This is a genomic window from Streptomyces sp. NPDC058052 (assembly GCF_042885515.1).
Lineage (GTDB): Bacteria > Actinomycetota > Actinomycetes > Streptomycetales > Streptomycetaceae > Streptomyces.
In genome coordinates, this window is record NZ_JBHVRX010000008.1 from 116,581 (window position 1) to 227,211 (window position 110,631).

Consider the following 110,631-nt stretch of genomic DNA (forward strand, 5'->3'; position numbering starts at 1 on the left):
GGGGGGTGGGGCGGGGGGGGGGGGGGCCCGGGGCCCGCCCCCGGGGGGTTGGGGGGTCCCGGGGGGGGGGGGGGCGCCGCCGCGGGGCCGGCGGCCCCCCCCGCCGGATACCGGTGAGGAGACGGGAAGGCGGCCGCTCCTGTCGGTGACCGCGCAGCGCTGCCGTGGGGCGACGGCCGACGTCCACGGGACCGTCAGAGGCTCGCGACACGGAAGAGGAAGAGGAGCGCGATCAAGAGGGCGCCGACGACCACCAGGCCGACCCAGACCATCGGGTGCTCCCAGATCCCGCCGTCAGCCCGCTCCTGATGGGCTGACGAGATCGAGCCTTCGGCAGGTGGGGTCTCTTCGGGAGGTACGAGCGGCTCGGTCATGGCTTCTCCTTCGGGAACAGGACGGCGCGGAAACCGCCACTGCTTCAGCGTCCCCCTATTCGGCCGACGCCGACATGTGCGTCGATCGCGCGTCGAAACCATGCCGCGAAGTCGCCGTACGGCATCGAGAGGAGGCGTCACATCCCCATGAGCATGGAGTCGCCTCCGTCCGTGAACGCGGCACGCGATGCGCCCCCTTCGCCCCATGGGGAGGGGCGGAGGGCGCGCATCGCGTGCGGTCCACGGGAGACCTGTCCGGTTCCGGGCTCAGGGGCGGTGGCGGAGCCTGCCCGGCCACCAGACCGTCGGGCCGATGTCCCGGACCAGGGCCGGTACGAGGAGCGACCGGACCACGAGCGTGTCGAGCAGGACTCCGAAGGCGACGATGAAGGCGATCTGCACCAGGAACGCGAGCGGGATGACGCCCAGCGCGGCGAACGTGGCGGCGAGGACGACACCGGCCGAGGTGATGACCCCGCCGGTGGCGATCAGTCCCCGGCGCACGCCCTCTCGTGTGCCGTGCAGCTCCGTCTCCTCCCGCACGCGCGACATGAGGAAGATGTTGTAGTCGACGCCGAGGGCCACGAGGAAGACGAAGCCGTAGAGGGGGACGGCGGAATCGGTACCGGTGAACCCGAAGACGTGCTCGAAGACCAGCGCGGAGACTCCGAGGGTGGCCACGAAGTTGAGCGCGACCGTGACCACCAGGAGCAGCGGCAGCAGCAGGGAGCGCAGCAGACCGACCAGGATCACCAGGATGATGGCGAGCACGACCGGGATGATCAGCTTCCTGTCCCGCTCCGCGGTGAGCTGCGTGTCGTACTGCTGGGCGGTGTATCCCCCGACGAGGGCGTCGGCACCGGGAACGGCGTGCAGGGTGCTCCGCAGAGCGGCGACGGTGTCCTTGGCGGCATCGGAGTCGGCCGCGTCCGCGAGCGTGACGTCGATGCGGACCCGCCCGTCGGCGACCACCGGCCGCGTGGTCCCGGGGGTGGTGTACACGGCCGCGGAGTCCGCTCCGTCGACGCCCTCCGCGGCGTCGCGCACCTTCTCGGCGGAAGCAGCGTCGGCGATGACGACGACCGGATTGCCGGCACCGCCCGGGAAGTGCTCGCCGAGCCGCGCCTGGGCGGCGACGGAGGGGGCGTCCTTGACGAAGATCTCGTCGAGCGGGACACCCTTCGAGTCGAGCGAGAAGGAGAACGCCGCACAGGCCAGCAGGGCCACGAGAGAACCGGCCCAGACCTTGCGCGGCGCGCGGTCGACGAGCGCCGCGACCTTGCGCCAGACGGGGTGGGCCTCGTCGCCGGTCGCCGCCTTGGGCCGGGCGGGCCAGTACGCGGCCCGTCCGAGCAGCACCAGGACGGCGGGCAGGAACGTCACCGCGCTGAGCACGGCACACACGATGCCGATGGCTCCGACGGGGCCGAGGGCCCGGTTGTTCGTCAGGTCGCTGAACAGCAGGGCGAGCAGGCCCAGCGCGACCGTGGCGGCGCTGGCCACGATGGGCCCGAAGGACTGCCGGAGCGCGGCTCGCATGGCCGGGATCCGGTCCCCGTTCCGCGCGCCGAGCTCCTCGCGGTAGCGGGCGGCCAGCAGCAGGGCGTAGTCCGTGGCCGCGCCGATGACGAGGATGGACAGGATGCCCTGCACCTGGCCGTCGACCCGCACGATGTCGTGGTCGGCCAGGACGTAGACGATGGCGCAGGCCAGGCCGAGGGCGAAGACCGCACCGATGATGATCATCAGCGGAAGCAGCACGCTCCGGTAGACCAGGAGCAGGATGACCAGGACGGTCACGAGGGCGACGACGAGGAGCAGGCCGTCGATACCGGCGAACGCGTCGCCGAGGTCCGCCTGGGTGGCGGCGGGGCCTGCCAGCCAGGTGACGGTGCCCGGCACGGTGGAGGCGGCGGCGTCGACCTCCTGGAGCACCACGGGCAGCTGATCGTCCAGATCGGGACGGAGCTGAACGATTCCCCTCAGGGCCTCGCCGTCCGAGGACGGAATGGCCGGGGAGGGGGCGCCGATCACGCCTTCCGCACCCTGGAGCGACGCGAGCGCCTTCGTGGCCTCCCCCTGTGCCGACGGATCGAGGGTGCCGCCGCCCTCAGCGGTCCACACGATCAGGGCGGGCAGGCTCTCCTCCTGGCGGAACGCCTCCTGCGCCTGCAGTACCTGGGTCGACTCCGCGCTGCGGGGCAGGAAGGCGGCCTGGTCGTTGGTCGCCACTTCGCCGAGCTTGCCGGCGAACGGACCGAGTCCTCCTCCGACAGCGAGCCAGACGACGAGCATCAGCAGCGGCAGCAGTCTGCTCGCCCACCGCAGGGATGCGGACATGAGGTCTCCCGAACATCTCTCGACTATCAACAATCTCAATGATCGAGATGAATTGAAGCATGCGACGGAAGGACCTGGACAGCCGGGATCCCCGCGTCGTCAACGCTGGCTTCCAGGCGCCGGGACCGAACGGATGCAGCCGGAGCACATCCGCCGTATCCGGAGGAGGAAGGACACGGCGGAGCGCCGGCACGAAGTCCCGGAATGCGGCGGTTCCTCTCGCCCAGCATCCGCCGCGGGACGACCCCGAACCTCCGCGGGTCGCTCCTACCCGTGCCCCGTCCCGGCCCCACCGGTCTCTTGCTCACCCACGGGAGAAGTCTGTGCGGCGGCCGGCCGGAAAGGCCGGGTCGCAACCGGTACCCAGGTACAGGTTGCAACCGGTACCTGGGTACAGGTCTACCGTTGAAGGTGTCGCCCCCGCCGGTCCCGGCGGGGGGTGTGGACGGAAGTGGTCACGATGACGGCCTGGGTACCGGTGTCCTGCACGCTGCCCGCCCCCGCGCAGCCGTTGCGGGTCGCGGAGTTCGACGCGCTGTTCGCCGAGCGGCTGACCCGTTCGGCCCGGCCCGACCCGCTGACGCTGGAGCTCGTGCTGGACGGCGGTCAGGGCGTGGAGCGTTCGGTGCGCGATCTGGTGACGCAGGAGAGCGGCTGCTGCTCGTTCTTCACCTTCACCCTTACCTCCACCTCCGACGAGGTCCGTCTGGTGGTCGGGGTCGACCCTGCGCACGAGGCGGTTCTGGACGCCCTGCACGCAGTGGCCACAGCCGCCGCCCGGGGCTCGGCGTGAGTGGCGACGGCCCGATGCGCAGCGGGCAGGTCGCCGAGGCGGCCGGGGTGAACGCGCAGACCCTGCGCTACTACGAACGGCGTGGCCTGCTGCCGAAGCCGGAACGCAGCAACGGCGGTCACCGCCTCTACGGGCAGGACACGGTGACGGAGCTGTGGGTGATCAAGGCCGCCCAGCGACTCGGTTTCACCCTGGAGGAAGTGGCCGAGCTCCTGGAGGCCGGCCGCCACCGCCACGGGCGTCCGGTGCCGGGTCTCCAGGACCGCGCACAGGCGAAGATCGCCGAGATCGAGGCGAAGATCGCGGACCTCACCACCATCCGCACCGCCCTGACCGCGGCGGTCGAGGCGGGCTGTGACGACCTGACCGTCTGCGCGTCGAGCCCCTGCTGTCCGATCCCGTTCCCCGCGCTCGCCGACGAGGACCGCCACACCGGACCCCGCCGCTGACCGACGGCGCCCTCGCGTCCCCGAGACCCTGACGTCAGACTGCGGACTTCACGTGTCGGACCAGCCACATCATCAGGGCGTCCAGGTCCGCCGCGGCCGAGAGGACCCGGTCGACCGCCTCGGAGGTGTGCAGCCACTGGTCACAGCCGAGGGACCGGGCGGCGATCAGCGACCGGTGGCGCAGCAGGTCCGTACGGGGGTGGTCCGTGGGACAGCCGCGCGGGGGGCGTTTCATGACGTCCCCGGAGATGTCGTAACCCTTCCGCCGCAGGTCCTCGACGATGACGGACAGTTCGCGGCCGCTCCCCTCGGACGCCACGGCCTTGCGGAACATGTCCACCTGACCGGGATCGGGGTACCACCAGGCGCCCTGGACCCGCAGGCCGTCCAGGGAGAACCGGAGACCGATCTCGACCTTGCGGCCGAGCCGGATCACCGCGCTCTGGTGCTGCCACCACCAGGAGTTGGTGCGGTAGTGCCAGACGGAGAAGTCCTCGTACCGGGGGTCGGTGTCCGCGACCGCGTTGAGCAGGTCGATCATCGGCTGCCGGACCAGGCGTTCCCGGTCCGCGCGACAGCGCTCGCGGGTCGCCTGGGTCGGCTCGCCCTGGAGCTGCCACAACACGTCCATGGCCTGCTCCGGCCAGCCGGTGAACTGTGCGCGCATGCACGCAGGTTAGCTCACCCGGGAACCATGCCGTCGGGAGCGAGACGGCCCTGAGTGCTGAGCGGCGGCCGTCACTCCGGCCGCCCGGACGCGGGACTCGCTCAGGCGTCAGGTCCACCACACGGAGGGGGGTGGACCACGGAGAGGCGGTCAGGCGGCGCCGTCGAGGGCGATGTCGAAGGCGACGTCCAACGCGTGCCGGCTGCCGGTGAGATCGAGCAGGCGGGCGACCTGCCGGGTGAGGGGGCCGACCAGCATGTGCCGCTGCGGCCGGAGCCGGGTGTCGGTGAGTTCGTGGACGAGCGCGGAGTCGCCGAAACGTATTCCCGCCAGGTCCAGCAGAACGCGCTCGATCTGCGGGGTGCGTACGGCGTCGAGCGCCTCGCGCAGGCAGGGGACGGTACCGGCGTCGAACTCGCCGCTCAGCACCAGGACGGCCGTGGACGGGCGGCCGGCAGGGGCGTAGCGGACGAGAGCGTCGCCATGGGCCGGGCGCCAGGCGGGTGCGCCGTCGACGAGGCACAGGCGAGTGCGGGGGCCGTCGCGCTGGGGTCGGTCGGGTGTCACGGTGATGCGCCTCGATCCGTGGGGCGGGCCCTCCGGCAGTGTGCTCCCGCTGGCCTCCGCGGGATCCCAGGCGTCGGAGCCTGGTGTCGAGGCGACATCGCCGCCGGCGGGAAGGTGGGTCGTCGGCGGTGACCCGGATCGGTCCGGTGCTCCCCACCCTCCCCCGCGAGCCGGAGCACACACATTTCGGAGGTCACCGCCGTCACCTCGGCGGCGCGTCCCGCGGAGGCGGCGTGGTCGGCACGGCGCGGCGGGAGCGGAATTCTCATCCGGTCCCTCCGCCAGGCAGCCCCACCGCCGGCAGCGACCGCACCCCCGAGGGCCGGAGCCGCCCACCCCGCGTCCGAGCCTCACCCGGAGGGCCACGGCCCCTTTGATCTACCCGATCCAGGCACCTGTGAACGGACCGTTGTGGTGACGGCCGCCCGGTGGATCCGTACGGGCCTCAGGACATGGTGCCCGGGCATACCGTTCCCTCCGCCGGGGTGCGACCCGTGCGGAGGTACGTGTCGACCGCCTCGGTCACGCAGCGGTTCTGCGGGTATGTGCCGTGGCCCTCCTCCTCGGCCGTCAGGAGTACACCGACACCGTCGCCCAGGGCCCGGGCCATGTGGCGGGCGCCGGGATACGGGGTGGTCGGGTCGCCGGTGCCGCCGACCACCAGGACGGGGGCCGCGCCGTCGGCGTTCACCTGGGGTGTGGCGCGCTCGCCGTCGAACGGCCAGCCGTAACAGAGGTAGACGCCCGTGGACCAGGCCGCGCCGAAGACGGGTGAGGCGGCCTTGACGCGAGCCTTGTCCCTGTCGAGGCGTTCGAAGCCGGGGCGCAGGCTGGAGTCGGCGCAGGTGATCGCGGTCCGGGCGGCGCGGCTGTTGTCGCGCGGGGCCGCTGCGCGGTCGGCGGATCCGGCGTCGTCCGCGCCTTCGCTCAGTGGACCGCCGTCGTTGCGGTCGATCAGCGCGGTGAGGGCCTTGGCGAGCGGCGGCCAGCCGTCGGTGCCGAGGTCGAGATGGTCGCTGACGGCGTACGCGAGGTCGTCGGCGTCCAGGCTCCGTCCGCCGCCGGCCGGGGCGGGGTTCTTCTCCAGGCGGTCGGCCAGGCGTGCCATGCGTCGCGCCGCCTCCTCGGGCCCGTCGCCGGTCGGGCAGTGGCGGATGCGGGCCGCGCAGTGCGCGGCGAAGCGGTCGAACGCCGCCTGAACCGCCCTGGCCTGCGACGCCTGTTCCTCGTTGAGGTCCTCGGTCGGATCGACGGACGCTTCGAGGACGAGACGTCCGACGTGCGACGGGTACAGGTGGGCGTAGACCGCGCCGAGCTCCGTTCCGTACGAGACGCCGAAGTAGTGCAGCCGCTCGTCGCCGAGGAGGTAGCGCATCAGGTCGAGGTCGCGCGCGGTGTGCGAGGTGCCGATGTACGGGAGGTGCGCCCCGGAGTGCTCGGCGCAGGCGTCGGCGCCGTCGTAGCCGGTGTCGTCCGGGGTCTTCCCGCAGCGCACGGGGATGGTCGCGCCGACGCCGCGCGGGTCGAAGGAGACCAGGTCGTAGCGGTCCAGGAGCGGCTCGTACTGGTTGAGGTATCGGGGCAGTCCGCTCACGCCGGATACGCCGGGGCCGCCGAAGTTGAGGACGAGCGAGCCGATGCGCCGGCCGTTCGGGCCGGTGGCCTTACGGCGGATCAGGGCGACGTCGATCGTCCTGCCACCGGGTTTCCGGTAGTCGAGGGGGGTCTTCATCGTGGCGCAGTCGTAGCCCGTGCGCGCGGTGGGCGGCGAGGCGCAGCGGGACCAGTGGAGGCGCTGGCCGGTGGTGAGCGCGGGGGGCAGACCGGCGGGCGGGTTGTGCGCGGTGAACTCCGTACGCGGCTCGGCGCTCCGGCCGGGCAGGTCGTCACTCCAGCCGGAGCCATCGCGCTGGAGCCAGGCGCCGACAGCCCCGATCACGGCGAGGACGATTACGGCGATGATCCGCGCACCGACCGAGAGACCCGGTCTGCCGCTTCGTATCGGATGTGCGTCCCTCATCTAAACCCCGCGCTCCCGCCCCTGGACCCCCGCCCCGCGCCCGTACGCCCGTGTGGGTGATCGTCCGATCATCGAATGAACGCACAGTACAAGCCGTCTCCGCTTCCCTGGTGCCCGTGGGCGGGATCCGCTCCGTACGGCCAGGCGCCCGCCGCTCCTCCGCCCTCCCCGGACCGCGCCGGGAGCCGTTCCCGGCGCCCGCGCCGGCGGACTGGCGCCCCACCAGGGCGGACAGTCCCGGACCGCGGCGGGCGTCTCTGTGCGCCGCCGCAGGAGTGCGCGGCGCGGAAGAGGGCAGCCGATGGGGTAACCCGAGGGGCATCGAACGAGGAGGATCCGATGGACAGCACCACCGAGCCGGAGCTTCCCGACCCCGTCCCGGCGACGCAGGACGCCGTCACCCCCGACCTGCCCCCGCCAGATCGGGAGGCACCCGACATCCGCGGCACCGGAGCTGAGCGCCCCAGGACCGAGGAGCACGACGGGGCCGACGCGTCGGACGCGTCCGGCACCGCCGATACACCCGGCGAGGACCGCACCACCGGCGAGCCGCACGAGGACGCTGATGCTCGGGGCGACGACCGTCCGGGCGCCGGCCCGGGAACTCCGGCGCCCCAGGAACAGCCCGGCTAGCCGGGCTCGTACGGCGAAGGAAGCCGAAACAGGCGCGGCAGAGACAGGCTTTCGCGATCACGAGCGGCTGCCCTGGGCGACCTGAGTCAGTCGAAGAGGACGACGACTCCGTTCACCCAGAATCCCAGCACGATCAGCGCCCCCACCACGCAGCCGATGCCCGACAGCACGTCGCGCACCGTCCACGGAGCGGGCGTCGTCTCCTCGTCCTCCTCCAGACCGTCCGCGTACGATTCGGGGTCGTCCCAGTCGACGGGGTGCCCCACCTGACCCGCACAGGCCGTCCGCACCGCGACCAAGCGCGCCGCCGCGAAGGGGGTGGCAGCCTCGGCCTCGGTGCCGCGCCAGGCCAGAGCCTTCATCCGCCGGGCAGCGGACCTGTACCTCGCCTCGAAGGCGGCGGTCTCGTCGGTGTCGCGGTCCTCTTCGAGGTACATCCAGCGCCCGGCCTCGGCGGCATCGCCGTACAGCCGGTACACCTCGGCCAGTCGCCGGCGGAGCGTCAGGTCGCGCGGGAAGGACGAGACGAGACCGCGCAGACGCTGGCGCGCGACGGGAATCCGGCCGGCGGCAAGGTCCGCGTCTATTCGGGCAAGGGTCTCTCTCAGGGGCATGAACACATGATCGGGTACCGCACTTCCCCGCGTCGACCTGGTTGTTCGCCTGCCCCTTGCTCACTCTTGCCGGCGTTCCCTCCGCGGAGGGGACGGAATCCGGAGGTCTCCGCGCGGAGCACAGGATCCAGCGGGTGATCGTCCCGGGGCGGCCGTCGTTGCGGTCCGTGGTAGCGCAACGAAAGACTGGTAACACTGTTTCCTTGCAGCTACATTGTTACTCATGAGCTCGCCCTACCAGGAGGCGCAGCGCGCCGGCCAGGACGCCGTTCGCGCCGCCTTCCTCGACTGCGCCATCCACCTGCTCGCCACCGAAGGCCCGGCCGCTCTGACCGTGCGGAGGATCGCCACCGACGTCGGCTCGTCGACCAAGGTGCTGTACACGAAGTTCGGCGGAAAGGAGGGCCTGGTCGACGCGCTGTACCGAGAGGGCTTCATGCGGCTCCGCCGCGCGCAGGGACAAGTCCTTCGCGGGGACGACCCTTTGGCGTATCTCATCGAGCTGGGGCGGGTCTACCGCGAGGGTGCCCTTGCCGCACCCGGCTACTACCGGCTGATGTTCGAGCGGCCGGTGGCCGAGTTCCAGCCCAGTGCGGAGGCCCTCGCCGTCGCGGAAACCGCGTTCGACGCCTCCGTCAGTGCTGTGCACGCGTGCATGGCGGCCGGGGTCCTCCAGCCCGGTGACGCCCACGAGGTCTCCAAGCTCTTCTGGGCGGCCGCGCACGGCGCGGTGAGCCTGGAACTCGCCGGGCACTTCGCCCCCGCCGACGCCGGCCCACGCTACGAGGCGTTGCTGGCCGCGCTGGGGCGAGCGTTCAGCACACGACCACCGTCCACCGACGAACCACCGCCCACCCAGGAGAGGCCGAGACCATGACCCGCAATCGCTATCTGTTAGGCAACTTCGCCCCGGTGACCGAGGAGGTCACCGCCTACGACCTGCCCGTCACCGGGCGGATCCCGGCGCACCTCGACGGCCGCTACCTGCGAAACGGCCCCAACCCGCTGGGCATCGAGGACCCTGCCGCACACATATGGACCCTCGGTGCGGGCATGGTGCACGGCGTCCGGATCCGCGACGGGCGTGCCGAGTGGTATCGCAACCGCTGGGTGCGCTCCGGCGCCGTCGCCGACCGGCTCGGCGAACCACGCCGCGGCACACCCGTCGACGAGCGCTCGGACATCTCCCCGAACGTCCAGGTCGCGGCCGTCGACGGCCGCACGTACGCCCTCATCGAGGGCGGCATCCTTCCCTACGAACTCACCTACGAACTGGACACGGTCGGCCCCTGTGCTCTGGGAGCCACGCCGGAGGGGTACAGCGCCAACGCGCACTCGCTGTTCGACCCGCGCAGGGGTGAGCTGCACTCACTCGCCTTCCTGTACGGCTCGGAGCACGTGCAGCACATCGTGATGGATGCCACGGGCACCGTACGGCGGACCACCACCGTGCACGTGCCCGGGAACCCGTACATGCACGACTTCGCTCTGACCGAGCATTTCGTTCTGCTCTACGACTCGCCTGTGGTGTTCAGCCCGGCGCATCTGGTGACGGGCGTGCCGTACGCCTGGGACGCGCGTCGAGCCGCCCGGGTCGGGGTGATGCCCCGTGAAGGCGGCGAGGTGCGATGGTTCGAGCTCGCGCCGCACCTGGTCGGCCATACGCTCAACGCCCACGAGCGGGGGAACGAGCTCGTGGTCGACGTCGTCCGGCACCCGGCCGGCATCGACCTCCGGGACATCGGCTCCAGCCGGCCCACACTCGACCGATGGACGATCGACCTCGCGACCGGGACGGTCAAGGAGGAACGCCTCGACGACCGCATCCAGGAGTTCCCCCGCCTCAACCCCCTCTTCAGTGGTCTCCCTCACCGCTACGGCTACACAGCGGCTGTCGAGCTCTACGCCCCGCCCGCCGGCCCTGACGACGACCGCCCTGACGAAGGCTTCAGCAACGCCCTGCTCAAGCACGACCTGAGGCGAGGGATCGTCGAGGCACACGAGTTCGGCCGGGACGGGGCCGTGGGCGAAGGCGTGTTCGTCGCAGCGGAGTCGCCGACGGCGGAGGACGACGGGTACGTGATGGCGTACGTGTTCGATCCGCCGCGAGGCGCGACCGACCTGGTGATTCTCGCCGCACAGGACTTCGGGGGCGAGCCGGTCGCCAGGATCCACCTTCCCGTGCGGGTGCCGCTCGGACTCCATGGCAACTGGGTGCCCGGAGCGGAATGACGCCTCCGGGTCCGGCGCGCCGGGCCCCGTCCCGAGGAGGGGACCGGCGTGGCGGCAGCGCGGGGCCTCCGGCCTTGAGGCGGAGGGATGTGGTGCCGGCCGCTCCCTGGCACGGCACAGGCCGGGAGTCGCGTCGGATCGGCGGGTCAGGTGGTGGGGCGGGTGCCGGGGGTGTGGCCGAAGGTGCGGCGGAACACGTCGATGAAGGTACTGGCGGACGACCAGCCGCAGCGGTGGGCGACGGCGGTGACGGGGGTGTCGTCCGCGAGGAGGATCAGGGCGTGGTGGAGCCTGATCTGGGTGCGCCATCGGGGGTAGGTGAGCCCGAGGTCGTCATGGAGGCGGCGGGAGAGGGTGCGGGCGCTGGCTCCGATCTGGCGTCCGAGGTCGCCCAGGGAGCGGTTGTCGGCCGGATCCGCGCGCAGGATGTCGTGCAGTGCGCGGAGCAGGGGGTCGGTGGGGGCCGGCAGGTGCAGGGGGCGTTCGGTGGAGAGGGCGAGCTGGTCGAGCATGACGGCACGCAGGCGGTGGTGGGGCGGGCTGTCGTCGTCGGGGTCGCGGGTGTAGGTGACGATGAGTTCGCGCAGGAGGGGGCTGACGGCGAGGACGGCTGGTTCGTCCAGACCGAGGGGGTTGTCGGTGGTGGGCAGGCCGACGAGGTGGAGGTCGAGTTCGCCGTGGGCCTGGTGCTGGTGGATGGTGCCGGCGGGGATCCAGAGCGCGCGGGTGGCGGGGGCGATCCAGGAGCCGGCGTCGGTGGTCACCGCGATGGTGCCGCGGCTGGCGTAGGCGATCTGGTGGTCGTCATGGCGGTGCGCGTCGATCTCCCCGCCGGACGCCAGGCGCTGGGTCCGGGTCGGCGCGACAGGAGTGTGGCGGATTTTCTGCATCGCCTGGCAATCTAACGAAAGCGCGACGGCGGGCGCCTCTCCCAGCATGAGTGGAATGCGAAGGAATACATCGATCGTGCTGCTGGCCGTGGGGCACGCCTGCGTCGACGTCTACCAGGGCGCCGTCGCGGCGCTGATCCCGTTCTTCGTGGCCGAACGCGACTACACCTACGCGGTCGCCTCCGGCCTCGTGCTGGCGGCGTCCCTGCTGTCGTCGGTGGCCCAGCCGGTGTTCGGGGTGCTCACCGACCGGTGGGCGATGCCGTGGCTGCTGCCGGTCAGCACCCTGCTGGGAGGGGTGGGCATCGCGCTCAGCGGCCTGAGCGGTTCCTACGGGCTCACCCTGTTCTTCGTCGCCGTCTCCGGCATCGGCGTGGCCGCCTACCACCCGGAGTCCGCCCGCGTGGCCCGGCAGGCGAGCCAAGGCAGTCACAGCGCGATGGGCTGGTTCTCCCTCGGCGGCAACATCGGCTTCGCGCTCGCCCCGCTCATGGTGTCGGCCGCGATCGGACACGGCTCCCTGCGGTGGACACCTGTCCTCGTCCTGCCCGCTCTCGTGGGCGCCGCCCTCTGCGTGCCCGTCCTGCGGATGCTCGCCCGGCCCCGTGCCGGCACCTCCACGACGCCGGTGCCCCGCGGCGCGGACGACGTGGCCTCGTTCGTGAAGCTGTCCCTGGCGGTCGTCTTCCGCTCCATCGTGTTCACCGGACTGAGCACCTTCATCTCCCTCTACGCCCAGCAGCGCATGCAGGGCAGCGCCACCGCGGGCACCGCCGCCCTGTTCCTCCTGTTCCTGGGCGGCGCCGTCGGCTCGGTCCTGGGCGGATCCCTGGCCGGCCGCTACGACCGCGTCCGCGTCTCGCGCTGGGCCTACCTGCTCTCCGTCGGCGCCGTCACCGGAGTGATCTACGCACCGGGCATGGCCATGTTCCTCTTCGTGGCCCTCACCTCTGCCTGCTTGTACGTCCCCTTCTCGCTCCAGGTCACCCTCGGCCAGGACTATCTCCCCTCCCGGGTCGGCACCGCCAGCGGTGTCACCCTCGGCCTCACCGTCAGCGTCGGCGGCCTCATCAGTCCCCTGCTGGGACACCTGGCGGACACCACCGACCTCCAGACGGCCCTCACCCCCCTGATCGCCATGCCCGCCCTGAGCTGGCTCTTCCTCCGCACCCTTGCCGAACCCACCGCCCCCGGCGCACACCTCGCCACCCCCGCACCCGCGTCGCCCACCGCGCCGAGCGACGCGAAGACGGTCACCGGCCGATGAGCGGTCCGCGGCCCGAGGGACGGGCGGAGGTGCGCCGCGGACATGCCGCCAAAGGGGTCCTGGCCCGAGCCGGGTTCCGCTGGATCGTGAGCTGTGGCCGTCGTTCCCCGGCCCGCCCTGGGGTCTCCGGCCGGGGATTCTCGGCTGCGGTGATCAACGCGGTGGGGCTAGCGTGGGGGTTTTGCGGAGTGGGGAGGGGTTCGCGGTGCTGGTCATGCCTGGGCGGCGCACGTCGACGATGGAACTGCTGGCCGTCGAGGCGGCGGGCCGTGGGATGTCGGTCAGGGCGGCGGAGGAGCCCGGCCTGACAGGTCCCGCGTACTGGTACGGCGGACCGGTCGCGGGTGCGCGGCTGGCCGGCCGGCTCGGGTTCGCGCTGCTGGAGCCAGCGGACGGCTGGCTCGCCGAGCTGCCGGAAGAGTTCACCGGCCGCCAGGTGAGGGCGGGGACCGTCGCGGACGCGTGGGCGATCGACCGGCCGACGTTCGTCAAGCCGCCCCGTGACAAGTCCTTCCCGGCCGATGTCTACACCGACGGCTCCCGGCTGTCGTCCGCGCTGGACCCGGCGGAGCCGGTGCTGTTGTCCGACGTGGTGACCTTCGCGGCCGAGTACCGGCTGTTCCTGCTGGACGGCCTGATCGCCGCCGCGAGCCGGTACGCGGTGTTCGGTCGGCTCGACCCCCGCCCCCTCGGTACGGACCGCGCGGACCGGGCCACCGCCGCACAGCTCACGGAGTTCGCCGACCGGCTGGCCACCGCAGCCGGGCACACGCTGCCCAGTGCCGTCGTCGTGGACGTCGGGCAACTGCTGGACCCCTACCGTCCGGACCACCGGTGGGCCGTGGTGGAGGCCAACATGGCGTGGTTCTCGCATGCCTACGCAGCCGACCCGGCACGGGTGCTGGACGTGGTCCTGCGGGCGGCAGGACCACGCGAGCACGCACGGCCGCGAGACCTGGCATTCGAACGCCACTGATCCACACCTGCAGAGCCGGACTGCCCGCCGGCCGGCCCGGGGGCGGTTGGCTGTGCAGGGCTGAGTCAGACTTTCGGTGGGGTGAAAACGGGAGCGCGCTGTCCCAGGAAGGCGCTAAGCCCTTCTTTGATGGTCGCCTCCCACACGACTGCGGAGCGGTAGACGATCGCGAGTCCGTCATCACGGGTGGCCGTGCCTCGCCCCTGCTTGAGCAGGCTGAAAGACCGTTCCACGACGTTCCTGCGCTTGGAGGTCTCGGTGTCCAGCCGGGGGGCCGTCCACCGCTGCGGCCCTTCATCTTGCGATTGGTCTGCAGATCGGCACGCGCGGGAATCACCAAGCGGATGCCACGGGTCGCGAGGTCGCGGTGGTCGGCGGACAGGCGCCCTGCTTTCCCCGCGCTGCGGGGAAAGCAGGGCGCCAGGCGTGCCCACGGCTCGTCGTTCAGCGGGCGCATGCGTCCGCTCGTGGTCACCGGGTCCTGTAGGCGGTGGCCAGCACGGAGACAGTGACCCGATCGGGCAGGGTGCCGCCGTCGTTCAGGTCTGCACCACTCATGTGGCGTGCGCTCGGCGTCATCGCCACCAGGTCCAGCGCATCCAGCCTGGACAGGGTCGCGGAGTACTCCACCTGTTCGGTGACGACGGCCTCGAAGAAGGGGGCGAGTGCGCGGTACAGGCGCTGTTCCTTGGCCGGGTCGATCGTGATCATCGCAGGCACCTGGCCACGCAGCTCGGCCAAGTGCCGGCCGGTGGGTCGGACCACGATCAGCCGGCCGGTCGGGCGCAGTACGCGGTGGAACTCGGCCGGGTTGCGTGGGGCGAACACGTCCAGCAACACATCGGCCGTCCCGTCGGCCAGCGGGAAGGGACGGAAGACGTCCCAGGCCACCGCGGCGGCCCGGTCGTGGGCACGGGCTGCCAGGCGCAGTGCGCGCACCGATGTGTCCAGCCCCAGACCACGGGCGCCAGACAGATGGTCGAGTACGCCGGCCAGGTAGTAGCCCGTGCCACACCCCACATCCACCACCGTGGCCTGCTCAGACACGGCGTCGGCCGCCAGGCGGGCCCCGACATCGCGGATGGGCGCGTAGGAGCCGGTGGACAGGAACCGGGCCCGGGCGTTGACCATGGCTGCGTCGTCCCCGCTGGTGGCGCGGGTGCCCGTCAGCAAGCCGGCATAGCCGTGACGGGCGATGTCGAAGGTATGGCCCCTCGGGCAACGGAGTGCGGCGTGGCCGGGGTACAGGCGGCGCGTACGGCACACCGGGCAACGCAGCACGTCGAGGGACAGATCGAGGGCAGGGGGAAACGGCACGGACACGAGGCACTCCTGGCAAGGGGTGAAGGGAAGGGATCGTGCCTGCGCGCTCAGAGCCTCACTGCCTCAGGAAGGAACGGGCAGAGGAGATTTGGTTCCTGCGGCAGGCACACCAAGGAGGGCGACGCCGTCCGGCATCGCCCTCAGCGCCTTCCGGTCACAGGAAGCAGCGGTGCGGGGTGCTCATGAATGCCACGTCGTCAGTCTACGAGGCCGGCGAAGGCCCTTCATGCTTCCGTGCCCAAGAGTGGGGAGACACGACCTGGCGCGCGTCACCGCCGGCCCTGAACCTCACTGTCCACACCGCGGATCTGCCGGCAGGCTCCGTCATCGCGACCATGCGCACGCCCGCTCCAGGCAATCAGTGGCTGCTCATCCGCGGTGGTCCTCCCAGGTCGTCACCCTGAAGGTGTAGTCGACGGCCCACTCGACCTGATCTTGTCCCAGGCGGGTCCACTTCACTTCCTCGGCAAGGGCCCGGGCAACCCTGCCCTCAGAGGTCTCCAGGCACAGCACGGTGCCGCGCTTGATCGGGTCCTCGTCCCTGAGCAGGTCGAAGCCCTCGACGGTCTGGATCCCGCCACCTCTCGCAGCCTCCAGGCACTGTTCTGCCGTCGTGATCGGCGCATTGGCCGCGCCTGCGTGGGCTACGTGCACCTCAAGTCCGAAGGAAGCGCACCGGGTGAGCGCAAGGTCCGCCTCCTCGGAGACGGCAACCCGGCTGCGGTCCGACCCCGCTCGCCCCTCGTCGAAGTCGACGAAGGCGTTCCAGCACTCGTTGGTCCGCGGTGTGCGGAGCTTGAGCAGCCGGTCGGGGTAGACCAGTTGGTACGCCGACTCGGGTTCCTGAGACGGAGCGCCCGTCTGAACCGAGGTGGGGGCGGCGGACACCGTCGAGGGACGCGTGGCCCCCTGGGACGGGGTCACAGGAACTGCTGCCGCGGGGCGCTTCTCGTCGTCCTTGTTCTCCAACACCTCTGGTGGGTAGATCCGCTGGGAGCGGCATGTTGTCGCAGGGAGCCGCATGCTCTGCTCGGGTCGGATCCGCACGTGGAGGCCACGTTGACGGTAAGCGGGTGCCAGGTGCCCGTCGTGGGCCGGTGATCGCGTCGAACGGCCCCGGGGCCCCGTTGCGTGGCGTCAGCATCGGCCGTTCGCCGCCCGACGCCCATGGAGTGCGTCGCTGCGCCGTCGTTCGATCTCCGCACGCAGACGCTGCACGCCGTCCCTCAGGTCCTCCATACGCAGTCCAGCGTGGTGGTCCTGCGTGCCTGCGGCCGCAACCGTCACCGTGGCAACCCATCTGCCGGCCGCGGACTGGCATCATGCTCGAATGGCCCAAGACATCGTGTTCTTCCTCGCCCCTGACGACGCGACGGCAGCCTCGACGCGCCTGCACGGACCCGGGAAGAAGTTCGAGTCTGTCGCCTGCGGTTCTATCGAGCCGGACACCGCCATCGCCGAGTGGGACATGTACTTCGAGGCGCCATCGGCCGAGACCCCGCCGGCTGAGCAGCTGTACGCGTGGCGGCCGTGGCCGGAATGGGTCACCACCCCTTTGAACGACGGCGTCGAGGTGTTCGCGCTGCCGAAGCGGCTGACCCGAGCGCTCGCGAAAGCGAGTTCCGCCGAGATAGAAGGTCTCGCAGACCGCTGGATTTCCCGGCTCCGGTCTGACGAGAGCACCGATATGACCGACGGAGAACTCCACGCAGTCCTGCGGGGCGTTGCCCGCCTCGCCGCCTCTGCGGTGCATACGCGTGGCGGCCTCTACAGCTGGAGCTACTGACCGTCCACCCACGGGGAGCGGTTCGCTCTTGACTCCGCTGCACTCCAGGAGTTCGGTTCCGGTGGCGGCCTCCTCACGGCTGCCGCCATGGCGATCCTCTCAGGTTGCCAGGTTCCGGCAGCGTGACGCGAGACCGCCTGCCGATCACCACCCACGAGGAAAGCGTGGGGAAGAGCCATCCTGTGAACCCGGGTGCGAGGAGGTCGGGGCGCCGGGCCGTGGCCCGGCCCCTGGGACACAGGCGAACGTGTCGGCAACTCGTGTGGACCGACCCGACCGGACGGCTCACCGCCCCCATGGATGTGACGGACGGAGGAGACAGATGAGTGCCATCCTCATGCTGTTCGGATCGCTCGGGGGATTGGTGGTCCTCCTGGTGATCCTGCTGCTCCGCCGCACCAGGAACCCGACGGAATCCGCCGAGGGGCTGCGGATCGAACAGGAGGCCCGGCGTCAGGCGCAGATGGATCGTGTCTCGTACAACGCCCGCGCCGTCCACAACTCCATGCCCACCGCCGGCGACAGCTATCAGAAGCGCCATCACCGAGGCTGAGCCGCGGCGCGGCAGAAGGTCCGGGCGCGATGCTGCCCGCCCGCCGACACGAGCCGTGGCCCCGGCGTTGTCGTCGGGGCCACGGCGGGTTCGGGTCCTGTGGGGTCAGCGGCCGGATCGATGCAGGGCGCCGATCGCCGGAACCCTCGCGTGGGAGCGGTGGGTCGAGGCGTCCGCGATGAAGACCTGGCGCGGTGCGCCGGGGCGGACGCTGCGCCTGGGGTTGTCGGCACCTCCCGCCCCGGCGCCCAGGCCGTCGTTGTGGTCCGCCCAGGTCGTCTCGTAGTAGGTCACTGTTTCGGGTCGTCGCTGACGGTAGGAGAAGATCGCCCGGACGGTCTGCGGTGGGGGCTGCGCGCGGAACAGCTTCTTGGGCGGTTGGAAGGTGAGCGATTCCCGGCAGCCGATGTTCAGGTCCTGGTCGTGCACGGTGTGCCGATCCTGAACCTCTCGCCAGCCGAGTTCCCCCACCCCAGCCATCAGGTCGTCGTTGTACAGCGCCTTCATGCCAGGAACGTGTCCGGTGAACTCGGCCGCGAGGTACGAGAGGACGCCGGACGCGTCTGCTTCGGGAATGGCGGAGCCGAACAAGGTGGCGTAGAGACGGTTCTCGTCGCCGCCTTGGGCGAGCGGATCCCTGATGTCGATCAGCTTCGCTCCCGCGTAGGGGAAGGGGTGGTGAGGGGTCCTGACGAAGAGCAGGTGAGGGTCGAGACCGAGGTCGCGCAGGATGGTGAACGCCGGCTCCAGCCAGATGGTCTCGGCAAGCAGCCGCGGCCGGGCTTGTGCAAGGTGCTCGTCCCCTGCGTCGAACTTGCTGTAGGCGGCGTACGCCTCGTCGAAGGAACGGGCCAGACGAACGGAGAGCGCCACGTCTTCACTCCTCCCGGCCCGCCTGGAAGCAGGCCGAGGGTGACCTACCCGCCCGCCCCACCCGGAACCTCAGGGATTTCCCTGGTTGATTGTCGCCGCTGAGTCAGGGCCGACCCCGGGCGGGTCCGCACGTGCACTTCTCATGAAAGCCCCCTCGCCGTGGTGATCGGCGCCTCCCCCCGACAAGTACGCCGACGGCGGTCCGGCGACGGGTACGGACAGGCCGGATCGGTCCATCGGTCCATCGGTCCATCGGTCGACGAGGGTCGCGAAGTTCGTCGAAGCGCCCGTGCGGAACCGAGACCCCTGGGGTCAGTCCTGGTCTTGGGGGTACTGAGCCGCGTACCCACTGGAGTCGACGGCGGGGTTGCGCAGCGCCCCCCAGAATCGGTCGTCAGGTATCGGTGGCAGTGGCGCATGGCCCAGGTCCGCATGCAGATCCGCACGCCAGTCGAGAGTGAAGTGGCTCCGGGTCTCCGCGCTCTCGCACACGGATCTGTAGGGGGAACCCCAGAGCCCGAGGGCTATCTTCTCCGCGGCCCACCTGCGCGTGCGGTCTCGTCCGGCGTCGGCCTGTGCGAGCACCGCGCGGAGTCGCAGGGCGAGCGGGTCGGTCTGGTCCGGCCGCGGTAGGGCCACACCACGCTCCCACGCGTCCAGGGCTGCCTTGACCTCCGGGTAGTCGTTCAGCCCCGATTCGACCGCCAGTCTGCGCACCTGCTTCCGCGCGGCCTCGACCACCTGCTCATACGGCAGGACCGCGATCAGCGCTCCGAGTTCCTCATGCCCGTTCAGGTGGCTCACGTGGAGGAGGTCGGTGGGACGGTAGGACAGGTCCAGCTCTGGCAGCTGCTCATCCGGCCCGGGAAGGGGCGCGTCGGCACGCCACTTCGGCCTGGCGGGGGGAGACGCCTCCCAGAGCAGCCGGCCGTTGAACGTGACGACACCAGCGTCCTGACCGCGCTCAAGCGTGTCGGCCAATTCGGCCAGGTAGTCACCCAGCGAGTCGGCCTTCCCGAAACTGGTGCCGGTCTCGTCGAAGAACCGCCCGATCGCACCGAAGGAACCCCGCCCCGTGCGGCAATCCATCAGAAGACCGTCCGACGTCACGTCGTAGGAACCGAACTTCACGTAGTCGTGGAGCCAGTAGTCCTCGGTCTCCCCGTCGAGGCCCTGGTCGATGCCGCGCATGAACCCGGTGTCCCTGAGGATTCCGTTCACTCCGAGCAGCCGGTCGCCCGTACGGAACCGGAAAGACTCAGGTCCCTCCAGCGCCCCGTCGTGCCGGAGGAGTGAAGCGACCAGGTCCGGAGGAAGGGTGACCCCCAGTTCCCGTTGCGCTGCCGCGATCTCCTCGTCTCCTGCGGGCGGCCGAAGCGTGGCGAAAGTGCGGGGCGCGTGCTCCCGCAGCCACGCGTCGATGCGATTCCATGAGTCCTGGACCAGGTCTGACGTCATGGGGCCGACCTTAGAGCCGGCGACTGACAACAGCTTGATCGTCGCTCGACAGCAACAACGCCGGCACCCCGTCACGCGGTGTTCGGACTGTTCTTGAGCATCAGATCGCGGCGTGGGTGTCCTTCACATGCCCGCACCTGACCCACTGGTCTCCGCCCACACCGCCGTGGTCGGGGAACTCCGTCCGGCAGGGATCGTCGCCACCCGAGCCCCTGTAGCGCCGGCAACGGCACCAATGCGGGGTCGGCGGGGACGGCAGCTTTCCGGAGCACTTGAATCCGAGCGAGTTCCGCTCCACGGAGGTCAGCTCCAACCCCGACTCGTGGATCATCGCCATGGCCTTGTCCTGTGCCCCGACGAGCAGCGCGGCGGCCTCGGCCAGCATCCGCGACTGCGCGTCGGTCCTGTCGTTCCGCTTCGACTCGGACATCTGCGTCCTCCTGGTCGGTCAGATCTGGGCGTGCTCGGATGCCGTGTGCTCACAGATCCTGGTGGGCGATCCCGTACCGAGGTCCGGACCGGTGAAGTCGATCCAGGTGTTGAGGCAGGGTGCTTCGTCACCCGAGCCGCCGTAGTCCCCGCAGCCGCAGATGTGCGGGGTCGGCGGGGGGTCCAGCTCGGCCAGGCAGGGGCGGCCGACCCAGTCGCGTTCCTCGGCGGACAGGTCCGCGCCCGAGGCGCGTGCGAGGTCCGCGGCCTTGCGGCGGGCTTCGATGAGCAGGGCGCCCACCTCGGCCAGGGTCCGGTTCTGGGCTTCCGTTCTGTCATTCCCGTTCACGGCTGCCGTCCTACCAGGGAACGCGGGCCGGTCCCCCGCGGCACGCCCGTAGGGCTTCTCCAGACCATCCGCCCGGGGGCAAGAACGACCACGCCGGTCGTGGGAAGCGGGGTGGCCAGGCCCGTGGCCACGCGTACGCCGGGCCACGGAACGCTCATCGACCAGAAGTGCCGCCTGTCACGGCAGCCGGTCGAACGCCTGGTCGGCGTCGGCCACGGCTTCGGGGTGGACGTCGTGGGCTGTGCGGCCGGCGGCGATCTTCTGCCAGTTGGCCCGGGCGAGGACCCGTTGGACCGCGAGTACCTGGGCGGCCAGCAGGCGTGCCTGGATGCCTTCGCCGAGGGCGTCCGCCAGTGCCTCCTCGTCCTCCAGCTGGTACCGCGCGAGCCGTGCCGCCAGGCTCGGTGTGGTGAACACCAGCCGGTGGAACGCCACCACCTCGGGGTGATCGCTGAGGCCGGTGACCGGGTCGTACCGGTCGAGTCCGGCCCGGAAGTGCCGGTGCAGCGCCGGCACCGGCTCAATGCCGGGCTCACGGTCACGTACGACGCGTGCGGCCTCGCCCTGGTGGTCCGCGAACCGGTCCAGCACCAGGTCTTCCTTGGCGGGGAAGTACCGGAAGAGGGTCGGCTTGGAGACCTCGGCCGCCGCGGCGATGTCGTTGACCGAGACGCGGTCGAAGCCGCGTTCCAGGAACAGCGAGACGGCCGCGTCCGCGATGGCCTCGCGCGTCCGCACCTTCTTGCGGGCCCGCAGTCCCGTCGGCTCACTCATCTGACCACCGTAACATTCATTACCGAGTTGCTTTTTTAACCGAGTAACGTTTTCATGGGCGGCATGAACCAGACAGACACGCGCCCCGTGCTCGTCACCGGGGCGACGGGCCGGGTCGGCCGCTTCGTCATCGACCGACTCCTCGACGCGGGCGTGCCGGTCCGCGCCCTCACCCGTCGCCCCGAAGCGGCGGACCTGCCGGCGAAGGTCGAGGTCCACGCCGGTGACCTCACCGCGCCGGAGACACTCGTACCGGCATTGAACGGCGCGGGGGCGGTGTTCCTCGTCTGGACCGCACCGCCTCGGACCGCCGCGGCGGTCGTCGAGCGGCTGGCGGCCCACGTACGGCGCGTCGTCTTCCTCTCCTCCCCGCACCGGACAGCGCACCCTCTCTTCCAGCAGCCCAACCCCATGGCGGTGCTGCACGCCGACATCGAGCGGCTCATCGCGGCCGGCGGACTCGAGTCGACGATCATCCGGCCGGGGATGTTCGCGTCGAACTCGCTGGCCTGGTGGGCGCCCGCGATCCGGGCCGGCGACGTCGTCCGGTGGCCCTGCGGCGCTGCCGAGTCGGCCCCGGTCGACGACCGCGACATCGCAGCCGTCGTGGCACGGACGCTCCATCAGGACGGTCACGCAGGAGGCGACTACGTCCTCACGGGCCCCGAATCGCTGACCCAGGCCGCCCAGGTGGACATCATCGGTGACGTCCTGGGACGCCGGATCGCGTTCGAGGAGATGACACCGGAGGAGTTCCGGAGCCTGTGGGAGGGTACGGTGCCCAGCTCGGCCATCGAGATGCTGCTCTCCGCCTGGAGCGCGGCGGCCGGACAGCCGGCGCACCTCACCACCACGGTCGCCGACATCCTCGGGACAGCACCGCGAACCTTCCGGCAGTGGGCGGCCGACCACACCACCGCGTTCTCGTACGGTCCGTAGCCTCACCGCCCGCGATCTGCACCCCGAGCCGTACCCCACTCGCGTTCCACGCCGGACGGGAAGACGGTCCTCAACGCGCACGAGTGGGCGGGCCGCCTCGACCCGGCCACCCTCGGCACCTCGGTCGCCGTCGCGCTCCTCCGCCAGGGCGCGCGCGAGGTGATCGATTCCATCCCGCACTGACCGGTCGGAGGTCCGAGCGAGCCCTCGCCCGACCTCCTGACCGCCGAGGGCACCTCGCTCGGCCTCCTTGACCGCCGAGGGCACCTCGCTCGGCCTCCTGGGCCCCGGCGGGCCGAGGAGCCCGAGCGCGGACTCCTATCCGTTCCGTGCGGGCCGGACCATCGCCGTCGACGGGTCACCCTGCGCGCGACCTGCCGTCCGGACGCCGGGCTCGGCATCCGCGGCCGGGCAGGAGCACCCTGGAGAGATGAGCACCGCGCCGATAGTCGTCCACCCGCCCTCCCCCAGTGGAGGCCGACGTGTCACGGTCCGTGACGGCGGGATCCTCGGCCTCGCGCACAGCGACCGGGACGTCGTCGAGTTCCTGCGGCGGGCCGGCCTGGAGGATGCCGAGGTTCTCCTCGACGATCCGGCATGGGTGAAATGGCGCGGCGGGCGGGCCCACGAGTACGAGGCGGCCTGAGACGCGCCGGCGACCCGCCTGGGTTCCCCACCGGCGGAGCGCCGAGAGGTCCGAGAAGCGAGCCCGCTTTCCCGGCAGCCCTTCCTGACCCCTTCCTGCCGCCCTTCCCGCCCCTGTGCCGACGGACGGAACCCCGAGGATGGATCCGGTCGCCCCACGGGCCGTCCGGCGGCTCACACGGGCCGGCGGCGAGCCTGCCGGACCTCCCGGTCGACGGCCCAGGCATCGGCCACCGGTCCGAGGTGGGTGAGCTTGTCGGGGTTGATGACGGAGCGGATCATGTGGACCTGCCCGTCCAGCACGTCCAGGGCGAAGGTGCGCAGGACGTTTCCGTCGCGGTCGCGGAAGAGCGCGCCCGGCTGGCCGTTGATCCGGCAGGGCGTGCAGGTGATGCCCGTGCGTGCCATCGGGAGGTGAGCGGCTGCCAGCAGCCGCGCGACGTTCTCGGCACCGGCGACGGCCCTGGGCAGCTGCGGTGCCCTGCCGCCCCCGTCACCGACGAGCTGGACGTCGGCGGACAGCAGGCTCTGCAGCCCCTCCAGGTCGCCCTGCGCCATCGCGTCGAAGAACCGCCGTGCCAGCTCGTCCCGCTCCTCCCGGTCGGCCTCGAACCGGGGGCGCCCGTCCTCCATGTGGCGCCGTGCGCGGACGAGCAGTTGCCGGCACGCCGCCTGCGTACGGCCCACCGCCGCGGCGACGTCCTCGAAGTCGAAGGCGAAGACCTCCCGCAGCACGAACACCGACCGTTCCAGAGGGCTGAGCCGTTCCAGGAGCAGCAGAGCCGCGATCGACAGTGAGTCGGCGAGCTCCGCCGCGCGAGCCGGGTCCTCGTACGGATCGTCGAGCAGGGGCTCGGGCAGCCACGGCCCCACGTACGCCTCGCGCCGGACACGCGCGGATCGCAGTACGTCGATCGAGATCCGGGTCACCGTGGTCGACAGGAACGCCTTGGCCGACACCGGCCGCACGGCCGTGGCGTCGTAGCGCAGCCAGGTCTCCTGCACCGCGTCCTCCGCCTCGCTGACGCTGCCCAGCATCCGGTACGCGATCGAGAACAGCAGAGGTCTCAGTTCCACGAACTCCTCTGTCTTGTCCACTCCTTGCTCCCCTCCGTGCGAGTCTCCCTTGTCGATCATGGCACTTCCGGTTCCGGAGGGCGGCGGTTCCCCGCGGACCGAAGATCACGATCACGGCGGCCTCCGTGATGTGACCCACGTCTCCCCCGTTCTCCGCGCCTCGATGTCACTCACCGCGCCGCTGCCTCGTCTCGGTTCCAGAAGACCTCGACCAGGGAGTTGACGATGAACATCGCGCTGTGGATCACCGCCGGAGCGCTGGCCGCCGTCTGCCTCGTGGGCAGCTCCAAGATGATCGTGGCCCGCGAGAAACTGGCCGCGGTCGGCGCCTCCGGGCAGTGGGTCATGGAGTTCAGTCCGCATGCCCTCAAGGCCATCGGCGCCGTCGAACTGCTCGCCGCGGCCGGCCTGATTCTGCCCGCGGTCCTCGGCATCGCCCCGGTCCTGGTCCCGCTCGCCGCGACCGGACTCGTCCTCCTGTTCGCCTGCGCGGCCGTGATGCGCCTGCGCAGGGGCGAGCGCGTCACGATCACCGGGGACCTGGTCTACCTGGTCCTGGCCGCGTTCGTCGCGTGGGGCCGCTTCGGCCCCGCTCCCTTCACCGGCTGACCCGGCACCCCCTTCCCGCCCTCTCACCTCCGCACAGACAAGGCACCTCGCATGGACATCCTCCGCAACGTCCTCCTCGTGTTCCACCTCTTCGGATTCGCCGCGATCCTCGGCGGCATCTTCTACCAGCTGCGCGGCAAGGACCCGGTGACCGGCGGCTACATGGTGACCAGCGCGGTCGTGCAGCTGGTGACCGGCGCCGGCCTGGTCTGGACGCGCCTCGCCCTCGACCTGCCGGTGTCGCACCCGAAGATGGGCGTGAAGCTGGCCCTCGACGTCCTGGTGGCGGTCATCGCGCTGATAGGGATGCGCACCCGGGCGGCCTGGGCCTTCTTCGCCGTGGCCACGGTCACGGCGGCCGCTGTGGTGGTGGCCGTCGTGTGGAAGTGACCGGAGCCACGAGGTGCCGGGGCGCCGCACGGCGGACGGCCGGCGCCCCGTCCATCGAGCGGGCACGCGCGGTCACGGCCCCGCTCCCCGGCATCGGGCTTCGCCGGGCCGGGCAGCGGGGCCACGGCGATCCTCCTGCTTTCCGGCGGGAGTAATTGCTCGGTAACGGCGGCTTCCTAGGGTTCCGGCATTCCTTACCTTCTCCCCCGAGGAGTGCCCCATGCCCATCCTCCGAACGCCCCGGCGCAGACGTGCCGTGTGGGCCGCCGCCTCGTTCTCCGCGGCCGCGGCGCTGCTGACCGCTCCCCTGCCCGCGGCCGCCGACTCCGCCCGGTCCGGCGCGGTGACCGCACCCGTCGACGCCGCGCTCGCGGCGGCCGTGCGGGACGGCGGCGACGCCACCTTCTTCGTCGTCCTCAAGAAGCGTGCCGATCTGGGCGCCGCCAGGAAGCAGCGTTCGCACGCGAAGGCCGCCGGGAACGCGTACCAGGCGCTGCGCGCCACGGCCGAAGACGCCCAGCGGTCGCTCGACTCCTTCCTCGACCGGAAGAAGGTCGGGCACCAGGGCTACTGGATCGCCAACGCCGTCCAGGTGACGGGCGGCCAGGACCTCGTCGCCGAGCTCGCGCGGCGCGACGACGTCCAGCGGCTGGTCATGGCGCGGACGTACCGCCTCGACGACGTCGAGGCGTCCGGCGGCGAAGTCACCGCCTCACGCACCGCCTCCGCCGCCACCGGCGACGACACCACCCCCGAGTGGGGCGTCAAGGACATCAAAGCCGACCAGGTCTGGTCGCGGTACGAGAACCGCGGCGAGGGCATCGTCATCGCCAATGTCGACTCGGGCGTCCAGTACGACCACCCCGACCTGGTCGCCAACTACCGCGGCACCAACGGCGACGGCACCTTCACCCACGACTACAACTTCTACGACCCGTCCGGGACGTGCGCCACCAGCACCACCCCGTGCGACAACAACGGCCACGGCACACACACCATGGGCACGATGGCCGGGAAGAACGGCATCGGCGTCGCGCCGAACGCGAAGTGGATCGCCGCCAAGGGCTGCGAGTCCTCGCAGTGCTCGGACGCGAACCTGCTCGCGGCCGGCCAGTGGATCCTCGCCCCGACCGACCGCAACGGGCAGAACCCGCGCCCGGACCTCGCCCCGAACATCGTCAACAACTCCTGGGGCGGCGGCAGGACGACCTTCTACCAGGACATCGTCGAGGCATGGAACGCGGCCGGCATCTTCGAGGCGTTCGCGGCCGGCAACGACGGTGACGGCACCACGTGTTCCACGACGGCCGCGCCCGGCGCGCAGGCGCCCGCCTACGGGGTCGGCGCGTACGACGCCCAGGGCAGGATCGCCTCGTTCTCCGGCTTCGGCCCGTCGCCGGTCGACGGCTCGGCGAAGCCGAACATCTCGGCCCCGGGCGTCGGCATCACCTCCGCCTGGCCCGGTTCGCAGTACAAGTCCAGCAACGGCACGTCGATGGCGACGCCGCACGTCGCCGGCGCCGTCGCGCTGCTGTGGTCCTCCGCCCCGTCGCTGATCGGCGACATCGACGCCACCCGCCGGCTCCTGAACGAGGGCGCGACCGACGTCGACGACACCCACTGCGGCGGCACCCCCGGCATGAACAACGTGTGGGGCGAGGGCAGGCTCGACATCCTCGCGTCCGTCGACAGGGCCCCGCACACCGCCGTCACCGTCAGCGGCACGGTGACCGACCAGGTCACCGGCGCCCCGCTTCAGGGCATCACGATCGAGGCCGGCAACGACACCCTCGGCACCCGCACCGTCCACACCGGTGCCGACGGCGGCTACCGCCTGGCGTTCGCCCCGGGCACGTACGACTTCACGCTCAGCGGCTACGGCTACGCGACGCGGACCGTCGCCGGCGTCGAGCTGACCGCCGGTCAGCCGCTGGCCCAGGACCTCGCGCTCGCCCCGCTGCCGGCCCACGCCGTCACCGGCACCGTCCTGGACACCACCGGCGCACCCCTCGCCGGCGCCACCGTCCAGGTCGCCGGGACCCCGGTCGGCACGGTCGTCTCGCGCGCCGACGGCACCTTCACGCTGCCGGCGGTCGCCGAGGGCACCTATCCGCTGACCGTGACGCCCACCGCGCCCGTCCTGTGCAACGGCGAGTCCACCACGAGCCTGACCGTCGACGGCGCCGAGACCCGCACGGTCCGGCTCCCGGCCCGCACCGACGCCGCCGGCAACAGCTGCGCCCCCGCCGCGTATTCCTGGATCCCCGGCTCCGGCAAGGTCGCCCTGAGCGGCGACGAGGACGCGAAGACGATCGCGCTGCCGTTCCCGGTGAAGCTGTACGGCGTCCCGTACACCAGCGCCGCCGTCACCACCAACGGCCTGGTGAACTTCCTGGAGCCGCGCGTCGGCGACTACGCCAACGAGGCGCTGCCGACGGCCGGGAAGCCGAACGGCGTCGTCGCCCCGCTCTGGGACGACCTGACCCTCGACAAGAAGTCGAGCGTGCAGACCGCCACCACCGGCGCCGTCGGCACCCGCAAGTTCGCCGTCGTCTGGAACGACGTCCTCTTCGCGGACGGCAGCGGCGCCCGCGCCGCCTTCGAGGCGGTCTTCGACGAGGCCACCGGCTCGATCACCTTCCAGTACCGGTCGGTACCGGGCGGCGGCGCCTCCGCCACCGTCGGCATCGAGAATCAGGCCGGAACCGACGCCCTCCAGTACGCCCACGGCCAGGCCGTCCTGAAGGCCGGTACCGCGATCCGCATCACGCAGGGAGCCCAGCGATGAGAACCCCCTCCTCCCGGCGGGCCCTGACGCTCGCCTCCGCCCTGGTCGCGGCGGGACTCGCCCTGACCTCAGCGCCGCACGCGATGGCCGCCGACGACGCGGCCACGACGGCGATCACGCTGACGAGCGACGAGGCCCGGACCCTCGCCGACCGCATGAACGTCGACGTGTACGGCGACGGCCTGTCCGTCCCCGAGGCCGACACCTCCACCGGCGCGGACACCGGCGCCGCCACGGACACGAACACCGGAGCCGCCTCCGGCGCGGACGCCACCACGTCCCCCGGGGCCGCCTCGGGCACCGCCGCCGCCCCCGTCACCTTCACCGGGAAGTCCACCCTGGAAGGCGTGCGCGGACTCGCCGCCACCGTCCCGGCCGGCTCCGACGGCGGCTACTTCACCGTGCACAGCCTCGGCAACGTCCAGCTGCACAAGGCCGACGGCTCCACCGTCTGGGAGCGCACCAACACCTCCTGGTACACGGACTGGCAGGTCAAGCCACTGCGGGTGTGGCAGGCCGAGCCCTACCCGGTGCGCGTCCTGATGGGCTACAACGCCGTCGCCCCGTTCGCGCCGTACTCCGACCAGGGCCACGACACCGCCGACCTGACCGGGGACGGCACGCCGGACCTCGTCTTCTCGGCGAGCGTCGGCGCGAGTCCCTACCGGCCGATCACCTCGCCCGGCTCGTCGCTGCCGACCGGCACGTTCGTGACGGTCGTCGACGGGAGGACCGGCAAGACTCTCTGGTCGAAGCTGTACGCGTACGCCGCCATGGTCAAGATCGTCGACGGCACACTGCTGATCGCCGACTCACCGCGCCTCAACCAGAACGCGCCGGCCACGCAGACGGCCACCCTCACCGGCATCCGCTTCACCCACGCCGACGGCGTGCTGACCCCGGCCACGACCTGGACGTACGACACGGGCACGACCGCCGCCGCCACCTGGGGCGCCCTGGAGTCCGCCGGCGGCGGCAAGGTCGCCGCGGTCTGGGACCTGCGCAAGACGGCCACGACCGCCTCGCGCGCACGCACCCTCGTCCTGGACACCGCCGACGGCTCGGTCGTCTGGCAGACGGACAGCGCCCTCTACGGCCGCAGGCTGCTCCTCGACGCCTCCCGTGACCGGGTCGTCGCCCTGGAGCAGGCCGACACCTCCGACGCCGTCAGGTACGAGCTCGCCGCCTACTCCCTGGTGGACGGGAGCCGCACCGCCCTCGACAGCCGCGTCAACGTCCTGCCCACCGCGCTGACCGTCGGCGACGCGGCCAAGGGCGGCGGCGCCGAGTACGCGGTGAGCGAGTCCGCGCTCTCGCCGTCGCTCTTCGTGAACTCCAGCACGATCCGCGTCCTGGACGGCGCGGACGGCTCCACCGTCCGCTGGTCGCACACGACCAAGCGCGCCGCCGGCAACGCCAAGGACGGCCCCAGCACCTGGAGCCTCACCGCCACCGGCGGCACGCTCCTCGCCGCCGCGCAGGACGACCGGGACATGGAGTCCCCGCTCAACGTCGGCGGCCTGAGGTACGGCTCGCTGACGGCGTTCAGCAGCGGTGGCAAGGTCACGTGGCGGCGTGACGGCCTCGACGCCTCCCCCATGTACCAGCAGGCGTACGCCTCCGGCGGCGGCCGCGTCCGCGTCGTCGACCAGCAGCAGAACATCCGCGAGTACGCCCTGGGCAGCGGCGCCCTGAAGCGCCTGACGCCGATGCAGGGCGATCTGCACACCGGGCAGGCCGCCGACCTGGACGGCGACGGCGGGCAGGACGTCGTCGTCGGCGGCACCTCGCACGGCGTGTGGGCCTACTCCGGCACCTCGCTGGTCGGCGGCGCCCCGAAGAAGCTGTGGCAGGCCACCGTCCCCGGCGGGGTCCACACCATCGCCACCGGTGACGTCGACGGAGACGGCGGGACCGACGTGGTCGTGGCCGCCGACAACGCCACCGCCGTCCTCGACGGGTCCACCGGCAAGGTCCTGACCACCATCGACGGCGACGGGGCCTACGTCCGCACGGTCACCGTCGCCGACGTGAACGGCGACGGCAAGGACGAGGTCATCGTCCCCACCGACGCGCTGCGCGTGTACGACGCGCGCGGCCGGCAGCTGTGGTCGTACGCCGCCCCGGCGGCAGCGGGCGAGGTCGTCTTCTCCGACACCGTGGTCGCCGACGGGCGGGTGCACACCCAGTACAGCTCCGTGGACGCGCTCGACAGCGCCGCCCCGGCCGCCGACGGGGTGGCCCTCGACGGCAAGGGCGGTGTCCTGTGGACCGCCGTCCCCAAGGCCCCGGCCCGGGCCGCGGACGGCAAGGTGCGCGGCGCGGTCCTCGTCAACGGCGTCTTCGCCTCGCCGAAGATCCCGTACGCCGGAGGACACGCGGTCGTCCACACCTGGATCATCAAGGCCGACCCGACCACGGCCGGTGACCTCTCCACCGCCACGCCACGCGTCGTGACCGAGATCCGGGACGGGCGCACCGGCGAGGTGCTGCACCAGTTCGTCGGCGGCAGCCCCTGGTCGCACGGCAACTACTTCATCGACGGCCAGGACGACCCGCTGTACCAGCTCAGCTTCGGCGTCCTCAACGGCTTCGCCGCCGGCGGTGCCGAGACGCGCAGCTCGGTGACCCTGCCCCTGCGGACCGTGCAGTTCATCGACGGTCCCGGCGGTCGGCGGCTGCTGGCCGGCGGGACAGAGGCGGGGCTCGCCGCGTTCGACCCGGCGATCCTGACGACCGGCTGGTCGTTCCAGTCCGCCATCGGCGGCGCGACCCTCATGGGCGGCCGGAACTACCTCGCCGCCGACCTCGACGGCGACGGCACCGACGAGATGGTCTCGCTGAACTTCGACGACTTCGGCGTCAACCGTGCGGCGGGGCAGCTCGGCGGCGGAGTGCTCTCCCTGAACAACGCCATCCACCAGATGACGACGTTCACGCTGTCCTGACCCGCGGCACGGACCGGCCCGTACCCCCTGGGCGGCGCCCAGGGGGTACACGATCATGGTGACCTCGACAGACTGCCCGGTTAGAGTGTCGCTCCTCATGAACGTGGCACGACCGGACGGCGACCTCCGGCAGAACGACGACGGCACGCCCCCGCCGCTGCGCCTGCACCTCTTCGGCGGCTTCCGAGCGGAACGGGACGGCGGCCCCGCCCTGCCGGGGCGCTGGCCCCGCCCCAGCGCCCAGACCCTGGTGAAACTGCTCGCCGTCGTGCCCGGCCACCGCCTCCACCGCGGGCAGGTGCAGGAGATCTGCTGGCCGAACGCGTCGCCGCAGGCCGCCGTCGGCAGCCTGCGGGTCGCCCTCCACGCCGCCCGGCGCGCTCTGGAACCGGAGCTCGCACCCCGGGCCGCCTCCTCCTACCTCGTCTCCGACGGGACCCTGCTCGGGCTGGACCCGCGTCGGGTGCGGATCGACGCGGACGACGCCGAAGCCCTCGCCACCGCGGCCCTCGCCGCTCGGACGCCCTCCGCCGCGGCGCTGGAGGGGGCGCTCGCCTCCTTCGGCGGCGAGCTGCTCCCCGAGGACCGCTACGCCCCCTGGGCGGAGCAGCGCCGCACCGAACTCGCCGCGCTGCGGCTGCGCGTCCTGCTCTCCCTCGCCGACTGCCGGCTGGCCGACGGGGCGTACGAGGAGGCGGCCGGCGCGGCCCGCCGGGCCCTCGCCGTCGCTCCCGCCGAGGAACACGCCCACCGGCTCCTCATGACGACCCTCCTCGAACAGGGGCTGCGTGCCCAGGCGGTGCGCCAGTACGAGGAGTGCCGGGACGCCCTCGCCGAGGAGCTCGGCATCGCCCCCGGTCCGGAGACGGAGCGCCTGCGCCGCCTCGCCGTCCACATCCCGTCCGGCACCGTCGCCCGCACGGACTCCGCCTCCGGAGCGGTCCTGCCCTCCGTCGTACGGGCGGCCACGAACGGCACACTGCGCGGGCGCGAGGAGCTGCTGCGCACCGTCGTCGCCACGACCGACCGCCCGGTGGTGCTGCTCGCCGGCGAGGCCGGAATCGGCAAGACCCGGCTCGCGGCCCAGGCGGCCCGGGAGCTCGCCGCGTCGGGAGCGGCCCTGCTGTGGGGCTCCGCCCACGCCGCCGAGGGGCACACGCCGTACGGCCCGTTCGTCGAGGCACTGGACGGCTGGCTCACCCGTCGCCCAGAGGCCGACCGGACGCGGATCGCGGGCCTCTGCCCCGAACTCGTCCCCCTCCTGCCCTCGCTCCACCGCGGTGCCGACAGCCCCGCGCCACGGACCCCGGGTGCGGCGGGCGAGGGCTCCTCCGACGAACGGGCCCGCCTCTTCCACGCGGTGGAGCGGCTGCTCGGGGAGATCGGCGGGACCGGCGGTGCCGTCGTCGTCCTGGACGACCTGCACGCCGCCGACGTCGGTACGCACCATCTGCTGGCCCGGCTGGCGCGGCGGTTCTCGGAGGCCGGTGCAGGGGCCTCGTGCCGTTTCCTCGTCACCTTCCGCGACGACGAGCCCCTGCCCGAGGCGGACCTGCTGCGCGTGGCCGAGCTGGTCCGCGCCGGACTGGCCGCCCGGATCGCCGTACCCCGACTGGGCCGGGAGGACGCGCTCGCCCTGGCCCGCGACGCGCGGCCGTCCCCGGGGCGGGAGGCCGACGAGCGGGAACTCGACCGGCTGTGGCGGCTCTCGCTCGGCAATCCCCTGTTCACCGTCGAACTCGCCCGCGCGGGCGCGGCGGAACGGGACCGGGTCAACAGCCGGGACGGGGGCGGCTTCCGGGGCGGCGCCCCTGAGGGCGTGCGCCAACTGGTGGCCCAGCGGCTGCTGCGGCTGGAGCCCGGGGCCCGGCGCATGGCCGAGATCGTGGCCGCCGCCGGAGGGGCCGCCCCGCTCGCCGAGGTCCTCGACATCGCCCGCGACGGCCTCCACCCGCCGATGCCGAGGGCGGAGGCGACCGCGGCCCTCGAAGCGGCCGTGTCCGCCGCCCTCCTGTCCGAGCACCAGGTCAGCGCGGGCGGCCGGAGCGTGACCGGGATCGCTTTCCGCCACCCCCTGCTCCGGCTGACCTGCTACGACCTCCTTCCGCGGCTGCGCTCCCTCGGCCTGCACGCGGCCTGGGGCGAGGTCCTCCTGCGTCACCGGCCCGACGACGTGGACGCGCTGGCCTGGCACCTGCTGCGCGCCGAGGACCCCCGGGCGGTGGACCACCTGCGCCGGGCGGCGGAGCGCGCGGCGGCGCTGTACGCCAACGAGGAGGCGGACGAGTACTACCGCCGCCTGACGCCCCTCGTCGAGGCCGACCCGGCCCAGGCGGCCGGGGTGGGCATGGACCACGCGGGCCTGCTGCACCGGATGTCCCGCTACGGGGACGCCGTCGACGTCCTGCGCGGGGCGCTCGCCGCGGCGGACCGGGCCGGGGAAGCGGACACCGCCGTGGCCGTCACCGCCCGGCTCGCCGAGGCATTGAACCGGGCGGGCCGGCAGAAGGAGGCCCGCCGGGCGCTCGACGCCCGCCGGCCGGGCCCGACGACTCCCGCGGAGGCGGTGGCGGCGCACCACCTGTCGGCCTCCGCGATCGCCTTCGTCGAGGGGCGGCACGCGGAGGCCGTGGAGTCCGCCGCCGCCTCCGCGGGCGCCGCCGCGGAACTGCCCGGCCACGCGGGTGCGCGGGCCCTCGCCCGTGCGCTGGCCCGGCAGGCCACCTCGCTCGGGCTGACCGGACGGCTGCGCGAGGCACAGGCCGCGGCCGAGGAGGCCCTTCCCCACGCGGCCGCGGCAGGGGACGCCTCGGTGGAAGCCCTGGTGCTGTCCATCCTGCGCGAGAACGCCCGCCGGACGGGACGGCTGACCGACGCCGTCGCGTACGGAGAGCGCGCCGCCGCCCTCGCCGACCGGGCCGGCAGCCCGGAGGCGAGCTCCTTCGAGCGCGCCAACCTGGCGGAACTGCATCTGCTCCTCGGCCGGGAGGCCGAGGCGGAGCTGCATGCGGTGACGGCCGAGCGGACCGCCCGTGACCAGGCGCCGCGCACCCTCCCGTACGCCCTCACCGCCCTGGCCCGGACCCGGATGACCTGGAATCCGGCGATGTCGGATGCGCTGCTGTCCCGTGCGCGGCACTGCGCCGAGCGCTCCGGGGACCGGCAGGCTCTGGAGGAGGTGCGCCTGGCGTCCGCCGAACTCGCCCTGCGCACGGCCCGGCCGGAGCGGACGCTCGACCTCCTCGGCCAGGGCCCGACGACGCCCCGCTCGGCCTGTCTGGAAGGCTGGGCGCTGGTCCGCACCGGCCGTCACGCGGAAGCCGTCGCCCTGCTGGAGCGGGAGGCCGGGCACGCCGAGCGGACGGGGCAGCACCTGCTGGTGGTGGAGTCGACCGCGGCGCTCGCCCTCGCCCTCGGTCTCTCGGGCGGGGCGGAACGCGCCACCACGCTCCTCACCGACGCGCGGCGGAGGGCCGAGGCCCTCCCGTATCCGGCGGGCCTCGCCCGGGTCGGGACAGTGGGGGCGGAGTTGAGCGGCCGTCTGTGAGCGGTCGGGACGAGCCCGGTCCCGTCCGGCGGGTCCCACCAGGCCGAGCCGGCGCGGACCTTCCACGAGATGGACTGCAGGGTTCGACGGGGGTCGGCTCCACCGGCCGCGGCCGGATCGGCCGACGTCGACGGCTCGACCCGGTCACGCGCTCAGAGGCACCGCCGGATTCCCTCAGCGGCTGTCCGCGGGCGGAAGGTCGGAGAGCTCCGGATCGGTGCGGCGGGCGTGTGCGAGGACCGTGCGAACGGCCGCCCGCAGGTCGGGCAGTCCGGCGGCCACACGGTCGTCGGCGAAGACCCGGCCTGGGCGGAAGCGCGCGTACGCGCACCAGGTGCCGTCGTCGTCCCGGATCGCCCGGCCGATGGGGAAGCCGCCGGGAAACCCGTCGTCCACGCAGACGTACACCACGCCGCCCCGCTTCAGCGGACGGTCCGGCACCAAGAGGATCCCGCCCTGTCCCGACGGCGGCGTCGGCGCGGTCGATTCGGCAGCCATGTCTCTGTCCCTCCAGCTCAGCGTCTCGGCGGGCGACGGCCGAACCCCCCGTGACCGGCCACCGCCCGCCCCCATGCGCCCAGGCCGGATTTCCCGGATGGCCGGTACTCGGCGGGGCACTTGCGCAAGCTTCGCGGCAGCCGCTGCAATACCGATGAAATTCCGATGATGCGAAGCGGAGGCATCACGTGGGGGCGCAACAGTCGCGACAGCTGCGGCTCATGCTGCTCGGGCCGGTACAGCTCTGGCACGAGGACGACCGGCTGTCGCTCGGGCCGGTCCGCCGCCAGGCGGTTCTGGTCGCGCTCGCGCTGCGACCCGGTGTCCTGGTCAGTCAGCAGCGACTGCTCGATGCGGTCTGGGGCGACGATCCCCCGGGGACCGGCCGGAGCGTCCTGCCCAGCTATGTGTACGCGCTGCGCCGGGAGCTGGACGTTCCGGGCGGCGGACCGGAGAGGTCCCTGATCCGCGGCGAGCGGGGCGGGTATCGCCTGGTCGCCGACGGGTTCAGGCTCGATCTGACGGATCTCGCCGAGCACACCGACGCGGCCCGCCGGGCGAGGACGGCCGGTGACCCGGCCGGTGCGGCGGACCGGCTGGCGCAGGCACTGGCCCTGTTCGACGGGGAGCCGCTGGCGGGGCTGCCCGGCCCGTTCGCCGGGCAGGAACGCGAACGCCTCCTGAACCGGCGCCGCGAGGCACACGTACAGCGGCTGGAGTGCCTGGTCGATCTCGGCAGGCACGGCGAGGCCCTCGACGATCTCACCGAGCTGTGCGCGTCCGGCCCCTACGACGAGCCGCTCGCGGCCCTGCGGATGCGGGCCCTGTACGGCAGCGGTCGCCAGGGCGAGGCCCTCACCGTCTTCGCGGACCTGAGCCGGCTCCTGCGCACCGAGCTCGGCACGAGCCCCGGCGACGCGATCGGCCGGGTGCACGAGGCGATACTGCGCGGGGATCCGGCGGTGCGGCCCGGGGGCCCGGCGACGCACGACCTGGCGGTGCGGCCCGGGGGCCCGGCGACAGTGCCAGGCACTCCCGCGCCCGCCCGCCGGGTGGTCAACGAACTCCCCGGCGACGCGGGCCGCCTGATCGGGCGGGAGACCGAACTGGCCCGGCTGACGGGAGCCGCGACCCCCGGGGCCGTCACCGTCCGGACCGTCGACGGACCGGCGGGAGTCGGCAAGTCGGCGCTCGTCGTCCGCGCGGCCCGCGAGCTGAGCGGTGAGTATCCGGACGGTTGTCTGTTCGTGGATCTGCGCTCCCACAGCACGCAGCAACGGCAGACGCCCGTGCGGACGCTCCAGCGGCTGCTGCGCTCGCTGAGCACGGAGCGCGGCGAGCTCCCGGACGAACTCGACGACCTGGTCTCCGTATGGCGGACGGCCACCAGCGGGCTGCGGCTCCTGCTGGTCGTGGACGATGCCCTGGACGCCGACCAGGTACGACCCCTGCTGCCCGCGGGCGCGGGAAGCCGGGTGCTGGTGGCGGGCCGCCGCCGGCTGGCGGGGCTGGACGCGGATCTGCGGGTCACCCTGGAACCGCTGCGCGCGGACGAATCCGAGTCGCTGCTCGCCGACATCATCGGGGCAGGGCGGTCGAACCAGGAGCCCGACGCGATCCGGCGACTGGCCCGACTCTGCGACGGCCTCCCGCTCGCCCTGCGCCTGGCCGGGTCGCGCCTGCAGAACCGGGCGACCTGGACCGTGGCACACCTGGTGGGCCGGATGGCGGGAGATGACAGGCTCGGGGAGCTGAACGCCGGGGACCGCAGTGTGGAGAAGGCGTTCCAGATGTCCTACGAGCATCTGCCCCCCGAACAACGGCGCGCTTTCAGGACCTTGGGCGTGACACCCACGGTGGAGTTCGACGTGCTGACACCGGCGGCCATGCTGGGACTTCCCGGTGCCGAGACGGAGGTGCTGCTGGAGGAGCTCGTCGACACCAGCCTGGTCCAGCAGCCCCGGCCCGGCCGCTACCGGCTGCACGATCTGGTCAGGTCGCACGCACGACGACTCGCGCACGCGACCCCGGGCGAGACCGCCGGTGCCCGCGAGGCCGCGCTCCGTCTCCATCTGGACGCCGCCCGGATGGCCAGCGACTGGGGCGTCGCGGGCTTCCCGACCGGACCCCGGCCGCAGAACGGACCGTTCGCGACCTGGCAGGAGGCACAGACCTGGCTCGACACGGCAGGCAGCGAACTCGCCGATGTCGTCGGTCACGCCGCGAGCGTCGGCGACGCCGATCACGCCTGCTGGCTGGCCGAGGCCCTGACCGACTACTTCGTCCGGCAGGGCCGCTACCACGAGGCCGAGACGACCCTGGAGACCGCCCTGGCCCACGTGGACGGGACGACGGATCGCCGGATGCCGCCCGCCCTGTGGAACTGCCTCGGCTACACGGCGATCCACCAACGCCGGTACAAGCGGGCCCGCGCCTGCCTGGAACAGACACTGACCCTGCTCGCGAACCGTCCCGACGCCCATGAGGAGAGCCGGACCCGCACCGCTCTGGGTGCCATGGCCCTGAGCCTGGGCGACGCCGGATCCGCGATCCGCCATACGAGCGAGGGCCTCGCCCTCGCCAGGGGCAACGGCAGCGACTGGGTCGTGGCAACCGCGCTGATCGTCCAGGGACTGGCGTATTACTTCGACCACCAGAACGAGAAGGCGCTGGCCTGTTTCGCCGACGCCCTCCCGCACGCGGAGGCCATCGGGCGACCCCGGATGCGGGGCCGGGTGCTGAGCTGCGCCGCCGACGCGCACCTCCGGCTCGGCCGGTTCGAGCAGGCCAAGCGCCATCTGCGAGCGGCGGTCGTGCTGGTCGACCAGGCCGGCGACTACTTCCTCTGCGCCCGCAGCCTGACCCGCCTGGGAACGGCGGAGCAGGCGGAGGGCGACCCGGAGGCCGCGATCGCCCTGCACCATCAGGCACTGCTCCAGCACCACTCCCTGTCCCGCCTCACCGAACCCAGCTACGACTGGCTGGAGATGGACATCCGTTCCCGGCTGGGCCGCGCCTACCTGGCGACAGGACGCTGGCCTCAGGCCGACCGCGAATTCCAGACCGTGCAGGACACGCACACCCGCTCCAAGGCCAACCGCTGACGGCCAGAAGGCCGGTGCGCTCCGTGTCATGGGTCAGAAGGGCTGGGAGATCCCGTGGGCAGAGCACCCGCCGGCGGCTCGCCCAGTCCCGTCTCGGCGGCGGGCAGGGCGCAGACGTAGGCGGTAGAGCGGTCGGTGTCGGGGAGAGGCGCGCCCCGGCCCCAGACCGTCCCGTCCCCTCCAAGCCACCGATCTGATTCGTTCACCCGTTCGCTGAAGGCGGCCTGTGGGACAGTCGGTTCGTGACTCGTCTGGCGGATCCCCTCCGCTTCCTCAGCATGCTCGCGGCATGGGTCGCCACGCCCTGGGCGCTCGCCCCGTACTCCCTGTTCCTCGCCGTGGGATCGGTGGTCCTGCTCGTCTCCGCACTGGCCGTCTTCGTCACGCCCGGCGACAACGGGGTCGAGAGGGAGAAGATCCTCGTCCCGGTCCCGGGTGCGGTGACCATCGGCGTGGTTCTGCTCCACCTCGTCGCGGCGGTCGTCTCCTCCTGGGCGGCCTGGCCGGCATGGGCGGCCATCGTCGTGACCGCACTGGCCACGGCCTCGCTGATCGCCGAACAGCCCCGCTGGCGCGGCCTGCTCACCGTCCAGGGCTAGGCAGTCTCTTACGGATCACCGCACGCGACCCGAGCTGTTGGTGGCGTGCTGGCCTCATGCGACCTGAGCACCGTGTGACCAGGAACCACATCGGGGTGTCGTCCGCGCCCCGTGGGCCAGGTCGAATCCCTGGTGCCGGACCGCACCCAGGCGTACGCGCGGACCGGCCGGCGCAGCGGGCCGAGGCACCGGTTGCGGCGCCCCGGCTCCGCCCGGCGTCAGCCCTGACCGGCGGGACGCAGTTCCCGTTCGAGGGCTGACAGGGCGAACGCGTGGGGGGAGGTGTGCTGCCAGCGGGACCGTCCGAACATCACGTCCTCGGAGAGTCCGCTCAGCATGGCCACGGCTCGGACGGTGAACTCGGAGAGGTCCACATCGGCGAAGTGCCCCAGATCCCGGCCCTCTCTCAGGATGGCTTCGAGTCGCTCGTCCCAGCCGTCCAGCAGCTCCGTGAGGATCCGGCGGCCCGCTTCGTCGTGGCGCTGGGCCAGGACCTGCGTCCACAGTGCGTAGCGTTCGTCGCCCTGGTGGGTGGGCAGGTAGAAGCGGACGAACAGGTCCAGCTTCTCGGCGGGAGACGCGGCCTGGTCGGCGGCCTGCTGAAACCGGGTCCAGAGGTCCGTCTGGCTCCATGCGAGGACTTCGAGCAGGAGCCGGTCCTTCTTTCCGAAGTGGTAGAGGATGTGCCCGGTGCTCATGCCGGCCCGCGCGGCGATGTCCGACATCCGCAGGGCCGCCGTGCCCTTCTCGGCGATGACGCTGACGGCGGCACGCATGGCCCGTTCCCGCGCGTCGTCCCCGCTGGGCTGACGTTTCCTGTCGATCGGGACCCGGGCCCTGGGCCGCGAGGCGGCAGCGGCCTCGACGCCCCTCGGCGAGGTGCGGCGGTCGGGCCCGGTCTCTGACGTCGCCATGAGCTCACTTTCGGTTCCGGGAGATCCAGGTCCCAAGTCTAGGTTCCAAAATTCCAGACCTCTGATCTAGACTAAAAATCTAGTCAGAACGATGGGGCATGACGGCCGACCCTGCGGTCGCCCCGATGACCAGCGGCCCGCCTGCCCTACTCACCCCCCAGGAGACACCCGCATGACGCGCGGATTCGATGTCGTGGAGACCTGTATCGCCGACCTGCGCGCCGCGCTGGAGAAGGGCGAGACGACCGCCGTCGGGCTGCTCGACGCCTACCTCGCACGGATCGAGGCGTACGACCGGCCCGGAACGGCCACCGCCCTGAACGCGATGGTCGTGATGAACCCGCGCGCCCGGGCGGAGGCGGAGGCGTCCGACGCCCGCCGCGCCCGCGCCGAGACGCTGGGCCCGCTGGACGGCATCCCCTACACCGCCAAGGACAGCTACCTCGCCGAAGGACTCACGGCCGCGTCCGGCTCCCCGGCGTTCGAGCACCTCGTCGCCCAGCGCGACGCCTTCGCCATCGAGCGGCTGCGCGCCGGCGGCGCCGTCCTCATCGGCCTCACCAACATGCCGCCGATGGCGAACGGCGGCATGCAGCGCGGCGTGTACGGCCGCGCGGAGAGCCCGTACAGCGCCGACTGGCTCACCAGCGCCTACGGCTCCGGCTCCTCCAACGGCTCCGGCACGGCGACGGCGGCCTCCTTCGGAGCGTTCGGCCTCGGCGAGGAGACCTGGTCATCGGGCCGCGCACCCGCCTCGAACAACGCGCTGTGCGCCTACACCCCCAGCCGCGGCGTGATCTCGGTGCGCGGCAACTGGCCGCTGGTCCCGACCATGGACGTCGTGGTCCCTCACACCCGGACCATGGCCGATCTGCTCGAACTGCTCGACGTCATCGTCGCCGACGACCCCGACACGCGTGGGGACCTGTGGCGCGCCCAGCCGTGGCTGGAGCTGCCCTCGCCGTCGCAGGTGCGCCCCGCGTCCTACCCGGCCCTCGCGCCCGCCGACTCCGAGGCCGCGTCCGGCGCGCTGGCGGGCAAGCGCGTCGGCGTGCCCCGGATGTACATCAACGCCGATCCCGACGCCGGGACGAACCCCGAGGGAGGCATCGGCGGCCAGACCGGCCAGCGCGTCGACACGCGTCCCTCGGTGATCGCCCTGTGGGAGGCCGCCCGCCGCGACCTGGAGGCCGCCGGCGCCGAGGTGGTCGAGGTCGACTTCCCCGTGGTGTCGAACTACGAGTCCGACCGTCCCGGAGCCCCGTCGCTGCTCACGCGCGGACTGGTCCGTCGCGAGTACCTGACCTTCGAGATCGAGGACCTGTCCGCCTGGGCCTGGGACGACTTCCTGCGCGCCAACGGCGACCCGGCACTCTCCACCCTGGCCGACGTCGACGGCGACCGGATCTGGCCCAAGCAGGGGGGCGAGCTGCCCGACCGGTACGAGGGCTTCGACGACACGATCGGCGAGTACCCCCGCTTCGTGCGCGAGCGCCCCTACGCGTCCCTCACCGACATGCCGCTCCTGGAGGAGGGGCTGCGCGGGCTGGAGGAGACGCGCCGCGTCGACCTGGAGCTGTGGATGGACGGGCTCGGCCTGGACGCGGTCGTCTTCCCCGCTGTGGCCGACGTGGGCCCCGCGGACATGGACGTCAGCGTGGCCTCCGCCGACCTGGGCTGGCGCAATGGTGTCTGGGTCGCCAACGGCAACCTGGTCCCCCGCCACCTCGGCATCCCGACCGTGACCGTGCCCATGGGCACCATGACGGACACGGGCATGCCCGTCGGGCTGACCTTCGCGGGCCGCGCCTACGACGACAACGCCCTGCTCTCCCTCGCGGCGGCGTTCGAGAAGACCGGCAGCCGGCGCACGCCCCCGCCGCGCACCCCGCGCCTGCCGGCGCAGTGACCTGACCGCCCCAGGGGAGGGCTGAGGGCCAGGCCCCGGGGCCTGGCCCTCAGCGGTAGGGGTTCGGGGTCCGCCGGTCACCGGTGATGGCAGTCCCAGTGTCCCTTCACCCAGTGGTGATCCCAGTGGGCGGGGACGTAGACCCACTTGTACTGGCGGTCGTGGCTCCAGTGGCCCTTGTGCCAGTCACCGTGCTTGTCGTGATGGCCGGGGTGCCACTTCTTGTGGTGGGTCCACTTCTTCTCCCAGTGGCCCTTCACCCACTTCTTCTCCCAGTGCCCCTTCTTCCACTCGCACCGGTCGTGGTGATCGTGACGGTCACCCACCACGACGGTCGAGACGGATGTGGGCGCGGGTGCCGCGGTGGCCGTGCCGGACATGCCGAGCGCGGCGCCGCCGGCCAGCATTCCCGTCGCGGCGGCACTCGCCACCAGACGACGGGCGCGCATGGACGCGGTCATCGGACGCACCTCCCTCGATCGATCGACTGCCGGAGCACGTCGAGTCCTGCCGTGCGGTTCGGACGGCTGCTTCGTCGTGCAGGGTCACCAGGGATTCGGAGCCGCCCCGCCTGCAGATGAGGAAGCGCCGGAAAACATCGTGATCGGAGTCGGACCGTCGCAGGGCGGAGGGGTCCATGCGAGGTCGGACCGCAGGTCCGGGCCGGTTCCAAGGCCGGCGAGTGGCGGAACGGTGACGGGGGCCGGGGCGGGCGAAGCCGCGCCACCGGGACGCCACCCCGCCCGCAACGCCGGGGGCCGTGACGCCTCCGAGCCCGGGACAGCGGCTTCCGGTGCGGGGCGCCTCCCCGGCCGATCCGTCATCCGTGCCCGGAACGGCTACGAATCCCTCACACAAGAACCCCTCGTCTCCAGGGAGCGGTCATGACCATCACCGCACCACCCTCGACGTCCGGCGCGACGTGCCTCGTCGTGGCTCTGCCCGGCGGTCTGCGCAGCCCGGCCACCGCCCGCCGCATCGCGGCCGGATGGCTGGAGGCGGCCGCGTGCGCCCGGACGGCCGACGCCGTCCTGATCGTGTCCGAGCTCGTCACCAACGCCGTCCGTCACACCCGCGGCCCGTGCCTGCTGGCCCTGGCCGAGCGCGGCGGGTCCCTGGACATCGCGGTCACCGACCGCGGCGAGGCAATGCCCGAGATCCAGCGGCCCGCGGGTGGCGACCACCGGGGCGGGTTCGGCCTGGAGATCATGCACCACCTGGCGGATTCCGTCAGGGTGGTCCCCCGGGTCGGCGGCAAGACCGTCCACGTCTCGCTGCAGGCGCAGGCGCAGGCACCGGCACGCGAGCGCCGGAGGCCACCGTGACGGCCCCCCGCCCCGGTCACGGACTCACCCGGCTGGCCCGGTCACGCGGCACGACCCCGCCGAAGACGGCAGAGTCGAGCACGTCGCACCGCCTGAGCAGGGCGACTCCGTCGCACGCCCGGGCGGCCGACCAGCAGAGGCACGATGACGGGGGACGACCATTGCCTCACCCATCCGATCCGAACGCCCGCCTCGACACGCTCCTGCTCCGGGCGGCCGAGGGCGACCGGGAGGCGTTCGCCCGCGTCTACGACGCACTGGCCCAGCCGGTGATGGGGCTTGCCTGCCGGATCCTGCGGGACGCCGGCCAGGCGGAAGAGGTCACGCAGGACGTCATGATCGAGGTCTGGCGGACGGCGGACCGCTTCCGGCCCGACCTCGGAACGGCGAAGGCGTGGGTGCTCACCCTCACCCACCGGCGTGCCGTGGACCGGGTACGCACCGTCCAGGCGAGCAAGGACCGCGAAGTCCGTGCCGGGATGCTGTCGCCCGACCGGGACGTCGACCAGGTCGTCGAGGCCGTCGAGAACAGCGACGAACGGCGCCGTGTCCATCGCTGTCTGGCGTCCCTGGAACGCTTCCAGCGTGTTCCCCTGGTCCTCGCCTACTACCAGGGCATGACCTACCTGGAGGTGGCACGTGCCCTGTCCACCCCCGAGGGCACGGTGAAGTCCCGCATGCGCAAGGGCCTGGAAAAACTGCGCGCCTGCCTGGAGGCCGGGTCATGACAACGCCAGGAGATCCGCACCTGGGGGCCGCCGCATACGTTCTGCACGCCTTGCCCGCCGCGGAGGAAGCCGCCTTCGAGAATCATCTCGCCGGCTGTGAGACCTGCCGCCAGGACGTCGCCGAGTTCCGGAGGACCGCCGCCCGGCTCGCCTCCGCCGAGACCGCGCCGGTGCCCGAGCAGCTGCGTGCGCGCGTCATGGAGCAGATCTCCCGCACTCCGCAGGACCGGCTCCGTCCCGCCGCCCGGCCGCGTGGCGGCTCCCGCGGCCGGACCGGCCTGCGTCTCGCGCTCGCCGCGAGCATCGCGGCGGCGGCCGTGCTCGGTGCGCTCGCCGCCCGGGAGCATGCGGACGCCGAGGAGGCGCGCGCCCAGGCAGCCCAGGCCCAGGAGCAGGCCCGCACGGCGGGCGGAACCTTCGCGGACGTCCTCACCGCCCCCGACGCCACCGTGCACGCCGGCGAGCTCGCCGACGGAGCCCAGGCGGCCGTCGTCGTCTCGCGCGAGCAGGCCCAGGCCGTCTTCACCGCCCGCGGTCTCCCGGCGCTGCCCAGCGACAAGGCGTACGAACTCTGGTACGCCGACGAGGCCGGCGGCCTGCGCCCCGCGGGCCTTCTGGACAGCACCGGCGACCGGGCGACCCGTGTGCTCGCCGGTCCCCTGGGCGACGCGGTCGCCGTCGGTATCACCGTCGAACCCGCGGGCGGCTCCGCCCAGCCGACCACCGAACCCCTCGGCCTCATCTCCATCGGCGCCTGAACAGCGAGCGACGAAAGCACGCCTCTGCCACCCCCACGGAGTTCCAGGCGATCGGACCGCGGGGTGACGCCCGCCTGAGTGCGTACGGGGTGCGGACGGCACCGGACGCCGGCACCGTCCGCCGGCTCCGTCCGCGGCCGCGCCACCGACGGCGCCTCACCACGGTCGTCAGCCGTCCGCCGCGAAGACGACTCCGCCGGCGTCACCACGGTCGGTCTCACCGTCGAACCGGGCGTGGGGGGGCGTTCGGGTGAACCGCCGGGATCACGCGTCACGGCCGCGGCATACGGATTGTCACATCGGTATGACAACAGCGCACCAGACCTTCCCCCGCCAGGTTCTTCGCCCCGCGCACGGGCCCTTCCCCCGCCGTCCGGAGGAACTGCCCGAGCCGGGCGAGCGGCGCCGGCTGCGCGAGCAGTGGGGCCTGTCGACCCGTCAGGTGGCTCGGGCCTTCGGAGTGACACCGGCCACGGTCCGTTCCTGGGAGTCCGGGCGGTCGACTCCCCGGGGCGCACGCAGGGAGGCGTACCGCCGGTTCCTCGCAGGGCTGGCGCAGCACACCGGCCCCGATGCCGGACCCCCGGCCGCGACCGCGCGCCCGGGGCGGCGGCGCCCTGCGGCGAACCCCTCTCGCACCACCCGGACTTCGTCGGACGGCGTCACGCCGGGCGGACGGCCGGACGCCCACGGCTCCCGGCCGACGGGGCACGAGGGCGCCGGATCGCTGCGGGTGAAGCACGTCGGTCGCGATGCGGCCGATCCCGTGTCGCCCCGGCGGATCCGGCGCCTGCGGCTGCTGGGGGTGGCGGCCTGTACGTGGTCACTCGCCTGGTGGGTCGTCCTCACCTGTCCGCCCCCGCTGTAGCGGCGGCGCTCCGTCCCGTCCCCGCCGGTGGCGCTCACACGATCCCGGTGACGTTCACCCGCACCGCCTCCGGGGGAAGCGCGGCGGCGGCCGCGGCCGCCGCCGCGACGGCCCGGGCCGTACGGGCGGCCTGGTGCTGTGCCCGTACGACGACGTCGACGCGCAGCCCGCTCACCGTGCCACCGGAATCGAAGGTGACGAGCACCGCGCCGCGCGTATCGGCGCCACGGCCGGCGGACGGCACGGTCACGGAGGCCCTCAGCAGACTGCGCAGGCCCGGGCGGAGGCACGCCACGCCCGGGACGCCCAGGACGGCTTCGGCGACCGCGTCGGAGAGGGCGGGCGCGTGTCGGGTTCTCATGGTCTGCGCTCCTGCGGCCGAGGTGGGGGGTCGTGGAGGTCGGTGACGGTGACGTCGAAGGCGGAGACGGCCAGGCCGAGGCGTTCCCTGGCGGCGCGGGCCAGGCTGTCACGCACGGCGTCGGAGGTGGACCTCAGGTCGCGACCGTACTCGGCGGTGATGTCGATCTGGACGGCGACGGGGCCGCGTGCGGGGCTCGTACGGCTGCCGGGCGGGGTGATGCGGCAGCTGCCGGCGCGGACACCGGGGACCTCCTCGGCGGCCGCGCGCAGGGTACGGGCGGCGACGGACTCGTAGATCCAGCTGTTCTCGGCGGCGTCGCCGAGCGGCAGGTCGCGCCCCGGGCGCAGTTCCAGCCGGACCACGTCCATGACGCGCTGTACGAGGGCTGAGTCGTCGAGGCCGGCGGGCCGCGTGGCGGCGGCGGGAAGGGCGGCGGCCCGCAGGTGCTCCAGGTCTGCCACGGCCTGTCGGCAATAGGTGCAGGTGAGGGCGTGGGGGTCGTCGGTGGGTGCGAGGGCCGCCTGTTCCCAGACGGTGGCCAGATCCCGGCCGCACGCCAGGAGTTCGAGGTCCTCGTCGTCGGGGATGTCGCGGGGGTGGGGGGTGCTCATCGCCATGCGGCCATCGCCTCCGTCAGCACGCGCCGGGCCCGGAAGACGCGGGCGCGGACCGCCTCGGGTCTGATCCCCACCGCTTGGCCGATCGCCTCGTAGGGCTGTCCCTCGATCTCACGCAGGACCCAGCAGACCCGCTGTTCCGCGGAGAGCGCGTCCATGGCGTGGGCGAGGTCGCGCACGGCGGCGTGCGATTCGGCGGCGCGGGCGGGTGAGGAGCGGTGGTCCGGAGCCGCCGGTTCGGCGACGGAGTCGAGGCCGGCGGCGGGTCTGCGGGCACGCAGAAGGGTCAGGCACCGGTTGGTGACGATGCGGTGCAGCCAGGTCGCGAACCCTGCCTCGCCCCGGTATTCGGGAAGGCTGCGCCACGCGCTGACGAACGCGTCCTGGACGGCGTCCTCCGCTTCGGCGCGGCTGCCCATCAGGCGCTCGGCGAGCTGGAGCATGGCGCCGGAGTGGGTTCTCACGAGCATCTCGAACGCCTCCTCGTCTCCCTCCGCCGCCCTGACGGCAAGCAGCCGGCCTCCGGGATCGGCCGTGTCCTCGTGCCCGACCGGGCTACACCGAGCACTCACACGCGGGCTCCTTCCAGCCTCCACCGCTTTGACAGCCTCCGCGGGGATTTCGTTACGCCCCATCGATTCGCACTGTCGTCCACCGAATCCACGGAAGAAGTCCGTAACGAATGGTCACCAGGCGCTGTCAAAGGAGTGCCGCTACACCGAGACCAGGCCAGGGAGCAGAGATGACCATGACGCAGGAGAAGGCCCCGACCCGTCACGACCACGTCAACGGGAACGGGACCGGGACCGGGACCGGGACCGGGACCGGCCGAGGAACGGGGCGCACCGAGGTGACCGAACCTGCCGGGACGCGGGGCAGGACGGCGATCGCGGACACCGTGGTCGTCAAGATCGCCGGCCGGGCGGCGCGGGAGGTGCCCGGTGTCCACGACATGGGCGGCGGGCTGTCGCGGACGCTGGGTGCCGTGCGCGACCGGGTCCCGGGCGGGCGTCCGCACGTGGGACGCGGGGTGAAGGTGGAGGTCGGTGAGCGGCAGGCGGCCATCGACGTCGAACTGGTCGTGGAGTACGGCGTCCCCGTGCCCGAGGTCGCCCGCGAGGTCCGCGAGAACGTGATCAGCGCCGTGGAACGGATCACCGGGCTGGAGGTCGTGGAGGTGAACATCGCCGTCACCGACGTCCATCTGCCCGGCGACGACCGTGACGAGTCCGCAGAGACGCGCGTGGCATGACGTCCATGGACCGCTTGTGCAAGCCGTCGTCCATGCGAGGGAGGGAGGCAGCCGTGGGCAAGGACGCTCTGGGGCTGTGGGGTGGGGTGGCGCTGGGATGTGCCGGCTGGTTCGGAGGTTTCGGCGCGTTCCTCCTGGTCGCCGTCCTCGGCGGGGCCGGCTACGCGGCCGGTGGGTTCCTGGAGCGGGGTGGCGACCTGCGCGCCCTGCTGGTCACCGACCGCGGGCGACGGTGACCGGCCCCCAGCGCGGCGTCACGACCGTGACCGACCGCGCCGCGGGGCGGATCGCCCGGCAGGCCGCCGCCGAGGCCACCGCTCCGCTCGGCGGACGGGTGCTGGGCGGCTCCGCCTCCCGCGTCGGGCGTTCCGTCGAGGTGACGGTGGAGGTGGACCTGCCGTTGTCGGCGCCTGTCGACGTGGGCCGGATGGTCCGGGTCCGGAGCCATGTCGTGGACCGGACCCGCCACTTGACCGGCGAGAGCGTCGCGCCCGCGCACATCCGGATCCGCGCACTCGGGATCGACCGGCCCCACCCGCCGACACCGCCCCGGCCCATGGAGCCGGCGCCGGCCGGGGTGGGCAGGCCCTGGTCCCGGCGGCGTCTCGCCACCGCGTGCCTGGCTCTCGCTTCGACCGTCCTGTGCGGCCTGCTGGTGTGGACCGCGCTGTCGTCGTACGTTCCCGGCACCGCCGCGCCGGTGTGGCCACGCGTCGAGAGTCTGGTGCGGGGCGCCGGCAGCTCGGCCGTCGTGCGCCATGGGGCGGTGCCGGTGGCCGCATGGGCGGGAGGGTGGCTGGTCCTCCTGGCCGTCACCCCGGGCGATCGCCGCGCGCTGGCACTCGGCGGCGCGTCTCCGGCCCGGGCCCGGACGACCCGCAAGAACGCCGCCCGCCTCGTACGGGGATCCCTCGTCGACGTCCCCGGGCTGCGCGTGCGCAGCGTCCGATTCACCCCTCGCCGCGTCACGGTACGGGGCGTGTCCGCCTTCGGGTCACCGGAGGACGTCCGGAGCACGGCGCTCGGCGCCGTCGCGGCCGCCGTCGCTTCTCTGCCTCTGCGGCGGACGCCCGCTGTACGCCTCGTCCTGAGGGAAGCCCGCAGTCGACGGGGCGGGAACGCCGATGGCTAGCCGCGCGGCCGTGGCCAACCGCTTGGTGCTCGCTCTCGCGGGAACCGCCCTCCTCGCCGCCGCGGCGAGCGCGGCTCGATGGGGCGAAGGCCCGGTCATGCGCGCGGGTCTTCGCCATGTGGAGCAGGCGGGAGTGGGGGGCTCGCTGCTGGCGGGCCTCGTGGGAACGGCTGCCGGGCTGGTCCTGCTGGCCGCGCAGCTTCCCCGGCGGGCGCCTCGGCGGCTGCGGCTCGCCGCCCCGGGATGCCTGCTGGACAGCCGTGCCGTCCGGCGGGCCGTCCAGGTTGCCTGCTCCACCGTCCCGGGGGTCGACCGGACCCGCTGCCGGCTGACACGCCGCGGGCGGAGGCTGGAACTCTCCCTCACCCTCCGCATCGCCTGCGGGACGGACCCCGGCGAAGTCCTCGCCCACGTCTCCACGGTGGTGGTCCCCCCGTTCGAAGCCCTGCTCGCCCCCCGCCGACTCGTCGCCCGGATCCATCTCACGGTCCGAAGACCCCGCTCTCGCAGAGCCGCGTAGGGCAACGCCGGGGAGCTGTGCGGCAGCGTGACGCGCGCGGTGGCTGAGGGGTGGGCCCACGGACCCGCCGACGACCGCTCCCACGTCACCGTCACGTGACGCGTCGCCCGACCACAGCACTCAGGCGCTCCACGACGTAGGCCCGTCGAGCGCCTCCGGCTTACCGGAGCACGACCGTGACGCCGCGCTGTTCGAGGAGCTGCACGATCTCCTCGAAGGAGGAGAGTCCCTCCTCCGGGTCCCCCACCACGTCCCTCAGCGCGCGGCGGGCGACCCTGGAGTCGTGCCAGGTCAAGGTGAAGGGCGGAACCACTCCGAACCCGCCGCACAGACAGTCCTTGAAGGCGTTCCACTCTCGGCCGAAGTAGCGGCCGGGTCCGAGCAGGGCCTCGGCGATCGCGCAGTGCAGCCCCGGGACGTCGGTCACGAACCGGCCGTCGAGGTGGTACTCGCCGCCGGAGCGGTCCGGTCGGGGCGCGGGCACCCGCCAGGCACGGGTGGTGAGGTCGAGCCAGGCGGCCCTGCCCTGCGAGTCGTACGGCGCCCACAGGTTGGGCTCGGCCGGCGGGCCCTGATGTCACCGCACCCAGATCGGGCGGACCGCCGGCGAGGGACGGTCGTCTCCACCATCGGTGAGCGTGATGTCGACGAGCGCGCCACCGAGCACGGACGGCCGCGCTCCGGTGATGGCCAGACCCACGCAGCAGGAGGCCATCACGGCACCATGCCGATCCAGCACCAGGAGACGGGCCCAGTCCCGCTCCGACCGACGGGGTCGCCGCAACGCCGCGAGCAGGGGCTCCGTGGGCTCACAGCCGATCAGCTCCATCGGAACGGGTGCCGGGTCCGCTCGGTCCCTGAACAGGCCATCCACGGCAGAGCACCGGCCCGCACCTGACGCAGCGGCCGTCGTTCCCGCGAAGAGCTCGAAGCGCGGCGCCGCGGGCAGTTCGAAGAAGCTCTCCTCACTCCTGACACCGGCGCCGAGCACCACGTCGTACCGCTCCGGATCGGCCGGGTGGGGCCGATGGGCCACCACGACCGCGTCGACGAGAGTCCACCACTGCACAGGCGCCTCGCCGTCCCAGACCTCGACGCAGACGTCGCCCAGACTGCGCGGTGAGGATTCGGGATCGGCCAGGACATCGCCGAGGAGACCGCCGGGGCGGTATCCGCGGAGCGTCAGGACCTCCCGTGGCGGTGGAACCGGATCGACGAACAACCCTTCGATGCCCGCGCACCTCCCCCAGAGCTGCTCCCCACCGTCCTCGCCCTCCTGAACCAGGAGGTACTTCACCGGAAAGCCCCGGTCCCACCCCGTGTCATCTGCGATACGCAACAAACCCCCGAACATATGAACAACCTTCACCGACCATACGAGCCGAGCACGAGCGATGCGCCCCAGGGCCCGGTTCCCGAGCGAAGAAGCGATGCGCGTCAGCCGGGCGACGCCGTGGATGCGGCGGGAACCGTGGGGTGGGCCGCGAGGCGACGTGCTTCGGCCGTGACCTCGGCGTCGACCTGGTCCAGGGTTCTGTCGCCGTGATCGAGGATGTCGTACTCGTCGTCGAGTTCGGCGAGGCGCTCGGTCAGGGGAAGCTGATGCCCGTGGCGCTGGTGAATCCGGAAGGTGAATTGCCGGGGCGTGAGCTCTCCGGCGAGCATGCGGCGGGCGAGGGCTCGGGCGGCGGCTTCCTGGCCGGCCTCGCTGTCGACCGGACAGAAGGCGAGGCCGAGTTCGGCGAGAGCCGTGGGAAGCAGGTGGTGGACGTCGTAGTCCGCCTCGGCGCGCGTGCAGGCGGCGAGGATCCGAAGGCCGGGGGTGTCGAGTCCGGCGACGAGCGCATCACAGGCGGCCTTCACGACATCGCTCGCGCGGATATCCCCCGCGCTCCAGAGGGCGGCATGGTCCTGTAGGGCGATTGCTGCTGCGGTCGACGTCACCCGTCCATGATTCTCTTCATGGCACGTCCGGGCGACCGGATTTCGTCGCGGGTGCTGTGCTCCGGACTGCTCGTCCGTGCCTGCCCCGCAGCGCCCACGGCGCGGTACCCGCACCTCAAGATCGCAATGATCTAGATTGCCCGCTTATGGGAGAAAGCGGCAGAATCACCCGTAGGTCGATGCTGAAGGCGATCCCCGTCGCGGGTCTGGCGGCGGCAGCCAGCGGGTCTCTGGGCTGGCGGCGCGAGGCCGCGGCGTCGACCTCCTTCCCGCAGCCCGCTGTCACGACCTCGCGGCCGGCCCCCGATTCGGCCTCGCCGGTGCTGGAGCAGACGCTCGACGTCCGGTTCACAGAGGTCTCGGTGCCGGGATACGGCCGGCTCACCACGCGCACGTACAACGGGACGATCCCGGGCCCGACCCTGCGCGTCCGCGGCGGGCAGACTCTGCGTCTCACACACATCAACGGTCTACCGCCCAACCCGCCCCACACCGGCGGCCACAACACACCGCACCACCCCAACAGCTTCAATCTGCACACCCACGGGATGCACGTCTCCCCGTCAGGGCTCGCCGACAACGTGCTGCGCGAGTTCGCGCCCCGCACCCCGGACGAGGTCGCCGCCGGCGCCCCGGAGCCGCGGTACGCGACGACCGTCCACGTGCCGGCCGACCACCCCGCCGGAACCTACTGGTACCACCCGCATCTGCACGGTGCCATCGCCGAGCAGATCGTCGGCGGCATGACCGGTGTGATCATCGTCGAGGGCGACGTGGACGAGGTCCCCGAGATCAGGGATGCCGCCGACCTTGTGGTGTGCATCAACGAACTCAAGGTCAAGAACGGCAAGATCCCGGCTTTCACCTCGGGCGCCTGGGTGACCGGCGTCCCTTCGACCTTCACCGTCAACGGCACGGTCAACCCGACCCTCCGGCTCCGCCCCGGTGAGGTCCAGCGTTGGCGGCTGGTCGCCGCGACCGCGTTCACCGCCCTGCGGCTCCGGGTCGCCGGAGACCGCGAAGACCTCCGGATGCACCAGATCGCGCAGGACGGCGTCACCTTCGCCAGGCCCGTCGCCCAGGACCTGCTGGACCTGTCCATGGGCAACCGCGCCGATGTCCTGATCCGGGGCGGCGCCCCCGGCCGGTACGAACTACGGGCGGAAGGGGTCCCCGGGCCGCTGATGACGATCGAGGTCGCGGGAGAGCCCCGCCGGCCGACGATGGAACTGCCTACCGTCCTTCCGCAGGGCAAACCGTTCCTCGACGAGAGGGACATCGCCAACCCCCACGCGGACCGGGAGGTGATCTTCCACGCCGACGCGCGCGTCTTCACCGGGGCGTTCCCGAACGCCTTCCGCGTCCTGGGCACCGGCGCCACCCCAGCGGCCGACCCCGACGGCGATCTCACCCACGACCCCGCCTACGGCCTGTTCGACCCCGGCCACACCAACCACACCTTGCGCCTCGGCACCATCGAGCGCTGGAGCATCCGTACGGACGAAACCGTGCCGGCGCACAGCCATCCCTTCCACCTGCACACGAACCAGGTCCTCCTCACCCACCGCAACGGCCGGCGGCTCGACCCGCCGATCTGGCACGACACCATCGGCCTGGCCGGCGGCAGACCCGGAGACTCGGCCACCTTCCTGGTCAAGTACGAGGACTTCACCGGCCGCACCATCGCCCACTGCCACCAGCTCCACCACGAAGACCTCGGCATGATGCAGGCCGTCCACTACGTCGGCCCTCCGACGAACTCGGCGACAAACGCTCCCCCGCCCAGGATCCTCACGCTCCGGTAGGCGTCTACGACTTCACCCATGCGTGAGAGGCCCCCACACTCTCCACGAGGTGGGTCGGATCCCTGCCCGTCGGGGTGCGGAGGGGAGCAGAGAACCCTCATCTCGCACACGCGTACGTCAACCCGACACCCTTCGATTCAACCCCTCGGGTGGCGCATGGGCGCCAGGCAGCGGTGTCATCAGGTCAGCACGGGAGGTACGCGCGCGGGCGGTGTTCCAGGGGTGACCGGCGGGGCGGTGCGTCCGGCCCCGCGGGGGCGGCGGTGCCATGGGCGACCGTGTCGACAGGGGTAAACCCACCGGACGGCGCTGGCCAGGATCTCTCCACCCCGGCTGTACCGGGCGCCGTGGAGGCGGTGAGCTACGGAGCGTTCCGGATCCCTCCTCCCACCCTGTCGGTGACCGGGCTCTCGGGGAGAGCGGGGATGCCTCGCACCATCGACCGAATGGAGACGTCACCATGGGTACACCCCCTTCCGTCCCGCTCCGGGTCGCCCTCGTCAACGGAAGCTTCGAGGAACCCTCCGTCAGCGACATGGCCTTCCTGCCGGACGCCTCCCAGACCCAGGCTCCGCGGCACGTCCCGGGCTGGCTCACCACCGCCACCGACCACATGGTCGAGTTGTGGCACTCCGGCTTCAACGGCGTGCCGTCCGCGGAGGGCGACCAGTTCGCCGAGCTCAACGCCAACCAGGTCTCCACCCTCTACCAGGACCTTCCGACCACTCCCGGCTCCCGGCTGTACTGGCGGCTCTACCACCGCGGCCGGCAGGGGCAGGACACCATGGCCCTGGACATCGGCGCCCCGGGCAGCGTGGTCGAGCAGCGCACCTTCACCGACGGCAACACGGCATGGGGGTACTACACCGGCACCTACACCGTCCCGGCCGGGCAGACCACCACCCGTTTCGCCTTCCGTTCCGTCTCGGCCGCGGGCGGCAACCGCGGAATCGGCAACTTCCTCGACGGCGTGTTCTTCGGCACCGCCCCGTACGTGGTGCTGACCAAGACCGCCGTGCCGGCCGGTCCGCTGGACGTCGGCGATGTCGTCACGTACCGGATCACCGCCAGGAACGAGGGAGGCGGCGCCGCCGAGCGGCTCACTCTCACCGATGTCCTGCCCGCGGGAACCACCTACGTGCCCGGATCGCTGCGGATCATCGACGGTCCGAACGCGGGAGCGAAGACCGATCAAGCGGGTGACGACCACGCCGCCTACGACCCCGCGGCCGGCGCGGTCGTCTTCCGGCTCGGCACCGGCGCCTCCGCGTCCCAGGGCGGCAGCCTGGCCAACACCGCGGCCCTGCCGGGAGGCACCACCGTCGAGTACCGGGTCACGCTCGGCCTGGAGACGGCGGGCACCCGCGTCACGAACACCGCTGCCGCCACGTACGAAAACCGTCTCGGTGCCACCCCGGAGCCGCTGTCGGCCACGTCCGACGAGGCCGTGACCGAGGTCAGGCCCGCCGCGGACCTGAACGTGACGAAGTCCGCAGACGCGACCACCGTGACCGTCGGGCAGACCGTGACGTACCGCCTGACCGTCCACAACGCCGGCCCCAGCCCGGCGACCGGCGTCACGGTCACCGACCGGCTCCCGAACGGGCTCGTCTTCCTGTCCGCCGACGCCGACCTCGGGTCCTACTCCCCCGGGACCGGTCAATGGGCGGTCGGCACGCTGGCCGTGGGAGCCCGCGCGACCCTCACTCTGCGGGCCAAGGCCACCAGGCCCCTCCGCGTCACCAACACCGCCACCGTCACCGCCGCCGAGAAGGACCCCGACCCGTCCGACAACACCGACTCCGTCACCGTGTGCGTCGAACCCGCCCCGGCCTGCTGCACCCCCTGCGTGCCCCGGAGCTGAGCCGCCCCGCGTCGCCGGGACGCGCGTCCCGGCGACGCGGGCGTCCTCGTCCTCTCCGTGCGGCCGACGGCCACGCGGAGAGGATCCGGTCCAAGAACGGGGATGAGGCGATCCTGAAGCCGAGGGCCGTCCCCGCGTGCGTGAGGCAGAGATCCGGCTATCGGCGTGAGATCGTCGGCTGGAGGCGTGGGGCCGGGGCGGGAACTACTGCGCACGAAGCCGATGAGTTCCCGCGACGCGGCGGGTCTTCCTCTGGAGACGCTGGAGACGCTGGAGACGACCGACGGAGGAAGCCGTGGAAGATGTCTGGTCGATGGTCCACGCCGAGCGTGCGGCTCTGGTCGATGACCTTGAGCACCTCGATGATGAGCAGTGGGAGGTACCGTCGCTCTGTGCCGCGTGGACGGTGCACGACGTGGTCGCCCACCTGACCGACACGGCTCGGACGACGCGGCTGGGTTTCCTGGTCGGCCTCGCCCGGGCGCGGTTCGACTTCGATCGCCAGAACGCCCGCGGTGTCGAGCGCGAACGCGGCACCACGCCGCAGGAGACGCTGGAGCGGTTTCGCCAGGTGGCGTCGCGCAGGTCGACCCCGCCGGCGCCTCTCGACAGCCGACTCGTCGAGGAGATCGTGCACGGCGAGGACATTCGTCGCCCGCTGGGACTCTCCCGCACCTACCCGGGGGAGGCTGTCGTCAGATCACTTCGCCTGCAGACTCGGACTCCCGCGTCCTTCGGCGGGGCCAAAGAGCTCGTGGCCCGCACCCGGCTGACGGCTACGGACGCCGACGTGTCGATCGGCGAGGGTCCAGAGGTCCGCGGGCCCGCGCTCTCGCTCCTCCTGGCGGTCTGCCGGCGGCGAGTGGCGCTGGACGACCTTGACGGACCGGGCCTCACCGCGCTGGCTGCAGCGATGTGACGACCTGTCTTCGAGCCGTCTTCACCCGCGAGCGATGCCCCTGCCCCTGCCCACGTCCATGTCCATGTCCACGTCCATGTCCACGTCCATGTCCATGTCCACGTCCATGTCCATGTCCACGTCCAGCGGAGGCCGATACGGGGCTGCCGACCAGCGGATGCGGCCCGGCGGCCGACTGCACCTCAAGGACGCATCACCGCTGAGGTTAGGGTCGATGCCATGGATGATGCAGCCGCGTTCGAGAGCGCCCTGTTCCGGGACGGCGAGCCGTACGACGTCGCCTTCGACAGCCTCTGGGTGACGTACGGTGAGTTCTGGCTGGTCTCTACGGCCGGCTGTTCCGTGGATGTCTCTACGGCCATTCCCACGGCGGACTCGATCGTCACCAACGGTGGCGCCGTCGGGATTCCGGCGAAGAGCTCGGCAGGCCACATGGCCATGGCGCTCTCCCTCTGGTCGGCCACGCCGCCCGACGGACGAGGGATCCCGCTCGGCTCGTCCTCGATCACGGTGGAAGGACGCGAACTCAGCCTCGTCAACGTCGAAGGACGGGAGCCCGCCCCCGCACTCGTCGTGGAGGAGGACGGAACGTATCAAGTACGCGTGTGGAGGTCGGAGTTGGGGAGGGGAACGCCACGGAGTTCTTCGACATCCGTGTATGGCAGGACCCCGCCTCCGACTGAGACGGGGCACCCTTCCGCCCCCTCCACCACTTCGGAAGCGTAGTGATCTTCACTCAGGTCTGTCCCTCAGAGAGAGCTCGGCCCCCGTACGCCCTGGCTACCGGGCGGTGCCCTGTCCGATCGCACGGAGGACATCGGCGAGCCAGACCAGGTGATGGCCCACGGCTCGGTCCGGGTCGGCGAGTAGATCTTCAAGGTGCTGCCACGACTCGGAGAGCTGCCCGATCGTGACCGTTCCCGGTTCGTTGGGGACGTCGTAGAGTTCTTCGCCCGGAACGGACCAGAAGTAGTCGTGTTCGAGTTCCACCGTGCTGCCGGCTGACGCTTCGACGTGGCGCAGTGCCAGCTCGAAGACGTGCCGCAGCTGATCGAGCGGGATCTGCAGAGGTTCGCTGTCCATGCGCTCATCTTGCCGATCAAGGGCCCGCCGGGCCGAACCGAGGAGCCCGGTACTGCCCTGAACCCCAACTCGATGGTGTTGGGGTGGCGAGGGCAGGTGTGTGTGCGAAACCGCGCGCCGGGCCATAGTGACTGCAGGGTTCACGAGGGCCCTGCCTGGCTCAGGATGCCGAGTCTCCAAGCAATCACCGTGGTTGAGGGGTGCGGTCGACCCGCCGGACGCTGGTGCTCCATGCCGCTCAGACCGATGAACTGGGGAATCCATGGATACGACTCCACCCGCACCACGCCCGGCCTCCGGGCCAGGGGGGCCGAGCCGGGACGAGGCTGCTCCGACACCTCCGGAACCGGGCACGGTTGCCCCAGCATCGCCCCCTCCGCCGCAGGACCAACCGAGAGCGACCCCGCCAGCCCCGTCAGCCCCGACCGCGACGCCCTCTCCTCCCCTCACGCCCGTTTCTCCGCCTCCCCCGGAAACAACAGAGGCGCCGCCGCAGACCGCGTGGGACGTTCTGGCCGACGAGCGGCTGCCGGGATTCCGTCGGCTGGCGGCCAAACACCGGGCGCTCTACATGGCCGTCGCGATCGTTGCCGTCCTGGGCGGCCTTCTGTCCGCCTACTACGCGAACTACCTCCTGGACAGGACCACGGCGGACGACCGGGCGCGCACAGAAAGGAAGGCCGCCACTACCGCCGACCGCGAACAGCCCGCTTTCGTCGCCACGTTCACTCCCCGCGACATCGAGCAGGACCCGCCGGAGAACTTCATCGTGCTGCTGGACCGGAAACTGACCGCCGACGAGCAGGCAGGGCTCACCGCCACTGATGCCGGAGGCGACGGGCTCGACGTGTGGCGCTTCCTGAAGCCGCTGGGAGGACGACTCCTGGAGTACGCGGAACCCCAGGCATTCCCGAACGACGGCTTGGAGGACGGCCGCTACACACCGGACTGGCGCTGGTCCCAGTCGTTCAACCTGAACCTCAACAGCGACCGTATCGCCGGACTCACGATCAACAGCATGACCGCCGTCAAGGACTCGTGCCGCCCGTCGAACGCACAGACCGTCGTCGACCTGCCACCGGCCGGCGCCGAGGGCCGACAGGGCCTGATGTGGGATCTGACCGGGGGCGCGAAGGGCCGAACGTTCGGGCCGTATGTCCTGGACGAGGGCGAAGACCAGGGCAAACTGTTCTTCCGTCACCACGTCATCGAGCTGGGCAACGGGCAGTCCAACATGGCCATGCACATCCAGCCACGCGTATCCGACCAGACGTGCACGTGGCACATCGACGCGTCGTACACGGACACCTCCGGCACGCACACCCGGCGCATCCCGGACGGCACCGAAAGCTTCACCACTGAGTCCGTGCCACAGAAGCCCGCCCAGTACTTCCAGCACGTCATCGGCGAAGGATGGGGTTGCACGGGCCAGGTGATCCGGAAAAACTGTCCGGCGGCCGAATGGGTCGAGAAGCTGCCCCCTGAGTGGCTGGGACAGACGAGTGAGTGACGACGCCGGCACAGCAGCGTGGGTGAGCCCCTGTGGTGGCGCCCCTTTCGGCGGCAGCGGTGCTGGACCCACCGAGGCGGTCGGGCACGAGGCCGGCCGGCCATCGGGGTTACGTCGGGCTCCTCGCGGGCGGTTGCGTCGATGCGGGCGAACCCGTCCGGCATCCGAAAGGTACGAGTCCTCGGTTCTCAGAACCCGTCGCCCCACCCGAAGGTGACGTTGTACGCACGCTGGAGTGCGTGCCGGCCGTGGTCCCCGTCGGCGTAGGCCCACACAACGGCGGCGGAGAACCAGAGCAGAAAGACTCCGCTGACGACGCCCAGCGCGACGGGCTTGCCGTACCAGCCGAGGAGGACCACGGCGATCGTCACGATCGCCACGCCGAGATGGGCCCCCCGCAAGTCGAGCGACGCGGCCTTGCGCGCCTCTCTGCGTTCGGCCCGTTCCGCGGCGAGGCGTTCCTCTCGAACAGACTGAGGTTCGTTCTCGTCGAAGTTCATCTCATCCCCCTTGCCCTTGACGCTACACGGCCCCGGACCACGTCAGCAGAGGGGCACCGCAAGGTGAGGAGTCTCGCGGCATGCACGGAGACAGAAGGCCAGCTCGGCTCTGGAGCACGCCGTGGTGGACAAGGCGGTACTACGGGGCATCGCTCCGGGCGACGTCGAGGGCATCGCCCGAGGAATCGAGCTCGTCGGACGCAGCGCCTACGTCCGAACGCCCCCCTCGACCAGTCGAGTTCCACCCCCTGGGGCGCCGGCCCCTGTCCGAACCCGGCTTGGTCCGCGAGGCTTCTCAGGACGTCGGGCGGAATCCATGATGGCGGAATGGCCATCAGCGAGGATCTGCTCTGGGACGCGACGGACAAGGAGACCCGGACCGTTCCGCGGCTGCGGCGTACGGCGGTGACGGCCGGCTGTGCCGGCTTGTTCGTCCTGGTGCTGTGGGCGTCCTCCGGCGTCACGTGGGCGGCGTGTGCGGCTGGGGTCTACGTGCTCGTGGAACTCGCGTACCAGGTCTGGGACCGGCGGCGCCTGGTCGAAGCACGGATCGTCGTCGGCGAGGCCGATGGCCGTACGAAGCTCCGCCTCCGGCAGGCCGGCGGACGGACCACCGAGCACGACCCCCATCACGTGGCCGGTGTGCTCATCATCCGCGACAACGTCCTCGACTCGGCGAACCTGCGCCTGCGCCTCCACGGGAAGAGGGTTCTCTTCGCACGCCCAGGCCGCCCCCCGGCGGTCACGACGTGGCGCACGGCTTGCCCGAGAGCCCACGTCAAGGAGAGAAATGCCTGGTGGGGCATGCCGGGATACCCTGACTAGACCTGTCCGGGCGATCACGCCGTCCGCGATTCAGATGACGGGGACGAACTGACCGATGGCGCGCGAACCGTTCCCGGGCGAGTTCGCTGCGGTGCTCGATCCACGGTGTCGCCGCGGTGATGAACGAGCCCTCGCTCCGGTCCTGGCCCACCACTGGACCATCCACCTCGACCTCGTCGACCGGCGCATGCCTGACGACTGTCCCGTCAGGTGACGGGGCTACGTCACGCGGGGACGCCGAGCGGTGGGTGATCGAGCACGCGGGGCTTGTACTCGACCAGCTGGATGCGGCCGTCGAAGGTGCGGTGCTCGGTCATCTCGAGGGCAACGTCCGGATAGCCGTCGTAGATGCGCTCTTCGCCCGTGGCCCCCGTGATCACCGGGAACATCACGACCCGGAAGCGGTCGACGAGTCCGGCTCGCAGCAGGGACCGGGAGAGGCTGAGGCTGCCGATCGTGCTGAGGAGCCCCGAGCCGCTCGACTTCATGGCGCGGACCGCCTCGACGGCATCGTCGCGGACGAGCGTGGAGTTGGCCCACGTCAGCGGTTCCTGGAGCGAGGAGGAGAACACGACCTTGGAGGCTTGCGTCAGCTCGTCGACGGACGCCTCCTCCTCGGGCCTGAACTCCTCTTGGCCGTCCGGGACCTCGCCTGCGGCGAAGCCCGACATCAGGCGGTAGGTGTTCGCCCCCATCAGGTAGGTGACCTCCGGCTGCTCGCCGAGCCAAGCGAGGTACTCCGGCCCCTCGAGACCCCAGAACCCGGGCCACCCCTCTCCCGACGCGTGGCCGTCGAGGGAGGTGATGAAGTCGACGAGAAGCTCCGACATGGCGGTGTCCTTTCCTGGGGTGTCACGAGCTTGGACCAGCCGGGAGCCACACACTCGTCCGCCGCGCTGTGAAGCATCGAGAAAACCCACGACGGTGGGGTCCGCTCAGGTCGGCGGGCGGCTGCTCGCGCGGCTCAGGCCGAGCGCTCCACCCCGTCACCCGAACGTCCGCTTGTCGCAGCCCCGCCCGACAGCGCCATGGACCTAGGAGAAGGACGGCTCCGCCCCGGCTGGGGCTTCCCCCGCGAGCAGCCCTCGTCCGGCCTCAGGGTGCTCCGCCCTCCAGCCCTCATCACGTGTGCCTGCCGGGTGGACCCGGGCAGCCGGTCGGTGGCCGGCCGTACGCGGCCTAGGTGGCGGCTCCGCCGTACGGCCACGGGTCCTGCGTCGCCCTGCCTCGGCCCCTGCCTCCCCTGCGGGCCTTCTTCGGGTGCAGGCGGTAGAAGGCCGCGAGCTCCTCCAGGGCTCGGGCCGCGCGGGCGGTCACGTCGGCCTTGCCGGCCTCGTGGTGGGCAACGGGAAACCAGACCGTGCCGGGCTTGTCGTCCCAGGCGAAGACATCCGGCGCGGACGCGCGGAGGTGACAGATGGTGCCCACCGCGTTGGTGTCGAAGGCGAGTTCGAGCCGGGGGAAGTCCGCCTGGCCGCCGCTGGGGTCGCTGAGGAACACCGGCTGGTACTCCTCCGAGATCGACTCCGAGTCCTTGATCTGGTCTTTGACCAGGTGGGAGTACCGCTCCAGATAGCCGAGCTCGCCGAAGGCGTCGAGCGCGGCCTCGACGGCCGGCAACGGGTCGACGTGGAGGAAGTCGGTGTCGGTGAGGACCGTGCCGGCGCCGTCGTTCAGAACGATTCTGGTGCGCAGTGAGAAGTCGACGCCGAGGGCCCGGCCGTCGAAGTCGGTGAACGGCGTGTACCAGGGCAGCCGCCCGGTGTACGGAATCTGCCGCTCTGTGCCGGCCGGAACGTCGAAGCGGACGATCGACGCGTGGAAGAACGTCAGATGGTCGGTGATCAGAGTGCCACTGGGCTGGTGGATCCTGGCCACCGGCTGAAGGACGACGTCGCCGATCCGGAGGTCCGCACCCCCCGCGCGGATCACCAGCCGACCGCTGACCTCCGCGCCCGGGCGGAGCGTGAGAGTGCTGATGCGCGTGTCGAGCTCGGGTGGGTCGACCGACGCCGAGTCGTCCGTGCCTTCACCCTCCCCGAACAATGTGCGGAATGCCACCGCCCTGCCCCCCTCCCCTTCGTCCTGGGGCACGAGCCTAATAGGCTTTCCGGGATCACTCGGAGGGGGACGGATGGGACTGCTCAAGCTCTTCGGGTTCGGGCGTGGGGCGGGTAGGGACGATGCCCGTGTCGACGCCGTCCACGGCGAGGGTCCCGGCGACGTCGAGCCGCCCGAGATCGACGCCGTCATCAGCACCGTCGAAGCCCGGCCAGGCGAGTGGGTGCGGGGCGAGGTCGTCTTCCGGGGCGGCGGTACGGGGCTCGACATCGACCGCTTCGACGTCCGGGTCATGGCCAAGTGCCTGACCTGGCAGGGCGTCCCCCGCGAGGTCGAGGTCGCCCGGCTCCCGGCCGCCGGTTACGAGACCTCGGTCGAGGTGGAGCCCGGCGGGGAGCACCGGATCCGGTTCGGCGGACGGCTGCCCTGGGAGTGTCCGGTCACCGAGCTCGGCGGCCGGTCCACGAGCGTCGACCTCTCCGTGGTCACCACGGTCCGGTCCCGCGACAGCGACGTGGTGAAGGACATCGACTTCCTGCACGTGGCCGCACCGCCGCTGCACGAGGCGGTGATGGACGCCTTCTTCGCCGAGGGGTACAGCCGGGTCGAGGCCCGGCTGACGGACGACAGGATCCCGAACGTCGCCCAGCGCCGGAACTACCTCCAGACGTACTTCCTGGAGGACCCGAGCCGGAGGGCCGAGACCTTCGCGGAGATCGAGGTCTCCGTCCTCAACAGCCAGGTCGGCGCCCTCGTCCTCGTACGCCGCCACGACCGTGACAGGTTCGGCAGCTGGGACCAGAGGCCGCCCGCACTGTCCTTCCCCGTCGCCCATCACGAGGTGGGCGAGGCCGACCTCGCTCCTCGACTGCGCGAGGCGATGGACGACCTCGTCCGGCTGGACCGGTTGCACCGGATCTGACCCCAGCGGCAGTGCCGTTCCCGTCCGCGGAGCAGGAGAGCCCGCAGGCCGGACCCTGCCTCGAAGCCACCGGTGCCGCGACAGACGGGGGCCGCGAGAACGGTCGGTGGTCACGATGCCCAGGGTCGACGCTGTCGCCAGAAGTCTTCTTCGGCGGCCTGATCGTCACTCATCGGGGTGCCGTGCGCCAGCTCGTGCCGGCTGATCACGGTGTTCTCGTGGCTGGGGCCGAGGACGCGAGTCCGGTCGGCGAGGAAGGCGGCCTACAGGATTCGTACGCCTTCCGGATCATCACCCTCGCCTGCCAACTTGGCGTGGCTGCGTCGGGCTGCCAGCGTGCGCTCGTGGTCGGGCCCGAGGACGCGGGTCAGGTCGGTGACAAGGCTGGTATAGAGGTCTCGTGCGGTGACCGGGTCGCCCGTCATCCGGGTGCAGTACGCGTGCTCGCTCCGGCTGTCCAGGGTGTCCTCGTGGTCGGGGCCGAGGACTCGGGCGCGGTCGGTGACGAGGGCCGCGTGCAGATCCCGCGCGCCTACCGCATCACCAGCCTCACCCGTCCAGTAGGCATGATGGTGCCTCGTAGACAGAGTGTGCAGGTGATCGGGGCCGAGGAAGCGGGCCCGATCGGTGACGAGGGCCGCGTGCAGATCCCGCGCGCCCGCCGCATCACCAGCCTCACCCGTCCAGTAGGCATGGTTGTGCCTCGTGGACAGCGTGAGCTGGTGGTCGGGGCCGAGGACGCGGGCGCGGTCGGTGACCAGGGCGGCATGCAGGTCGCGTGCCGCCGCCGCATCACCAGCCTCACCCGTCCAATGGGCGTGGCTGCGTCGGGCAGTCAGCGTGTCCTCGTGGTCGGAGCCGAGGTATGCGGCCGAGAGTCCTGCAAGGGCGTGGTAGAGCCGAGCCGCTTCGGCGGCGTCGCCGCGTTCCGAGGCCGCGTCGGCTTCCTTCTTGAGCTGAGAGGCGGGTTTGTTCGACGTGTCCGGGCTGGTGGGAGAGTGCTCCGGAAGTAGCAACCCCGGCTCCACGGCGAGGGCGGTCCCGCCGGTGACCTCGGCGCTGATGCGGTCGATGGTGTCCCCGTCTTCGTCGTTGACGGCCGTGGCCCTGGCGAGCGCGGCGTCGATGTCGTCGGCCTCGGCATCTCCGCTCTCAGCCGGCCCTTGCGACGGCTCCCCGGCCAGGAGGGGGAGGTGGTCGTGGGGTGAGGGGCCGGGGCCGCGCAGGCGGTCGAGTTCGTCGGTGAGCGTCTCAATCTCCTGCCGGAGCCGGTCGGCGAGACCCTCGGCCTGTCGCCTCTTCTCCTCAGCTCGGGCCAATTCCGCTGCCGCCTTCGCCTTCTGCTCCTCGGCGCGCCCGATGCGCTTGCGCGCTTCCTCCAGCGTTCCGCCGGCCGCTTCGTCGACGAGCCGGTCACGCTCAAGCGTCAGCTTGCGTACGCGGTCGTCGAGGGTGTTGACCACACCCAGCAGCACCCAGATCAGCTTGCCCGAGTTCTGAGCTGCCTGCCGCAGCTCGCTCTCCTGTTCCAGGGCACGGGTCAGTCGCTCGTACACCTGGATCTGCTCCGCCTGCACCTGCGGCTGTGTCAGGCCCATGATGGATGCCTGATCAGGCACCGCGGCCGCGCGGGCGGCGCGCGGCGGGTGTTCGGCGTCCCGCAGCAACTGGAGGGCCTCGGCCTGCCGACGCTCGCGCAGCGGGGGTACGACGGTGGCGGCGATCAGCCGAACGACGAAAGCACGCGGGGGAATGCACCCGCTGAGCAGCGTGCTGGTCTGACTCTTGGAGTAGTCGACCTCTTTCGAGAGCACGGCCAGCGTCTTGCCGGACTCGTCGACCCGGTGACGGAGGAACTCGGCCAGGCTGCCGGCGTACCTGTTGACCGGGCGGATCTCTCCCCACGGACGCCCGCGTTTCCTCGCCTCCGCCACCTGTACAACCCCCCGTCGGATGCCACTCATTGTCCGGTCCGTCCCGGACAAGAGCCCGTGCATCCGGAACCTACCTGCATTGTTCGGTCGGGAGGGTCCGTACAAAGCAACTTCCGGCCATCGTCTGCCCCGCAGACCGATCCCCGGACCACTCATCCGCACGAAGGGCAGACCATGAACGACAGCCTCTCCCTCGCCGCCGACATCCTCACCATCCTCGGCGCCCTCGTCGGCATCGCCCTCGACGCGCGCCGTGCCCGCCGCGAGACCCACCGGTACGACCAGGGTGATGAGCATCCGATGGAGTGACCTGCCTGCACTCGCGAGTGCTCCCCAACGCCGCGTCCGGACGTCGCTCCACGACGTCGCCGAGACCGCGTCGAATCGCGCCATGACACCGGCATCGCCGCACTCATCGGCACCTTCGAAAGCAACGGCGGGTGTGGGCGGGACACTCCCCCCATCCGCCACTGTCGCCCAGGCCGACGCCGCCATACGCGCAGCGGCAGTCACAGCGCATGAGGCCGGTACGCTGCGTGCAACGTACGGCCAGCCGACCGGAAGGCAAGATGACGCGCGCCCCCAGACCGTCGATCGAAGCGATACTCGCTGCGCTTCCCGAACTCGCTCCCCACGCGCGCGACGCCGTCCTGCTCCATCCCAAGCGGGCAGAACCAGACTGGGGGAGCAGTTCGATCGGCGGACCTCTGCTGTGGCCGGGTGATGAACCGTGGCCCATGTGCTCCTTGCCCGACGAAGGCAGTCCAGACGGCACGCCTGCCACGGCCATGATCCCGTTGGCCCAAGTCTTCCGACGTGACGCGCCGGGACCGTGGTGGCCCGCTGACACTGACCTTCTGCACATCCTTTGGTGTCCGAATGAACACTGGGATCCTCCGGCCCAGCAGGCCGACGTGAGCCCTGTGGTCGAGGTTCGATGGCGTCGCGCCGCTGAGGTGACCAGCCGGTTGACGACCCCGCCGCCTCCCTCGCGGTATGACGAGGACGGCTACGTCCCCCAGACGTGTGCCATCACCGCTGAGCACGTGACCGACTTCCCGTTCCGTGAGGAACTCCCCGCGGAACTCCGTCCGCGGTGGGAGGACCTGGTCCGCGAGACCGGCGACGGCCGTGACGTCATCACTCGCCTGGCCGGCTGGAAGCTCGGCGGCTGGCCGACCTGGCACCTGACACAACCGACCGTCTTTCCTTGCGGTGACTGCGGCACAGACATGAGGCTCCTGTTCACCGTGGCAAGCGACGACGAGACGGGGGTTGTCGTCGGCCGGTGGGGAGAGCTGCGCATCTTCACATGCCCCACCGACCCGCGTCATGCCTTCCAGGCAGACCTTCACTGACTCCGAGAGACAGAGTCGGAGTACGGAGCACGGCAGTACGTCTCCGGAGCCGGCTGCCCGTCCGCCCCTTCCGCCTGCCACCGGCCAGGTGATCGGCTTCCAGAAAACGACTCAGCCCTCGCCGGCTTCCTTGCGGACTCGGCCAGGTGCTCCGAGGACACCTTGCCGTTCTCGTCCTCCCAGAACACGGTCCGGGCACGGGCACCTCGCCGGCCCGGAACGCCCCGGCACCGCGCAGGGGTGCGCGGTACCGGGGCTACGGGGTGCGGGCCGGGCGGTCAGCGTTCGAGGAGGGCGATGCGGATGGCTCGCTCGACGTGGGCGGCGGTGTTGGCGTGGCCTGCGGCGTTGGGGTGGACGAGGGTGACGTGCTTGTCGAGGGGAGCGCAGTTCAGGAGGGTGCCGGGGATCCTGGTGGGCCAGTAGTCCTCGGCGTCGCCGCAGATGCCCTCGACCCACTTCGTGTCGGCGGGCTGGCAGGCGTCGTGGCCGACGCTGGAGGAGTGGACGTCGACGTAGCGGTCACCGAAGAAGCTCGTGACCCGCTGGATGGTGCTGTTCAGCGGCTCGAGGACGTCGTCGCGGAGCCAGTCGACGTCGGCGTGGGTGATGAGGCCGAGTTCGGTGAGGGCGAGGCGGTTGCAGGCGCCGGCCTCGTCGGGGAGGACGGCCGGGTAGCCGACCGTGATCACCTTGGCGCCGGGCGCGGTCTGGTGCACATGGGCCAGCATCTCGATGTACTCGTCCTGGACCCGGGCGAGCTTGTCCTGGAGGCTTTCCTCCCCCTCGGGTGGATCGGTGTAGTGGTCGCGGCAGGATTGGCCGGTCGCGCCCAGGGTGAAGCACTTGGTCAGGATGTCGCCGAAGGGCAGGCTGGTGCCGCCGACGCCGATGGTGACGATGTCGGTCTGGTCGCCCAGGCCGGCCCGCTTGATCTGGGTGTCCACCGCCGGCCAACCGCCCTCGGGCGCCTGGACCGGGCTGATCGGGATCTGCTTCGTCTTGGCGATGTTGTCGATCGTGGCGTTGCCGCAGCTGACGTCGGCCAGGTGGACAGGCTTGCCCGGCGGGAACTCGGCCAGCTCCTGGTCGATGACGTGGGGGTAGGAGTTGGTGGTGCGGTCGCAGCCGTCCCGCGCCGGGTCGCCCAGCGCGGGCCGGGGGTCGCCGACGAAGACGCCCGCGGTGTACGAGTCGCCCAGCGCGGCCCACTCGTACTGATCGGCCGCTTCGGCGGAGCCCGAGGGCAGGAGTGCGGACGCCGCCAGCGCGAGCCCGACGGCCAGGGCGCGCGTGCGGAGGCGGGAGACAGGGTGTCGCATGGATCCTCCAGGATCTGCAAAGACGCCCGGAGTGGGTACGTGGCTCCGGGCGGAAGGCACCTCGGCCAAGATCATCCATGGCTGCCACCTGCCCCTGCGACGAATCGGACCCATCGCCCCCGATCGGGCTGAACGATCAGATCTTCGCCCCGCCACACGCCACCCAGCCGGTACCTCGCGCTGGGCTTCACCACGCCTCCCGCGCCCAGGCCCCGGCCCCGGCCGGAACCTCTCCGGTGGCCTCAGTCTGTGCCCGCGCGGCCTGCCCGTCGGCGTCCTCCTCGTTCGAGGCGGCACCGCACCAGGCCCGGCACGTCCCGATACCGTGCCGACTCCGCCGAACGGGCGAGATCCCACCCCATGTCCCGGCGGCGCCGGGTCGTCACGTGTCCTGCCACCTCTCCATTGGGTTACGTCTGGTGACTGGCTGTCGGAGACATTCCGACGAGGCGGTACTCGTACACGAAGCAGGAGGATCCATGGGCAAGATGACCGAGGCCGAGGCCGAAGCGCTGTTCGCGCAGATCGACACGGACGGAAGCGGCGAGATCCGGCTCCGCGAGCTGAGGGACTACGGACAGGCCAACGGCGGCGCCATCGAAGGGATCAGGCTCCCTGACTTCGTCCGCGCGGCCGACTCCGACGGGGACCGGCGCATCACCCTCACCGAATTCAAGACGTTCCTCGCCTGATCCGCCCCTCCCCGGGAACGCGGTCGGGGTTCACGCGCATGCGGGCACCGGCCCACGTAGAAACGGCCGGACCCCTGACCGCAGCAGGGAGGGCACTGGGAACAGGCCCCCGGCCTGGAGCTCGCGGGTCCGCTCGGACCTGGGGCTGGGCCTGGACCGCCGGACATCCCCGGACGGCGCTGAGCCCCCGCAGCCACGTACGGCTGCGGGGGCATGGTCGTTCGTGCGTGTCGGTGACCGTCACGGCCGCGCAGCCCTTCACGACTCCGGACCTGACGCCGATCTCCCGTGCACTGTTCCGGTCGCCCGGTCGCACCCGGGCGACCGTGCGGTCAGCCGGCGAGGAGAGCGCGGACCTTCAGCGCTTCGCCTTGGCCGCTTGAGGGAAGTCCAGGCGGATGCCGGACCAGTTCTCGCCGACGCCGATGGCGGAGGTCTGCGTGAGGGCGGCGGCGGGAACGGCTTCAGCGATGCCGGAGGGCTCTACGTGGCCCTCGCGGCCGGACGTGGGAGTGAGCACCCAGATCACCCCGTCCTCCGCCAGAGGGCCGACTGCGTCGACGAGCGCGTCCCCGAGGTCGCCGTCGCTCTCCCGCCACCACAGCAGGACCACGTCGACGACTTCGTCGCACGCCTCGTCGAGGAGCTCCGCGCCGGCGCCCTCCTCCACCGAGGTCTGTGCGAGCGCTCGGACGACGCGGCTCCGCGCCGGGTGCTGCGCAGGCCGGCAGTGGGCGGGGCGCGTTCCGTCCGCGGTGCCCTGTGTGGCTCTGGGGCTGGGCCCCGCTCCGTCGCCGGGCCGCCGAGACCGCATCGGTGCGGGTGAGCGTCGCATGCGACCGGCCCGCCGAGGGTCTCCAACGCCGGGCCCCGTAGGGTGTGGCGGCGTGAGCGCATGGAAGATATCCGATGAGGAGGGCGGCGTCCTCGCCGCCCGCTGGTGGCAGTGGGCCCTGTCGGCCCCCGACGACGTGAGCCCGGTGGCCGACACGACCGGCGCGCACGCCGCCTGGCGGCAGCCGGACGACCTGTGGTTCCTGGCGGGCACCTACGGCGGCCGTGTGGTCCGCCGGTGCGAGATCCCGGCCGGACGCCCGGTGTTCTTCCCGGTGCTCAACACCCATCACACCAAGCTCCACTCCCGTAAGCCCCTCTCCCTCGATGTGACCAGAGCCGAGGCGTACCTCAACGGCGCGCCCCTCCCCCTCCGCGAGTTCGTCGCCCCGCCCTTCCGCGTGGGTCTGCGCATGCATCTCGCCTGGGGTCTCTGGTCCGCGCTCACCCCACTCGTCCCGGGTCAGTACGTCCTCGAGATCAGGGGCACCACGGCGGAGGGTTTCCAGGTCGACACGACGTACCACCTCACCGCGACAGCCGGCTGATCAGGCGTCCCGCAGGACAGGGGCGGGAAACCGGCCGGGTCGGCCGCAGCGCTGCGCCTGGCCCGCGCGGGCCAACCGGGTCCTTCTCTGGGTTCCTCACGCCAGGTTGCGGCAGCCGTTCCGGGGGTGTAGGCGCGTGACACCAGTCATGATCGCCTGGCCTAGGGCGACGAGCCGGTCGATGGGGCCGGGCGGGGCGCACCAAGAACCGTGCAGGTAGGCCGACTTGGGGCTTAAGGCGGCTTACGCTGGGGAGTTCTCGCTGTACGGTCACTCTCAGTCTCCCCTTGGGTGCCGAGGCTCGCAAACGCGGTCAGCGCGGGCGTCAGCCCGCGCTCGGCGTGCCGCCCTCACTCCCCTGCCGTACGGTGGAAGACGCCTGCTCGGCACGTTCGTGCCCGCCAACGCACTGCGGGAGACGGACAGATGCCGACCGTCGCTCCTTCTCGGGCGCGACTGCCCGGCCGGTGCCGTCCGGAGGCCACCTCCCCTTCGTGGGGCTGCACTGTGGTCGCGGTTTCCTGGCCGGGACGCTGGGGCCGGATGTCACCGAGTCGTGCCCTGACGGACGGGCTTGCCCGGCGTACCCGGACCGATCCGCTCCGGGACGCGCCTGCCTGGAGCGGAGTGCTCGGCTCGTCCTGCACGGTTCCGGCGGCCACCGATGACGCCCCCATGGCACGGCTCTGACGGCACCGACCTGCCCTTCTTCATGAACAAGAGGGAGCAGAATCACACGGAAGGGACTTTCCATGACGTCGCTTCTCGAATACCGGAGCAACCGGATCGTCGAACTGATGGAGGAGCCCGCCGGGCGCCGCGACGCCGGCTGGCTGAAGGAGTCGCTCCAGCAGGCGATGCTTCTGGAACTCGCCACCCTTCCCCCGTACTTGTCGGCCATGTGGTCCATCGAGCCTCAGAGCGGGGACGTGCTGAAGGCGTTCAAGCGGATCGTCTTCGACGAGATGTCCCACCTCGGCCTCGCCGGGAACATGCTCACCACCATCGGCGGCGTCCCCCGCCTCGGCGACGTCCACACGGTGCCGAAGTACCCCGGACCGCTGCCCGGCGGCGTACGTCCGTCGCTGACCGTCTTCGTGAGCGGGCTGTCGAAGGAGTCCCTGGATCTGTTCGCGAAGATCGAGCAGCCCGACGACCCGGTCACGGAGGCCCGGTCACACACGTCCATCGGCGCGTTCTACATCGCGATCCTGGAGGTGTTCCGGGACCACGCGGACCTGATCACCGGGGCTCACCAGCTCGAACGGGACATGCAGCACCATGGCGAGGGAAACAGCCTCGTGGCACTCCGTTCACTCGCCGATGTCGAGGCGGCGATCAAGGTGATCAGGGAGCAGGGCGAGGGCACCTCCGCCTCTCCGGAGAACCCTCACCCCGGGGTGACCGACGAGCTCGCCCACTTCTACGTCTTCCGGGAGCTGTACCACGGACGCAAGCTGGTCGAGGTCGCCGAGAACCCGGGCAGATGGGAGTTCACCGGGGACGTCATCGCGATGCCCGGAACCCGTCCGATGGGCACGGTGCCCGACGGCGGCTGGGGAGCACCGGGACAGCCGGCCCCCGACGCCGGGACGCAGGACCTGCTCGACCAGGGCAACCAGGCGTACAGCCGGATGCTGGACCTCCTGGAAGACGCCTGGCAGGCGAACGACCCGGACGCGGCGACCGACCTCCTCGACCAAGCCGTCGACAAGATGATCGGTCTCAAGGGACCGGCCCGGTCCCTGATGCTCCGCGAAGTCCCGAGCGGCGGCGGCAAGACCTATGGACCGGAGTTCCGGTACGTCGACGGCTAGTGTTGCGAGTCGGAAGCTCTCCGGCAGATCTCCGCCTCGATCGCCCCATGGTCGCGCCCTCTACCTCCAGGGCTGCGGTTCGTCGCTGATGCCGCACGCAGACAGAGCGAGCAGACGAGCGGTAGCCCTTGAGCCAGCCCGGCGCGTAGAGCACTCGACCTTGCCATGTTCAGATGGTTCATTCCCGCCCCTTGATCACCTCATGGGCCGGCCGGCGCCCCCAGGGACATGATCAACCACCTCCCCGGCCGGAGCGACGAGGGACCCGCGCCGCTCAACTCCGCGAAGCCGTACCAGGGGCCAGTTGCACATCGATTTTTTGAGCATGTTCAAATAGGTTATGGGGCAGCAATCCCGCTGCCTGATCCAGGGGGGAGAAGTGTGTGGACACGCAGGTCGGCATGAAGACGGTACGAGGGATGGGGAGGAGCGGCCTCGTCGCTATGTCAGTCGCACTGATGACGGTTCTCGTATCGGGGTGTATAGATCTGGGCCCGGTCCATGTCGACCCGGACCACCTGCCCGGGGTGTACCGGAATGACGACACGGGTGCGGAGATCCGCTTGGACGCGGACGGCCGGTTCTCCGCCGTCGGCTTCTCCCAGGACGAGGTGGGGATCGATGGTACCGCCTCCCTCGGCGACTTCGGCGGCACCTGGGACCCCACCCCCTCGAACTTCGTGTATCTGGAACCCGAACCCATCGGGATGAGCGACATCCAGCTCTGGACGGTGAGTTCGGAGAAGGTGTACCTGCAGCCGGACGTGAACGGGCCGATCACCCTGACACTGGTCAAGGCCAAGGAGTCCTGATTCCTGAAGAACGGCTGGCGGCGGGGTGCGGACAGCACGGGTCCGGGCCGGTCTCGGCTGTCAGTGCACACCACCCTGACCTCCGAAAGGGCTCATCCTGCGACGAAGGTCCCGGCTTACGGCTGCCGTGACTCATTGGGTTCGGACAGGCCGGGTCAGGGAGCGGCGTCCGGAGCGTGCGCTCGCAAGGCGGAGCTCAGGCCGCCGGAACCCTCCACGCACCCCTCCCGTATCGACGGGATCCGGCACACGGCTCCTGGGCCGGCAAGGCGATGCGATGAGTATCGATGACACCCCCGGGACCCGTCACTGACGCCCTTTCGGCTCTATCGGAACCCGCCTGCGTTCCCGGATGCACTAGCTCGAGTGGCAAGGGCAAGGACAGCCCCTGACGGTGGGTCATGTCGCTGCGTGGAAGGAGCTGACAGCGGGTCGGCTCACGCAGCGCACGGAAGGAAGCCGTCGATGCGCTCTGCCCGCATTCTCTTCGCCGCCACAGCCACCGTCGCCACCCTGGCCGTCACCACGCCCGGCGCGTACGCGCTCACGGCCGGCGACTGGGACAAGAACGACTCCGCCCACAGCCAGAAGCGGGACCACGACAAGCCGCACGGCGGCATGCACACCGGCTCCGGCGCCCTGTCCCTCACCGGCGGCGACGACTGGTCCAAGGACGAGCACGACAAGAAGGACCACCCGAAGGGCCAGAAGGAGCACGGCAAGCCGCAGGGCGGAGTGCACGCCGGTGGCGGTGCGCTCACGGCGGACAGCGGCAACGACTGGTCCAAGGAGCGCGACAAGCCGCGCGGTGGCGTGCACGCGGGCGGCGGCGCGCTCACCGCGGTGAACGCGGACGACTGGTCCAAGCCCGAGACCGGCTCCAAGACCGACCCCGGCTCCAAGCCCGCGCAGAGCGACCGCGAGAAGGACTGGGGCAAGGAGCACGACAAGCCCAAGGGCGGCGTGCACACCGGCGGCGGTGCGCTCACCGCCGTGAACGCGGACGACTGGTCCAAGCCCGCGCAGAGCGACCAGGCGAAGGACTGGGGCAAGGAGCACGACAAGCCCAAGGGCGGCATGCACACCGGCGGTGGCGGTCTCGCGGACACGGGCACCAACGTGACCGGCGCCGTGGTGCTGGCCGCCGGCGCGGCCGCGGTCGTCCTCCACCGCCGCAAGAAGGCCGCGGGCGCGACCGCGTAGGGGGCACCGGCTGGGACGCGTGAGACGCCGTTTCGAGGGGATCACGCGTCCCGGCCCCCGCTCCGTCCGTGATCCGACTCGCGCGTTCGAAAGGTGCTCTCCGGTGAAGACCCGGCCCCACCCCACCCGTACCCCGGCGCCCCGGCGTGCCGTCCGGTGGGTCGTGCCCACGGTGTTCTGGACGCTGGTGCTGGTGGCGCTCCTGGCCTTCTTCGGTCCAGGGATGTTCACTCCGGACGCGACCGCGCCCTCCCGGCCGACGGCTTCCGGCCCGGCCGAGAACCTTCCGGCTGCCGCACCAGAACCCGGCTCCGGCGCCGCGCGCCCGGCTTCGCCGACCCCTCCGCCGGCCGCCGGCCCCCTCATGCCGAGGTCCGCACCGGTCCGTCTGAAGATCCCCGGCATCGGCGTGGACGCCCCGTTCACCGCGCTGCGGATCGGTTCGTCCGGCGCCCTGGACCCACCGCCGGCCGACAACACCAACTTGGTCGGGTGGCACGCCACCGGCATCTCACCCGGCGAGCGGGGGACCGCCCTCATCGCCGGCCACCTCGACACCGCCACCGCCCCCGCCGTCTTCGCCCGCCTCGGCGAGCTCGAGCCCGGAGACACCTTCGACGTCGCCCGCGCCGACGGCACCACCGCGGTCTTCCTCGTCGAGTCCGTCGAAAGCTTCCGCAAGAACGCCTTCCCCGACCAGCGCGTCTACGCCGACACCCCCGACGCGCTGGTACGGCTGATCACCTGCGCGGGCCCCTACGACCGCGCGGCGAAGGACTACACCGAGAACCTCGTCGTCTTCGCCCATCTGCACGCCATCCGTTGACCGGCGGCGCTGTCCGGCCCGCGGGGAGCGGGCTCGGGTGAGCGGCCGGCTGGAAGGTGGTCGGGCCGAGGCCGGGCCGGTCATCGAGTGCGCCGCCCGTCCTGGGGGCCGGGCTGCTCATGGCCGTCCTTGCCCGCCGTCTCGGCCCGGCCGTGACGCTGACGCGTCGCGCCGGCGAGCCGGGCGGCCAGCGTCTTGATGTGCTCGACGAGTTCTGGGGGTTCGTGCACGTCGAAGTCGAAGCCCTTGGTCGTCACGTAGATGGCCAGCTCGTCCAGCGAGTCGGATCCGGCCCGCAGGGTGCAGCTGTGCTCGTCGATCGGTTCCAGTGCTGCGGTGGTGGGGGCGATCCGTTCGGCTGCGGTCTCGGCGCTGACGTGCAGGGTGAACCGGGCCTGGTAGCGGTAGGCCGCGGTGGAGATCGCCCGTGAGGTGTAGGCGCTGAGATCGGGGTCGGGCGGGGTGCGCGGAGTGAACCGGGGGCCGGTGGGCGTCCGCGGGGCGAGACGGTCGACACGGTAGGTGCGCCAGTCCTCGCGGTCGACGTCCCAGCCGATCAGGTACCAGCGCCGGCCGGTGTGCACCAGGCGGTGGGGCTCGGTCGTACGGACGCTGGTGGTGCCGTCGTGGGTGCGGTAGTCGAAGCGCAGGCGCAGCGAGTCGCGGCAGGCGGCGGCGATCGCGGTGAGGGGGGCCGGGTCGACGGTGGGGCCGATGCCGGCCATCGGCACCGTCACCGACTGCAGGGCGTTGATCCGGTGGCGCAGCCGGGACGGCAGTACTTGTTCGAGCTTGGCCAGGGCCCGTACCGAGGTCTCCTCGATGCCGGTGACCGAACCGTTGGCCGCTGTGCGCAGGCCCACCGCGACCGCGACGGCTTCGTCGTCGTCGAGCAGCAGCGGTGGCAGGTCCGCGCCGGCGCCCAGTCGGTAGCCGGCGGTGCCCGCGGTGGCCAGCACGGGGTAGCCGAGGTCGCGCAGCCGGTCGATGTCACGGCGTACGGTGCGCGGAGTGATCTCCAGTCGCTCGGCCAGTTCGCGGCCGGACCAGTCGCGTCGGGTCTGCAGGAGCGAGAGCAGTCGCAGCAGCCGTGTCGAGGTGTCCCACATGGCGTGAAGTCTGTCATCGAGCTAGGACCGAATCCGTCCTAACCCGCTCCTAGGGTTGTCGGCATGGACACCAACAGCGAGATCCGGCCTTTCACCATCGACATCCCCCAGGCTGACCTGGACGACCTGCGGGACCGGCTCGCCAGGACCCGGTGGGCCGCGGACCTGCCCGATGCCGGCTGGAGCCGCGGGGTGCCGGTGAGCTATCTCAAGGGGCTGGCCGCGTACTGGCGCGATGGCTATGACTGGCGCGTCCACGAGCGGGAGCTGAACTCCCACCCGCAGTTCACCACCGAGATCGACGGGCAGGACATCCACTTCCTGCACGTGCGCTCGCCCGAGCCGGACGCGCTGCCGCTGATCCTGATCCACGGCTGGCCCGGCTCGATCGTGGAGTTCCTGAACGTCATCGGCCCGCTGACCGACCCCAGGGCGCATGGCGGCGACCCGGCGGACGCGTTCCACCTGGTGATCCCGTCGATCCCCGGCAGCGGGTTCTCCGGGCCGACCCGCGAGACCGGTTGGGACACCAACCGGGTGACCAGGGCGTTTGCCGAGCTGATGAACCGGCTCGGCTACGACCGCTACGGCGCGCAGGGCGGCGACACCGGCGCGATCATCTCCCCGGGACTCGGCCGGCTCGACCCCGACAAGGTCGTCGGTGTGCACGCGAACGGGCTCGCCGCCTTCACCGAGGTCGACCCGGACGAGGTGGGCGAGCTGACCGAGGCCGAGCGGGCGCGGCTGGAGAACCTGCGGTACCTGCAGACCGAGCAGTCCGGCTACGCCATGATCCAGATCAGCCGGCCGCAGACGCTGGCGCACGGCCTGCACGACTCCCCGGTCGGGCAGTTGGCCTGGATCGTGGAGAAGTTCAAGGAGTGGACCGATCCCGCCGCCGAACTGCCCGAGGACGCGGTGGACCGGGATCTGCTGCTCACCAACGTGATGCTGTACTGGCTGACCGGAACCGCCGGGTCCTCGGCCAACAGCTACTACGAGACCGCGCATGCCGGCGCCTGGGGCGCCGGTGAGCGTTCCACGGTGCCGACCGGGGTCGCGGTGTTCCCCACGGACGTGTCGATCCGGCGCACGGTCGAGCTCGAACACACCGTCGTGCACTGGTCCGAGTTCGACCGCGGCGGCCACTTCGCCGCCATGGAGGCACCCGACCTGCTCGTCGGCGACGTGCGCGAGTTCTTCCGCAAGCTGCGCTGAGACCACCGCGGCGCCGGCCTCGACCGGGCCGGCGCCGCGGCAGCGTGCCGTGCTCAGGCACGGCGCACACTGGGGAACACGTGCGCGGGACCGTCCCCGCGCGAGCGGGGAGCGGTTCGCGAGCACGCCGATCCGCGGTGGGGATGCGGTGCGGTGTCCGTCAGACGACCTCGTGGACGCCCGTTGCGTCGCGGACGAAGACCGTGCGGGTGTCGGTGGCCCGGTAGCGTTCCTCCACCGCGAAGGTCGTCGGCGTGCCTGCCCCTGGAGTGTCGGGAGCCTCGAAGAAAAGGACGTACGTCTTCGACGTGTCGGTGGAGTTCTCCAGTTGCAGCCAGCCCTTGTAGCCCGCGGCGGGAAACGTACCGGTCGCGGAGACTTCCACGCGCGTGGCGGTGCGGGTGAGTTCGTACGTCGCGGTGCCGAGTTCGAGGCGCTTGCGCGCCCCTTCCTTCCAGCGCTTGAAGAGCGCGATCCACTCCTCGGGCCACAGCCCGCCGCTGACGAGCGGAGGCATGTCCTGCTCAAGGCGCTCCATGATGTCGTCGGCGTGCGTGACGACATCGTCGTAGTCCCAGAGATCCATGGTGAAACTCATGTGATCGCGGTCGATCGCCCGGAACATCGGCTGGATGTGGAGTTCGAACACTGGGGTACGCATCTCAGGCGTACACCTCCATCATCACGTTCTTCAACATGACCTCCTCGATCAACTCGGCAGGCTGGTCGGCCTGGTCCATACCGCTGGGCAGGGGGATGTAGCGGAGAGTCAGCACGTGGTCCTCGACCGAGGCGGGCGTCGCGTCCACCACCGACGTCACGTCGAAGCGCGCCGTGCAGGACGTGGGGTGGTGAGCGGGGGGCGGCGCGTCGCCGTGGCCCTGGCCGCCGTGGTCGTGGTCGCCGTGGCCGTCACCGTGACCGTGCCCCCCGTCGTGGTCGCCGTGACCGCCATGACCGCCGTGGTGGTCGCCGTCGTGGAGGTGTGCGCGCCACATCACCACGTACCCCACGCCGTAGCGCTCGGCGAAGTCGTCGTCGGTGCGGAACTCCACGTCTCTCGGGTGGGCATAGGCACGCATCATGAAGCTCCCGGTCCGGGGAACCTTGAGCTCGTTGAGCCTCACCACCAGCCGTCGGCCTTCCTCAGGCGGGGCGGAGAAGCGGAACTGCAGGCGCTCGGTGTCGCGGAGCTGGGTGGGGATGTCGTCGCCGGAGACCGACTCCATCGGCTTCGACGTCACGAGCTCGCGGGGGATCGGCGGGGCCGCGCCGACGCCGAACGCGGTGGCGAGCTGGTCGGAGTACGCGTACGTGTAGCCGAGGTCCAGCGTGTCGTGGAAGTCCCCGCTCTTGTGCTTGGGCTGGTCGAGAAAGCCCCGCAGGTCGAGGTCGGGCGACGTCAGGGGCGGGGCGCCGTTTCGGCGCTGCCACTCCGCCCACATCAGGTCGATGAAGCAGTGGAAGCTCCAGTAGATGGGATCCTCCGCGGCCTGGCCGGGGTCCGCCATCTTGCCCCCGATGAACTCCGGGTGCATGTAGTTGTGCGGCCCCTCCTCGAGACGGCCGTAGTCGCCGAACGGGTCCCCGTCCGGGAATCCGGCGAACTGCGCCTGATCGGTCTCGGTCGTGACGATCGCGAGTGTGTCGGGCGGTAGTTCCGCGGGGCGCAGATCGCGGTCCGGGTCGGACAGCCCCGGCTTGTCGAACGACGGCGGGAACTTTCCGGTCGGCTGCTCGTGGATCCAGTCCCAGTACGGGATGGTGACGTCCGCGGTCCGGGGCGGATCCGCCGCCTGGAGGAGCTGCTCGAAGTAGTGGAGGTGCGCGCGGTGCCAGGGCAGGAACGCGTCGCTGCCGTGCTCGCACGGGCCGACGAAGACGTCGTTGTGCAGCGCGGCCTGGAACGCGTATCCCGTCGGATCGTCAGGGTCGGCCACCGAGCGGGCGCGCAGAATGCCGAGAGCGTGGACGTAGTCGTCCAGCTGAGCCTCTGTCAGGGCGTTGATGTCACGACGCTTCTTCGCCATGGCGGTGCCTCCGTTCCGGGTTCGGGTCACATGCAGTGAATATTCACGCGACCGCGATGACGGAACGTGGCCATTGGGGTGATCCGTATCTGCTCCCGGCCTCCGGCGGCTCTTTTCAGCCGCGGCGGCGCCTGATCGGCTCTCCGAGCAGCTCGGTCAGTTCCGCCTCGACGGCGGAGAGCACCGAGGGGCCCCAGACGGTCAGTGTCTGTTCCCAGGGGTCGCCGAAGGTGCCCAGGCGGAGGTCGTCGGTGAGGTGGAGGTAGTAGTCGCCATGGGGGTAGGTGCCTTTGCCGGGTCGAGGCGGCCGTCCAGGAAGGTCGGTGCGGCGGGGGTCGTATCGGTAGCCGTCGTGCTGCCAGTCGAGCCAGTGGACGAACTCGCCGGGCCCGGTGGCGGTGAGCAGTCCGCGCTGGACGATCGCGTCGATCTGTTCGGGGAGGTCGGGTACGGGCCGGTGGTGGGCGTGCAGATGCCAGGCGGCGGAGGGAACGGGAGCGCTGATCGCGGGCAGGGAGGTGACGCTCGGGGTGAAGTCGAAGTCCCTGTGAAAGCGCTCCCACAGCGGACCGTCGTCGTGGAGCCAGTCGAGGAACTGCGCGGGGCGAGTGGTCTCGGAGGTGCCGGCCGGGCGCCAGTGATACGAGCGGACGGTGGCGGCCTCGACGAAGCCGGCCTCCAGAAGCCTCTCACGCAGGCGGCCTCCGGCCTCGGCCAGGAGGGGTCGCGGGGTGGGCGTGCGCCAGTGAGCAGTGCAGTCCCGGACGAAGTCCTCGTCGTCGCTGCTCAGCCCACCGACGATCTTGAAGGGACGGGTCAGGTCGGTGTGGACCCAGCCCACAGCGGTGACCTCGCCGTGCTGCACGCGGACGTCGATGTAGACGTCGCCGTCCTCCGAGGTGCCGTCCGCGATCATCTCCGCGTAGGGCACCGCGTGCGGGCCGGGAGACCCGACGGCGATCCCCCGAGCCCGTTCGGCCTGCTGCTGGACCGAGTACAGGCTGCGGATCTCGTTCCGGGACTGCGGCGAGACATCGGGGCTGTCCGGCAGCTCCTCGGCGATCAGCACGGAACGCTCCCAGCCCGGGGTGAACCCTGCCGCGATCAGCGCTCGGCCCAGGTCCGGCGCATCGTGCCCGTACACCTTCCACTCCACCGGCTCGTCACGAGCGGCGAAGGCTTCCTGCTGGCGGCGGACCAGCCCGGCGATGTCGGTCCCGGGCGCGAGGGGGGCGTGCTCGGCGGTGCCGTGCGTCCCGTAGTGCCGGCGCACCACCGGCCCATCCGCCTGGACCACCACCCCGACCGGATGCCACGAGGGGACCCGCCCCCGCTGCGCGTCGTACTCCGCCCACCGCTCACCCATGTCCATGCGTGGAAGCCTAGACGGGGCTCGGAAACGTCCCGACCTGCGCGTCTGGGGGAGGCACCCCTCCGCCGTGCTGGTTGTCCGTGTGTTCTCGTAGGCTCTCGGCGGTCTGATCGAAGGGATTGCCATGGAAGACCCGACGGGTATCGCAGCGTTGGCCAGGATTCTCCCTCCGGATCTCGGCGCTGACGAGGGGGTCGACTGGGCGGGCGCGGAGGCACGGTGGGGCACGAGGCTCCCCCGGGACTACATGGCCTTCATGTCCGTGTGGGGCGCCGGCTCGTTCGAGGAAGTCTCCATCCTCATGCCTTTGCCGCAGGAGTACCTCCAGTGGGATCCCGGGACCTTCGAGGAGGAGACGGAGAACGCTCGCTCCACCTGGGAGATGCTCGACGGCCAAGAGGGCCTCGACATCGACCCCGACCACATACTCGCCTGGGGCGTCACCTCCGGCGCGGACATCCTCTGCTGGCTGACCACCGACCCCGATCCTGACCAGTGGCCGGTCCTGGTCTGCGGCCGCCACACGCGTGAGGACTTCACCCTGTACACCTGCGGCATGGTCGCATTCCTCCGCAAGCTCCTCACGGACGAGTTCGTCCCTTGCCCGATCAGCATCGATCTCCGCGACGCCTCACCACGCTACGTGCACTGGCGCACACAGCAACTTCGCTGGAAGGCGGGCTTGGACCCGTACTCCGGTGAACCGCGGCCTGCCCGCCCATAGGGGCCGAGGGCGGGGAGGTCCCACGCCCCGGGTCAGTCCAGGATCGCGGTGGCCTCGATCTCGACCAGGTGCTCGGGCACGTCCAGCGCCGCGACGCCCAGCAGCGTGGCCGGCGGCACCGGGGTCACGCCCAGCCGGGCGCAGGCGCGGGCGATCCCCTCCATCAGCGAGGGCATCTTGTCAGGCGTCCAGTCGACGACGTGGACGGTCAGTTTCGCCACGTCGTCGAAGCTTCCGCCCGCCGCGCCGAGGGCGGTGCCGATGTTGAGGTAGCACTGCTCGACCTGCGCGGCGAGATCCCCCTCCCCCACCGTCCGGCCGTCCTCGTCCCAGGCCACTTGCCCGGCGACGAAGACCAGCTTCGCACCCGTCGCGATCGACACCTGCCGGTAGGCGTCGACCTCCGGAAGACCCTTCGGGTTCAGCAGCGTGACGGCCATGGTGCGGCCCCTCCCTCACATGTGGTGAGACCCTTCCGCAGGGCCTCACGGTTTCTTGTGGTGACTCGGAAACCGTAGGAGAGTGGGCGCTGACAAGGAAGAACGCACTTTTCGGTGACTGGGGAACCTCGTGGGAACCAAGCAGTTCAGCGGCTCGGCCGAAGACGCGGACCTGACGCGGGCGGACTCCCTCGCGCGGGAGATCTTCTCGGACGTCGCCAACAAGTGGGCGCTCCTGATCATCGAAGCCATCGGGGACGGCACGCTGCGTTTCGGAGAGGTACGCGACGCCGTCCAGGGCATCAGCCACAAGATGCTCACCCAGAACCTGCGCATGCTGGAGCGCTACGGCCTCGTCGACCGCACCGTCCACCCCGTCGTGCCCCCGCGGGTCGAGTACACCCTCACCGAACCGGGCCGCGCCCTGCGCGTGACCATCGACGGCCTGTGCGCCTGGACCCACCAGTACCTGGGCGACATCGAAGCATCACGCCGCCGTTTCGACGCCTGACACCGGTCCGGCAAGGGGACGCCTCGCGTACCGGCGCGGCGGAACTCATGGCTTGTGGGTGACCCAGAGCAGTTCCGCCGGCCAGCGGTGTGCCCAGTCGGGCGGGTCGGTCTCGTTGTAGCCGTTGGGCGTTCCGGGGTCGGGCCGCGGCTCGATGAGGTCATCGATGAGGAGACCGGCACCGCGCAGGACCCTGACCCAGTCGCCGTAGGTGAGCTGATAGCTGGTCGCGCCGTCGCCTTCGGCGATGGTGTTCAGCCCGAAGTAGTCCTGCTGCAGCGTCGTGGTCACGCGGCCGGCGGCTTCGTCGTAGCAAGCCTCGAACCATGGGCTGGCGACGTTGAACACCAGGCGCCCGCCTCGGCGCAGGACGCGTGCGGCCTGCGGGACGGCCAGGTGCGGGGGCGCCCAGCTGAGCCCACCGAAGTCGCAGAAGACGAGGTCGAAGCTTTCGGCGGCGAAGGGGAGTTGTTCGGCGGCGCCTTGTACCAGCGGATAGCGGGCCTCTCCCATCGCACCGGCCGCCGCGGCGAGTTGGGCGTCGGACAGGTCGAGCCCGACGACACCGGCCCCCTCGGCCGCGAGCGCCCTGGACCACTGACCGGCGCCGCAGCCGAGTTCGAGGACGCGCTTGCCGGTGACGTCGCCCAGGGCGTTCAGGTACGCGTCGGGGATGGAGTACATGCCCCACAACCGCGGTGTGGCGCCGATGCGCGGGTCGTGCTCGTGCTGGTAGGCGCTGCTGATCCGGTTCCAGAGTCGCCGGTTGGCGGGGATGCTGTCCACGTGGCGAGTCCAGCACTGTCCGCCGGGGGCGGTCAACACGATGAGGCAGTGTCCTGGCGATCACGAGCGGAGCCAGATGGCGAGCGTGGCGACGAGGCGACCGGGATGCCCCCGTCGATCTGGCCGACCGCGTCCGCCCTGGTCCGGATCCGCCGGAAGGGGATGCGCCGGGGAGAAGAACCACCTCTCCCTTTCCACTCTCTGCCAACCGCCCGGCGAAGACAAGACTGCAATTTCTGCTGTCACACCAGGACACTCGTTCCGATCGGAGATCTGCACCGCCCGGAAACCGGAGGAAACTCATGTCAGATGTCTGGGATCCCCACGGCAGCCTGCGGCGCGCGCTGTGGATCGGCGGCGCACAGTGGTCCGGAAAGACCACCGTCGCCGAACTCATCGCCAGACAGTACGGACTGACGGTCTACCACTACGACTTTCACGACGCCCGCGGCCACCAGGACCGCCGCGTCGCGCGTCGTGTCGCCCTGGGTGAACCCGTGGAAGATCCCACCCCCGACCACGTCTGGCTGGAGCAGGGACCGGAGAAGATGGCCGCCGAGACGCTGGCCGGCTTCCCGGTCCGCTTCGAATGGGCGCTGGACGACCTGCGCGCACTGTTCACCGCCCGGCCGGTGATCGCCGAGGGATGGGGCCTGCGACCGGAGCTCGTGGCGCCGCTGCTCGACTCACTCCGCCGCATGGTCGTCCTCGTCCCCACGGAAGACTTCCGTCAGCACCAGCTCCGGACCCTCCCCCGCGCGGGAACCCTCCACGCGCCTGTCTCCGACCCGGCCCGCTCCCAGGCCAACCGTGTCGCCCGTGACCGGCTGGTCGCCGAGGACGCAGCACGGAACGCCCGCCGCCTCGGCATCCGTGTCATCGAAGTCGACGGGACGCTCGACGCGGTGGACGTGGCGGCAGAGGTCGCCGAGCATTTCGCCCCTTTCCTTGGCGCGACGACGGCTGTGCAGCAGCGTGATCCCGATGCTTGACGACCCTGATTCCTGTCACTCTCCTCCTCTCAGGGTGGACCTGCGGTGTCGGCCCCACGACCACCACCTCGACCGGGAAGCCCGCGCCCAGGGAGCGGTGGGGCGCCGGCTCCCGGCGGTCCTCCTCGTGCACTGCCGACGCCGTGCGGCGCGAGTGCGCTCGGCTGTGGGCTGCCGGGGAACTCCCGGCTCAGGACACCGCCCGGCTTCCCCGGCTGCCCTTCCGCCAAGGCGCCCAGGAGGTGGCGGGCCGGCTCGCCGGTCCGCACCCCGGCCGCTCGCCGAGGGCGGCCTCGGTGCCGGGCCGCGCGGCCGGGGTCGTCCGCGCGGCCCGGCAGGCGCCCCGGCCGGGTCGGGCGCGGGTCAGCGCCGCCGGAACCGGGACAGCACGGCGAGCGCCTTCGTCCAGATGATCCGGGCCGTCCAGCGGACCCAGATACGGACTCCCTCGTTGCCGACGAGGTCGCCGACCGCACGGAGGGCCAGCGAGACCTCCGGCGACGGGTGCCACGCGCCGAGGTGGAACAGGTACATCAGGAACTGCTTCATGCGGACCTCACCAGGGTGTCGGTGAGGTGCGGGCCCGCACCCCGGGCTGTGCCGGCGTGAGACCCCACCGTGGAGCCGCGTGCGGCAGCGCCGGAACTCGGCCGAGGCCGCGGGCGGAATCGCGGCGGCCACCAGGCCGGACGGACAACTCGCGTGAGGTCTGGTTCATCCACGGTCCCCCCGGTCCGGGGTCCGCCGCTGCCCTAGGCTGGGCCCGCCACTTCGAACCGGGAGCCGCGTAGTGACGGATCGTCAAGACCGAGCCGACGGGCGGGGCACCGGCCGGCCGGCGCGCCAGGTGCGGACGAGCCCCGCGGCGCTGCTGCGCCGGTCGCTCGCCTACCTGTACGACGCGCTCAACGGATCGTCCGCGACCGATCGCACGGACCCCCGGCTCTCGCGCCGTACGGACCGGCAGGTCTGGGAGCGGCTCCGTACCGAGATCGCCGCGCAGATGGAGAAGGACCGGGAGCGGGGGCGGAGCACGGCTCCCGACCGCACCCCGGTGTTCATGGAGCAGACGTTCCGCACCCTCCGCCGGGACCTGGACGCCGGCCGGCCGCTGAGCCGGGACCGGCTGAGGGTTCTGGAAGCGGTGCTGGCCCTCGGACGTCCCGGCCACCGGCTGCCGCGCACCTGGATCGATCGGGCCCCCGCGATTCTGGCCGCCGACCCGCCCCCGGCCCGCCGGCCCGGCGACGGCGGGAAGAGGCACCACGACTACGTGGAGGACGCGAGTGCCGCGGCACTGGAGCAGGTCCGCGGCATCGGTGGCCCCGACGGGGTGTCGCTGAGCGACGTGTACGTGGTCCGGGGCCAGGAGGAGGCGCTGGCCCGGCTGCTCGAACAGCAGGCGGCGGTGGGCGTGCCGGGGCAGCCGGTCCAGGTGGTCCTCGGTGAGGCGGGCACTGGCAAGACCAGCATGCTGTGGTTCTTGGCGACGGCCCTGCGAGGACGCAAGGCCGCGGCCGAGCCCTCCGGTGAGCGCACCGGCCCCCCGTCGTCCGAACGCCGCCGCGGGGCGGTGATCAAACCCTGCTTCTTCCGGGGTGAGGACCTCCTGGATCCGCGGGGAGGCGAGCGGCTGCTGGAGGCGCTCGGCGGCGACCTCAGCCAGGCTCAGGTGCGGCGCGGCCGGGTCGTCCTGCTGGACAGCGCCGATCTGCTGCTGCACGCCGAGGACGGGCGCGGCCGGCTGCGGCAGGTGGTCGAGCTCTGCCGGAGCCGGGGTGTGCCGATGGCTCTGACCTGCCGCACCCGCGACCGTTCGCAGTTGGAGGACGTTCTCGGAGCCGCGCCGCTCGCCGTCTCCACCCACGTCGAGGACTTCCGCTTCGACGGCGAGGTCGAGCGGGCCGTGACCACCTACTGCCGCCACTACCTGTCGGCGGACATCCAGAGGTCCACCGCGTCGGCGCTGCTGCGCGCGGCGGTACGGGGCCTGCCCGTGCGGGAGGTCGTCGCACGGCCCCTGACGCTGCGGATGCTGCTCCAGGTCTACGTCGAGGGCATGGACACCGACGAGATGGACGCCGGCCTGGTCTACGACGAGTACTGGCGGCGCCGGGTGGCGCAGGACCTGCGCCAGGAGGAGCTGGTCCCGGCCGACACCAGGGACCTGTCCTGGCCCGCCCAGGCCACCGCCCGGCTGATGCTGCACGACGGCGTGGTGGCACTGCCCGCCGTGGAGCTGACCGAGCGCTTGCCGATGGCGGACGCCGGGCCGGGCGGGGGCGACCCGGGCGAGCACGTCGCGGTTCTGGAGAACCGTGCCGTCCTCACCCGTACGACGAGTACGGGTGCCGTGCGGGCCGGGGAACCGGGTGGCTCGGTCCAGTTCTTCCACCAGACCCTGTACGAGTACGCGGCCGGACGCTGCGTGGCCCGCCTGGTGGACGACGCGGGACTGTCGTACTACCGCGCGCTCGAAGCGCATCTGACGGATCATCCGGACGACTTCCTGCGCGCCGCGGTCGCCGAACAGGCCATCGTGCAGGGCGTGCGGTCGAGAGGCACGGCGCGAACGGAGGCCACCGGTCTGTTCCTGCGGCTGCTGCGCAGTACGGAGGTGGATCTTCAGGTCATCGCGGTGCGCTGCTATGCCTTCCTGCCGCACCTCTACGCCCATGAGCGCAAACGGGTCCAGGCGTATCTCCGCGATGAGGCACCGCAGGCCATGGCGGAGGAGCTGCTCGCGATCCTGCCCACCCGCCGCCACCCTCGGCCGGAGGTGGTCACCGCCGATCTGGCCGACGTGCTGCGCCGCCACCCCCGGCTGCGCCGGCGGGTGCTGGAGCTGCTGTCCCGCTTCAGCGGCGTCGACGAGGAGGCGTCCGGGGCGGTCTGGTCACTGCTGCACGAGCTGTGCGACGACCACCAGGGCTGTCTCACCCGGCCGGCGCGCGCGGACGATCCGCCGCCGGCCGGGTGCGGCGGCGAGCTGTGCCTGTGGTCCTGGCTGGTCCGGCTGGACGGCAACAGCGCGACCAGTCACGGCAATCCGGCCGCCCGGCTGGTCTCCGTCCTCGCCGTGCACCACGACGCCTGGGCGCTCGCCCGGATCCGCGAACTGCTCGCCCTCGCCCAGCACCACCGTGCCCGTGCCCAGGTGCTGCAGTGCGTTCCGCTGATCCACGGCCGGCGCCTGCTCCCCGGCTGGTCGACGCTGATGCGCACGGCCGCCGAGACCGCGGCACGGCTCGGACCGGGAAGGCGCGGCGGGGCGCGCCCACCCGCCGACGAGGCGGACACCGCGAGCGCCCAGGAGATCCTGGACGCCTACTGGTACGAGGCCGCCGCCACCGACCGGGCGCCGCTCGACGTACTGCGCGCCCTGGCCCGCGAGGGCGACACGCCCTTCGACGCCCCGCCCCCACGCCTGCGCGGTGTCCTGACCCGGCTCGGCGAGGGACTGCGCGCGGCCGATCCGGACGAGGTGCGCGGTCTGCTGGACGAGGCGGTGGCGCTGTGCGGCGGCTCCGACCGCGTCGACCAGGTCGCCCGGGCCCTGCTGCCGCCGCTCCTGACGGACCCCGCCCCGTCCGGTCCGGGAGCGGGCACGCGCGCCGCCGAAGGGTGGTGCGCGGACCGGCTCGCCGACTTCGCCGCGACCGCCCGGACCCGGCCGCCCGGCACCGCCGTCCGGTTCGCCGTCGCCGGCCTGTCCCGGCTCGGCCCCGGCCACGCGGCACGCCTCATGCCGTGGTCTCCGGCGGCCCGGCCGTCCGGCAGGGCCGGGGGCAGCCCGTGGCGCGACGCCCGTGCGGACGCCGTCTGGCTCGCACCGAACAGCGCCACCCGGCTCCTCGTCCCCCTCGCCGCGGCCGGTGACCGCCAGGCCACCGCGGGCCTGGAGCGGTGGCGCTCCCTCGAACGGGCCCGCCACGACCAGCTCGTCCGCGGCCGGAACGACTGGCCCCGCTACCACGAGGACGCCCCCTGGCACGGCCCCGCGCGAGGCGATGTCCTCAAGCTGGTCCATACCGCGCTCGCCGACCTCGCCGCACTCGACCACACCCTGATCGCCGAGGCCGTGCGGCACAAGGTCCCGCCGGCCGACCTCCCCTGGCTGGCCAAGCTCGCCAAGGCCGCCGCCGACCAGCCTGGCGATCCCTCCGCCACGCTCGCCCGGGCGGTGCTCACCCGGTACGGCCCCGACCTCGCCGGATGGTGCTCCGATCTGTGGGACAGGACCCTCCCCTGCCCCGACAACGATGCGAAGACGGCGGCACTCCGGCTCTGGGGCGACCTGGTGCGCCTGGGTGCGGCCGAGCGGCCCGGCCTGAGGCGCCAGGCGGAACTCGCCAGGACCCTCGGCGGCAAGGCGTGGGCGGGCGCGACCGTGGTGTTCCGGTACTGGAACCGGCCCGAGGCGACCGCCGTCATCGGCAGCGCCGGCGACCCGGAGTGGGCTGACCTGGACGCCGCCCTGGCGGAGGCCGCCGAAGCCTTCCCCGGCCGGGCGGCGACCCTCGCCCCGCTGCGGTCCTACCTGCACTGCCGTTTCGCCCCCTTGACCGACGCCGAGGCGGTCACCACGGCGCTCGCCGCCGCCCGCGCCGAGGTACGAGCGGCGCGGACCACCGCGGACATCCACGACTCCGGCGCCGGGTTCCTGGCCGAGCGCCTCTGCGCGGTCGACCCCGCCGCCGCGGTCGCGGTGACCGTCATGGTCGCCGGGCGCACGGCCCGGGCCTCGTCCACGGAACCCGACCCTCACCACGTCACCAGGCTGGGCTGGATGTGGCAGAAGCCGCTCAGCCGTCTCGCGGCCTCGGCCGACCCGGCGCAGTGGCGGACCCTGCTGACCGGGCTGGCGGACGGTCCGCTCGCCGTGTTGCAGAAGGCCCTCGACCTGGCGGCCTCACACCGCCGTGACGAGGACCTCCGGGCCGTCGCCGAATCCGCCCTGGCCGCGAGCCCCTACCGCGGCGAGGCACTGGCGGGTCTGCGGGACGCCGCGATCCGGCACCGACGCACCCCCCTGGACGGGCGTCGGTGGACCGCGATCCTCGACCCGGACAGCGCCGAGTCCGTCACCGAGGAGCGGTCGGTTCCGTAGAGCTGCCTGCCACACCGCGGATCGTCGGCGGTCGCCCGCCGCGGAGGCTGAGGAGGGACCTTCGGCGAAGGGAGGGGTGGGGCGGGGTTCACTCCTCACGCTGCGCCCGCGCCCTTGCGGGGCGCCGCCCCTCAACCCCCGCGCGCCTCCCTGACGGCCGTCTCCGCGTCGAGCCCCTCGCCACGGGCCCGGGCGGCCAGGAACGCCCCGTCCCCCAGGGCTGCGCGGACGGCCGTCTCGACGCGCTCCACGTCCCCTCGCTCCGCCGGGGGCAGCGGCGCCCCGGTCGACGCCCGCAACGCCCCCGCCGCGCCCAGCAGCAGGGCCGCGCCTTCCCTGTGCCCGTCCAGGGCGTGGGCTCCGGCCAGGCCCTCCAGCGCCAGCGCCACCGCCCGCGGGTCCCCGGTCGCCAGCGCCGTCGCGTACCCCTCCCGGTGCAGTTCGAGGGCCCCTTCCGCGTCGCCCCGCAGCTCCGCCGCGAAGCCCAGCTCCGCCAGGATCAGCGCGTTGGCGCCGTCGAGCCCGACGAGCCGGTGCCAGGCGAGGACCTCCCGGAGGTGGATCTCGGCCTCGTCCAGCAGGCCCTCGCGGCGGGCTCCGAGGCCCAGGCCGAGGACGGCGTTGATCTCGCCGGCCCGGAAGCCGGCCTCGACGGCCTTCTCCCGGCCCGCCTGGTGGTACGTGCGCGCCTGCTCCAGGTCTCCTCTGAGGAGCGCGGTCCGGCCGAGGCCGGACAGCAGGTCGGGCACCTCGGTGGTGAGCCCGAAGCTCTCGGCGGTGTCCAGCGCGGCGCGCTTCAGCGCGTCCGCCCGCTCGTACGCGCCGCGGATCTCCGCCACGGCCGCCAGCGGGTACACGGACCACAGCCCTCCGCACGCGTCCCCGACCGCCGCGAAGAGCGCTGCGCTGCGGGCCGCGTCGTCCTCGGCACCCGCCAGGTCGCCCCGGAGCAGCCTCTGCACGGACCGGTCGCCTAGCGCCGCCGCCTCGCCCCACGCTTCTCCGGTCTCCGCGTACCCGTCGAGCGCCGCGTTCGTCAGTTCTTCGCCCTCGCTCTGGCTCCCGGTGCCGCAGAGCGCGTGGGCGAGGAACCAGCGGGCCCAGGCGAGCGCGGCGGGGCCTCCTCCGTGAGCCGCGTCGACGGAGGCGAGCGCGTCCGCGATGCGCCGGTGGCGGTCCGTGCCGTCGCCGCTCATCACGGTGAGCCCGGTCCACCAGACGGCGACCCGGGCCCGTACCCGGGCGAGGGCGTCGGGAACCCGCGCCGGGTCGGGGGAGGTGCCCGCCGTGTCCAGGGCGGTCGCCGTCGAGCGGACCGCCTCCCCCAGGCGACCGCGCAGCACCCAGTACCAGGCCAGCGCGTCCACGAGCCGCAGCGCGTGTGCGGCGTCGCCGCGCCGCGCCGCGCGGTCCAGGGCGGCGCGCAGGTTCGGGGACTCGGCGTCCAGGCGGGTCAGCCACTCCCGCTGTGCGGGGCCGCGGAGTTCCGGCTCGGCGGCCTCGGCGAGGTGCGTGTAGTACGTCAGGTGCCGGTCACGGACGTCTTCGGTCTCGCCCGCGTCCGCCATCCGCTCGGCGCAGTACGCGGCGACGGATTCGAGCAGCCGGTAGCGCGGCCCGTCCTTCCCGTCGACGGCGACGACCAGGGACCGGTCCACCAGCCGGGCCAGGAGGTCGAGCACGTCGTCGGCCGCGACCTCGCCGCCCGCGCAGACCTGCTCCGCCGCGTCCAGCGCGCAGCCCTCGGCGTGGACGGCGAGCCGGCGCAGGACCAGGCGCTCCGGTTCGGGCAGCAGCTCCCAGCTCCAGTCGATCACCGCGCGGAGCGTCTGCTGCCGGGCGGGGGCACCCCGCTGTCCGGCGCTGAGGAGCCGGAAGCGGTCGTCGAGCCGTTCGAGCAGCCGGTGCACGCCGAGCGCGCGCACCCGGGTGGCGGCCAGTTCCAGGGCGAGCGGTACGCCGTCGAGGCGCCGGCAGATGTCCTCGACGGCGGCCCGCTGGGAGTCGTCCGGTACGAATCCGGGCGCCGAGGCGGTCGCCCGGGCGGTGAACAGCTCGACGGCGCCCGGGAGGTCGAGCGGTGGCACCGACCACAGCGTCTCTCCGGCGAGGGCCAGCGGCTCCTGGCTCGTCGTCAGCACCACGAGGCCGGGGACGGTGCGCAGGAGCAGCTCCGCCAGCGCGGCGGCCTCGTCGATGACGTGCTCGCAGTTGTCGAGGACGAGCAGCATCCGTCTGCCGCGCAGGACGGCGGCCAGTCGCTCGGCCCCGCTCGGTGTCCGTCCCGCCTCGGGACGTGTGCCCCACGCCCCGTCGTCGCGCAGCTGGAGGGCCGCGGCGACGACCTCGGCCGGCCTGCCGCGGGCTCCGGCGAGTTCGACCAGCCAGACGCCGTCGGGAAAGTGCTGTCGCGCCTGCCCGGCGGCCTCCACGGCGAGCCGTGTCTTGCCGACGCCTCCGGGTCCGGTGAGGGTGACGAGCCGGCGCCCGGCGAGCAGCTTCCGGATCTCCTCGACGGCCGCGTCGCGCCCGACGAGTCCGGTGAGGGCCGTCGGCAGGTTGCCGCGCGCCACGCCCCGGCCGGCAGAACCCGGACCGGCGTCACCACGCCGACCGGCATCACCCCGGCCGGTATCGCCCGGACCTGTACCGCTCCGACCGGCGTCCCGGGCCGAGGCCGCGTCCGGGGCGGGGAGCGCGTTCGGCTCTCGTACGTCTCCGTCCGGCGCCGAAGCCGCCGCCGCGACGGGCGGCCCCCCGGACGTCGCCCATGCCTCCGCCCGTACCGCTTCCAGCGCGGGGTCCTGGCGGAGCATCGCCTGCTGGAGCCCGACCAGTTCCGGGCTCGGGTCGAGGCCGAGGTCCTCGGCGAGACGGACGCGCAGCTCCTCGTATCCGGCCAGGGCCTCGCTCTGCCGGCCCGAGCGGTAGAGCGCGCGCAGTTGCACGGCACGCAGCCGCTCACGCAGCGGATGGCGCTCGACGATCTCCGCCAGCTCTCCTACGAGCAAGGCGTGTTCACCGGCGTCGAGGCGCGCCTCCGCCGCCTCCTCGCGGACGACGAGCCGCTCCTCCTCCAGGCGGTTCGCGGCCGCGCGGGTGAACGGCTCGTCCGCGAAGTCCGCGAACGCGGGTCCGCGCCACATGTCGAGCGCTTCGGCGAACAGCGCGGCACGGCGCTCCGGTTCGGGTACGGCGCGGGCACGGGCGGCGAGCGCGGCGAACCGCTCCGCGTCCAAGGAACCTTCGGGAGGCACCAGTTGATAGCCGGGGGCGCGGGACACCAGCAGGTCACGGCCGCCCGGTTCGGCCTCCTCCAGGGCGCGTCGTAGCTGGGAGACCTTGGCCTGGAGGGCGCGCAGCGGTCTGCCCGGCGGCTCCTCGCCCCACAGGTCGTCGACGAGGCGGTGCGTGGCGACGGGCCTGCCCGTGTCGACGAGCAGCGAGGCGAGCAGGGCGCGCACCTTGAGTTCGGGAACCCGGACGGGCCTCCCGTCCTCGGTCCACACGGCCGTCTCCCCCAGCACCCCGAATCGCATGGGATCACCGTAACTCCCGCCCGAACCGGGCCCGAACAGAACCCGAGCCGAACCCGAACAGCCCTCCCGCAGAGTCTTCCCCGTCAGCAGGAAACACCACCGAGGAGACTTCGATGGCCCGCTCCACCACCCTCACCGGCAAGACCGCGCTCGTCACGGGCGGCAGCCGCGGCATCGGCCGCGCGATCGCCCTGCGACTGGCCGCCGGCGGCGCGCGCGTCGCCGTCCACTACGCCACCAACGAGGCTGCCGCGAAGGAGACGGTCGCCGCGATCGAGGCATCCGGCGGCTCCGCCTTCGCGATCCGCACCGAACTGGGCGTCCCCGGGGACGCCGAAGCCCTCTGGAACGCCTTCGACGAGCACGCCGACGGCGTCGACATCCTGGTCAACAACGCCGGGATCGCCGGCGCGGGCACCATCGACGAGGTCGAGGAGGCCGACTACGACCGGGTCTTCGCGGTCAACGCCAAGGCGCCGTTCTTCATCGTCAAGCACGGCCTCGGCCGGCTGCGGGACGGCGGCCGGATCATCAACATCTCCTCCGGCGTCACCAAGGTCGCCTTCCCCGGTATGACGTCGTACGCCGCCTCCAAGGGCGCGGTCGAGGTGTTGACCCTGACCCTCGCCCAGACCCTCGGCTCCCGCGGCATCACCGTCAACGCGGTCTCGCCCGGCACGATCGAGACGGACATCCACCCGTGGATGGCCGACCCGGCGGCCAAGGCACACGCCGCCGGCTTCTCGGTCTTCGACCGGGTCGGCCAGCCGGGGGACGTGGCCGACGTGGTCGGCTTCCTCGCCTCGGACGACGCGCGCTGGGTGACCGGCCAGAACATCGACGCGAGCGGCGGCTCCGGCCTCGGGCTGTGACGACGGGCGCGCCGTGCCCCGCCCACCGTGCCCGCCCGCCTCCCCGCAGACCCTCCCGCAGAGCTTCCCGAAGGACTCCGCCATGCCCCGCCACACGCTGCTCGTCCACGCCCACCCCCGCACCGGCTCCCTGACCGCCCAGGTCACCGGCCTCCTGCACGCCCGGCTCAAGGACGGCGGCGGGACCGTCGACGCACTCGATCTGTACGCCGAGGGCTTCGACCCCGTCCTGCGGCCGGCCGACGAGCCGGACTGGGAGGACCGGGAGAAGGCTTACTCCCCCGAGGTCCACGCCCATATGGACCGCGTCCTGGCCGCCGACGACATCGTGGTCGTCTTCCCGGTCTGGTGGATGGCGCCCCCGGCCGTCCTCAAGGGCTGGATCGACCGGGTGTGGAACTACGGCTTCGCCTACGGCCGCAGCAAGCCCCGCCTGTCGGGGAAGCGCATGCTCTGGCTCGCCCTGATGGGCAACGCGGAGGAGGAGATCGGACGACTGGGTCTCTCCGCCGTCCTGGACCTCCAACTACGGCTCGCTGTCTCCCGGTTCTGCGGGATCGAGGACTCCTCCGTCGCGATCGTCCACGGCACCGAACTGTCGGGGGTGCCGCGCGCACTGCGCCCGCAGCGGGTGCGGGAACTGCTGAAGTCCGCCGAGGAATCCCTGAACGGAGCACTGCCCCGATGACCACCACCCGCACCCCCGCCTCCCCCGGCGCCGGACGACCGCCCACCGCCTCTCCCGCCTCGCCCGCCTCCCCCGCCGGGGCCGCGCCCGCGAAGGCCGGCGCCCGCCAGTGGCTCGGCCTCGCCGTCCTCCTCCTGCCGGTCACCCTGATGACGGCCGACCTCGGCGTCCTGTGGCTCGCCACCCCCTACCTGGCCGCCGATCTGCGGCCGAGCAGCGCCCAGTTGCTGTGGATCACCGACATCTACGGCTTCCTCACCGCCGGCACCCTGGTCATCATGGGCACGCTCGGGGACCGCCTGGGCCGGCGCCGGCTGCTGATGGCGGGCTCGGCCGGCTTCCTGCTGGCCTCGCTGCTCGCCGCGTACGCCCCGAACGCGGGGACCCTGATCGCCGCCCGCGCCCTGCTGGGCGTGGCGGGCGCCGCCGTACTGCCCTCCACGCTCGCCCTCATCAGCCATATGTTCGCCGACGCCCGGCAGCGGGCGACCGCGATCGCGATGTGGGTGACGGCGCTCTCGGTCGGTCTGGCGATCGGCCCGATCGTCGGCGGAGTGCTCCTGGCGTCCTGGTGGTGGGGTTCGGTGTTCCTGATCGGTCTGCCGGTCATGCTGGTCGCCCTGGTCACGGCGCCCTGGCTGCTGCCGGAGTACCGCGACCCCGGGGCCGGCCGGACCGACGTGCCGAGTGTGGCGCTGTTCCTGCTGGCGGTCCTGCCCCTGGTGTACGGGGTGAAGTCGGTGGCCTCGCACGGCCCGACGGCACAGGCGGCCGCGGCCTTCGCCGGCGGTGCGGCCCTCACGCTGCTCTTCGTCCGCCGCCAGAACCGGCTGACCGCGCCCCTGCTCGACCTGCGGCTCTTCCGCGACCGGGCCTTCACCGGGGCGCTGCTCACCCTGCTGCTGGGCATGACCGCGCTGAACGGCGTGGAGTACCTGGTCCCGCAGTACCTCCAGGCCGTCGCCGGCCAGTCGCCCCTGGAGGCCGGACTCTGGCTGCTGCCGGGAGCGGTGGGCCTGATCGCCGGATCGCAGCTGACCCCGCCGCTCGCCCGCCGCTTCCGTCCGGCGTACGTCCTGATCGGCGGCCTGCTGGTGTCGCTGGCCGGGTACGCGGCGATCGCCCTGGCCTCGGGGGTGGCGGCTGCCTCCCTGGGCCTCGCGGTGGTCATGTTCGGCGCGGCCCCGATCAGCGTCCTCGGCACCGCCCTGGCGGTCGGCGCCGCTCCCCCGGAGAAGGCGGGCGCGGCGGCGACCGGCCAGACGGCGTACGACCTGGGTCTGGCCCTGGGCATCGCGGTGACCGGCAGTGTGGCGGTCGCGGTCTACCGCGACGGCATCCCGGGCGACGCGCCGGCCGCGGCACGGGAGTCGCTGGGTGCGGCGAGCGCGGTGGCGGACGCGCAGCTGCTGGCGACGGCGCGGGAGTCCTTCACCACGGCGCTGCAGTCGGCGTCCGCGCTGAGCGCGGGCTTCGCGCTGCTGACGGTGGTGCTGGTGGCAGCGCTGCTGCGCAAGGTGCCGAGGATCTCCTCGGGCGCGTAGGAAACACGGTGCGACGCGTTCAAGGCCCGTCCACAGGACGAGCCTTGAACGCGTTCCGTGGACGGGCTTCGACGCGTCCTGGACCACGCCCGGACGTCGGCGGTCCGGCCGGACGGGCCCGTGCGGGACGGGCTCCCCGCGTGACCGATGCCGGGACGCCCGGCAGCCGGTTGTCAGTCCTGCCAGTAGAAGAGCAGCGTGTCGACGTCACGGGGCCCACGACTGCCGAAGTAGTAGACGCCCAGGTCGGTGACCTCCGTGTCCGCGGTCTCCCCGTCGATCCAGCGGAAGCCGGCCTCCTCCAGGGGAAGCCGTGCGGCGTGGTCGTGGTCGTGGCTCATGACGAAGCGGCCGAGGGTGCTCACGAGCACTTCCTCTCCGTCGCACTCGATCACGTAGTACGTGCCGTCGCCCTGCTTCTCGTGCTCCCAGCACGACACCGGCGGCCTCGGCGCGAGACCGGCCGCGGCGATGACGGCCGCCGCCCGGGCGGCCTGTTCGGGCGCGTCGGGTCGAGCGGGCGGCTCGGTGCACAGAGCCTCCAGTCGCCATCGGGGGTCGCTCATGCGTTCACAGCCGGCCGCGTACTCGTGGACGATGGCGCGGCGCGGTTCCTCGTCCAGCCCCGGGACCTCCACCCGGGGGCGGCCGAGGCGCTCGTCGAGCCTGCGGGCCTCCTCGCGGTCCTCGGTGATCCGGTGCAGGGCGCACACGGCCCAGACCGCCGCTTCGGTGGCCGGCCCCTCGGCGAGATAGGCACGCAGCCGGTCCGGATCCGTCGCGAGCTCGTGGGCGGCGTAGGCGACGCTCCGGTCGGGGTCGGCGAGGTACGGGGTGACGTCTCCTCCGTCCCGGTACCGCATCCACACCGCGAAGGCGCGGTCCTCGGGCCGGCCCTCGCCGAGTTCGGCCAGGATCGCCTCGGCCCCGTACCGCTCGACCAGACCGATGAGCCCGGCCTCGCCGAGCTGCTCCCGGTGCCGCCAGGGCGAGAAGGCGAGCGTGGCCAGTTCGCGCGCGGCCGTGCGGTCGCCGAGCAGGCCCCGCGTCTTCAGCACCGTCTCGGGCACGAGGTACGCGGACTCGCGGCTCCGGTCCTCGTGGCGCAGCCAGGGCAGGAGCTCGGCACGGTCGCGGAGGAGGTCGAGCAGGGCGACGCGGACCTCGCCGGTCTCCGCGCCGTCCCGGATCCGGTCGAGCAGGGCGGGGATCCGGGATTCGGGAACCCGGCCCGCCAGCGCGTGCACGCAGATCCGACGGCGCCACCAGTCGTTCCGGACGTCCCCCACGTAGTCGGCCAAGGCGTCGGGGTCGTAGGCGTGCAGGGCGGCGGTGTCGCGCGCGCCGCCCTCAGGTATGAGGGTGTCGATCGTCGGCATCGCCCGATGCTAGCGATCCGGGGCCGGTGCCGATCAAGGGGTTTCCACGCGGCGCGCCCCGCTCGACGACAGGCAGGGTGCCTCCGGGGTGCGCACGGCTTCACTACTGACCACGAAGCCTTCGGGGTGCGCACGGCTCGCGGACGTGTCCACCGGGGGTCAGGTGGACGGGCGCGGCTGCGGGCGGGTCGTGCCCGGGAGGCAGGTGACCGCCGGGTTGTACGTGGTGAACTCGCCCCTGGGGTTCTTCTTCCACAGCCAGAGGTGCAGGGTGTAGTGAACGGGCTGACCGGGGAAGTTGCCGCGATGGGGGCCCTTGAAGGGCACCCCGAACATGCGCGGCCGGTCGTCGTCCGTCTTCAGGTCCTGGTCGCGGTCGTGGACCGTCCACTGCACCCCGACCAGACGCTTGCCGCCCAGCCCGTCGTCCTCGTAGAACAGGGCCGTGGGCTTCGCGGGGTCCGTCGAGTTGTCGTAGGCGTGGTTGAAGTGCGGGTAGCCGAGCGCGCCCGTGCCCCCTGCCCGGTCGAGGACGCAGTACCGATCGGGCTTGTAGCCGGCCCGCACACCCTGCGCGTGCTGCTGGAAGGGAGCGGTCACCCGATACGTGACCGCCTTCTCCGCCACCGCTCGGCCAGACCCGGGTCCGGGGCCGGACACGAGGCTGGGTACGGGGCCGGCGACTGCGGGCGCCGCGGCGAACGCGGTGGCGCCCGCCAGGACCAGGGCAAGCGTGCGGGCCATACACGGACTCCTCAGCAAGGGGGACGCTCGGACATCCCACCAGCCCTTCCCCCGCCCGTCTCATCTGTCCCAGGGACGACCTCGAACGGACGACATCCGGCCGCGCCGTCCCCCGCCCGCCGACGGGCGAAGCCGTCGAGACCCCGGGAACCCGACTACGCCCCCTCGCGGCGAGCGACGGGGAGCACCCGCTTACGCGTGGGGGTGCTCCGGCAGCGCGAGCCAGTCCGACCACGAGATCTCGCGGCCGAGGAAGCGCGGCTGCTCGAACGGCCAGTCGGCGGCGATCCACCGCGGCACCAGCGCGTCGAGGGCCTGCTCCACCTCGCCGCCCACCAGATCGTCCACCACCCACCAGGAGATCTCTCCGTCGGCGCCGGTCCGCTCCGGCGGGTCGATGTAGACACAGCCGAGCAGAACCGTCTCCGCAGAGTCGAACAACGCGTAGTTGAAGGACTCGTGTGCGGCGATCTCCTTCTCGTGCCGCAGCAGATCGGCCTGGTCGGCCTCATAGGTCATGGTGGCCGCGGGCCAGCCCCATGCCGGGCCGAAGATGGTCCACAGCCGCTCACGCGAACCCATCACCGCCGGATAGTCGAGCGCGGTGTCCGCCTCCCGGATCGGACGCAGGTGATGGCCACCGCCAGGCAGCGGTACCAGGGTGGGGTGGACGAAGTCATCGGGAAGCCAGTTCATGGCGCTCGACTGTAGCAACGCGCGCGCGTCCACACTCCTGGATATTCCTGTGGCCGGACAGCGGCCGGACACCGATGGCATACGAGTGACCCGGTCCTCCCCTCGCTGTGAGGGCGGGGCGACGGACAGAGTGGTCATCGCCTCGTTCCTCGAGTGTCGAGAGAGGACAGGAACTGCCGCTGATCGGCCAGAAAGCCCTCGGCGAAGAGAGCGCGCGGCGCGCACAGCGCCGTCAGGGTCAGGCGCAGCGGCGAGGTCTCCACGTCATGTCCGAGCAGGGCGTGGGTGGCGTCGGGATAGCGGGCGACGCGCAGCGGTGGTGCGGGAAGCAGTCGGCGATAGGCGGTCTCGGTGTCGGCGGTGTCGACGTTCACGTCGTGGCCGGCGAGCACGAGCAGGACGGGAATCCCGCGCAGGGCCGGCAGGTCGGCGCTGACGTCGGCGGTGTGGTTCTTGGAGACGAAACGCCAGCGGGCGGCCGTCATGCCGTGCGGGTCCCCGACGACCCGCACGTACTCCTCGTACGAGGCGCCCCTCCCGAGCAGTTCCAGCCCGGTCTGGCGGCGGCGCAGGGCGGCGGCCGTCTCGGCGGCCGAGGCGCCGTCACGGCGCAGTTCGGCGAGGAGGTTGTAGCGGCCCTGCCGGTGCCAGTTGACGGCCGGGGAGACGGCGATGGCGAAGCGGATCCGCCCGTCCCCGGCAACGATCTTGGGCAGCACCCAGCCGGCCTGGCTGGCGCCCCACAATCCGATCCGGCCGCCGTCGACCTCCGGTCGCTGCCTGGCCCAGGCGATCGCGTCGGCCGCCTCCCGCGCCCGGTCCTCCATGCTCTGGTCGAGCCAGTCGCCGGGAGCATCGCCCACGCCCGGCTTGTTCCAGGACAGGGAGGCGTACCCGGCCCGGGCGAAGGACTCCCAGATCGGCCGGTAGAAGCCGTCGTGCGTGGCGTCCACCGGGCCGTCTCCGTGGACGAAGACCACCAGGGGGAAGGGGCCGCTCCCCCGCTCCGGCAGGGCGAGCACACCGTGCAGAGTCCGGTCGCCGTGCCGCACGGTGACCGTCACTTCCCGCAGGTCGTAGCTGTTCTGCCAGACCACGAGACCACCCAGGGCGGTTGCCGCGACGGCCAGTACCGCCGCGATCACGAGCACGATCCGCGCCACGCGGCGGCGGCGCGTCGTGGCCTTGGGTCTCGCTCGGGCCGGCATCCAGACCTCCACACCTATCGAGCCAGAAACGATCGTTCTTAATTCGACCGTATCCGCTTCGTGCGTAGAATGCGAGGGTGAAGATGAAGGCCGAGGAGGAACCATGGACTCGACAACCGCCATCAGGCGCGGAGTGCCCCGCGGCAGCGAGGAACGGGTGGCCGACCTGTACTGGGACGCCTTCGGCCGCAAGCTCGGAGCCGCCTTGGGCCCGGCCGGGCGCGGCCGCGCCTTCATCGCCCGCCACCTCCACCACGACCGCGCGGTCGTCGCAGTCGCCTCCCCCGGTGAGCACGTCGTGGGCGTGGCCGGCTATCAGCTCGGCGGGCGCGGCCTGACGGGCGGCGGCGTGCGCGACGTGCTCTCCGGCTACGGACTGTTCCGCGGCCTGCCGCGCCTCGCCGTGCTGGCGCTCCTCGAACGCACGCCGGCACCTGGGGAGCTCGTCATGGACGGCATCGCCGTCGACCCCGCCCACCGCGGCACGGGCATCGGGAGCCTGCTGCTCAGGGAGATCGCGACCGTCGCCGCCGAACACGGCTGCTCGCGGATCCGCCTGGACGTCATCGACGTCAACCCGCGCGCCCGCGCCCTGTACGAGCGCCACGGCTTCGCCGCCGTACGCACCGAGCGGACCCCCTACCTCCAGGACCTGATGGGCTTCGGCGCCGTGACCACGATGCATCGCGCCATCCCGGCCCGTCCGGGAGGCAGCACACCCGGCGACACCCTGGAGCAGCAGCGATGACCAGCAGGCCCGCGACGGCCCGCGCGGCAGAGCCCGCCGCCCCCGAGATCGGTACCCGGACCCTGGTGCTCGCCCTGGTCCGCGAGGACGGCACCATCGACGCCGGAGAGCTGTACGCCGTCGCCGAATCACTCGGCATGACCGACCAACAGGTCCGGCTCTGCCTCAAGCGACTCGTCACCGACGGCCGGCTCACCCAGGACGGGCGAGGGCGCAAGGCGGTCCTGCGCGCCACCGCCGACGCGACCGGCGCCGTCGCACCGGACGTGGAGTACGTCCGCCACGCCTACCGGCAGGACCAGGGGCTCGCCCCCTGGGACGGGACGTGGCACCTCTTCGCCTTCGCCATCCCCGAGACCTCGCGGCAGGCCCGCGACACCCTGCGCGACACCCTCGTCCACCTCGGGGCGGCCCCGCTCCAAGGCGGCCTCTACGTCAGCGCGAACGCCATCGGCGAGATCGTCGAAGCCCATGCCCGCCACCTCGGCGTCCTCCCGTCCCTCACCCGCCTCACCAGCCGCGACCTGCGGGTCGGGGACGAGACCACCCCCGACCGACTGGCCGCCCAGCTCTGGCCGCTCCAGCAGATCGCCGACCGGCACGAGGCACTCGCCGCACTCGCCGCGACCCGCCTGACCCGGCTGTCCGGCACGGACCGGCCCACGAGCACCGAGCGCCTGACGTACGCGATCGAACTGGCGGCGTCCTTCACCGCCGCGATGGAACCCGATCCCCTGCTGCCCCCCGAGCTGCTCCCCCAGCCCTGGCCCGGCACCCGCGCCCGCGCCCTGGCCGCCCAGTGCTGGGAAGCCCTCACCACCGGGACCGACCAGGACCCCACCCGCCCACGCCTCTTCCGCCTCTACGACGACGCCCTTCTCACCCCGACGCGATCGGGCGCCTCTCGACGGTGATGTCGGGGGCTCCTTCTCCACTGGCGGCCGTGGACACAGATGATCTAGCCGATTGGTCACACACCCTTTGACCAGTGGGCCGTTCGACCTTGAGTCAGAAGGGAGGCTCGAAGTCGCCGCGGCCATCGCTGTGTGGCCCGCGGTCCCAGGGCTCCTCCTGGAAAGGTTCGATGTCGCTGACGTCGTGGCCCCATCTGCCGAGGACCTTCCAGGCAACGCGCCGGGCAGGGGCGTCGCCGCTGGTGTCCAGGATGCGGCGCGCGTACACGCCGAGGTGACCGCGGTGCCGGGAGAGCGCGGGGTGTTCGGCGAGGACGAGCGCCGCGAGGGCGGCGGCTTCGCGCACGTCCTCGTGGCTGTCCCGCAGGAAAGGCACGACGGCTCGAAAGAGCATCGGGCGCAGGTCCCGGAAGGCTGCCAGCATGGTGTCGTGGGTGAGGAAGCCGGGGAAGCAGTGCTCGGTGCGGTCGACAACCTCGTCGGAGGCGTCGTAGGCCGTGAAAGCCAACCAGTTCAGCAAGGTCGCGCGGATGGGCACGTTGCGGTAGGGCCGGAGGGTCATGGCCGCCGGGTGGGAGAGGATGCCGGCGACATACATGGCGACGGGTGCGGTGGCTTCGTAGATGCTGTTCTGGTGGCCGACCAGCTCGCTCAGTTCCGACAGAGCGGTGACCTGCACCCTGGGATCAGGCTCCAGCAACCGCGCCAGGACTCCGGGAAGGCATTCGCCGTTCCCGAAAGCCGTCTGGAGCGAACCCCAGTCAGTCTCCGCCAGGACTACCTGGTAGGGCGGCACGTCAGGCTCACGGGGCGCCCCGGCCTGGGAGCTGCTGTGGTTCACAGGCCAAACCTAGCCCAGGCTTCTGTGGCATCGGCACCGTGCTCGGCGCCGGGTTCCTCGCCGCCGTCGGCGGCAGTCTCGACGAGTTCGACTCCCCGAACCCCCTGGCGGCCTACGCCGGCGTCGCCCCGCGGCCACGCACTCGGGCAAGGTCGTCGGCAACCTGCACCGGCCGCTCGTCCATCACCGAAGACTCCAGCGCGTCTTCTCCGCCTCCGCGCTCGTCAGCGCCCGCGACGACCGAACTCACGGAAGTTCTACGACCGCAAGCGCGCCGAAGCGAAGAAGCACGTCCAGGCCGTGCTCGCCCTCGCCCGCCGACGCGTCGACGTCATCTGGGCCTTGATATCCGCGACTGCCGGTTCTACCGGGGCACGCCTCCGGTCACCGCGGCTGCCAGACTGTCGGGGCATGCATAGTCACGGCGGCCCGCCTCCCGCGCGGCTAGCATCCACTGGATGTCCCTTCACCAGTACGCCTGCTTCGCGCTGTTCAGCCGGCACATCTCGGCAGACGACATGGCCTCGCAGCTGGGGATCACTGCCGACGAGGTATCCGTTCGCGGCAGCCGGATCACCGAACCGGCAATGGTCCCGGTCGACCACGCGTGGATGGTCGTATGCCGGGACCCTGGCCTGCGTGTCGACGAGCAGATCACCCGCGTTCTCGACAGACTCCAGCCGCACACGGACCGCATCTCCGATCTCAGCAGGCGTCTGGCCAGCACTGGCGGCGGAGCGGCGCTTCACGTCGTGCGCTACTTCAACGACCCCGGCCAAACCCGGTCGGGCGCCGCGGACGCCCCCAACCTCTTCGGTTGGCACCTGGACCGCAGGGTCCTGGACTTCCTCAGTGCCACTGGCGCGGAGCTCGGCGTCGACGAGTACGACATGACTGATGACGAGGACGCCTGGTAAGCACGTGCCCTCGTACTCACCAGGGCCGATGAGCCGTACTCCGCTGGCTTGACCACAGCATTAGGAGGCCAGGGGACGCCACCGGGCCTCCAGTGCGGCATCGAGCATGCTCCCCCACACCAGCACGCCGTCCACCAGCCCCGGCCTGTCCCGCACAGCCAGGCCGGGGGCCTCCAGCATGTCGGCGACGTCCTCCAGGTATGTCGTCAGCGTGTCGAGCTCGTCACCCTGCCCGTCGTTGTAGCGCGACCAGCGACCCAGGTAGCCGCTCTCCGTGTCCAGGTAGAGGCCCGAAGTCCGGTCATCCACACCATGGGACACCACCGGAATCCAGCCCGCTCTCCACACCGTGACCCTGTCGTACTCGGGCCGCCGCGCGTTCAGGGAATCCTGGTGCGCCTGCGCTTCACGCTGCTGTTCGTAGAAGGCGGCCACCGCGACGAGGGGCATCAGGGCCTCGTTCCCTGGAAGGCACCCAGCCCCGGCGACTCCGCCGTCGCCGTCCGTCAGCGACCACAGGGTGCGCAGACAAGCGGGCACCTGAAGCCCCAGCCGTCGTTCCAGAGCGGCGGTCTCGGCTGCGCTCGCGCCAGGCCGGAGCGCCGAGTACGAGCCGGGAGCGCGGTCGCGCAACCAACTGGTCACCCGCTCCCACGCCTCCGCGACCAGGCGTTCGCCGGCTTCTCCACCGGCGCCAGCGGCGGCGAACGGTCCGCCAGCCGGGTTCTCGGGCCCTTTCGCGTCCCCGGAGGCGGCGGCCGCGTTCACGTACCGGATCTCGATACGGTCCGGCTCCCGCAGGTAGCCGACAACCAGGTGGGGGCAATCCTCGAACAAGTCACCGTCCACCGCGACCGTGAAGACACCGGGCAACGCCGACGGCATGCCCATGCCCGGATCATCGCCCAACTGACGGGCCAGCACCTTCAGCGCATAGGGAGCACCCGTACCGAGCCTGGCGGCGGACTCGCGCACGTCTTGGGGGAGGTCGACATCCACGACTGGAACTCTCCTTGCGGTCGGCGGGCGGGGTGCCTGCCCCACTATGCGGCGCACTTCGGCGTGTGTCCCAGCCCGAGGCCCTGGAGCACGCCCTTGGATCTCCGCGGCCCCGATGTCATGATCGCCGCATGATCTCCCTTCGAAAGGCCCATGCCGCGTAAGCGGCCCGGCGCACTCCGTGCGCAGAACATGACGCTCCGCCAGATATACGGGCCAGGCGCCCCCTGGCTCCAAAATGCCCCTTCCACAGCCCGGGAGACTTCGCCTGCACGTCGGCCCGCGCGTCGACGCGTCCACATCGACAAGCTCTCCGGCCGGACCGTTTCCGCGATCCTCCGAGCAGAGGCGAGTCGTCCTGCGGACGAAGGCATCCACCCCGGCGACACCGGAACAGCCCTGCGCTGCTACCGGGCGTTTCTGGCCCGCCCAGGACGCTATCTGTACCTGGAGAAGACCCCGTGCGGCTGCACCGACTGCGATCTGGGAGTGGACGTGGCCACGGCTCGGGACCTTCTCGCGCTCATCCTGTCCAGACTGCCCCACCACGCACGCCGCGAACTGGCGGCCCTGGTCGACGGGCTGGACGAGGAACTCAGCCGCAGGACCCTGCCCGACCCGTTCGCCCACCGCCAATTCTGGTACCGGGGAGGGGCCTGGTGGCACAGGAGGGCCTACGACGAGAGCGGCCACCTCTAGCGTCCTCGCGTCCCCCCGCTGACCGAATGAAGTGGGCGAGCATCGCGTCTGGTCGGGACGCGATGCGCCCGGTGATCGGCGTGATGGACGACGTCGCCTTCTCGGAGGTCCCTGAGGCTGCCGGCGGTCAGGGCGCGGTGCGTCCTCCCCCAGCCCTCCGGAGTGCGGCGGCCGGCTTCGCCGGCGATCTCACCGAGCGTCAAGGAGACGCGGACACCGGCTTGAGGACCACCGCCTCGAACCGCAGCCACCCGCGGTCCAGACGCCACCCCAGCTCGCCCGCCAGCTCGTCGAGGCCCTCAAGCCCCACTCCGCGGTAGGCACTGACGGGAAGTGAGATCGTCTCGTCGGGGTCCTGGGCGTTCTGCGCGATGGCCCGCCTCAGAGCGAAGCCCGCACGCTCCCGCCACTGCTCAGGTGTGCCGTTCAGCTCCAGCCGGTACTGGCGCGGGGACAACCACAAGCTGTCACCGTACGGATCCTTCGGCACGCCCTTCGGCGAGCCGCCGAACAGAGGTGACCCGCCCCCGCCGCCCAGAAGCGCTGCGACCAGTGCCATGCCGAAACCCAGGGGAAGGTAGATCCACTGCAGAAAGAACTGGCATCGAAGTCCCCAGGCCGAGCGCGGCGGCAGCGGTCCGAAGTCGATCGTGCCCGACGTCGTCGCGCGTGAGTCCCCACCCATGAAAGCCCCCGCTTCCCACCCCGACGTACCGCTGACTGCGTGCATCATGCCGGGGCCCGCGAGGTCTGTCACGGCGCTCCGTTCGGTGTCGCCGCTCCCGCGAGCCGGCCCACTCGTCTTTGCGTCGCCCACTTCGTGGGCGCGCTGTCCCTGTCCGCCCCGTCGGCTGCGTGGTGATGATCGAGCGCTTGATGCCGGACGAGCTGTGGGAATTGTTCCAGCGGGTGGTCCCGCCCGCTCCGGCCCGACCGCAGGGCGGAGGCCGACGGAGGTACGGGGACCGCGAAGTGCTGGCCGCGATCGTCTTCGTGGCCACGACAGGCTGCACCTGGCGGCAGCTGCCGCCGGTCTTCGGGCCGTCGGGACCTCCGGCGCGAACCTCCACGACAGCCAGGCGCTTGAGCCACTGGTGCGCGGCATTCCTCCGATCCGCTGGCGTCGCGGCCCACGGCGCCGGCGGCCCGCCAAGCTCCACGCGGACAAGGGATACGACTGCGACCACCTGCACCGTTGGCTCCACTCTCGCGGCATCCGCCACCGCATCGCCCGCAGAGGCATCGACTCCTCCACACGGATGGGCCGGCATCGCTGGACGATCCAGCGCACGACGTCCTGGCTGAGCGGCTGCCGCCGCCCGCACCGCCGATGCGAGCGCAAGGCCGAGCACTTCCTGGCCCGCACCGCCATCGCCTGCACCCTCAACCGCTACCGCAGGCCGGCGGCCTGACGGACTGCGCCCGCAGGTGGGACGATCCACAGCGTGATCGGATGGATGCACCACACCCCGCGCCGGGCAGTCATATCGGTCTGCGGCATCGCAGCCGTCCTGCTCTTCGTCGGCACTTCCGCGCACGTCACCGACCTCCTCAGCCACGGTCTGCACCCCTACGACTGGGCACCGGGCTGGCTCAACCTCTACTGGTCGTCCCTGGCGCTGTTCGACACACTCGCCGCCGTGTTCCTGATCAGGGGCAGACGCCGAGGAGCCGACCTCGCCTGCGCCATCATGGCGACCGACCTCGCCGCCAACTGGTACGCGGTCTACGGCATCCAGCACAGCAACCTCGCCGCTCAGCCCGGCCTTCAACGGCTGACCGTCTTCGCCGCACTCGTCCTGGGAACGGCACCGTTCATCCGACGACACCTCGCCGATTGAGACGACGTCTAAGGACGAGTCCCGCTTACTAACGCACCTTGACCAGAACGACCACGGAGGCCAATGACCCCTTGACGCAGCGGAGTTGGTACATCAGATGATGGAGCGCTGGCTGTAGACCCGCGATCTCTGGGCCTACGGGTAACGTGACGGGAACCGCTGGGAGGCCGCGTGACCCATGAGGGGCAAGACCCGTACGCGCGCGAGTACGGGCACGGTGGCGGTAGCGGTGGCGGTGGCGGGCAGTGGTACCCGCAGGGGTACGGGCAGCCTGGCCATGGGCGGCCCTCCTGGGCGAACCACGGGTCGCCGTGGGGGGCTCCGGCGCCGGGCGGCGCGGGCATTCCGCCGCGGCAGCCCCCGTCCGCCCATCCGCCGCTCGGGGGACAACCCCCCTCGGACTGGGACCGGTTCCGCGAGGGCGACTGGCCCAGGATCCGGGATCTTCTGCGACTGGGACCCCTGGGCGGATGCGTGGGGGTGATCCTCATGCCCTTCGTCCTGGCCCTGTTCCTGGTGCCGGCCCTGCTCTATCCGATGGCCCGCACGGCCTGCCGGCAGGCCCACCGCCTGTTCCCGGTCCACGACTACCCCCGATCGACTGACCCCCTCGTGAGGACCGTGCAGAACGTCCGGGCCTGGACCGCGACGGCCGCGACGTGCCTGATCCTCATGACCTATGGGGCGGACCAGAGCCTTGAGGAGATCCAGCTCCACTACCTGATCCGGGTCGCGGCGACCCCGTGGCTGCTGCTCCTCACGGCGCCCCTGGTCATCCTGGTCGTCTTCCGGCTGCTGCCCCCTTCCGCCCGCCCCGTCCTGCGGTCCGGTCTCGCGTCCTCAAGGCGTGCGGCGTTCTGGTACTTCGCGGCGTTCACCGCCGTGGCCTTGCTCGTGCCTCTGATGGTGTTCCTGGGGATGGGGGGATCGAGGCCGCCCGGCTCGCCTCCCCCTCTGAGCTTCTTCGTCCTGCTGGGGCCGATGCTCTGGGCTCTGACCTTCGTGTTCTTCGCCTCCCTCACCCTGGTGCCCTCGGTCTTCGGGATCTCCCGGATGCACCCCGGCCTCCCCGCCCTGGTCACCGGCGTCCTGGTATGGGAGCTCGCCGCCGTCAACCTGGCGGTCGCCGGTCTGCCGCCCGGCCCCCTGCCACTCCAGATCGGCACCGTCCTGGGCGGCCCCGTCTCGGTCACGGCGGTGGCCTGGTGGGAGCTCAGGCGCCTGCGGACGCTGTCCGGCGTGACCTTCCGCGCGACGCCGGCCGACCAGCAGTCGCGCCCCGCCTGAGCGGTCCGCCGGCAGCGGTCCCGAGATCCTGGAACCGCTGCGGAGAACTGTCCACAACTGTCCAGCGAGCACCAGCCTTCAGCGAGGCTTTCCTCATGGACGAGATCTTCAAGAACGTCGTCGCCGGGCTCATCGTCGCGCTCCTGGTCTGGGTCTTCAGTCGGCTCTGGACCCGGTGGCGCGGCAAGGGCGGAGGCGCCGGATGAGCCGGAAAGGCGAGTCGAGGGGAGCGGAACTTCCTCCGGGCTGGAGGCGCACCCTTCAGCAGGAGCTGATCGGCCTGCAGAGAAGAGCCGGCCGCGTCAGCCAGGCCGAGATCGCCCGCTCCATCGGCAAGAGCAAGAGCACCGTCTCGAACGTCTTCTCCGGACCCCTGGTCCAGCAGCGGGACACCGTCATCGACATCGCCCTGATGCTGGCCGACCGGCTTCCCGCAGCATCCGGGATCGAACGAGAGGCGCTGCTCGACGATCACTCCACCAGGTTTCGGGATCTGTGGGACCGGGCGAAGAGCGAAGAAGACGCTGTACGTCGCGGCACGGCCCTTCCCCGCCGGCCCGACGCCCATGCCGTACACGCCGTACACGCTCCACAAGCTGTCCGGAGACGCTCCCGGCTGCCGGAAGCGGTCAAACAGCTCCTCTTCTCGCTCACTCTCGGATGCGCCGTCTGCACATGGACCGGGGCAACCCTGGGGATCCACCGCATCGTGGGTCTGTCCGTGGTCATGGGCGCTGCCCGGCGACTGGGAGGCCGTCACGGATCCCTGGCTGCGGCGGCTCACTCGGCCAACCCGTGGGAACTGATCGTTCTGTGTCCGTCCTGCAACCGGCGCGCCTCCACCGGTGACCTCGGCATCCAGGAGCTGAGAGAGCGCAGGCTCACCATGGACCGCCACCCCGATGCCCCGAAGCTGTACGGACGGTACCTGGACCAGATTCTCCTGAGCGAGGACAGGGACATCCTCGACCTGAACGCCGTCGGAAGCGCGATGGCCATCGCCCAGCGGGAGGCCCCTGACGGGGAACGGCACGTGCTCCGTCAGGGCCCCGCGGCCTACTCCCTGGACAGGCAGCGAGGCGCCACCGGCATCGGATCACCGACAGCGAGCACAGCGGACGAACCCGGCTGGTGATCCGCACCGCCCGTCAGTGATCCGCGCGGGCTCCCCGGCGGCGTGGGAGCCCGTTCGCCATGTTCGGCGTACGGCTGCGCCGCTCGGCCCGGCCGGTGCCCTGGGTCGGTCCGGGTCGGATACGACGGGCCCGTCCGCGTACACGAGAGGCCCGCGCTCCTTCGGCGCGGGCCGGCATCCGCTCCGGTCCGCTACCCACGTACAACGAGGACAGCAGGGCGTCAGTCCGTGTCGATGATGCGCAGCCAGACCTTCGCCGCCCTGGTATCCGGAATGGACCAGTCGAAGTTCTTGCGGACACCGGAGCCGCACGCTTCCACCATGTTGATCCATCCGGGACCTCCGTCGGAGGTGGCGGTCACCGTTGCGCATCGGCCGTCCATGTCCGTGTCCTGGACCCAGCCGTAGACCTTCACCCCCGTACGAGTGCAGGCGATCTTCCAGTGGGCCTTACCGCCGCGGGATGTGGGGGACGCCTCGGACGGGCACGTGGCAGCACTGGCCGGACCGGCGGCACTGAGCGCCAGTCCCGACGCGAGGACAGCGGCCGACAGCACAGAAGCAAAGGACATCCTCAACGTGGGCAACAACTCGCCTCTCTCTTCGTCTGGTCCGACGAGGGGAGGTATGCAGCCGGTTCTGGCAGGTGAAACGCCGCTTCCCAACGGTTCACTCTTCCGGGGTCGCGTTGGCGCCGGCCCTCCACGGAGCCGTCGTACCCGGTCCGGGCGAACACCGTTCAGGAGAGTGGCAGGTGGATCCCCCGCCGGCGTCGCTTCAGCGTCTCCACCGACGCTCCGGTGCTGTCACCCACAGGGTCAGTCCCACGAGGGAGAAGATCACCACTCCGACGAGGGCCATGGGGATGCCCGTGACGAGAACGAACCCCAGGAGAAGGTCTCCCCATGTCGGGTCATCGCCCATCGTGCTCCCCCCCTTTGTGCCACGCAGCTCATGACTCGTTGGAGACCGATGCGGTTCCCCTCCTCGCTGTGGATCGTGTCCGGCCGCGCCACGTGCCACGTCAGTGGGGAGCGAGCTCGGCGCGAGGCAGGCCGGTGCACCGTCGATCACGCCCGGCGCCGCGCCGACTGGTCCGAGGCTGGCCGCGGCGGCGCACGAGCGATCAGGATGGCCCCATGAAGAAGATCGTACTCGTCGACGCTCCGTCCAATCTGGGGCTGCGCCCGCCCGCCCCCGGTGTGGTCCCCGGCTGCTACAAGCTCGCCGGAGCCCTGCGTGAACAGGACTTACTGCGGCGCCTGGACGCGGAGGAGGGCGGGGTCGTGGTGCCTCCCCGTTACGACCGGGGCGGCTGGCGCGAGGGCGACGGAGTGTTCAACGCCGCCGCCCTCGCCACGTACACCCGCAAGCTCGCCGACCGCATCGAACGGCACGTCCGCGCGGGCCGGTTCCCGGTCGTCCTCGGCGGAGACTGCTCCATCCAGCTCGGGGCCTCGCTGGCGCTCCGGCGCATCGGACGGTACGGACTGGCCGCCGTGGACGCCTCGGCGGACTTCCGGCACCTGGGGAACGCCCCGCACGTCGGCGCCGCCGCCGGCGAGGAACTGGCGCTCGCCACCGGCCGCGGACAGCGAGACCTCACCGATCTGGAAGGGCTGCGGCCGTACCTGCGCGACGGCGACGTCCACCTCTTCGGCATCCGCGACGGCGACGAAGACCGGGCGGAGCTCACCGCTCTCGGCCTGTCCGTCAGCACGGTCGGAGAGATCCGGGAGGACGGCGGGAACGAGATCGCCGCGACCACACTCGCCACGCTGAGCACCGGCGGACTCGACGGCTTCTGGGTGCACCTGGACGCCGACGTCCTCGACCCCTCCGTCATGCCGGCCGTCGACAGCCCCGACCCGGACGGCCTGCTGCCCCATGAGCTGCGCCCGCTCCTCGCCGGCCTGCTCGCCTCGGAGCACTGCGTGGGCCTCAACGTCACGATCTACGACCCTGATCTCGACCCGGAAGGCACGGCGGGCGCGCTCCTCGCCGACCTTCTGGTCACGGCCTTCGGCGCACACTGACAGGAGCCGGCGAGCAGGGCAGAGGAGCGTCTGGGGCCGGGCGTGAGGGGGTTCTCGGGTTGGGCCGCTCGACCGTCACGGCTCAGGTGGTGCCGACGATGGCGTCGTGGAGGGCCCAGCCCAGGTCGCCGACCGACCAGCTGACGTTGCCGAGGACGGCCACGTCCACGTCGTGCCGGGGATAGTGGAAGAGGCGCGCGCTGACACCGTCCTCTTCGCCCGTGTGGCCCCACCGGACGACATTCCCCTCGTCGTCCAGGAGGTGGGTGAGGCCGAAGCCGTACATCCACCGGTAGCCGCGGATCTTCTCGTCGTACTGGGCGACCTGCGGGGTGAGGGCCAGGCGCGTCGTCTCCTCGTCCAGCAGCCGGCCGTGGCGCAGGGCGTGGGAGAAGGCCGTCAGGTCGGCGGCCGTACAAGTGGCTCCGCCGTCCGCCGCCGCGCGGGGAGTGGTCGAGTAGTGGTTGGTCCGGTACGGCGTGGCGCTGGACGCGAGGCTGAGGTACCCCTCGGCGACGTCGGGTCCCAGCTCGTCCAGGGCCGGGAAGCCCGCCCCGCTCATGCCGGCCCGGGCG

Annotated in this window: 108 protein-coding genes and 3 pseudogenes (1 of these 111 only partly in view); 62 read left to right on the forward strand and 49 right to left on the reverse strand. The window is 71.9% G+C overall.

The features are described from left to right. Positions 1 to 194: 194 nt before the first annotated feature. Both ACFVU3_RS13945 and ACFVU3_RS13950 read right to left on the reverse strand, forming a co-directional pair. Positions 195 to 374 carry a DUF6480 family protein gene (locus ACFVU3_RS13945; RefSeq protein WP_390066116.1) on the reverse strand — a complete coding sequence of 60 codons (180 nt, stop codon included), beginning with the start codon at positions 372 to 374 and terminating at the stop codon, positions 195 to 197. A gap of 267 nt (positions 375 to 641) precedes the next feature. Continuing rightward, on the reverse strand, positions 642 to 2,714 hold the full coding sequence (locus ACFVU3_RS13950) for an MMPL family transporter (RefSeq protein ID WP_390066117.1): 2,073 nt from the start codon (positions 2,712 to 2,714) through the stop codon (positions 642 to 644). A 460-nt stretch (positions 2,715 to 3,174) separates the two neighbouring features. Here ACFVU3_RS13950 and ACFVU3_RS13955 point away from each other — a divergent pair, with 460 nt between their 5' ends. Both ACFVU3_RS13955 and ACFVU3_RS13960 read left to right on the forward strand, forming a co-directional pair. Beyond that, positions 3,175 to 3,507, forward strand: a complete 333-nt coding sequence (locus ACFVU3_RS13955) for a hypothetical protein (RefSeq protein ID WP_390066273.1) — start codon at positions 3,175 to 3,177, stop codon at positions 3,505 to 3,507. A gap of 14 nt (positions 3,508 to 3,521) precedes the next feature. Next, on the forward strand, positions 3,522 to 3,956 hold the full coding sequence (locus tag ACFVU3_RS13960) for a MerR family transcriptional regulator (RefSeq protein WP_390066118.1): 435 nt from the start codon (positions 3,522 to 3,524) through the stop codon (positions 3,954 to 3,956). A gap of 34 nt (positions 3,957 to 3,990) precedes the next feature. On the opposite strand, the gene ACFVU3_RS13965 is transcribed toward ACFVU3_RS13960, so the two are convergent. The 3 genes from ACFVU3_RS13965 to ACFVU3_RS13975 form a co-directional block, all read right to left on the reverse strand. Beyond that, entirely contained in the window at positions 3,991 to 4,623 is a 633-nt protein-coding gene (locus ACFVU3_RS13965) for a DUF2461 family protein (protein ID WP_390066119.1), read from the reverse strand. Positions 4,624 to 4,773: 150 nt separating this feature from the next. Then, positions 4,774 to 5,190, reverse strand: coding sequence for an STAS domain-containing protein (locus tag ACFVU3_RS13970; protein ID WP_390066120.1), 417 nt, complete (start codon positions 5,188 to 5,190; stop codon positions 4,774 to 4,776). A 445-nt stretch (positions 5,191 to 5,635) separates the two neighbouring features. Further along, positions 5,636 to 7,210, reverse strand: a complete 1,575-nt coding sequence (locus tag ACFVU3_RS13975) for an alpha/beta hydrolase (RefSeq protein ID WP_390066121.1) — start codon at positions 7,208 to 7,210, stop codon at positions 5,636 to 5,638. Between the two features lie 339 nt (positions 7,211 to 7,549). Here ACFVU3_RS13975 and ACFVU3_RS13980 point away from each other — a divergent pair, with 339 nt between their 5' ends. Beyond that, the gene (locus ACFVU3_RS13980) at positions 7,550 to 7,843 is read left to right on the forward strand and encodes a hypothetical protein (RefSeq protein WP_390066122.1); all 294 of its coding nucleotides are present in this window, start codon (positions 7,550 to 7,552) and stop codon (positions 7,841 to 7,843) included. An 86-nt stretch (positions 7,844 to 7,929) separates the two neighbouring features. On the opposite strand, the gene ACFVU3_RS13985 is transcribed toward ACFVU3_RS13980, so the two are convergent. After that, the gene (locus ACFVU3_RS13985) at positions 7,930 to 8,457 is read right to left on the reverse strand and encodes a DUF6584 family protein (protein WP_390066123.1); all 528 of its coding nucleotides are present in this window, start codon (positions 8,455 to 8,457) and stop codon (positions 7,930 to 7,932) included. Between the two features lie 223 nt (positions 8,458 to 8,680). Between ACFVU3_RS13985 and ACFVU3_RS13990 the strand changes: the two genes are divergently transcribed. Beyond that, positions 8,681 to 9,334 (forward strand): TetR/AcrR family transcriptional regulator, encoded by a 654-nt coding sequence (locus ACFVU3_RS13990; RefSeq protein WP_390066124.1) that lies wholly within the window; start codon positions 8,681 to 8,683, stop codon positions 9,332 to 9,334. Then, entirely contained in the window at positions 9,331 to 10,689 is a 1,359-nt protein-coding gene (locus ACFVU3_RS13995; protein ID WP_390066125.1) for a carotenoid oxygenase family protein, read from the forward strand. Before ACFVU3_RS13990 ends, ACFVU3_RS13995 begins: the two co-directional genes overlap by 4 nt. A gap of 146 nt (positions 10,690 to 10,835) precedes the next feature. Here the strand turns inward: ACFVU3_RS13995 and ACFVU3_RS14000 are convergent, their stop codons facing one another. Further along, positions 10,836 to 11,579, reverse strand: coding sequence for an AraC family transcriptional regulator (locus ACFVU3_RS14000; protein ID WP_390066126.1), 744 nt, complete (start codon positions 11,577 to 11,579; stop codon positions 10,836 to 10,838). A 55-nt stretch (positions 11,580 to 11,634) separates the two neighbouring features. Between ACFVU3_RS14000 and ACFVU3_RS14005 the strand changes: the two genes are divergently transcribed. Continuing rightward, positions 11,635 to 12,846 (forward strand): MFS transporter, encoded by a 1,212-nt coding sequence (locus ACFVU3_RS14005; protein ID WP_390066127.1) that lies wholly within the window; start codon positions 11,635 to 11,637, stop codon positions 12,844 to 12,846. A 238-nt stretch (positions 12,847 to 13,084) separates the two neighbouring features. Further along, positions 13,085 to 13,822, forward strand: a complete 738-nt coding sequence (locus ACFVU3_RS14010) for an ATP-grasp domain-containing protein (RefSeq protein ID WP_390066274.1) — start codon at positions 13,085 to 13,087, stop codon at positions 13,820 to 13,822. A 65-nt stretch (positions 13,823 to 13,887) separates the two neighbouring features. Here the strand turns inward: ACFVU3_RS14010 and ACFVU3_RS14015 are convergent. The 3 genes and pseudogenes from ACFVU3_RS14015 to ACFVU3_RS14025 form a co-directional block, all read right to left on the reverse strand. Continuing rightward, positions 13,888 to 14,183 (reverse strand): annotated as a pseudogene (locus tag ACFVU3_RS14015) (hypothetical protein); the annotation flags it as partial. A gap of 110 nt (positions 14,184 to 14,293) precedes the next feature. Then, positions 14,294 to 15,145, reverse strand: coding sequence for a putative RNA methyltransferase (locus ACFVU3_RS14020; protein ID WP_390066128.1), 852 nt, complete (start codon positions 15,143 to 15,145; stop codon positions 14,294 to 14,296). 369 nt (positions 15,146 to 15,514) lie between these two features. Beyond that, the gene (locus ACFVU3_RS14025; protein WP_390066129.1) at positions 15,515 to 16,117 is read right to left on the reverse strand and encodes a hypothetical protein; all 603 of its coding nucleotides are present in this window, start codon (positions 16,115 to 16,117) and stop codon (positions 15,515 to 15,517) included. 358 nt (positions 16,118 to 16,475) lie between these two features. Between ACFVU3_RS14025 and ACFVU3_RS14030 the strand changes: the two genes are divergently transcribed. Both ACFVU3_RS14030 and ACFVU3_RS14035 read left to right on the forward strand, forming a co-directional pair. Then, entirely contained in the window at positions 16,476 to 16,931 is a 456-nt protein-coding gene (locus ACFVU3_RS14030) for a hypothetical protein (protein ID WP_390066130.1), read from the forward strand. 322 nt (positions 16,932 to 17,253) lie between these two features. Continuing rightward, complete coding sequence (locus tag ACFVU3_RS14035) at positions 17,254 to 17,484, forward strand: hypothetical protein (RefSeq protein ID WP_390066131.1); 231 nt, start codon at positions 17,254 to 17,256, stop codon at positions 17,482 to 17,484. A gap of 105 nt (positions 17,485 to 17,589) precedes the next feature. On the opposite strand, the gene ACFVU3_RS14040 is transcribed toward ACFVU3_RS14035, so the two are convergent. From ACFVU3_RS14040 to ACFVU3_RS14060, 5 genes are all read right to left on the reverse strand, one after another. Then, positions 17,590 to 18,357, reverse strand: coding sequence for a hypothetical protein (locus ACFVU3_RS14040; RefSeq protein ID WP_390066132.1), 768 nt, complete (start codon positions 18,355 to 18,357; stop codon positions 17,590 to 17,592). Between the two features lie 312 nt (positions 18,358 to 18,669). After that, entirely contained in the window at positions 18,670 to 19,815 is a 1,146-nt protein-coding gene (locus tag ACFVU3_RS14045) for an SMI1/KNR4 family protein (protein ID WP_390066133.1), read from the reverse strand. Between the two features lie 100 nt (positions 19,816 to 19,915). Beyond that, positions 19,916 to 20,245 carry a DUF6422 family protein gene (locus ACFVU3_RS14050; RefSeq protein WP_390066134.1) on the reverse strand — a complete coding sequence of 110 codons (330 nt, stop codon included), beginning with the start codon at positions 20,243 to 20,245 and terminating at the stop codon, positions 19,916 to 19,918. 18 nt (positions 20,246 to 20,263) lie between these two features. Beyond that, positions 20,264 to 20,593 carry a DUF6422 family protein gene (locus ACFVU3_RS14055; protein WP_390066135.1) on the reverse strand — a complete coding sequence of 110 codons (330 nt, stop codon included), beginning with the start codon at positions 20,591 to 20,593 and terminating at the stop codon, positions 20,264 to 20,266. A gap of 177 nt (positions 20,594 to 20,770) precedes the next feature. Next, positions 20,771 to 21,367 (reverse strand): TetR/AcrR family transcriptional regulator, encoded by a 597-nt coding sequence (locus tag ACFVU3_RS14060; protein WP_390066136.1) that lies wholly within the window; start codon positions 21,365 to 21,367, stop codon positions 20,771 to 20,773. 63 nt (positions 21,368 to 21,430) lie between these two features. On the opposite strand from ACFVU3_RS14060, the gene ACFVU3_RS14065 reads away from it, so the two are divergent. From ACFVU3_RS14065 to ACFVU3_RS14075, 3 genes and pseudogenes are all read left to right on the forward strand, one after another. Then, a complete protein-coding gene (locus ACFVU3_RS14065; RefSeq protein ID WP_390066137.1) occupies positions 21,431 to 22,306 on the forward strand; it encodes an SDR family oxidoreductase in 876 nt (291 codons plus the stop codon). 45 nt (positions 22,307 to 22,351) lie between these two features. After that, positions 22,352 to 22,489, forward strand: a pseudogene (locus ACFVU3_RS14070) (hydroxymethylbilane synthase); the annotation flags it as partial. A 247-nt stretch (positions 22,490 to 22,736) separates the two neighbouring features. After that, positions 22,737 to 22,952: a hypothetical protein gene (locus ACFVU3_RS14075; RefSeq protein ID WP_390066138.1), complete on the forward strand. Its 216-nt coding sequence runs from the start codon at positions 22,737 to 22,739 to the stop codon at positions 22,950 to 22,952. A 173-nt stretch (positions 22,953 to 23,125) separates the two neighbouring features. Here ACFVU3_RS14075 and ACFVU3_RS14080 read toward each other — a convergent pair whose 3' ends face one another. After that, on the reverse strand, positions 23,126 to 24,049 hold the full coding sequence (locus tag ACFVU3_RS14080) for an RNA polymerase sigma-70 factor (protein ID WP_390066139.1): 924 nt from the start codon (positions 24,047 to 24,049) through the stop codon (positions 23,126 to 23,128). A 204-nt stretch (positions 24,050 to 24,253) separates the two neighbouring features. Here ACFVU3_RS14080 and ACFVU3_RS14085 point away from each other — a divergent pair, with 204 nt between their 5' ends. From ACFVU3_RS14085 to ACFVU3_RS14105, 5 genes are all read left to right on the forward strand, one after another. Then, on the forward strand, positions 24,254 to 24,637 hold the full coding sequence (locus ACFVU3_RS14085; protein ID WP_390066140.1) for a DoxX family protein: 384 nt from the start codon (positions 24,254 to 24,256) through the stop codon (positions 24,635 to 24,637). Positions 24,638 to 24,688: 51 nt separating this feature from the next. Then, the gene (locus ACFVU3_RS14090; RefSeq protein WP_390066141.1) at positions 24,689 to 25,027 is read left to right on the forward strand and encodes a hypothetical protein; all 339 of its coding nucleotides are present in this window, start codon (positions 24,689 to 24,691) and stop codon (positions 25,025 to 25,027) included. A gap of 220 nt (positions 25,028 to 25,247) precedes the next feature. Then, the gene (locus tag ACFVU3_RS14095) at positions 25,248 to 27,815 is read left to right on the forward strand and encodes a S8 family serine peptidase (RefSeq protein WP_390066142.1); all 2,568 of its coding nucleotides are present in this window, start codon (positions 25,248 to 25,250) and stop codon (positions 27,813 to 27,815) included. Further along, positions 27,812 to 30,763 (forward strand): FG-GAP-like repeat-containing protein, encoded by a 2,952-nt coding sequence (locus ACFVU3_RS14100; RefSeq protein ID WP_390066143.1) that lies wholly within the window; start codon positions 27,812 to 27,814, stop codon positions 30,761 to 30,763. Before ACFVU3_RS14095 ends, ACFVU3_RS14100 begins: the two co-directional genes overlap by 4 nt. 97 nt (positions 30,764 to 30,860) lie before the next feature. Further along, positions 30,861 to 34,310 carry an ATP-binding protein gene (locus tag ACFVU3_RS14105; protein ID WP_390066144.1) on the forward strand — a complete coding sequence of 1,150 codons (3,450 nt, stop codon included), beginning with the start codon at positions 30,861 to 30,863 and terminating at the stop codon, positions 34,308 to 34,310. Positions 34,311 to 34,484: 174 nt separating this feature from the next. Here ACFVU3_RS14105 and ACFVU3_RS14110 read toward each other — a convergent pair whose 3' ends face one another. Beyond that, the gene (locus ACFVU3_RS14110; protein WP_390066145.1) at positions 34,485 to 34,808 is read right to left on the reverse strand and encodes a hypothetical protein; all 324 of its coding nucleotides are present in this window, start codon (positions 34,806 to 34,808) and stop codon (positions 34,485 to 34,487) included. A 188-nt stretch (positions 34,809 to 34,996) separates the two neighbouring features. On the opposite strand from ACFVU3_RS14110, the gene ACFVU3_RS14115 reads away from it, so the two are divergent. Then, positions 34,997 to 37,912 (forward strand): BTAD domain-containing putative transcriptional regulator, encoded by a 2,916-nt coding sequence (locus ACFVU3_RS14115; protein WP_390066146.1) that lies wholly within the window; start codon positions 34,997 to 34,999, stop codon positions 37,910 to 37,912. Between the two features lie 242 nt (positions 37,913 to 38,154). Beyond that, complete coding sequence (locus ACFVU3_RS14120; RefSeq protein WP_390066147.1) at positions 38,155 to 38,511, forward strand: hypothetical protein; 357 nt, start codon at positions 38,155 to 38,157, stop codon at positions 38,509 to 38,511. 218 nt (positions 38,512 to 38,729) lie between these two features. Here the strand turns inward: ACFVU3_RS14120 and ACFVU3_RS14125 are convergent, their stop codons facing one another. Continuing rightward, positions 38,730 to 39,425: a TetR/AcrR family transcriptional regulator gene (locus ACFVU3_RS14125; RefSeq protein ID WP_390066148.1), complete on the reverse strand. Its 696-nt coding sequence runs from the start codon at positions 39,423 to 39,425 to the stop codon at positions 38,730 to 38,732. Positions 39,426 to 39,597: 172 nt separating this feature from the next. On the opposite strand from ACFVU3_RS14125, the gene ACFVU3_RS14130 reads away from it, so the two are divergent. Further along, entirely contained in the window at positions 39,598 to 41,334 is a 1,737-nt protein-coding gene (locus tag ACFVU3_RS14130) for an amidase (RefSeq protein ID WP_390066149.1), read from the forward strand. Between the two features lie 77 nt (positions 41,335 to 41,411). On the opposite strand, the gene ACFVU3_RS14135 is transcribed toward ACFVU3_RS14130, so the two are convergent. Further along, complete coding sequence (locus ACFVU3_RS14135) at positions 41,412 to 41,795, reverse strand: hypothetical protein (RefSeq protein ID WP_390066150.1); 384 nt, start codon at positions 41,793 to 41,795, stop codon at positions 41,412 to 41,414. A 423-nt stretch (positions 41,796 to 42,218) separates the two neighbouring features. Between ACFVU3_RS14135 and ACFVU3_RS14140 the strand changes: the two genes are divergently transcribed. The 4 genes from ACFVU3_RS14140 (at position 42,219) to ACFVU3_RS14155 (ending at position 45,013) form a co-directional block, all read left to right on the forward strand. Next, complete coding sequence (locus tag ACFVU3_RS14140; RefSeq protein WP_390066151.1) at positions 42,219 to 42,659, forward strand: ATP-binding protein; 441 nt, start codon at positions 42,219 to 42,221, stop codon at positions 42,657 to 42,659. A gap of 161 nt (positions 42,660 to 42,820) precedes the next feature. After that, the gene (sigK, locus tag ACFVU3_RS14145; RefSeq protein ID WP_390066152.1) at positions 42,821 to 43,387 is read left to right on the forward strand and encodes an ECF RNA polymerase sigma factor SigK; all 567 of its coding nucleotides are present in this window, start codon (positions 42,821 to 42,823) and stop codon (positions 43,385 to 43,387) included. Next, complete coding sequence (locus ACFVU3_RS14150; RefSeq protein WP_390066153.1) at positions 43,384 to 44,145, forward strand: anti-sigma factor domain-containing protein; 762 nt, start codon at positions 43,384 to 43,386, stop codon at positions 44,143 to 44,145. The genes sigK and ACFVU3_RS14150 overlap by 4 nt, the downstream gene beginning before the upstream one ends. Before the next feature lie 304 nt (positions 44,146 to 44,449). Next, positions 44,450 to 45,013 carry a helix-turn-helix domain-containing protein gene (locus ACFVU3_RS14155; RefSeq protein ID WP_390066154.1) on the forward strand — a complete coding sequence of 188 codons (564 nt, stop codon included), beginning with the start codon at positions 44,450 to 44,452 and terminating at the stop codon, positions 45,011 to 45,013. Positions 45,014 to 45,047: 34 nt separating this feature from the next. Here the strand turns inward: ACFVU3_RS14155 and ACFVU3_RS14160 are convergent, their stop codons facing one another. The 3 genes from ACFVU3_RS14160 to ACFVU3_RS14170 are packed head-to-tail and all read right to left on the reverse strand — an operon-like array spanning position 45,048 to position 46,464. Continuing rightward, a complete protein-coding gene (locus ACFVU3_RS14160) occupies positions 45,048 to 45,374 on the reverse strand; it encodes an Asp23/Gls24 family envelope stress response protein (RefSeq protein WP_390066155.1) in 327 nt (108 codons plus the stop codon). After that, on the reverse strand, positions 45,371 to 45,994 hold the full coding sequence (locus tag ACFVU3_RS14165) for an Asp23/Gls24 family envelope stress response protein (protein WP_390066156.1): 624 nt from the start codon (positions 45,992 to 45,994) through the stop codon (positions 45,371 to 45,373). Before ACFVU3_RS14165 ends, ACFVU3_RS14160 begins: the two co-directional genes overlap by 4 nt. After that, entirely contained in the window at positions 45,985 to 46,464 is a 480-nt protein-coding gene (locus ACFVU3_RS14170; protein ID WP_390066157.1) for an RNA polymerase sigma factor, read from the reverse strand. The genes ACFVU3_RS14165 and ACFVU3_RS14170 overlap by 10 nt, the downstream gene beginning before the upstream one ends. A gap of 272 nt (positions 46,465 to 46,736) precedes the next feature. Between ACFVU3_RS14170 and ACFVU3_RS14175 the strand changes: the two genes are divergently transcribed. Genes ACFVU3_RS14175 through ACFVU3_RS14190 form a run of 4 tightly spaced genes read left to right on the forward strand, consistent with a single transcriptional unit; the run spans position 46,737 to position 48,898 of the window. Beyond that, positions 46,737 to 47,246 carry an Asp23/Gls24 family envelope stress response protein gene (locus ACFVU3_RS14175; protein WP_390066158.1) on the forward strand — a complete coding sequence of 170 codons (510 nt, stop codon included), beginning with the start codon at positions 46,737 to 46,739 and terminating at the stop codon, positions 47,244 to 47,246. Positions 47,247 to 47,299: 53 nt separating this feature from the next. Continuing rightward, a complete protein-coding gene (locus ACFVU3_RS14180) occupies positions 47,300 to 47,482 on the forward strand; it encodes a hypothetical protein (protein ID WP_390066159.1) in 183 nt (60 codons plus the stop codon). A 26-nt stretch (positions 47,483 to 47,508) separates the two neighbouring features. Beyond that, positions 47,509 to 48,378, forward strand: coding sequence for a DUF6286 domain-containing protein (locus ACFVU3_RS14185; RefSeq protein WP_390066160.1), 870 nt, complete (start codon positions 47,509 to 47,511; stop codon positions 48,376 to 48,378). After that, complete coding sequence (locus tag ACFVU3_RS14190; protein WP_390066161.1) at positions 48,371 to 48,898, forward strand: hypothetical protein; 528 nt, start codon at positions 48,371 to 48,373, stop codon at positions 48,896 to 48,898. Before ACFVU3_RS14185 ends, ACFVU3_RS14190 begins: the two co-directional genes overlap by 8 nt. Positions 48,899 to 49,058: 160 nt before the next feature. Here the strand turns inward: ACFVU3_RS14190 and ACFVU3_RS14195 are convergent, their stop codons facing one another. From ACFVU3_RS14195 to ACFVU3_RS14205, 3 genes are all read right to left on the reverse strand, one after another. Next, the gene (locus tag ACFVU3_RS14195) at positions 49,059 to 49,382 is read right to left on the reverse strand and encodes a barstar family protein (protein WP_390066162.1); all 324 of its coding nucleotides are present in this window, start codon (positions 49,380 to 49,382) and stop codon (positions 49,059 to 49,061) included. Between the two features lie 93 nt (positions 49,383 to 49,475). Next, positions 49,476 to 50,240 (reverse strand): hypothetical protein, encoded by a 765-nt coding sequence (locus tag ACFVU3_RS14200; RefSeq protein WP_390066163.1) that lies wholly within the window; start codon positions 50,238 to 50,240, stop codon positions 49,476 to 49,478. A gap of 95 nt (positions 50,241 to 50,335) precedes the next feature. After that, the gene (locus ACFVU3_RS14205; RefSeq protein WP_390066164.1) at positions 50,336 to 50,842 is read right to left on the reverse strand and encodes a hypothetical protein; all 507 of its coding nucleotides are present in this window, start codon (positions 50,840 to 50,842) and stop codon (positions 50,336 to 50,338) included. A gap of 179 nt (positions 50,843 to 51,021) precedes the next feature. On the opposite strand from ACFVU3_RS14205, the gene ACFVU3_RS14210 reads away from it, so the two are divergent. The 4 genes from ACFVU3_RS14210 (at position 51,022) to ACFVU3_RS14225 (ending at position 56,156) form a co-directional block, all read left to right on the forward strand. Further along, complete coding sequence (locus ACFVU3_RS14210; RefSeq protein ID WP_390066165.1) at positions 51,022 to 52,647, forward strand: multicopper oxidase family protein; 1,626 nt, start codon at positions 51,022 to 51,024, stop codon at positions 52,645 to 52,647. Between the two features lie 460 nt (positions 52,648 to 53,107). Further along, complete coding sequence (locus ACFVU3_RS14215) at positions 53,108 to 54,511, forward strand: hypothetical protein (RefSeq protein ID WP_390066166.1); 1,404 nt, start codon at positions 53,108 to 53,110, stop codon at positions 54,509 to 54,511. 313 nt (positions 54,512 to 54,824) lie between these two features. Beyond that, entirely contained in the window at positions 54,825 to 55,430 is a 606-nt protein-coding gene (locus tag ACFVU3_RS14220; protein WP_390066275.1) for a maleylpyruvate isomerase family mycothiol-dependent enzyme, read from the forward strand. A 219-nt stretch (positions 55,431 to 55,649) separates the two neighbouring features. Continuing rightward, entirely contained in the window at positions 55,650 to 56,156 is a 507-nt protein-coding gene (locus tag ACFVU3_RS14225; RefSeq protein ID WP_390066167.1) for a hypothetical protein, read from the forward strand. A gap of 54 nt (positions 56,157 to 56,210) precedes the next feature. On the opposite strand, the gene ACFVU3_RS14230 is transcribed toward ACFVU3_RS14225, so the two are convergent. Continuing rightward, the gene (locus ACFVU3_RS14230; RefSeq protein ID WP_390066168.1) at positions 56,211 to 56,513 is read right to left on the reverse strand and encodes a hypothetical protein; all 303 of its coding nucleotides are present in this window, start codon (positions 56,511 to 56,513) and stop codon (positions 56,211 to 56,213) included. A gap of 571 nt (positions 56,514 to 57,084) precedes the next feature. Here ACFVU3_RS14230 and ACFVU3_RS14235 point away from each other — a divergent pair. Further along, on the forward strand, positions 57,085 to 58,023 hold the full coding sequence (locus tag ACFVU3_RS14235; protein ID WP_390066169.1) for a hypothetical protein: 939 nt from the start codon (positions 57,085 to 57,087) through the stop codon (positions 58,021 to 58,023). 188 nt (positions 58,024 to 58,211) lie between these two features. Here ACFVU3_RS14235 and ACFVU3_RS14240 read toward each other — a convergent pair whose 3' ends face one another. After that, a complete protein-coding gene (locus ACFVU3_RS14240) occupies positions 58,212 to 58,523 on the reverse strand; it encodes a hypothetical protein (RefSeq protein WP_390066170.1) in 312 nt (103 codons plus the stop codon). 327 nt (positions 58,524 to 58,850) lie between these two features. On the opposite strand from ACFVU3_RS14240, the gene ACFVU3_RS14245 reads away from it, so the two are divergent. Next, a complete protein-coding gene (locus tag ACFVU3_RS14245; RefSeq protein WP_390066171.1) occupies positions 58,851 to 59,348 on the forward strand; it encodes a hypothetical protein in 498 nt (165 codons plus the stop codon). 224 nt (positions 59,349 to 59,572) lie between these two features. Here the strand turns inward: ACFVU3_RS14245 and ACFVU3_RS14250 are convergent, their stop codons facing one another. Both ACFVU3_RS14250 and ACFVU3_RS14255 read right to left on the reverse strand, forming a co-directional pair. Next, positions 59,573 to 60,178, reverse strand: a complete 606-nt coding sequence (locus tag ACFVU3_RS14250) for a dihydrofolate reductase family protein (protein ID WP_390066172.1) — start codon at positions 60,176 to 60,178, stop codon at positions 59,573 to 59,575. 349 nt (positions 60,179 to 60,527) lie between these two features. Continuing rightward, positions 60,528 to 61,409 carry a sporulation protein gene (locus ACFVU3_RS14255; protein WP_390066173.1) on the reverse strand — a complete coding sequence of 294 codons (882 nt, stop codon included), beginning with the start codon at positions 61,407 to 61,409 and terminating at the stop codon, positions 60,528 to 60,530. A gap of 73 nt (positions 61,410 to 61,482) precedes the next feature. Between ACFVU3_RS14255 and ACFVU3_RS14260 the strand changes: the two genes are divergently transcribed. Then, the gene (locus tag ACFVU3_RS14260; protein ID WP_390066174.1) at positions 61,483 to 62,331 is read left to right on the forward strand and encodes a sporulation protein; all 849 of its coding nucleotides are present in this window, start codon (positions 61,483 to 61,485) and stop codon (positions 62,329 to 62,331) included. Positions 62,332 to 62,594: 263 nt separating this feature from the next. On the opposite strand, the gene ACFVU3_RS14265 is transcribed toward ACFVU3_RS14260, so the two are convergent. Continuing rightward, positions 62,595 to 64,265 carry a hypothetical protein gene (locus ACFVU3_RS14265; protein ID WP_390066175.1) on the reverse strand — a complete coding sequence of 557 codons (1,671 nt, stop codon included), beginning with the start codon at positions 64,263 to 64,265 and terminating at the stop codon, positions 62,595 to 62,597. Positions 64,266 to 64,439: 174 nt separating this feature from the next. On the opposite strand from ACFVU3_RS14265, the gene ACFVU3_RS14270 reads away from it, so the two are divergent. Together ACFVU3_RS14270 and ACFVU3_RS14275 are read left to right on the forward strand one after the other, a co-directional pair. Then, positions 64,440 to 64,574, forward strand: coding sequence for a hypothetical protein (locus ACFVU3_RS14270; protein ID WP_390066176.1), 135 nt, complete (start codon positions 64,440 to 64,442; stop codon positions 64,572 to 64,574). A 659-nt stretch (positions 64,575 to 65,233) separates the two neighbouring features. After that, entirely contained in the window at positions 65,234 to 65,623 is a 390-nt protein-coding gene (locus tag ACFVU3_RS14275) for a hypothetical protein (protein WP_390066177.1), read from the forward strand. A gap of 278 nt (positions 65,624 to 65,901) precedes the next feature. Here the strand turns inward: ACFVU3_RS14275 and ACFVU3_RS14280 are convergent, their stop codons facing one another. Then, entirely contained in the window at positions 65,902 to 66,945 is a 1,044-nt protein-coding gene (locus ACFVU3_RS14280; RefSeq protein ID WP_390066178.1) for an SGNH/GDSL hydrolase family protein, read from the reverse strand. A 479-nt stretch (positions 66,946 to 67,424) separates the two neighbouring features. On the opposite strand from ACFVU3_RS14280, the gene ACFVU3_RS14285 reads away from it, so the two are divergent. Then, entirely contained in the window at positions 67,425 to 67,637 is a 213-nt protein-coding gene (locus tag ACFVU3_RS14285; protein WP_390066179.1) for an EF-hand domain-containing protein, read from the forward strand. A 358-nt stretch (positions 67,638 to 67,995) separates the two neighbouring features. Here the strand turns inward: ACFVU3_RS14285 and ACFVU3_RS14290 are convergent, their stop codons facing one another. Then, positions 67,996 to 68,307, reverse strand: a complete 312-nt coding sequence (locus ACFVU3_RS14290) for a DUF3052 domain-containing protein (protein ID WP_390066180.1) — start codon at positions 68,305 to 68,307, stop codon at positions 67,996 to 67,998. 217 nt (positions 68,308 to 68,524) lie between these two features. On the opposite strand from ACFVU3_RS14290, the gene ACFVU3_RS14295 reads away from it, so the two are divergent. The 5 genes from ACFVU3_RS14295 (at position 68,525) to ACFVU3_RS14315 (ending at position 73,677) form a co-directional block, all read left to right on the forward strand. Further along, a complete protein-coding gene (locus ACFVU3_RS14295) occupies positions 68,525 to 69,019 on the forward strand; it encodes a hypothetical protein (RefSeq protein ID WP_390066181.1) in 495 nt (164 codons plus the stop codon). 752 nt (positions 69,020 to 69,771) lie between these two features. Next, complete coding sequence (locus ACFVU3_RS14300) at positions 69,772 to 70,836, forward strand: ferritin-like protein (protein WP_390066182.1); 1,065 nt, start codon at positions 69,772 to 69,774, stop codon at positions 70,834 to 70,836. Between the two features lie 383 nt (positions 70,837 to 71,219). Continuing rightward, on the forward strand, positions 71,220 to 71,648 hold the full coding sequence (locus ACFVU3_RS14305) for a hypothetical protein (protein WP_390066183.1): 429 nt from the start codon (positions 71,220 to 71,222) through the stop codon (positions 71,646 to 71,648). 465 nt (positions 71,649 to 72,113) lie between these two features. Beyond that, positions 72,114 to 72,851 (forward strand): hypothetical protein, encoded by a 738-nt coding sequence (locus ACFVU3_RS14310; protein WP_390066184.1) that lies wholly within the window; start codon positions 72,114 to 72,116, stop codon positions 72,849 to 72,851. 223 nt (positions 72,852 to 73,074) lie between these two features. Then, positions 73,075 to 73,677, forward strand: coding sequence for a class F sortase (locus ACFVU3_RS14315; RefSeq protein WP_390066276.1), 603 nt, complete (start codon positions 73,075 to 73,077; stop codon positions 73,675 to 73,677). Positions 73,678 to 73,757: 80 nt separating this feature from the next. Here the strand turns inward: ACFVU3_RS14315 and ACFVU3_RS14320 are convergent, their stop codons facing one another. Next, complete coding sequence (locus tag ACFVU3_RS14320) at positions 73,758 to 74,786, reverse strand: helix-turn-helix transcriptional regulator (protein WP_390066185.1); 1,029 nt, start codon at positions 74,784 to 74,786, stop codon at positions 73,758 to 73,760. A gap of 63 nt (positions 74,787 to 74,849) precedes the next feature. Here ACFVU3_RS14320 and ACFVU3_RS14325 point away from each other — a divergent pair, with 63 nt between their 5' ends. Further along, positions 74,850 to 76,004, forward strand: a complete 1,155-nt coding sequence (locus ACFVU3_RS14325) for an epoxide hydrolase family protein (RefSeq protein ID WP_390066186.1) — start codon at positions 74,850 to 74,852, stop codon at positions 76,002 to 76,004. A 160-nt stretch (positions 76,005 to 76,164) separates the two neighbouring features. Here ACFVU3_RS14325 and ACFVU3_RS14330 read toward each other — a convergent pair whose 3' ends face one another. The 3 genes from ACFVU3_RS14330 to ACFVU3_RS14340 all read right to left on the reverse strand — a co-directional run bounded on the left by ACFVU3_RS14330 (position 76,165) and on the right by ACFVU3_RS14340 (position 79,406). Then, entirely contained in the window at positions 76,165 to 76,665 is a 501-nt protein-coding gene (locus tag ACFVU3_RS14330; RefSeq protein WP_390066187.1) for a hypothetical protein, read from the reverse strand. 1 nt (position 76,666) lies between these two features. Then, positions 76,667 to 78,034, reverse strand: coding sequence for a tyrosinase family protein (locus ACFVU3_RS14335; RefSeq protein ID WP_390066188.1), 1,368 nt, complete (start codon positions 78,032 to 78,034; stop codon positions 76,667 to 76,669). Positions 78,035 to 78,149: 115 nt separating this feature from the next. Then, on the reverse strand, positions 78,150 to 79,406 hold the full coding sequence (locus ACFVU3_RS14340) for a DUF2716 domain-containing protein (protein WP_390066189.1): 1,257 nt from the start codon (positions 79,404 to 79,406) through the stop codon (positions 78,150 to 78,152). A gap of 124 nt (positions 79,407 to 79,530) precedes the next feature. Here ACFVU3_RS14340 and ACFVU3_RS14345 point away from each other — a divergent pair, with 124 nt between their 5' ends. Beyond that, on the forward strand, positions 79,531 to 80,130 hold the full coding sequence (locus tag ACFVU3_RS14345; protein WP_390066190.1) for an SMI1/KNR4 family protein: 600 nt from the start codon (positions 79,531 to 79,533) through the stop codon (positions 80,128 to 80,130). A 32-nt stretch (positions 80,131 to 80,162) separates the two neighbouring features. On the opposite strand, the gene ACFVU3_RS14350 is transcribed toward ACFVU3_RS14345, so the two are convergent. Continuing rightward, on the reverse strand, positions 80,163 to 80,570 hold the full coding sequence (locus tag ACFVU3_RS14350; protein ID WP_390066191.1) for a RidA family protein: 408 nt from the start codon (positions 80,568 to 80,570) through the stop codon (positions 80,163 to 80,165). A 130-nt stretch (positions 80,571 to 80,700) separates the two neighbouring features. On the opposite strand from ACFVU3_RS14350, the gene ACFVU3_RS14355 reads away from it, so the two are divergent. After that, a complete protein-coding gene (locus tag ACFVU3_RS14355) occupies positions 80,701 to 81,081 on the forward strand; it encodes a winged helix-turn-helix transcriptional regulator (RefSeq protein ID WP_390066192.1) in 381 nt (126 codons plus the stop codon). A 45-nt stretch (positions 81,082 to 81,126) separates the two neighbouring features. Here ACFVU3_RS14355 and ACFVU3_RS14360 read toward each other — a convergent pair whose 3' ends face one another. Beyond that, positions 81,127 to 81,867, reverse strand: a complete 741-nt coding sequence (locus tag ACFVU3_RS14360; RefSeq protein ID WP_390066193.1) for a class I SAM-dependent methyltransferase — start codon at positions 81,865 to 81,867, stop codon at positions 81,127 to 81,129. Between the two features lie 302 nt (positions 81,868 to 82,169). Here ACFVU3_RS14360 and ACFVU3_RS14365 point away from each other — a divergent pair, with 302 nt between their 5' ends. After that, positions 82,170 to 82,859, forward strand: a complete 690-nt coding sequence (locus ACFVU3_RS14365) for a hypothetical protein (protein ID WP_390066194.1) — start codon at positions 82,170 to 82,172, stop codon at positions 82,857 to 82,859. A 363-nt stretch (positions 82,860 to 83,222) separates the two neighbouring features. On the opposite strand, the gene ACFVU3_RS14370 is transcribed toward ACFVU3_RS14365, so the two are convergent. Beyond that, positions 83,223 to 83,408 carry a hypothetical protein gene (locus ACFVU3_RS14370; RefSeq protein ID WP_390066195.1) on the reverse strand — a complete coding sequence of 62 codons (186 nt, stop codon included), beginning with the start codon at positions 83,406 to 83,408 and terminating at the stop codon, positions 83,223 to 83,225. Positions 83,409 to 83,649: 241 nt separating this feature from the next. Between ACFVU3_RS14370 and ACFVU3_RS14375 the strand changes: the two genes are divergently transcribed. Further along, entirely contained in the window at positions 83,650 to 87,969 is a 4,320-nt protein-coding gene (locus ACFVU3_RS14375; protein WP_390066196.1) for an NACHT domain-containing protein, read from the forward strand. A gap of 131 nt (positions 87,970 to 88,100) precedes the next feature. Here the strand turns inward: ACFVU3_RS14375 and ACFVU3_RS14380 are convergent, their stop codons facing one another. Then, positions 88,101 to 91,508, reverse strand: a complete 3,408-nt coding sequence (locus ACFVU3_RS14380; protein WP_390066197.1) for a BTAD domain-containing putative transcriptional regulator — start codon at positions 91,506 to 91,508, stop codon at positions 88,101 to 88,103. 113 nt (positions 91,509 to 91,621) lie between these two features. Between ACFVU3_RS14380 and ACFVU3_RS14385 the strand changes: the two genes are divergently transcribed. The 3 genes from ACFVU3_RS14385 (at position 91,622) to ACFVU3_RS14395 (ending at position 94,612) form a co-directional block, all read left to right on the forward strand. Next, positions 91,622 to 92,380, forward strand: a complete 759-nt coding sequence (locus ACFVU3_RS14385; protein WP_390066198.1) for an SDR family oxidoreductase — start codon at positions 91,622 to 91,624, stop codon at positions 92,378 to 92,380. An 82-nt stretch (positions 92,381 to 92,462) separates the two neighbouring features. Then, positions 92,463 to 93,068 (forward strand): NAD(P)H oxidoreductase, encoded by a 606-nt coding sequence (locus tag ACFVU3_RS14390; protein ID WP_390066199.1) that lies wholly within the window; start codon positions 92,463 to 92,465, stop codon positions 93,066 to 93,068. Beyond that, positions 93,065 to 94,612 (forward strand): MFS transporter, encoded by a 1,548-nt coding sequence (locus ACFVU3_RS14395; protein WP_390066200.1) that lies wholly within the window; start codon positions 93,065 to 93,067, stop codon positions 94,610 to 94,612. Before ACFVU3_RS14390 ends, ACFVU3_RS14395 begins: the two co-directional genes overlap by 4 nt. 173 nt (positions 94,613 to 94,785) lie before the next feature. On the opposite strand, the gene ACFVU3_RS14400 is transcribed toward ACFVU3_RS14395, so the two are convergent. From ACFVU3_RS14400 to ACFVU3_RS14415, 4 genes are all read right to left on the reverse strand, one after another. Then, entirely contained in the window at positions 94,786 to 95,991 is a 1,206-nt protein-coding gene (locus ACFVU3_RS14400; RefSeq protein ID WP_390066201.1) for a hypothetical protein, read from the reverse strand. Between the two features lie 159 nt (positions 95,992 to 96,150). Then, a complete protein-coding gene (locus tag ACFVU3_RS14405) occupies positions 96,151 to 96,735 on the reverse strand; it encodes a hypothetical protein (protein ID WP_390066202.1) in 585 nt (194 codons plus the stop codon). Positions 96,736 to 96,927: 192 nt separating this feature from the next. Further along, on the reverse strand, positions 96,928 to 97,431 hold the full coding sequence (locus tag ACFVU3_RS14410; protein ID WP_390066203.1) for an N-acetyltransferase: 504 nt from the start codon (positions 97,429 to 97,431) through the stop codon (positions 96,928 to 96,930). A 134-nt stretch (positions 97,432 to 97,565) separates the two neighbouring features. Beyond that, positions 97,566 to 98,639, reverse strand: a complete 1,074-nt coding sequence (locus ACFVU3_RS14415; protein ID WP_390066204.1) for an alpha/beta hydrolase family protein — start codon at positions 98,637 to 98,639, stop codon at positions 97,566 to 97,568. 103 nt (positions 98,640 to 98,742) lie between these two features. Here ACFVU3_RS14415 and ACFVU3_RS14420 point away from each other — a divergent pair, with 103 nt between their 5' ends. Together ACFVU3_RS14420 and ACFVU3_RS14425 are read left to right on the forward strand one after the other, a co-directional pair. Beyond that, complete coding sequence (locus ACFVU3_RS14420; RefSeq protein ID WP_390066205.1) at positions 98,743 to 99,387, forward strand: GNAT family N-acetyltransferase; 645 nt, start codon at positions 98,743 to 98,745, stop codon at positions 99,385 to 99,387. Further along, complete coding sequence (locus ACFVU3_RS14425) at positions 99,384 to 100,301, forward strand: PaaX family transcriptional regulator C-terminal domain-containing protein (protein WP_390066206.1); 918 nt, start codon at positions 99,384 to 99,386, stop codon at positions 100,299 to 100,301. The genes ACFVU3_RS14420 and ACFVU3_RS14425 overlap by 4 nt, the downstream gene beginning before the upstream one ends. Positions 100,302 to 100,395: 94 nt before the next feature. Here the strand turns inward: ACFVU3_RS14425 and ACFVU3_RS14430 are convergent, their stop codons facing one another. Continuing rightward, entirely contained in the window at positions 100,396 to 101,142 is a 747-nt protein-coding gene (locus tag ACFVU3_RS14430; RefSeq protein WP_390066207.1) for a hypothetical protein, read from the reverse strand. A 38-nt stretch (positions 101,143 to 101,180) separates the two neighbouring features. On the opposite strand from ACFVU3_RS14430, the gene ACFVU3_RS14435 reads away from it, so the two are divergent. Next, a complete protein-coding gene (locus ACFVU3_RS14435; RefSeq protein WP_390066208.1) occupies positions 101,181 to 101,561 on the forward strand; it encodes a hypothetical protein in 381 nt (126 codons plus the stop codon). 39 nt (positions 101,562 to 101,600) lie between these two features. After that, entirely contained in the window at positions 101,601 to 102,059 is a 459-nt protein-coding gene (locus tag ACFVU3_RS14440) for a DUF4279 domain-containing protein (protein ID WP_390066209.1), read from the forward strand. Positions 102,060 to 102,119: 60 nt separating this feature from the next. Here ACFVU3_RS14440 and ACFVU3_RS14445 read toward each other — a convergent pair whose 3' ends face one another. After that, positions 102,120 to 103,058, reverse strand: coding sequence for an SMI1/KNR4 family protein (locus ACFVU3_RS14445; protein WP_390066210.1), 939 nt, complete (start codon positions 103,056 to 103,058; stop codon positions 102,120 to 102,122). Between the two features lie 495 nt (positions 103,059 to 103,553). On the opposite strand from ACFVU3_RS14445, the gene ACFVU3_RS14450 reads away from it, so the two are divergent. Further along, positions 103,554 to 103,757 (forward strand): hypothetical protein, encoded by a 204-nt coding sequence (locus tag ACFVU3_RS14450; protein ID WP_390066211.1) that lies wholly within the window; start codon positions 103,554 to 103,556, stop codon positions 103,755 to 103,757. A 199-nt stretch (positions 103,758 to 103,956) separates the two neighbouring features. Here the strand turns inward: ACFVU3_RS14450 and ACFVU3_RS14455 are convergent, their stop codons facing one another. After that, on the reverse strand, positions 103,957 to 104,514 hold the full coding sequence (locus tag ACFVU3_RS14455) for a hypothetical protein (protein ID WP_390066212.1): 558 nt from the start codon (positions 104,512 to 104,514) through the stop codon (positions 103,957 to 103,959). Positions 104,515 to 104,633: 119 nt separating this feature from the next. On the opposite strand from ACFVU3_RS14455, the pseudogene ACFVU3_RS14460 reads away from it, so the two are divergent. The 5 genes and pseudogenes from ACFVU3_RS14460 to ACFVU3_RS14480 all read left to right on the forward strand — a co-directional run. Next, positions 104,634 to 104,801 (forward strand): annotated as a pseudogene (locus tag ACFVU3_RS14460) (transposase); the annotation flags it as partial. Beyond that, complete coding sequence (locus ACFVU3_RS14465; protein ID WP_390066277.1) at positions 104,771 to 105,169, forward strand: transposase; 399 nt, start codon at positions 104,771 to 104,773, stop codon at positions 105,167 to 105,169. The pseudogene ACFVU3_RS14460 and the gene ACFVU3_RS14465, both read left to right, overlap by 31 nt. A 33-nt stretch (positions 105,170 to 105,202) precedes the next feature. Then, entirely contained in the window at positions 105,203 to 105,598 is a 396-nt protein-coding gene (locus ACFVU3_RS14470) for a hypothetical protein (RefSeq protein WP_390066213.1), read from the forward strand. 489 nt (positions 105,599 to 106,087) lie between these two features. After that, the gene (locus tag ACFVU3_RS14475; protein ID WP_390066214.1) at positions 106,088 to 106,885 is read left to right on the forward strand and encodes a hypothetical protein; all 798 of its coding nucleotides are present in this window, start codon (positions 106,088 to 106,090) and stop codon (positions 106,883 to 106,885) included. Positions 106,886 to 107,087: 202 nt separating this feature from the next. Continuing rightward, positions 107,088 to 108,020: a hypothetical protein gene (locus ACFVU3_RS14480; protein ID WP_390066215.1), complete on the forward strand. Its 933-nt coding sequence runs from the start codon at positions 107,088 to 107,090 to the stop codon at positions 108,018 to 108,020. A 221-nt stretch (positions 108,021 to 108,241) separates the two neighbouring features. Here the strand turns inward: ACFVU3_RS14480 and ACFVU3_RS14485 are convergent, their stop codons facing one another. Further along, on the reverse strand, positions 108,242 to 108,436 hold the full coding sequence (locus ACFVU3_RS14485) for a hypothetical protein (RefSeq protein WP_390066216.1): 195 nt from the start codon (positions 108,434 to 108,436) through the stop codon (positions 108,242 to 108,244). Positions 108,437 to 109,159: 723 nt separating this feature from the next. On the opposite strand from ACFVU3_RS14485, the gene ACFVU3_RS14490 reads away from it, so the two are divergent. After that, the gene (locus ACFVU3_RS14490) at positions 109,160 to 110,056 is read left to right on the forward strand and encodes an arginase family protein (protein WP_390066217.1); all 897 of its coding nucleotides are present in this window, start codon (positions 109,160 to 109,162) and stop codon (positions 110,054 to 110,056) included. Positions 110,057 to 110,138: 82 nt separating this feature from the next. Here the strand turns inward: ACFVU3_RS14490 and ACFVU3_RS14495 are convergent, their stop codons facing one another. Next, on the reverse strand, positions 110,139 to 110,631 hold the 3' portion of the coding sequence (locus ACFVU3_RS14495) for a serine hydrolase domain-containing protein (protein ID WP_390066218.1). 599 nt of this gene lie beyond the right edge of the window; the window shows 493 of its 1,092 coding nt (coding positions 600–1,092); its start codon lies beyond the right edge, outside the window; the stop codon is at positions 110,139 to 110,141.

Bases quoted from the DNA above. Each gene is read 5' to 3' on its own strand.
- ACFVU3_RS14165 (WP_390066156.1), bottom strand. From the start codon at position 45,994: ATGGCGATGAGCACCCCCCACCCCCGCGACATCCCCGACGACGAGGAC.
- ACFVU3_RS14350 (WP_390066191.1), bottom strand. From the start codon at position 80,570: ATGGCCGTCACGCTGCTGAACCCGAAGGGTCTTCCGGAGGTCGACGCC.
- ACFVU3_RS14345 (WP_390066190.1), top strand. From the start codon at position 79,531: ATGGAAGACCCGACGGGTATCGCAGCGTTGGCCAGGATTCTCCCTCCG.
- ACFVU3_RS14480 (WP_390066215.1), top strand. From the start codon at position 107,088: ATGAGCCGGAAAGGCGAGTCGAGGGGAGCGGAACTTCCTCCGGGCTGG.
- ACFVU3_RS14135 (WP_390066150.1), bottom strand. From the start codon at position 41,795: ATGACCGCGTCCATGCGCGCCCGTCGTCTGGTGGCGAGTGCCGCCGCG.
- ACFVU3_RS14250 (WP_390066172.1), bottom strand. From the start codon at position 60,178: ATGTCGGAGCTTCTCGTCGACTTCATCACCTCCCTCGACGGCCACGCG.
- ACFVU3_RS14000 (WP_390066126.1), bottom strand. From the start codon at position 11,579: ATGCAGAAAATCCGCCACACTCCTGTCGCGCCGACCCGGACCCAGCGC.
- ACFVU3_RS14210 (WP_390066165.1), top strand. From the start codon at position 51,022: ATGCTGAAGGCGATCCCCGTCGCGGGTCTGGCGGCGGCAGCCAGCGGG.
- ACFVU3_RS14365 (WP_390066194.1), top strand. From the start codon at position 82,170: ATGTCAGATGTCTGGGATCCCCACGGCAGCCTGCGGCGCGCGCTGTGG.
- ACFVU3_RS14225 (WP_390066167.1), top strand. From the start codon at position 55,650: ATGGATGATGCAGCCGCGTTCGAGAGCGCCCTGTTCCGGGACGGCGAG.
- ACFVU3_RS13980 (WP_390066122.1), top strand. From the start codon at position 7,550: ATGGACAGCACCACCGAGCCGGAGCTTCCCGACCCCGTCCCGGCGACG.
- ACFVU3_RS13985 (WP_390066123.1), bottom strand. From the start codon at position 8,457: ATGCCCCTGAGAGAGACCCTTGCCCGAATAGACGCGGACCTTGCCGCC.
- ACFVU3_RS14230 (WP_390066168.1), bottom strand. From the start codon at position 56,513: ATGGACAGCGAACCTCTGCAGATCCCGCTCGATCAGCTGCGGCACGTC.
- ACFVU3_RS14160 (WP_390066155.1), bottom strand. From the start codon at position 45,374: ATGAGAACCCGACACGCGCCCGCCCTCTCCGACGCGGTCGCCGAAGCC.
- ACFVU3_RS14475 (WP_390066214.1), top strand. From the start codon at position 106,088: ATGCCCTTCGTCCTGGCCCTGTTCCTGGTGCCGGCCCTGCTCTATCCG.
- ACFVU3_RS14270 (WP_390066176.1), top strand. From the start codon at position 64,440: ATGAACGACAGCCTCTCCCTCGCCGCCGACATCCTCACCATCCTCGGC.
- ACFVU3_RS14240 (WP_390066170.1), bottom strand. From the start codon at position 58,523: ATGAACTTCGACGAGAACGAACCTCAGTCTGTTCGAGAGGAACGCCTC.
- ACFVU3_RS14050 (WP_390066134.1), bottom strand. From the start codon at position 20,245: ATGTCCGAGTCGAAGCGGAACGACAGGACCGACGCGCAGTCGCGGATG.
- ACFVU3_RS14110 (WP_390066145.1), bottom strand. From the start codon at position 34,808: ATGGCTGCCGAATCGACCGCGCCGACGCCGCCGTCGGGACAGGGCGGG.
- ACFVU3_RS14425 (WP_390066206.1), top strand. From the start codon at position 99,384: ATGACCAGCAGGCCCGCGACGGCCCGCGCGGCAGAGCCCGCCGCCCCC.
- ACFVU3_RS14420 (WP_390066205.1), top strand. From the start codon at position 98,743: ATGGACTCGACAACCGCCATCAGGCGCGGAGTGCCCCGCGGCAGCGAG.
- ACFVU3_RS14060 (WP_390066136.1), bottom strand. From the start codon at position 21,367: ATGAGTGAGCCGACGGGACTGCGGGCCCGCAAGAAGGTGCGGACGCGC.
- ACFVU3_RS14175 (WP_390066158.1), top strand. From the start codon at position 46,737: ATGACCATGACGCAGGAGAAGGCCCCGACCCGTCACGACCACGTCAAC.
- ACFVU3_RS14245 (WP_390066171.1), top strand. From the start codon at position 58,851: ATGGCCATCAGCGAGGATCTGCTCTGGGACGCGACGGACAAGGAGACC.
- ACFVU3_RS14300 (WP_390066182.1), top strand. From the start codon at position 69,772: ATGACGTCGCTTCTCGAATACCGGAGCAACCGGATCGTCGAACTGATG.
- ACFVU3_RS14380 (WP_390066197.1), bottom strand. From the start codon at position 91,508: ATGCGATTCGGGGTGCTGGGGGAGACGGCCGTGTGGACCGAGGACGGG.
- ACFVU3_RS14280 (WP_390066178.1), bottom strand. From the start codon at position 66,945: ATGCGACACCCTGTCTCCCGCCTCCGCACGCGCGCCCTGGCCGTCGGG.
- ACFVU3_RS14410 (WP_390066203.1), bottom strand. From the start codon at position 97,431: ATGAACTGGCTTCCCGATGACTTCGTCCACCCCACCCTGGTACCGCTG.
- ACFVU3_RS14155 (WP_390066154.1), top strand. From the start codon at position 44,450: ATGACAACAGCGCACCAGACCTTCCCCCGCCAGGTTCTTCGCCCCGCG.
- ACFVU3_RS14325 (WP_390066186.1), top strand. From the start codon at position 74,850: ATGGACACCAACAGCGAGATCCGGCCTTTCACCATCGACATCCCCCAG.
- ACFVU3_RS14075 (WP_390066138.1), top strand. From the start codon at position 22,737: ATGAGCACCGCGCCGATAGTCGTCCACCCGCCCTCCCCCAGTGGAGGC.
- ACFVU3_RS14385 (WP_390066198.1), top strand. From the start codon at position 91,622: ATGGCCCGCTCCACCACCCTCACCGGCAAGACCGCGCTCGTCACGGGC.
- ACFVU3_RS14440 (WP_390066209.1), top strand. From the start codon at position 101,601: ATGTCCCTTCACCAGTACGCCTGCTTCGCGCTGTTCAGCCGGCACATC.
- ACFVU3_RS14335 (WP_390066188.1), bottom strand. From the start codon at position 78,034: ATGGCGAAGAAGCGTCGTGACATCAACGCCCTGACAGAGGCTCAGCTG.
- ACFVU3_RS14415 (WP_390066204.1), bottom strand. From the start codon at position 98,639: ATGCCGGCCCGAGCGAGACCCAAGGCCACGACGCGCCGCCGCCGCGTG.
- ACFVU3_RS14005 (WP_390066127.1), top strand. From the start codon at position 11,635: ATGCGAAGGAATACATCGATCGTGCTGCTGGCCGTGGGGCACGCCTGC.
- ACFVU3_RS14010 (WP_390066274.1), top strand. From the start codon at position 13,085: ATGGAACTGCTGGCCGTCGAGGCGGCGGGCCGTGGGATGTCGGTCAGG.
- ACFVU3_RS13955 (WP_390066273.1), top strand. From the start codon at position 3,175: ATGACGGCCTGGGTACCGGTGTCCTGCACGCTGCCCGCCCCCGCGCAG.
- ACFVU3_RS14390 (WP_390066199.1), top strand. From the start codon at position 92,463: ATGCCCCGCCACACGCTGCTCGTCCACGCCCACCCCCGCACCGGCTCC.
- ACFVU3_RS14170 (WP_390066157.1), bottom strand. From the start codon at position 46,464: ATGCTCGTGAGAACCCACTCCGGCGCCATGCTCCAGCTCGCCGAGCGC.
- ACFVU3_RS13950 (WP_390066117.1), bottom strand. From the start codon at position 2,714: ATGTCCGCATCCCTGCGGTGGGCGAGCAGACTGCTGCCGCTGCTGATG.
- ACFVU3_RS14490 (WP_390066217.1), top strand. From the start codon at position 109,160: ATGAAGAAGATCGTACTCGTCGACGCTCCGTCCAATCTGGGGCTGCGC.
- ACFVU3_RS14215 (WP_390066166.1), top strand. From the start codon at position 53,108: ATGGGTACACCCCCTTCCGTCCCGCTCCGGGTCGCCCTCGTCAACGGA.
- ACFVU3_RS14125 (WP_390066148.1), bottom strand. From the start codon at position 39,425: ATGGCGACGTCAGAGACCGGGCCCGACCGCCGCACCTCGCCGAGGGGC.
- ACFVU3_RS14090 (WP_390066141.1), top strand. From the start codon at position 24,689: ATGGACATCCTCCGCAACGTCCTCCTCGTGTTCCACCTCTTCGGATTC.
- ACFVU3_RS14095 (WP_390066142.1), top strand. From the start codon at position 25,248: ATGCCCATCCTCCGAACGCCCCGGCGCAGACGTGCCGTGTGGGCCGCC.
- ACFVU3_RS14405 (WP_390066202.1), bottom strand. From the start codon at position 96,735: ATGGCCCGCACGCTTGCCCTGGTCCTGGCGGGCGCCACCGCGTTCGCC.
- ACFVU3_RS14395 (WP_390066200.1), top strand. From the start codon at position 93,065: ATGACCACCACCCGCACCCCCGCCTCCCCCGGCGCCGGACGACCGCCC.
- ACFVU3_RS14140 (WP_390066151.1), top strand. From the start codon at position 42,219: ATGACCATCACCGCACCACCCTCGACGTCCGGCGCGACGTGCCTCGTC.
- ACFVU3_RS14235 (WP_390066169.1), top strand. From the start codon at position 57,085: ATGGCCGTCGCGATCGTTGCCGTCCTGGGCGGCCTTCTGTCCGCCTAC.
- ACFVU3_RS14310 (WP_390066184.1), top strand. From the start codon at position 72,114: ATGCGCTCTGCCCGCATTCTCTTCGCCGCCACAGCCACCGTCGCCACC.
- ACFVU3_RS14030 (WP_390066130.1), top strand. From the start codon at position 16,476: ATGGCCCAAGACATCGTGTTCTTCCTCGCCCCTGACGACGCGACGGCA.
- ACFVU3_RS14105 (WP_390066144.1), top strand. From the start codon at position 30,861: ATGAACGTGGCACGACCGGACGGCGACCTCCGGCAGAACGACGACGGC.
- ACFVU3_RS14045 (WP_390066133.1), bottom strand. From the start codon at position 19,815: ATGACGTCAGACCTGGTCCAGGACTCATGGAATCGCATCGACGCGTGG.
- ACFVU3_RS13960 (WP_390066118.1), top strand. From the start codon at position 3,522: ATGCGCAGCGGGCAGGTCGCCGAGGCGGCCGGGGTGAACGCGCAGACC.
- ACFVU3_RS14190 (WP_390066161.1), top strand. From the start codon at position 48,371: ATGGCTAGCCGCGCGGCCGTGGCCAACCGCTTGGTGCTCGCTCTCGCG.
- ACFVU3_RS13995 (WP_390066125.1), top strand. From the start codon at position 9,331: ATGACCCGCAATCGCTATCTGTTAGGCAACTTCGCCCCGGTGACCGAG.
- ACFVU3_RS14370 (WP_390066195.1), bottom strand. From the start codon at position 83,408: ATGAAGCAGTTCCTGATGTACCTGTTCCACCTCGGCGCGTGGCACCCG.
- ACFVU3_RS13945 (WP_390066116.1), bottom strand. From the start codon at position 374: ATGACCGAGCCGCTCGTACCTCCCGAAGAGACCCCACCTGCCGAAGGC.
- ACFVU3_RS14130 (WP_390066149.1), top strand. From the start codon at position 39,598: ATGACGCGCGGATTCGATGTCGTGGAGACCTGTATCGCCGACCTGCGC.
- ACFVU3_RS14340 (WP_390066189.1), bottom strand. From the start codon at position 79,406: ATGGACATGGGTGAGCGGTGGGCGGAGTACGACGCGCAGCGGGGGCGG.
- ACFVU3_RS14315 (WP_390066276.1), top strand. From the start codon at position 73,075: ATGTTCACTCCGGACGCGACCGCGCCCTCCCGGCCGACGGCTTCCGGC.
- ACFVU3_RS14065 (WP_390066137.1), top strand. From the start codon at position 21,431: ATGAACCAGACAGACACGCGCCCCGTGCTCGTCACCGGGGCGACGGGC.
- ACFVU3_RS14320 (WP_390066185.1), bottom strand. From the start codon at position 74,786: ATGTGGGACACCTCGACACGGCTGCTGCGACTGCTCTCGCTCCTGCAG.
- ACFVU3_RS13975 (WP_390066121.1), bottom strand. From the start codon at position 7,210: ATGAGGGACGCACATCCGATACGAAGCGGCAGACCGGGTCTCTCGGTC.
- ACFVU3_RS14330 (WP_390066187.1), bottom strand. From the start codon at position 76,665: ATGCGTACCCCAGTGTTCGAACTCCACATCCAGCCGATGTTCCGGGCG.
- ACFVU3_RS13990 (WP_390066124.1), top strand. From the start codon at position 8,681: ATGAGCTCGCCCTACCAGGAGGCGCAGCGCGCCGGCCAGGACGCCGTT.
- ACFVU3_RS14400 (WP_390066201.1), bottom strand. From the start codon at position 95,991: ATGCCGACGATCGACACCCTCATACCTGAGGGCGGCGCGCGCGACACC.
- ACFVU3_RS14150 (WP_390066153.1), top strand. From the start codon at position 43,384: ATGACAACGCCAGGAGATCCGCACCTGGGGGCCGCCGCATACGTTCTG.
- ACFVU3_RS14100 (WP_390066143.1), top strand. From the start codon at position 27,812: ATGAGAACCCCCTCCTCCCGGCGGGCCCTGACGCTCGCCTCCGCCCTG.
- ACFVU3_RS14220 (WP_390066275.1), top strand. From the start codon at position 54,825: ATGGTCCACGCCGAGCGTGCGGCTCTGGTCGATGACCTTGAGCACCTC.
- ACFVU3_RS14085 (WP_390066140.1), top strand. From the start codon at position 24,254: ATGAACATCGCGCTGTGGATCACCGCCGGAGCGCTGGCCGCCGTCTGC.
- ACFVU3_RS14035 (WP_390066131.1), top strand. From the start codon at position 17,254: ATGAGTGCCATCCTCATGCTGTTCGGATCGCTCGGGGGATTGGTGGTC.
- ACFVU3_RS14285 (WP_390066179.1), top strand. From the start codon at position 67,425: ATGGGCAAGATGACCGAGGCCGAGGCCGAAGCGCTGTTCGCGCAGATC.
- ACFVU3_RS14260 (WP_390066174.1), top strand. From the start codon at position 61,483: ATGGGACTGCTCAAGCTCTTCGGGTTCGGGCGTGGGGCGGGTAGGGAC.
- ACFVU3_RS13965 (WP_390066119.1), bottom strand. From the start codon at position 4,623: ATGCGCGCACAGTTCACCGGCTGGCCGGAGCAGGCCATGGACGTGTTG.